Source organism: Mangrovibacter phragmitis (genome assembly GCF_040429585.1).
Taxonomy (GTDB): Bacteria; Pseudomonadota; Gammaproteobacteria; order Enterobacterales; family Enterobacteriaceae; genus Mangrovibacter; species Mangrovibacter phragmitis.
In genome coordinates, this window is the sequence record NZ_CP134782.1 from 3,336,165 (window position 1) to 3,451,507 (window position 115,343).

The 115,343-nt window shown below is 49.8% G+C and carries 98 protein-coding genes and 3 tRNA genes (1 of these 101 only partly in view); 34 read left to right on the plus strand and 67 right to left on the minus strand.

What is annotated here, in order from left to right; all coding sequences use genetic code 11:
- Positions 1–15 precede the first annotated feature (15 nt).
- The 3 genes from queF to xni all read left to right on the plus strand — a co-directional run bounded on the left by queF (position 16) and on the right by xni (position 3,367).
- A complete protein-coding gene (gene queF / locus MPHASIOC01_RS16130; RefSeq protein ID WP_064601072.1) occupies positions 16–864 on the plus strand; it encodes an NADPH-dependent 7-cyano-7-deazaguanine reductase QueF in 849 nt (282 codons plus the stop codon).
- Positions 865–1,035: 171 nt separating this feature from the next.
- Positions 1,036–2,400, plus strand: coding sequence for a nucleotide 5'-monophosphate nucleosidase PpnN (gene ppnN, locus MPHASIOC01_RS16135; RefSeq protein WP_064601074.1), 1,365 nt, complete (start codon positions 1,036–1,038; stop codon positions 2,398–2,400).
- Between the two features lie 211 nt (positions 2,401–2,611).
- Positions 2,612–3,367 carry a flap endonuclease Xni gene (gene xni, locus MPHASIOC01_RS16140; protein WP_064601245.1) on the plus strand — a complete coding sequence of 252 codons (756 nt, stop codon included), beginning with the start codon at positions 2,612–2,614 and terminating at the stop codon, positions 3,365–3,367.
- Between the two features lie 40 nt (positions 3,368–3,407).
- On the opposite strand, the gene rlmM is transcribed toward xni, so the two are convergent.
- The 4 genes from rlmM to MPHASIOC01_RS16160 all read right to left on the minus strand — a co-directional run bounded on the left by rlmM (position 3,408) and on the right by MPHASIOC01_RS16160 (position 6,433).
- On the minus strand, positions 3,408–4,508 hold the full coding sequence (gene rlmM, locus MPHASIOC01_RS16145; protein WP_353612920.1) for a 23S rRNA (cytidine(2498)-2'-O)-methyltransferase RlmM: 1,101 nt from the start codon (positions 4,506–4,508) through the stop codon (positions 3,408–3,410).
- Complete coding sequence (locus MPHASIOC01_RS16150) at positions 4,501–4,896, minus strand: DUF423 domain-containing protein (protein WP_064601079.1); 396 nt, start codon at positions 4,894–4,896, stop codon at positions 4,501–4,503. Before MPHASIOC01_RS16150 ends, rlmM begins: the two co-directional genes overlap by 8 nt.
- A gap of 39 nt (positions 4,897–4,935) precedes the next feature.
- Positions 4,936–5,853 (minus strand): glycine cleavage system transcriptional regulator GcvA, encoded by a 918-nt coding sequence (gene gcvA / locus MPHASIOC01_RS16155; RefSeq protein WP_064601081.1) that lies wholly within the window; start codon positions 5,851–5,853, stop codon positions 4,936–4,938.
- A 352-nt stretch (positions 5,854–6,205) separates the two neighbouring features.
- Positions 6,206–6,433, minus strand: coding sequence for a YgdI/YgdR family lipoprotein (locus tag MPHASIOC01_RS16160; protein WP_064601083.1), 228 nt, complete (start codon positions 6,431–6,433; stop codon positions 6,206–6,208).
- A gap of 190 nt (positions 6,434–6,623) precedes the next feature.
- On the opposite strand from MPHASIOC01_RS16160, the gene csdA reads away from it, so the two are divergent.
- Entirely contained in the window at positions 6,624–7,829 is a 1,206-nt protein-coding gene (gene csdA / locus MPHASIOC01_RS16165) for a cysteine desulfurase CsdA (protein ID WP_353612921.1), read from the plus strand.
- Positions 7,830–7,834: 5 nt separating this feature from the next.
- Complete coding sequence (gene csdE / locus MPHASIOC01_RS16170) at positions 7,835–8,275, plus strand: cysteine desulfurase sulfur acceptor subunit CsdE (RefSeq protein ID WP_353612922.1); 441 nt, start codon at positions 7,835–7,837, stop codon at positions 8,273–8,275.
- Here csdE and tcdA read toward each other — a convergent pair.
- Both tcdA and mltA read right to left on the minus strand, forming a co-directional pair.
- On the minus strand, positions 8,266–9,078 hold the full coding sequence (gene tcdA / locus MPHASIOC01_RS16175) for a tRNA cyclic N6-threonylcarbamoyladenosine(37) synthase TcdA (protein ID WP_064601246.1): 813 nt from the start codon (positions 9,076–9,078) through the stop codon (positions 8,266–8,268). The two genes, csdE and tcdA, sit on opposite strands and share 10 nt — an antisense overlap.
- Before the next feature lie 62 nt (positions 9,079–9,140).
- Positions 9,141–10,235 carry a murein transglycosylase A gene (gene mltA, locus MPHASIOC01_RS16180; protein ID WP_064601247.1) on the minus strand — a complete coding sequence of 365 codons (1,095 nt, stop codon included), beginning with the start codon at positions 10,233–10,235 and terminating at the stop codon, positions 9,141–9,143.
- Positions 10,236–10,441: 206 nt separating this feature from the next.
- On the opposite strand from mltA, the gene MPHASIOC01_RS16185 reads away from it, so the two are divergent.
- Both MPHASIOC01_RS16185 and MPHASIOC01_RS16190 read left to right on the plus strand, forming a co-directional pair.
- Positions 10,442–10,518, plus strand: a tRNA-Met gene (locus tag MPHASIOC01_RS16185).
- 61 nt (positions 10,519–10,579) lie between these two features.
- A tRNA-Met gene (locus tag MPHASIOC01_RS16190) sits at positions 10,580–10,656 on the plus strand.
- 182 nt (positions 10,657–10,838) lie between these two features.
- Here MPHASIOC01_RS16190 and amiC read toward each other — a convergent pair.
- Positions 10,839–12,092: an N-acetylmuramoyl-L-alanine amidase AmiC gene (gene amiC / locus MPHASIOC01_RS16195; protein WP_064601089.1), complete on the minus strand. Its 1,254-nt coding sequence runs from the start codon at positions 12,090–12,092 to the stop codon at positions 10,839–10,841.
- A gap of 248 nt (positions 12,093–12,340) precedes the next feature.
- Between amiC and argA the strand changes: the two genes are divergently transcribed.
- Positions 12,341–13,672: an amino-acid N-acetyltransferase gene (gene argA / locus MPHASIOC01_RS16200; protein WP_064601091.1), complete on the plus strand. Its 1,332-nt coding sequence runs from the start codon at positions 12,341–12,343 to the stop codon at positions 13,670–13,672.
- Positions 13,673–13,734: 62 nt separating this feature from the next.
- Here argA and recD read toward each other — a convergent pair whose 3' ends face one another.
- From recD to rppH, 12 genes are all read right to left on the minus strand, one after another.
- Positions 13,735–15,582, minus strand: coding sequence for an exodeoxyribonuclease V subunit alpha (gene recD, locus MPHASIOC01_RS16205; RefSeq protein ID WP_064601093.1), 1,848 nt, complete (start codon positions 15,580–15,582; stop codon positions 13,735–13,737).
- Positions 15,579–19,133 (minus strand): exodeoxyribonuclease V subunit beta, encoded by a 3,555-nt coding sequence (recB, locus tag MPHASIOC01_RS16210; RefSeq protein WP_353612923.1) that lies wholly within the window; start codon positions 19,131–19,133, stop codon positions 15,579–15,581. Before recB ends, recD begins: the two co-directional genes overlap by 4 nt.
- Entirely contained in the window at positions 19,133–22,021 is a 2,889-nt protein-coding gene (gene ptrA / locus MPHASIOC01_RS16215) for a pitrilysin (RefSeq protein WP_064601097.1), read from the minus strand. The genes recB and ptrA overlap by 1 nt, the downstream gene beginning before the upstream one ends.
- Before the next feature lie 103 nt (positions 22,022–22,124).
- A complete protein-coding gene (gene recC / locus MPHASIOC01_RS16220) occupies positions 22,125–25,502 on the minus strand; it encodes an exodeoxyribonuclease V subunit gamma (protein WP_353612924.1) in 3,378 nt (1,125 codons plus the stop codon).
- A 12-nt stretch (positions 25,503–25,514) separates the two neighbouring features.
- The gene (locus tag MPHASIOC01_RS16225; RefSeq protein WP_064601100.1) at positions 25,515–25,841 is read right to left on the minus strand and encodes a prepilin-type N-terminal cleavage/methylation domain-containing protein; all 327 of its coding nucleotides are present in this window, start codon (positions 25,839–25,841) and stop codon (positions 25,515–25,517) included.
- Complete coding sequence (locus MPHASIOC01_RS16230) at positions 25,826–26,263, minus strand: DUF2509 family protein (protein WP_064601102.1); 438 nt, start codon at positions 26,261–26,263, stop codon at positions 25,826–25,828. The genes MPHASIOC01_RS16225 and MPHASIOC01_RS16230 overlap by 16 nt, the downstream gene beginning before the upstream one ends.
- A complete protein-coding gene (locus MPHASIOC01_RS16235) occupies positions 26,260–26,817 on the minus strand; it encodes a prepilin peptidase-dependent protein (RefSeq protein ID WP_064601104.1) in 558 nt (185 codons plus the stop codon). The genes MPHASIOC01_RS16230 and MPHASIOC01_RS16235 overlap by 4 nt, the downstream gene beginning before the upstream one ends.
- Entirely contained in the window at positions 26,808–27,281 is a 474-nt protein-coding gene (locus tag MPHASIOC01_RS16240; RefSeq protein WP_064601106.1) for a prepilin peptidase-dependent protein, read from the minus strand. The genes MPHASIOC01_RS16235 and MPHASIOC01_RS16240 overlap by 10 nt, the downstream gene beginning before the upstream one ends.
- A 249-nt stretch (positions 27,282–27,530) precedes the next feature.
- Positions 27,531–28,325, minus strand: a complete 795-nt coding sequence (thyA, locus tag MPHASIOC01_RS16245) for a thymidylate synthase (RefSeq protein ID WP_064601108.1) — start codon at positions 28,323–28,325, stop codon at positions 27,531–27,533.
- 6 nt (positions 28,326–28,331) lie between these two features.
- Positions 28,332–29,207: a prolipoprotein diacylglyceryl transferase gene (gene lgt / locus MPHASIOC01_RS16250; RefSeq protein WP_064601248.1), complete on the minus strand. Its 876-nt coding sequence runs from the start codon at positions 29,205–29,207 to the stop codon at positions 28,332–28,334.
- 151 nt (positions 29,208–29,358) lie between these two features.
- Positions 29,359–31,605 carry a phosphoenolpyruvate--protein phosphotransferase gene (ptsP, locus tag MPHASIOC01_RS16255; RefSeq protein ID WP_064601110.1) on the minus strand — a complete coding sequence of 749 codons (2,247 nt, stop codon included), beginning with the start codon at positions 31,603–31,605 and terminating at the stop codon, positions 29,359–29,361.
- A gap of 12 nt (positions 31,606–31,617) precedes the next feature.
- Positions 31,618–32,154, minus strand: coding sequence for an RNA pyrophosphohydrolase (rppH, locus tag MPHASIOC01_RS16260; RefSeq protein ID WP_064601112.1), 537 nt, complete (start codon positions 32,152–32,154; stop codon positions 31,618–31,620).
- Between the two features lie 442 nt (positions 32,155–32,596).
- Between rppH and MPHASIOC01_RS16265 the strand changes: the two genes are divergently transcribed.
- The 5 genes from MPHASIOC01_RS16265 (at position 32,597) to MPHASIOC01_RS16285 (ending at position 36,005) form a co-directional block, all read left to right on the plus strand.
- Positions 32,597–32,728: a hypothetical protein gene (locus MPHASIOC01_RS16265; RefSeq protein WP_369935232.1), complete on the plus strand. Its 132-nt coding sequence runs from the start codon at positions 32,597–32,599 to the stop codon at positions 32,726–32,728.
- Between the two features lie 113 nt (positions 32,729–32,841).
- Positions 32,842–33,528: a DNA mismatch repair endonuclease MutH gene (gene mutH / locus MPHASIOC01_RS16270; protein ID WP_064601114.1), complete on the plus strand. Its 687-nt coding sequence runs from the start codon at positions 32,842–32,844 to the stop codon at positions 33,526–33,528.
- 146 nt (positions 33,529–33,674) lie between these two features.
- The gene (locus MPHASIOC01_RS16275; RefSeq protein WP_064601116.1) at positions 33,675–34,388 is read left to right on the plus strand and encodes a TerC family protein; all 714 of its coding nucleotides are present in this window, start codon (positions 33,675–33,677) and stop codon (positions 34,386–34,388) included.
- Between the two features lie 120 nt (positions 34,389–34,508).
- Complete coding sequence (locus MPHASIOC01_RS16280; protein ID WP_036102670.1) at positions 34,509–34,727, plus strand: YgdI/YgdR family lipoprotein; 219 nt, start codon at positions 34,509–34,511, stop codon at positions 34,725–34,727.
- A gap of 237 nt (positions 34,728–34,964) precedes the next feature.
- Positions 34,965–36,005, plus strand: a complete 1,041-nt coding sequence (locus MPHASIOC01_RS16285) for an NADP(H)-dependent aldo-keto reductase (protein WP_064601118.1) — start codon at positions 34,965–34,967, stop codon at positions 36,003–36,005.
- A 44-nt stretch (positions 36,006–36,049) separates the two neighbouring features.
- On the opposite strand, the gene lplT is transcribed toward MPHASIOC01_RS16285, so the two are convergent.
- Both lplT and aas read right to left on the minus strand, forming a co-directional pair.
- Positions 36,050–37,273 (minus strand): lysophospholipid transporter LplT, encoded by a 1,224-nt coding sequence (gene lplT / locus MPHASIOC01_RS16290; RefSeq protein ID WP_197499309.1) that lies wholly within the window; start codon positions 37,271–37,273, stop codon positions 36,050–36,052.
- On the minus strand, positions 37,266–39,425 hold the full coding sequence (aas, locus tag MPHASIOC01_RS16295; RefSeq protein WP_064601120.1) for a bifunctional acyl-ACP--phospholipid O-acyltransferase/long-chain-fatty-acid--ACP ligase: 2,160 nt from the start codon (positions 39,423–39,425) through the stop codon (positions 37,266–37,268). Before aas ends, lplT begins: the two co-directional genes overlap by 8 nt.
- A gap of 627 nt (positions 39,426–40,052) precedes the next feature.
- Between aas and galR the strand changes: the two genes are divergently transcribed.
- Entirely contained in the window at positions 40,053–41,069 is a 1,017-nt protein-coding gene (galR, locus tag MPHASIOC01_RS16300; protein ID WP_064601123.1) for an HTH-type transcriptional regulator GalR, read from the plus strand.
- Here the strand turns inward: galR and MPHASIOC01_RS16305 are convergent.
- From MPHASIOC01_RS16305 to MPHASIOC01_RS16325, 5 genes are all read right to left on the minus strand, one after another.
- Complete coding sequence (locus MPHASIOC01_RS16305; protein WP_064601125.1) at positions 41,057–41,506, minus strand: GNAT family N-acetyltransferase; 450 nt, start codon at positions 41,504–41,506, stop codon at positions 41,057–41,059. The two genes, galR and MPHASIOC01_RS16305, sit on opposite strands and share 13 nt — an antisense overlap.
- Entirely contained in the window at positions 41,503–42,276 is a 774-nt protein-coding gene (locus tag MPHASIOC01_RS16310) for an FCD domain-containing protein (protein WP_064601250.1), read from the minus strand. Before MPHASIOC01_RS16310 ends, MPHASIOC01_RS16305 begins: the two co-directional genes overlap by 4 nt.
- A gap of 79 nt (positions 42,277–42,355) precedes the next feature.
- Positions 42,356–42,673 (minus strand): PTS sugar transporter subunit IIB, encoded by a 318-nt coding sequence (locus MPHASIOC01_RS16315; protein WP_064601127.1) that lies wholly within the window; start codon positions 42,671–42,673, stop codon positions 42,356–42,358.
- A 9-nt stretch (positions 42,674–42,682) separates the two neighbouring features.
- Entirely contained in the window at positions 42,683–44,110 is a 1,428-nt protein-coding gene (locus MPHASIOC01_RS16320) for a glycoside hydrolase family 1 protein (RefSeq protein ID WP_353612925.1), read from the minus strand.
- A gap of 8 nt (positions 44,111–44,118) precedes the next feature.
- Positions 44,119–45,450, minus strand: coding sequence for a PTS sugar transporter subunit IIC (locus MPHASIOC01_RS16325; RefSeq protein ID WP_064601129.1), 1,332 nt, complete (start codon positions 45,448–45,450; stop codon positions 44,119–44,121).
- 179 nt (positions 45,451–45,629) lie between these two features.
- Between MPHASIOC01_RS16325 and MPHASIOC01_RS16330 the strand changes: the two genes are divergently transcribed.
- On the plus strand, positions 45,630–45,953 hold the full coding sequence (locus MPHASIOC01_RS16330; protein WP_064601131.1) for a PTS lactose/cellobiose transporter subunit IIA: 324 nt from the start codon (positions 45,630–45,632) through the stop codon (positions 45,951–45,953).
- 24 nt (positions 45,954–45,977) lie between these two features.
- Here the strand turns inward: MPHASIOC01_RS16330 and lysA are convergent, their stop codons facing one another.
- Positions 45,978–47,240, minus strand: coding sequence for a diaminopimelate decarboxylase (gene lysA, locus MPHASIOC01_RS16335; protein WP_064601133.1), 1,263 nt, complete (start codon positions 47,238–47,240; stop codon positions 45,978–45,980).
- Between the two features lie 122 nt (positions 47,241–47,362).
- On the opposite strand from lysA, the gene MPHASIOC01_RS16340 reads away from it, so the two are divergent.
- Complete coding sequence (locus MPHASIOC01_RS16340; RefSeq protein WP_064601135.1) at positions 47,363–48,301, plus strand: LysR family transcriptional regulator; 939 nt, start codon at positions 47,363–47,365, stop codon at positions 48,299–48,301.
- On the opposite strand, the gene MPHASIOC01_RS16345 is transcribed toward MPHASIOC01_RS16340, so the two are convergent.
- Positions 48,276–48,980: an amino acid racemase gene (locus tag MPHASIOC01_RS16345; protein WP_064601137.1), complete on the minus strand. Its 705-nt coding sequence runs from the start codon at positions 48,978–48,980 to the stop codon at positions 48,276–48,278. The two genes, MPHASIOC01_RS16340 and MPHASIOC01_RS16345, sit on opposite strands and share 26 nt — an antisense overlap.
- 151 nt (positions 48,981–49,131) lie before the next feature.
- Between MPHASIOC01_RS16345 and MPHASIOC01_RS16350 the strand changes: the two genes are divergently transcribed.
- Positions 49,132–49,455, plus strand: a complete 324-nt coding sequence (locus MPHASIOC01_RS16350; RefSeq protein WP_064601138.1) for a cupin domain-containing protein — start codon at positions 49,132–49,134, stop codon at positions 49,453–49,455.
- 53 nt (positions 49,456–49,508) lie between these two features.
- On the opposite strand, the gene wzz(fepE) is transcribed toward MPHASIOC01_RS16350, so the two are convergent.
- Positions 49,509–50,663 carry an LPS O-antigen length regulator Wzz(fepE) gene (gene wzz(fepE), locus MPHASIOC01_RS16355; protein ID WP_353612926.1) on the minus strand — a complete coding sequence of 385 codons (1,155 nt, stop codon included), beginning with the start codon at positions 50,661–50,663 and terminating at the stop codon, positions 49,509–49,511.
- Between the two features lie 516 nt (positions 50,664–51,179).
- Between wzz(fepE) and MPHASIOC01_RS16360 the strand changes: the two genes are divergently transcribed.
- The 5 genes from MPHASIOC01_RS16360 (at position 51,180) to MPHASIOC01_RS16380 (ending at position 56,681) form a co-directional block, all read left to right on the plus strand.
- On the plus strand, positions 51,180–52,070 hold the full coding sequence (locus MPHASIOC01_RS16360) for a carbohydrate ABC transporter permease (RefSeq protein ID WP_064601142.1): 891 nt from the start codon (positions 51,180–51,182) through the stop codon (positions 52,068–52,070).
- Positions 52,063–52,974, plus strand: a complete 912-nt coding sequence (locus tag MPHASIOC01_RS16365) for a carbohydrate ABC transporter permease (protein ID WP_064601144.1) — start codon at positions 52,063–52,065, stop codon at positions 52,972–52,974. The genes MPHASIOC01_RS16360 and MPHASIOC01_RS16365 overlap by 8 nt, the downstream gene beginning before the upstream one ends.
- Positions 52,975–52,986: 12 nt before the next feature.
- A complete protein-coding gene (locus tag MPHASIOC01_RS16370) occupies positions 52,987–54,114 on the plus strand; it encodes an ABC transporter ATP-binding protein (RefSeq protein WP_353612927.1) in 1,128 nt (375 codons plus the stop codon).
- A gap of 14 nt (positions 54,115–54,128) precedes the next feature.
- Positions 54,129–55,415: an ABC transporter substrate-binding protein gene (locus MPHASIOC01_RS16375; protein WP_064601148.1), complete on the plus strand. Its 1,287-nt coding sequence runs from the start codon at positions 54,129–54,131 to the stop codon at positions 55,413–55,415.
- A gap of 135 nt (positions 55,416–55,550) precedes the next feature.
- The gene (locus tag MPHASIOC01_RS16380; protein WP_064601150.1) at positions 55,551–56,681 is read left to right on the plus strand and encodes an oligogalacturonate lyase family protein; all 1,131 of its coding nucleotides are present in this window, start codon (positions 55,551–55,553) and stop codon (positions 56,679–56,681) included.
- 247 nt (positions 56,682–56,928) lie between these two features.
- On the opposite strand, the gene kduD is transcribed toward MPHASIOC01_RS16380, so the two are convergent.
- Positions 56,929–57,690, minus strand: coding sequence for a 2-dehydro-3-deoxy-D-gluconate 5-dehydrogenase KduD (gene kduD, locus MPHASIOC01_RS16385; protein WP_064601152.1), 762 nt, complete (start codon positions 57,688–57,690; stop codon positions 56,929–56,931).
- A 540-nt stretch (positions 57,691–58,230) separates the two neighbouring features.
- On the opposite strand from kduD, the gene MPHASIOC01_RS16390 reads away from it, so the two are divergent.
- The gene (locus tag MPHASIOC01_RS16390) at positions 58,231–59,406 is read left to right on the plus strand and encodes an oligogalacturonate lyase family protein (RefSeq protein WP_353612928.1); all 1,176 of its coding nucleotides are present in this window, start codon (positions 58,231–58,233) and stop codon (positions 59,404–59,406) included.
- Between the two features lie 765 nt (positions 59,407–60,171).
- On the opposite strand, the gene MPHASIOC01_RS16395 is transcribed toward MPHASIOC01_RS16390, so the two are convergent.
- Together MPHASIOC01_RS16395 and MPHASIOC01_RS16400 are read right to left on the minus strand one after the other, a co-directional pair.
- Positions 60,172–60,855 carry a porin gene (locus tag MPHASIOC01_RS16395; protein ID WP_064601156.1) on the minus strand — a complete coding sequence of 228 codons (684 nt, stop codon included), beginning with the start codon at positions 60,853–60,855 and terminating at the stop codon, positions 60,172–60,174.
- A gap of 646 nt (positions 60,856–61,501) precedes the next feature.
- Entirely contained in the window at positions 61,502–62,677 is a 1,176-nt protein-coding gene (locus tag MPHASIOC01_RS16400; RefSeq protein WP_064601158.1) for an acetyl-CoA C-acetyltransferase, read from the minus strand.
- 286 nt (positions 62,678–62,963) lie between these two features.
- On the opposite strand from MPHASIOC01_RS16400, the gene MPHASIOC01_RS16405 reads away from it, so the two are divergent.
- A complete protein-coding gene (locus MPHASIOC01_RS16405) occupies positions 62,964–63,446 on the plus strand; it encodes a pyridoxamine 5'-phosphate oxidase family protein (protein WP_064601160.1) in 483 nt (160 codons plus the stop codon).
- An 88-nt stretch (positions 63,447–63,534) separates the two neighbouring features.
- On the opposite strand, the gene MPHASIOC01_RS16410 is transcribed toward MPHASIOC01_RS16405, so the two are convergent.
- From MPHASIOC01_RS16410 to MPHASIOC01_RS16425, 4 genes are all read right to left on the minus strand, one after another.
- The gene (locus tag MPHASIOC01_RS16410) at positions 63,535–64,920 is read right to left on the minus strand and encodes an efflux transporter outer membrane subunit (protein WP_064601161.1); all 1,386 of its coding nucleotides are present in this window, start codon (positions 64,918–64,920) and stop codon (positions 63,535–63,537) included.
- 3 nt (positions 64,921–64,923) lie between these two features.
- Complete coding sequence (locus MPHASIOC01_RS16415) at positions 64,924–68,031, minus strand: efflux RND transporter permease subunit (protein WP_064601162.1); 3,108 nt, start codon at positions 68,029–68,031, stop codon at positions 64,924–64,926.
- The gene (locus tag MPHASIOC01_RS16420) at positions 68,031–69,152 is read right to left on the minus strand and encodes an efflux RND transporter periplasmic adaptor subunit (protein WP_064601163.1); all 1,122 of its coding nucleotides are present in this window, start codon (positions 69,150–69,152) and stop codon (positions 68,031–68,033) included. Before MPHASIOC01_RS16420 ends, MPHASIOC01_RS16415 begins: the two co-directional genes overlap by 1 nt.
- 640 nt (positions 69,153–69,792) lie before the next feature.
- Positions 69,793–70,794 carry a zinc-binding alcohol dehydrogenase family protein gene (locus tag MPHASIOC01_RS16425; RefSeq protein ID WP_353612929.1) on the minus strand — a complete coding sequence of 334 codons (1,002 nt, stop codon included), beginning with the start codon at positions 70,792–70,794 and terminating at the stop codon, positions 69,793–69,795.
- Positions 70,795–70,947: 153 nt separating this feature from the next.
- On the opposite strand from MPHASIOC01_RS16425, the gene MPHASIOC01_RS16430 reads away from it, so the two are divergent.
- Both MPHASIOC01_RS16430 and MPHASIOC01_RS16435 read left to right on the plus strand, forming a co-directional pair.
- Entirely contained in the window at positions 70,948–71,883 is a 936-nt protein-coding gene (locus MPHASIOC01_RS16430) for a LysR family transcriptional regulator (RefSeq protein WP_353612930.1), read from the plus strand.
- A gap of 187 nt (positions 71,884–72,070) precedes the next feature.
- On the plus strand, positions 72,071–73,156 hold the full coding sequence (locus MPHASIOC01_RS16435) for a YncE family protein (protein ID WP_353612931.1): 1,086 nt from the start codon (positions 72,071–72,073) through the stop codon (positions 73,154–73,156).
- Positions 73,157–73,286: 130 nt separating this feature from the next.
- On the opposite strand, the gene entH is transcribed toward MPHASIOC01_RS16435, so the two are convergent.
- From entH to MPHASIOC01_RS16495, 12 genes are all read right to left on the minus strand, one after another.
- Positions 73,287–73,697 carry a proofreading thioesterase EntH gene (gene entH / locus MPHASIOC01_RS16440; RefSeq protein ID WP_064601167.1) on the minus strand — a complete coding sequence of 137 codons (411 nt, stop codon included), beginning with the start codon at positions 73,695–73,697 and terminating at the stop codon, positions 73,287–73,289.
- A gap of 3 nt (positions 73,698–73,700) precedes the next feature.
- The gene (gene entA, locus MPHASIOC01_RS16445) at positions 73,701–74,453 is read right to left on the minus strand and encodes a 2,3-dihydro-2,3-dihydroxybenzoate dehydrogenase EntA (protein WP_064601168.1); all 753 of its coding nucleotides are present in this window, start codon (positions 74,451–74,453) and stop codon (positions 73,701–73,703) included.
- The gene (locus MPHASIOC01_RS16450) at positions 74,450–75,304 is read right to left on the minus strand and encodes an isochorismatase family protein (protein ID WP_064601169.1); all 855 of its coding nucleotides are present in this window, start codon (positions 75,302–75,304) and stop codon (positions 74,450–74,452) included. The genes entA and MPHASIOC01_RS16450 overlap by 4 nt, the downstream gene beginning before the upstream one ends.
- A gap of 11 nt (positions 75,305–75,315) precedes the next feature.
- Entirely contained in the window at positions 75,316–76,926 is a 1,611-nt protein-coding gene (locus tag MPHASIOC01_RS16455; protein WP_353612932.1) for a (2,3-dihydroxybenzoyl)adenylate synthase, read from the minus strand.
- A gap of 17 nt (positions 76,927–76,943) precedes the next feature.
- Positions 76,944–78,110 (minus strand): isochorismate synthase, encoded by a 1,167-nt coding sequence (locus MPHASIOC01_RS16460; protein ID WP_369935237.1) that lies wholly within the window; start codon positions 78,108–78,110, stop codon positions 76,944–76,946.
- A 303-nt stretch (positions 78,111–78,413) separates the two neighbouring features.
- A complete protein-coding gene (gene entS / locus MPHASIOC01_RS16465; protein WP_353612934.1) occupies positions 78,414–79,676 on the minus strand; it encodes an enterobactin transporter EntS in 1,263 nt (420 codons plus the stop codon).
- Positions 79,673–83,566: an enterobactin synthase subunit F gene (locus tag MPHASIOC01_RS16470; protein WP_353612935.1), complete on the minus strand. Its 3,894-nt coding sequence runs from the start codon at positions 83,564–83,566 to the stop codon at positions 79,673–79,675. Before MPHASIOC01_RS16470 ends, entS begins: the two co-directional genes overlap by 4 nt.
- A complete protein-coding gene (locus tag MPHASIOC01_RS16475; protein WP_064601174.1) occupies positions 83,563–83,784 on the minus strand; it encodes an MbtH family NRPS accessory protein in 222 nt (73 codons plus the stop codon). The genes MPHASIOC01_RS16470 and MPHASIOC01_RS16475 overlap by 4 nt, the downstream gene beginning before the upstream one ends.
- A 30-nt stretch (positions 83,785–83,814) precedes the next feature.
- Positions 83,815–85,026, minus strand: coding sequence for an enterochelin esterase (gene fes / locus MPHASIOC01_RS16480; protein WP_064601175.1), 1,212 nt, complete (start codon positions 85,024–85,026; stop codon positions 83,815–83,817).
- A 303-nt stretch (positions 85,027–85,329) separates the two neighbouring features.
- Positions 85,330–85,539: a DUF1471 domain-containing protein gene (locus MPHASIOC01_RS16485; RefSeq protein ID WP_353612936.1), complete on the minus strand. Its 210-nt coding sequence runs from the start codon at positions 85,537–85,539 to the stop codon at positions 85,330–85,332.
- A 298-nt stretch (positions 85,540–85,837) separates the two neighbouring features.
- A complete protein-coding gene (locus tag MPHASIOC01_RS16490) occupies positions 85,838–86,965 on the minus strand; it encodes a cupin domain-containing protein (protein WP_353612937.1) in 1,128 nt (375 codons plus the stop codon).
- 137 nt (positions 86,966–87,102) lie between these two features.
- A complete protein-coding gene (locus tag MPHASIOC01_RS16495; RefSeq protein WP_353612938.1) occupies positions 87,103–88,494 on the minus strand; it encodes an NAD-dependent succinate-semialdehyde dehydrogenase in 1,392 nt (463 codons plus the stop codon).
- 561 nt (positions 88,495–89,055) lie between these two features.
- Between MPHASIOC01_RS16495 and poxB the strand changes: the two genes are divergently transcribed.
- Positions 89,056–90,780, plus strand: coding sequence for a ubiquinone-dependent pyruvate dehydrogenase (gene poxB / locus MPHASIOC01_RS16500; RefSeq protein WP_064601179.1), 1,725 nt, complete (start codon positions 89,056–89,058; stop codon positions 90,778–90,780).
- Positions 90,781–90,888: 108 nt separating this feature from the next.
- Entirely contained in the window at positions 90,889–92,631 is a 1,743-nt protein-coding gene (gene dld / locus MPHASIOC01_RS16505) for a D-lactate dehydrogenase (protein WP_082917938.1), read from the plus strand.
- Between the two features lie 237 nt (positions 92,632–92,868).
- Here dld and MPHASIOC01_RS16510 read toward each other — a convergent pair whose 3' ends face one another.
- From MPHASIOC01_RS16510 to tssD, 4 genes are all read right to left on the minus strand, one after another.
- The gene (locus MPHASIOC01_RS16510; RefSeq protein WP_353612939.1) at positions 92,869–93,492 is read right to left on the minus strand and encodes a hemagglutinin; all 624 of its coding nucleotides are present in this window, start codon (positions 93,490–93,492) and stop codon (positions 92,869–92,871) included.
- 695 nt (positions 93,493–94,187) lie between these two features.
- The gene (locus tag MPHASIOC01_RS16515; RefSeq protein WP_353612940.1) at positions 94,188–95,057 is read right to left on the minus strand and encodes an aldo/keto reductase; all 870 of its coding nucleotides are present in this window, start codon (positions 95,055–95,057) and stop codon (positions 94,188–94,190) included.
- A gap of 310 nt (positions 95,058–95,367) precedes the next feature.
- Positions 95,368–96,243, minus strand: a complete 876-nt coding sequence (locus MPHASIOC01_RS16520; RefSeq protein ID WP_064601182.1) for a GyrI-like domain-containing protein — start codon at positions 96,241–96,243, stop codon at positions 95,368–95,370.
- Positions 96,244–96,436: 193 nt separating this feature from the next.
- Positions 96,437–96,883, minus strand: coding sequence for a type VI secretion system tube protein TssD (tssD, locus tag MPHASIOC01_RS16525; protein WP_353612941.1), 447 nt, complete (start codon positions 96,881–96,883; stop codon positions 96,437–96,439).
- 80 nt (positions 96,884–96,963) lie between these two features.
- On the opposite strand from tssD, the gene MPHASIOC01_RS16530 reads away from it, so the two are divergent.
- Positions 96,964–97,770, plus strand: coding sequence for a DUF4225 domain-containing protein (locus tag MPHASIOC01_RS16530; RefSeq protein ID WP_064601184.1), 807 nt, complete (start codon positions 96,964–96,966; stop codon positions 97,768–97,770).
- On the opposite strand, the gene MPHASIOC01_RS16535 is transcribed toward MPHASIOC01_RS16530, so the two are convergent.
- The 12 genes from MPHASIOC01_RS16535 to xerD form a co-directional block, all read right to left on the minus strand.
- Positions 97,767–98,081, minus strand: coding sequence for a hypothetical protein (locus MPHASIOC01_RS16535; protein WP_064601185.1), 315 nt, complete (start codon positions 98,079–98,081; stop codon positions 97,767–97,769). The two genes, MPHASIOC01_RS16530 and MPHASIOC01_RS16535, sit on opposite strands and share 4 nt — an antisense overlap.
- Before the next feature lie 871 nt (positions 98,082–98,952).
- Positions 98,953–99,426: a hypothetical protein gene (locus MPHASIOC01_RS16540; protein WP_021563831.1), complete on the minus strand. Its 474-nt coding sequence runs from the start codon at positions 99,424–99,426 to the stop codon at positions 98,953–98,955.
- 184 nt (positions 99,427–99,610) lie between these two features.
- Positions 99,611–100,102 carry a hypothetical protein gene (locus tag MPHASIOC01_RS16545; protein WP_057064046.1) on the minus strand — a complete coding sequence of 164 codons (492 nt, stop codon included), beginning with the start codon at positions 100,100–100,102 and terminating at the stop codon, positions 99,611–99,613.
- A 612-nt stretch (positions 100,103–100,714) separates the two neighbouring features.
- Positions 100,715–101,356, minus strand: coding sequence for a DUF4145 domain-containing protein (locus tag MPHASIOC01_RS16550; RefSeq protein ID WP_021563833.1), 642 nt, complete (start codon positions 101,354–101,356; stop codon positions 100,715–100,717).
- A complete protein-coding gene (locus MPHASIOC01_RS16555) occupies positions 101,349–102,983 on the minus strand; it encodes a site-specific integrase (RefSeq protein ID WP_081014417.1) in 1,635 nt (544 codons plus the stop codon). The genes MPHASIOC01_RS16550 and MPHASIOC01_RS16555 overlap by 8 nt, the downstream gene beginning before the upstream one ends.
- Before the next feature lie 134 nt (positions 102,984–103,117).
- Positions 103,118–103,191: transfer RNA gene (locus tag MPHASIOC01_RS16560), tRNA-Gly, on the minus strand.
- A gap of 90 nt (positions 103,192–103,281) precedes the next feature.
- Positions 103,282–104,046, minus strand: coding sequence for an amidase activator ActS (gene actS / locus MPHASIOC01_RS16565; RefSeq protein WP_064601186.1), 765 nt, complete (start codon positions 104,044–104,046; stop codon positions 103,282–103,284).
- A 107-nt stretch (positions 104,047–104,153) separates the two neighbouring features.
- Positions 104,154–105,665: a lysine--tRNA ligase gene (gene lysS / locus MPHASIOC01_RS16570; protein WP_064601187.1), complete on the minus strand. Its 1,512-nt coding sequence runs from the start codon at positions 105,663–105,665 to the stop codon at positions 104,154–104,156.
- 9 nt (positions 105,666–105,674) lie between these two features.
- Positions 105,675–106,773, minus strand: a protein-coding gene (gene prfB / locus MPHASIOC01_RS16575; protein WP_110024631.1) for a peptide chain release factor 2 whose coding sequence is annotated in 2 segments (ribosomal slippage) — positions 105,675–106,697 and positions 106,699–106,773 — 1,098 coding nt in all. Because the reading frame shifts where the segments join, the coding sequence is not laid out codon by codon here.
- A gap of 160 nt (positions 106,774–106,933) precedes the next feature.
- Positions 106,934–108,664, minus strand: coding sequence for a single-stranded-DNA-specific exonuclease RecJ (recJ, locus tag MPHASIOC01_RS16580; RefSeq protein ID WP_353612942.1), 1,731 nt, complete (start codon positions 108,662–108,664; stop codon positions 106,934–106,936).
- A 27-nt stretch (positions 108,665–108,691) separates the two neighbouring features.
- Positions 108,692–109,390 carry a bifunctional protein-disulfide isomerase/oxidoreductase DsbC gene (gene dsbC, locus MPHASIOC01_RS16585; RefSeq protein ID WP_353612943.1) on the minus strand — a complete coding sequence of 233 codons (699 nt, stop codon included), beginning with the start codon at positions 109,388–109,390 and terminating at the stop codon, positions 108,692–108,694.
- Between the two features lie 23 nt (positions 109,391–109,413).
- Positions 109,414–110,310: a site-specific tyrosine recombinase XerD gene (gene xerD, locus MPHASIOC01_RS16590; RefSeq protein WP_064601190.1), complete on the minus strand. Its 897-nt coding sequence runs from the start codon at positions 110,308–110,310 to the stop codon at positions 109,414–109,416.
- Between the two features lie 98 nt (positions 110,311–110,408).
- On the opposite strand from xerD, the gene fldB reads away from it, so the two are divergent.
- Positions 110,409–110,930: a flavodoxin FldB gene (gene fldB, locus MPHASIOC01_RS16595; protein WP_064601254.1), complete on the plus strand. Its 522-nt coding sequence runs from the start codon at positions 110,409–110,411 to the stop codon at positions 110,928–110,930.
- Between the two features lie 14 nt (positions 110,931–110,944).
- Here fldB and MPHASIOC01_RS16600 read toward each other — a convergent pair whose 3' ends face one another.
- Entirely contained in the window at positions 110,945–111,352 is a 408-nt protein-coding gene (locus tag MPHASIOC01_RS16600; RefSeq protein WP_064601191.1) for a protein YgfX, read from the minus strand.
- Positions 111,333–111,599, minus strand: coding sequence for an FAD assembly factor SdhE (gene sdhE / locus MPHASIOC01_RS16605; protein ID WP_064601192.1), 267 nt, complete (start codon positions 111,597–111,599; stop codon positions 111,333–111,335). The genes MPHASIOC01_RS16600 and sdhE overlap by 20 nt, the downstream gene beginning before the upstream one ends.
- A 241-nt stretch (positions 111,600–111,840) precedes the next feature.
- Between sdhE and ygfZ the strand changes: the two genes are divergently transcribed.
- On the plus strand, positions 111,841–112,830 hold the full coding sequence (gene ygfZ / locus MPHASIOC01_RS16610) for a tRNA-modifying protein YgfZ (protein ID WP_353612944.1): 990 nt from the start codon (positions 111,841–111,843) through the stop codon (positions 112,828–112,830).
- 102 nt (positions 112,831–112,932) lie between these two features.
- Here ygfZ and MPHASIOC01_RS16615 read toward each other — a convergent pair whose 3' ends face one another.
- Entirely contained in the window at positions 112,933–113,586 is a 654-nt protein-coding gene (locus MPHASIOC01_RS16615; protein ID WP_064601194.1) for a hemolysin III family protein, read from the minus strand.
- A 174-nt stretch (positions 113,587–113,760) separates the two neighbouring features.
- Between MPHASIOC01_RS16615 and MPHASIOC01_RS16620 the strand changes: the two genes are divergently transcribed.
- From MPHASIOC01_RS16620 to MPHASIOC01_RS16630, 3 genes are all read left to right on the plus strand, one after another.
- Complete coding sequence (locus tag MPHASIOC01_RS16620; protein WP_353612945.1) at positions 113,761–114,363, plus strand: HD domain-containing protein; 603 nt, start codon at positions 113,761–113,763, stop codon at positions 114,361–114,363.
- A gap of 33 nt (positions 114,364–114,396) precedes the next feature.
- Positions 114,397–115,131 (plus strand): MurR/RpiR family transcriptional regulator, encoded by a 735-nt coding sequence (locus tag MPHASIOC01_RS16625; RefSeq protein ID WP_064601196.1) that lies wholly within the window; start codon positions 114,397–114,399, stop codon positions 115,129–115,131.
- Positions 115,132–115,314: 183 nt separating this feature from the next.
- Positions 115,315–115,343, plus strand: partial view of a 6-phospho-beta-glucosidase gene (locus MPHASIOC01_RS16630; RefSeq protein WP_353612946.1) — the start only. 1,405 nt of this gene lie beyond the right edge of the window; 29 of the gene's 1,434 nt are visible here — the first part of the coding sequence; the start codon lies at positions 115,315–115,317; the stop codon falls past the right edge of the window.

Genomic DNA, 115,343 nt, shown 5'->3' on the forward strand with positions numbered 1-115,343 from the left:
ATTTAAAGGTAAAGTATGACTGTTTACGATAACCACAAGGCGCTCAGCGGCCTTACACTGGGTAAAACAACGGATTACCGGGATCGCTACGACGCTAATTTATTGCAACCTGTTCCCCGCAGCCTGAACCGCGACCCACTGGGGTTGCACGCCGATAGCCTGCCGTTCCACGGTTGCGACATTTGGACATTGTACGAACTATCCTGGCTTAACAGCAAAGGTCTGCCTCAGGTTGCTGTTGGGCATGTTGAACTGGAAGCGCGCAGCGTCAACTTGATTGAATCGAAGAGTTTTAAACTTTACCTCAACAGTTTCAACCAAACCCATTTTGAAAGCTGGGACGACGTACGCCAGACACTGATTCGTGATCTGAGCCAGTGTGCAAAAGGCCAGGTTGCCGTCACGCTGTATAGCGTTGGTTTTCTGGAAGGGCAACCTATCGCCGCTTTTAACGGGGAGTGTATCGACAACCAGGATATCACTATTGATGATTATCAGTTTGATGACACGTTGCTCGAAGGCGCCGCAAGCACAGGGCCGGTCATTGAAGAAACACTGGTCAGCCATTTACTGAAGTCAAATTGCCTGATTACTCACCAGCCAGACTGGGGTTCAGTACAAATCGCCTATCAGGGCAAGCGCATTGATCGCGAAAAGCTGCTGCGTTACCTGGTCTCTTTTCGCCATCATAACGAGTTCCATGAACAATGTGTTGAACGCATCTTTAATGATATCCAGCGTTACTGCCAACCCAAAGCACTTAGTGTTTATGCCCGCTATACCCGTCGTGGTGGGCTGGATATCAACCCCTGGCGCAGCAATTATGCGTTCACCCCCGCGACAGGCCGCCTGCCCCGCCAATAATCCCTGTGGCTCATGGATGAGCTAAGTTCCAAATCAGTTTTCGCTATGCGAACCAACACGCGAATCAACACAATAATGCAAACTGTTGCACTCGTGTGGGTTGTTAAAACCCACAAGCCAGGGCTATTGTAATCACAGGGAGCTGTGCCTTTAGCCCCATAAGGAGTCTACTTGATTACACATATCAGCCCACTTGGTTCAATGGATTTGTTGTCGCAACTGGAAGTCGACATGCTTAAGCGCACGGCCAGTAGCGATCTTTATCAACTGTTTCGTAACTGTTCACTTGCCGTTCTGAACTCGGGTAGCCAGACAGACAGCAGCAAAGAACTGTTATCCCGTTTTCAGAATTTTGACATCAACGTACTGCGCCGGGAACGTGGCGTGAAACTTGAGCTGATTAACCCGCCTGAAGATGCTTTTGTCGATGGGCATATCATTCGTTCACTGCAGGCCAACTTGTTTGCCGTGTTGCGCGATATTCTGTTCGTTAACGGGCAGATTAATCTTGCCAGCCGGGTACAACACCTGAATATGGAAGCCTCGGTACATATCACTAACCTGGTGTTCTCGATTTTGCGCAATGCCCGGGCATTGCATGTTGGTGAAGCCCCGAACCTGGTTGTTTGCTGGGGTGGCCACTCAATTAATGAAACTGAATATTTGTATGGCCGCAGCGTAGGTAACCAACTCGGCTTGCGGGAATTGAATATCTGCACTGGTTGTGGGCCCGGAGCAATGGAAGCCCCGATGAAAGGTGCGGCGGTTGGGCACGCACAACAGCGTTACAAAGATGGCCGGTTTATTGGTATGACTGAGCCTTCAATTATCGCCGCTGAGCCGCCAAACCCACTGGTTAATGAACTGATAATCATGCCAGACATCGAAAAACGCCTTGAAGCATTTGTGCGTATTGCTCATGGCATCATCATTTTCCCGGGTGGTGTAGGCACTGCAGAAGAACTGTTATACCTGCTCGGTATTCTGATGAATCCGGAAAACCAGAATCAGGTACTGCCGCTGATCCTCACCGGGCCAAAAGGCAGCGCGGATTACTTCCGGGTACTGGATGAGTTCATTGTTAACACGCTGGGTGAAGAAGCCCGTAAACATTACACCATCATTGTTGATGATGCGGCTGAAGTGGCGCGCCAAATGAAAAAAGCGATGCCGATGGTGAAAGAGAACCGTCGTGAAAGCGGAGATGCTTACAGCTTCAACTGGTCATTACGTATTGCGCCAGACTTGCAACTCCCCTTCGAACCCACCCATGAAAATATGGCGAACCTTAACCTGCACACGGAGCAGCCAGCAGAGAAACTGGCCGCTGATCTGCGCCGGGCTTTCTCAGGAATTGTCGCGGGTAACGTGAAAGAAGTAGGCATCAAAGCGATTGAATCCTTTGGCCCGTATAAGATCCATGGTGACAGCCAAATAATGAAACGGATGGATGATTTACTGCAGGGTTTTGTAGCCCAGCATCGTATGAAGCTCCCAGGATCAACCTACATTCCCTGCTACGAAATTTGTAGTTGATAGTGAATTAATATCGGGTTAATGCGTAGCCATTCATAAAGGGCAGTGAATACTGCCCTTTTTTATTGAGTAACATCTTTTCGTTCGGTGCGAACATAAGGTTTGTTACTGAAAAAAATGGAAACTGCCGCGCATTGTTTTCCCCTGTCATGGTAGTAAAAGCCATAAAATGGTAGGGTTTATTTATGGTAACCTGCTGAAAAATACTGCTATGTCATCACACTTACTGATAATTGACGCGCTGAATCTTATCCGGCGCATTCATGCCGTATCCGGTTCCCCTTGCCGGGATACCTGCATACATGCGCTCAGGCAGTTACTTAACCACGCCAGCCCCACTCATGCTGTTGCAGTATTCGATGATGAGAACCGGCACGATGGCTGGCGCTACCGCCTGTTCCCGTCATATAAAGCAGGGCGTTCAGCAGTACCGGAAGATTTACAACATGAAATGCCGCTGATTCGCGAGACTTTCGCCGAACAGGGTGTCGCCTGCTGGTCTCTGGAAAACTGCGAGGCCGATGACCTGGCTGCAACGCTGGCCGCAAAAGTTGCTGCAGCCGGGCAGTTGGCCACCATCGTTTCCACCGATAAAGGCTACTGCCAACTCCTGTCGCCCACTATTCGTATTCGCGACTATTTCCAAAAACGTTGGCTGGATGCCCCGTTTATTGCAGAAGAGTTTGGCGTAACACCAGAGGCATTACCCCATTACTGGGGCCTGACGGGTGTTAGCAGCAGTAAAATTCCAGGAGTGCCGGGTATTGGCCCCAAAACCGCCAGCCAGTTAATCAGCCAGTACCAGACTCTGGAAAACCTCTGGCAACACCTGGATGACGTTCCGCAAAAGTGGAAGAAAAAGCTCACAGGGCAATATGATAATGCCCTGCTTAGCAGAAAACTGGTTACGCTGGAGACCGGGCTGGTGTTATCAGGCAACCTGCAGCAACTGCGCCTGAAGCGATAGCCCGGATTACTGGCGCGCAAAACCAGTCACTACAGTACGCTTAGCGCTCGTCGCGCCGCCCACCGACAGCTGCCCACCAGCGGCGTACATGTACGGTGACTTCCTCCCGGTCATGATACAACTGCCTGGCCTGAATGGTGGCATTAATACCCTGTTCATCCAGAGCATTACGAATAAATGCCAGATTTTGCGACACCTCTTCATAACGCTTTTTCATTGGCAGTTTGAGGTTAAAAATGGTTTCACGGCACCAGCCATTTACCAGCCACTGTACCATCAGTGCCGTTACTTTGGCGGGATTTTCCACCATGTCGCACACCATCCATGAAATATTATTGCGATTAGGGCGGAAGCGGAAACCATCTTCCCGCAACCAGGTTACCTGCCCGGTATCCATCAGGCTTTGTGCCATAGGCCCGTTATCCACAGAGGAAACCCACATGTTGCGTTTCACCAGTTGATATGTCCAACCGCCCGGGCAGGCTCCCAGATCCACGGCATACATACCATTCGCCAGGCGTTCATCCCATTCATCTTCAGGAATAAACACATGAAAAGCTTCCTCCAGCTTGAGGGTGGAGCGGCTTGGCGCATCGGAGGGAAACTTAAGACGAGGTATTCCCATATAAAATGGCGAATTATTGGTACTCAGGGAATAACCCACATAGCAACAACCCGGAGCGATAAAAAAGACATGAACCACCGGGCGACGGTTGTTTTCAACTTTTGATAAGACCCCGGCAGCACGCAATGCACCGCGTAACGGTACCGTAAATTTACGGCAGAACTTCATCAGTTCTTTACTTTCGTTGGTATCAGCAACTTCCACACGCAAATCGCCGCCTTTATCAACCTGGCCGGTGAGTGCGGCAACAACTGGCGTGATACGATCCTCCGGCGGCAAATCTTTGAGCAACTCGCCAGTAATGAACATTTGCCGGGCAAAAATCAGCGACATAAATGGCAGATTTTTTATCAGTTTTTCTGCATCGCCATCCTGGTAGCATTCAAATAATACCCAGGCAGAATGCTCTTTTACCCGGGCAAAGCCGTACACTTCTAATTGCGCCGCTTTGTCAGTTATTTCCGCGGCACACTCTTTTTCAAAACCCTGCCGGCAGTAAAGTACTACCTTATTCATGCGTTACACCTTTGCGTTTCAATCGAATTGCGCCAATCAGCATCAATACCCAACCGGCTAAAAAACTCACTCCTCCAACGGGGGTGACAAAAGCCCATAAACGGAGTTGGGACAAGGCCAGGCAGTACAAACTGCCGCTGAACAAAACCGTCCCTAATGCCAGAAAAACACTACTCCAGTAAAACCAGATACTGATACGGCGTTGCATCGCCACCGCCAGGCCTAAAATTGCCAGCGTATGAAATGCCTGATACTGGAGCCCGGTATGTATCCATCCCAGTTCAGCGACCCCAATAGACTTACTGAGAACATGTGCGCCGAATGCGCCAAAGGCGACATAAACAAAACCGCTCACTGCGGCAAAAATCAGCATAAAACGGCTGGTCATGGTATTACCTTAAATTGTGCTCTGCCCTGGCAGTACAGATTAATGATCGTAACGAAAACGGAATTTTTCTTGTTCACTGGCCGCTTTCGCAAGGATCCACTGCCGGAAGGCTGCGATTTTTCCCAGTTCCGCCTGGCTGTCATGACAAACCAGATAGAACGCGTTTTTACTCACCAGCACATCATTGAAAGGACAGACCAGACGGCCTGCTTCAATCTCAGATTGCGCCATAACATTGTTGGCTAACGCAATTCCTTGCCCGTGGATAGCCGCCTGCAACACCATTGAGCTGTGGCTAAATATCGGCCCCTGTTGCACATTAATATGGGCCAGCCCCAGTTGCCGGGTGTAGGCCTGCCAGTCACGGCGCGACGCATCATGCAAAAGCGTATGCTGAATTAAATCCTCAGGGGATTTTAACGGTTTATCTCCGGTTAACAACAACGGCGAACAAACAGGAAGCAAATACTCGGCATACAGCTTTTCAACACGCAGCCCCGGCCAGTTTCCCCGTCCATAAAAAATGGCCACATCGACATCATCCGCCAGTTTATCTTCCTGCCTGTCCACCGCCTGAATACGTACATCAATCCCCGGGTAATCAGCATTGAAGCTTGATAAACGCGGTACCAGCCACTGTATTGCAAAACTTGGCAGTAAACTGACAGTCAACGCCCCTTTCGCACTCCGCGCCTGTAGTTTGCGCGTTGCCTCAGTTAACTGGGAGAATATCTCTTTGATATCGAGAAAATAGCTCTGTCCTTCCTCTGTAAGCAGAAGGGAACGGTTACGTCGACGGAATAATTTAAGCCCCAGAAAATCTTCCAGGGACTTTATCTGGTGGCTGACCGCAGCCTGAGTCACGAATAGTTCTTCAGCCGCTTTGGTAAAACTCAAATGGCGTGCAGCAGCATCGAACACACGTAATGCGTTGAGAGGTGGAAGTCGCTTTGACATCTTTGCCTGGCTTTTATGTTAACCAATAATAACAAACAGGAAACAGAGTTTAACCTATTAGTTTTTTTTATCTGAGCCATTATAAATTGTCCGTTGAGGTTGCACCAGCAAATACCTATAGTGGCGTCACTTCCTGAGCCGGAACGAAAAGCTATTCTGAAATGAAGGTTTTAGAGGGGCTTTTGGCTTACGGTTGTGATGTTGTGTTGTTGTGTTTGCATTGGTCTGCTATTCAGACCCTGGCGGCAAGGGCTGCCTTTTTCACTTCCTGTACATTTACCCTGTCTGTCCATAGTGATTTGTATAGCACCGCAATTTGCGGTGCTTTTTTTTGCCTGAAGATCAGCGAATATCAATCATCCAGCGCCGTCATTTCTTTTACATCTGAACGGTTTATCTGTTGCTTAGCTCCACTGGCATCTTCATATTTAATCATGCCAGTTTCATCATCGGTTGAGGGTTTCCCCTGAGTGACAATCGTTCTGCCATCATTGGTGTGCATCACATAATTGGGTCCGGAGCAGGCTGAAAGTGCCAGTGTCATCATCCCCGCACACAGCATTGCATAAATCTTTGTCATTCTCGCCTCCTTCAGTATGAGATGCTGCTTTATAATGCAGCCACACTATTGAAAATAAAATTGCTAACACTATTCAGCATAACAAACTCCCTGACAGCCATTTTCATTCCTGGAGGAATCTGAATCCCCGTCATGGCTTGTAGAACAGTTTAAAATACGCCACGATCAGCGCTATGAAATGAGGAAAAGCATGAAATCATTTAATCCCAGCCAGTTTCGCGCCCAATTCCCCGCACTGAATGATGGCTCGATTTATCTCGATAGCGCAGCAACTGCCCTGAAACCCGGCGCAGTCATTGATGCGACCACAGCATTCTATAAAAGCAGCGGAGGCAACGTTCACCGTAGCCACTCAGCACAGGCGCAGCAATTGACGGAGCAGTACGAAAATACCCGTACTATGGTAGCCCAATACCTGAATACCCCAGACCCGAACACTATTGTCTGGACCCGGGGCACCACAGAAGCCATCAATCTGGTAGCCCAGGGTTTTGCCCGCTCTCACCTGCTGGCCGGAGATGAAATTATCGTTAGTGAAGCAGAGCACCACGCTAACCTGGTACCCTGGCTTATGGTGGCTGAACAGACTGGTGCCAGGGTGGTGAAATGGCCGGTGAACAGTGAAGGCCTGCCGGATATTCAGCAATTACCCGGCTTAATGACCTCGCGCTGTAAAATTTTAGCTGTTGGCCAAATGTCTAATGTTACAGGTGGCCAGCCAGACCTTGTCCAGGCGATAACCCTTGCGCGCCAGGCCGGGGCATACGTTGTTGTTGATGGCGCGCAGGGCATTGTCCACAACCCACCAGACCTCACCACACTGGATTGTGACTTTTATGCATTCTCCGCCCACAAACTGTATGGCCCGACAGGGGTTGGCGTACTGTATGGGAAAGCGGAGCTACTGGCAGAGATGTCGCCTTTGTTGGGGGGCGGGAAAATGATTACTGACGTTTCCTTTGACGGCTACACTGTGCAATCAGCCCCCTGGCGCTTCGAGGCTGGCACGCCCAACATGGCAGGCGTCGCGGGCCTGAATGCGGCACTGCAATGGCTAAGCCAGGTTGATACTGCTCAGGCTGAAGCCTGGGCCTGCCAGTTAGCCGACAGCGCAGCGCACCAGTTAGCAAAAAGGCCCGGAGTCCGGCTGTTTCGGGCTCCCCACGCCAGCCTGTTTGCTTTCACGGTTGATGGCCTGCACCACAGTGATATAGCAACACTGATTAGTAGCGCCGGTATCGCTTTACGTTCTGGTCAGCATTGTGCGCAACCCTTGCTTGCTGCGCTGGGTGTGTCAGGTACACTACGGGTTTCATTTGCGCCTTATAACACGCCAGACGATGTTGCCGCCCTGGTTGCAGCGTTTGACCAGGCGCTGTCAATTTTGTTGGACTAAGCCATATGCCTTTAACCGGACAACACCCTTTCGGAACCCAGATAACACCAGAATCCTTGCAACACGACTTTGCACCACTCACCACCTGGGAGGAAAAGTACCGTCAGTTAATTATGCTGGGCAAAAAACTCCCGCCACTACCCAGTGATGAACGGGAGCGGGCACACGAAATCAGCGGTTGTGAAAACCGTTTATGGCTTGGGTGGGAGCAGGCTGAGAATGGGCAACTGCATTTCTTCGGCGACAGCGAAGGGCGAATAGTACGCGGCCTGCTGGCAATTCTGTTAACCGGTATTGAAGGGAAAACCCGTGAGCAACTGCAAAATAGTAGCCCACTGGCGCTATTTGAAACCTTAGAGCTGCGTGCACAATTGAGTGCCAGCCGCAACCAGGGGCTGAATGCTCTGGAAGCGGCGGTAAAAAAAGCGGCGCACAGTCAGCCCTGAGACAGGCGGGCAGCTTTAGCCAGCATCTTTTTCAATGCATGTGATACAGCCACAAAGCCAAAAGTTGCGGTAACCATCGTTGCCGCACCAAACCCGGAAGCACAGTCCATGCGTTTTGGTCCTTCTGCGGTACTTTTCGCGGCGCAAACAGTGCCATCCATTTGTGGGTACACCAGAGCTTCTGTGGAGAAAACACAGTCCACACCAAGCTTTCCTTTACTGTTTTTCACCACGCCGAAATCACTTTTCAGACGTTCACGGACTTTGGCAGCCAGAGGATCCTGGATAGTTTTCGCCAGATCTGCCACCTGAATCTGGGTAGGATCGATTTGACCACCCGCGCCTCCCGTTGTAACCAGAGGTACTTTATTGCGCCGGCACCAGGCTATCAGCGCTGCTTTCGGGCGCACACTGTCGATGGCATCAATTACGTAGCTGAAGCCTTTATCCAGCAGTTGTGCCACGTTATCCTGGGTAACAAAGTCATCCACAACCGTCACCTGGCATTCCGGGTTAATTGCGGCAATACGTTGTGCCATGACTTCCGCTTTCGCCAGCCCGACATTTCCCTGCAATGCATGTATTTGCCGGTTCGTGTTGGTGACACAAACATCATCCATGTCAATCAGCGTAATTGCACCCACACCAGTACGCGCCAGCGCTTCCGCCACCCATGAACCCACGCCACCAATGCCAACAACACAAATATGCGCATCAGCAAAACACTGCAGAGCCTCACGCCCATAAAGCCTCGCAGTACCGCCAAAGCGTTGCAGCCAGGCATCCGTCAGTACGACAGCCATGAAAAACCTCAGATGTTCTACAAATAAAACGGGCTGGATAATCCAGCCCACAAGGAAGAGAGTCAGCCATTAAATATACCGGTTCCTGGCGCTGTTTTCAGCACCCAAACACGGCCATAATGGTTGAACCAACCAGCGCGATGCCCTGCAGCATCGCCAATCCCCTGATAAATATCGAAATGCTGGCCTTTAATAGCACCACCGACATCCAAAGCGACCATCACTCGCAACTCATACTGACCAGCGAATTTGCCGTTGTCATCCAGCACAGGCACTTCTGCCAGAATCGTGCTGCCCGCAGGCACAATGGAACTGTCTGAAGCCACAGAAGCCCGGCCAACCAAAGGTACCGCACTGGCACCTTTTACCGGAGCCAGTTTTTCAGGTTTAAAGAAAACAAAGGAAGGGTTCTGCTCAAGCAGTTCGCGCACTTCTGCTTCACTGTGTTGCTGACCCCATTCACGAATCGCCTGCATAGACATGTCTTCGCGCTTTACTTCACCCCGGTCGATTAATACCTTACCGATACTCACGTAGGGGTGACCATTTTTACCGCCATAACCAAAGAATGTCAGTGGTTCACCATCACCAAAGTCAACATAACCACTTCCCTGGACATCCATAATAAAATTGTCCATCAGGGAGTTACTCCAGGCGAGTACATATTTATCACTCAGTGCACCCGCGTATATCTGAGCACGAGAAGGTAACCGGCCGCGTTTTGGCGGCATACGGTAAATGGGGTACTGGAAAGCGCCCTGGCGGGTATGGCGGGCCTGAATAACTGGTGTGTAATAACCAGTGAACTGCACGTTGCCATAATTATCCACACCCTGCATTTGCCAGGCGTCAATGCCAAACTGGCGTAGCGTTCGGGTATCTCCCCCTGAGCGTAACCAACGTTCTACCGCCTCATAGACGGCACTCTGAGAACCGTACAACCGGGGTGATGCCCCCTGAATAAGCCCCACCTGCTTTGCAAAATCACCGGCATTGATTGGCGCACCTACGGCATCTGGCTGGTTTACCAGTGAGAAAGGCTGAGTGAGTTCACCGTCTTTATATTGTTGACCACGATCCGTTGGTTTTGAGGAACAGGCCGCCAGCATGGTCGCCAGACAGCCTGCAATTAATACCTTCCCCCAATGAGATTTCATGATTTTCCCTTCGTTATAACTGCGTTCGCTTCGCGAAGATAACAAACCCTTGGCCTGAATAAAATCAGCGGGCTCGCGCCAGCCGGTGATATGTACAAAAACCCGGCATTTAGCTGAATATTTCACCGGCACTGGCACGAATCAGCATGTTGATTTAAAAAAAGGTTGCATCACAACATGATGAGTGTATAGTGCGCTTCCACAGACGCGGGGTGGAGCAGCCTGGTAGCTCGTCGGGCTCATAACCCGAAGGTCGTCGGTTCAAATCCGGCCCCCGCAACCAATTTTGCAAAATAAGCGTTATATGCTGTTTGCAAAATAAAAAAGTGAAGAAGAAAGACGGACGCGGGGTGGAGCAGCCTGGTAGCTCGTCGGGCTCATAACCCGAAGGTCGTCGGTTCAAATCCGGCCCCCGCAACCAATAAATTAACACCCTGACGGGTGTTTTTTTGTTTTTAGCACCAGAGAAAACGTTTACAACACCTCGTTGCCTGAAACGCCTCCAGCAGCCATGTTCATAAGCAACTACCCGCTATTTTTTTACTGACTGCAGCAAAGAAGAACCGCCTGAGGTGCTCTTCTCTGCTGGTCTATACCCAGGGGTTAGCTGCGACGAGCCAGTGTGGAGCTGTCTGAGAAATAAGCCTGTATTCCGGAGAAAATAGACTCGGCCACTTCCTGCTGGAATTTAGCGGTTTTGAGCTTACGCTCTTCTTCCACATTACTGATGAATGCGGTTTCCACCAGAATAGAGGGAATTTCAGGTGCTTTCAGAACAGCAAACCCCGCCTGATCCACACGGTTTTTATGCAGGCGGTTCACTCGCCCTAGTTTATTCAATACGTCTTTGCCAAACTTCAGGCTGTCTGTGATAGTTAACGACTGCACCATATCAAACATGGTGTGGTCCAGATAACGGTCACCACTTTTACTGACACCACCAATTAAGTCTGCAGCGTTCTGTGTCTGTGCCAGGTATTTCGCAGCGGTACTCGTCGCACCTTTCGTTGATAATGCGAACACAGACGAACCACGGGCTTCACGGCTGGTAAATGCATCCGCGTGTATCGAGACAAACAAATCCGCCCGCTGTTTCTGTGCTTTCGCCACCCGAACTTTCAATGGAATAAAGACATCTTCGTTGCGTGTCATGTAGGCCTTCATGTTGGCCTGCTTATCGATCAGTGACCGTAAACGGCGGGCAATCTGCAATACAACATCTTTTTCGCGTGTTTTATATTTCCCGATAGCCCCCGGGTCTTCGCCACCATGCCCGGGATCTATCATAATAATAATAGGTCGGTCACGACCGGCTTTACCTGGTTGTGGACCTTGCGGCTGCGCCGGCATTTTTTTATCTAAATCGCCATTGTTGTAATCTTCCAGCAATGCCAGCAACGGATCCTGTTCACTGGGAGCATTAACCGGGTAAAGATCCATAACCAGGCGTTCTTTGAATTCAGCAACAGGTGCCAGCGCAAACAAATGAGGGGTGACATTTTGTTTGAGTTCAAACACCAGGCGCACAGTGTGAGGGTCAAACTGGCCAACACGCGCGGAACGAATATAAGGATCATTGGCGCTGATAAGCTTACCCAGCCCTTTAAGAACCGAATTTAACTGTACGCCTTCTATATCCAGAACAAGGCGGGATGGGTTACTTAAGGCAAACTGCTTGTACTGGAGCTGGTGATTGGATTCAACAGTAACGCGCGTATAGCTTGATGCAGGCCAGACACGAATCGCGATGATCTGGCTTGCGGCAGCAAAACTCAACGGGCTGACGCTCAGGAGCCACATCGCGCCTGCACCTTTAAGTAAATTTCGACGGCTAAACAATGAATGAGAATCTGACATGCTTCTCCTGAGCATTTTAAAACGCTGCGTTGTCAGGCCGGAAAATGTGCCACAACGGTAAATATTAAATCGAAACTTTAACCAAAGGTTGTGCACCTGTCATCAATAAAAGGGTAAACAAACCTCAACAAATCAGGCCTTACCCCAAAGACCTGCTGTTTTACAGGGTTAAATTTGGGCTTGCACCCAGGCCCATAAAAGAATAAAAATACACTTATTTCGAATAATCATGCATTGAGGGTGTTGCCGTGGTAAAGGAGCGTAGAATCGAGTTGGTGCAGGGATTCCGCCATTCTGTCCCCTATATTAACGCACACAGAGGGAAAACCTTTGTCATCATGCTGGGTGGTGAAGCCATTGAGCATGAGAATTTCTCCAGTATTGTTAATGATATTGGTTTGCTGCACAGCCTGGGTATCCGCCTGGTTGTCGTATACGGTGCTCGCCCACAGATTGATGCAAACCTTGCCGAGCACCATCACGAACCGGTTTACCATAAGAATACCCGAGTGACAGACAGCAAAACACTGGAGCTGGTGAAACAGGCTGCAGGCCTGTTGCAACTGGATATCACTGCCCGCCTGTCTATGAGCCTGAACAATACCCCATTGCAGGGCGCACATATTAATGTCGTTAGTGGTAACTTTATTATTGCCCAACCTCTGGGTGTGGACGATGGTATTGATTATTGCCACAGCGGCCGTATTCGCCGAATTGATGAAGAAGCCATTCACCGCCAGTTGGATAGCGGCGCAATTGTATTAATGGGCCCGGTCGCTGTCTCCGTTACTGGTGAAAGCTTTAACCTGACATCAGAAGAAATCGCCACGCAACTGGCCATCAAACTCAAAGCAGAAAAAATGATTGGCTTTTGCTCATCGCAAGGTGTGACAGATGAAGACGGGAATATTATTTCTGAACTCTTCCCGAATGAAGCACAGCAACGCGTAGATGCGCTCGAAGCTGAAGGGGATTATTATTCAGGTACTGTGCGTTTCCTGCGTGGGGCAGTAAAAGCCTGCCGCAGCGGGGTACGCCGCAGCCACCTGATAAGCTACCAGGAAGATGGTGCATTACTGCAGGAGCTGTTCTCCCGCGATGGTATCGGTACTCAGATTGTAATGGAAAGTGCGGAACAAATTCGCCGTGCAACTATTAACGATATTGGTGGGATCCTTGAGTTGATTCACCCGCTGGAACAACAAGGTATTCTGGTACGCCGTTCTCGTGAACAGTTAGAAATGGAAATTGATAAATTCACCATTATTCAGCGAGATAACCTGACAATAGCCTGCGCCGCACTCTATCCGTTCCCAGAAGAGAAAATTGGCGAGATGGCCTGTGTAGCCGTGCACCCTGACTACCGCAGTTCAGCCCGGGGAGAAATACTGTTGGAACGAATTGCCAGCCAGGCAAAACAAATAGGGCTGGATAAACTGTTTGTGCTGACAACCCGCAGTATTCACTGGTTCCAGGAACGCGGGTTTACACCTGTTGATATCGACTCATTACCCGAAAGCAAAAAGAAAATGTACAACTACCAACGGCGCTCTAAAGTGCTGATGGCCAGCCTTACCTGACCAGTTTATCGCTTTGCTTACCGGTGGCGCGCCTGTCACCGGTATTGTTTCCGTTTCCCGTACTAACCCGCCTGAAAAGCTTCCGGCAAGCCACTGCGCCGTGCAGTGCGGTTTTTCACGGCCTGTAGCAAGACCGGCATATCGGCAAATACAGAAAGTTGTTTTTTTGCCCGGGTAACCGCGGTATAGACCAGCTCACGTGAAATCACCGGGTTCCAGCCTGGCGGCAAGATAAGTGCAGCATGGTCAAACTCTGACCCCTGAGATTTATGCACCGTCATGGCCCAGGCTGTTTCATGGGGCGGTAAACGCCCGGGGAGTACAGACTTAAGTGAACCATCCGGCATAGAAAACCATACCCGCAAGCCCTGCGGAGTGTTCAGCGTAATACCAATGTCACCATTAAATAGCCCCAAACCGCTGTCATTACGATTGATCATGACCGGGCGACCATGATACCAGCGCGACTCCCGGGCCGGGCGCTGGAGCAGATTTTTGCTAAAAAACACCTGTTCGATTCGATTATTCAGGCCCGCCACACCAAATGGCCCTTCCCGTAACGCGCACAAAACCTGGCTGGCTGCAAATGCCAGCAAAATACTCTGTGGTTCATTGTCTTGTTTCAGGGCTGAAAGAAATGGCTGATGGGCAGTGACAATCTGTTCCAGCATGCTGGCATAATCTTCCGTCGTCGCCAGCGGGAATAACCCAATATCATTAAATCGCCCGTCAAATGCAGCCTTTACAGCCGCAACCTGATTACCATTCACCGCACGGGCAAGGAAACCGATACCAGAGTCTTTCCCAAAACGGTAGCTTTCCTGCAACAGGCAAATGGCATCACGCAAGGCATCCACCCCGCTGGCCTGCCCTGCAGGAACAGTGCACTGGCATAACCGGGACAGTTCGAGGGCACGTTGTGGGCTGAACCCCTCGCCTACAAAATGGCAAATATCCCCGAGTACCGCGCCCGCCTCAACTGAAGCGAGCTGGTCGCGGTCACCCAGAAAAATAACCCGCGCATGTGCCGGTAAAGCAGCCAGTAACCGGGACATCATAGGCAAATCGACCATGGATGCTTCATCAACCACCAACACATCAAGGTGCAGTGGGTTGCCCTGGTGATAACGGACAGCCTGGCTCCCCGGCACAGCTCCCAATAAACGGTGCAGTGTACTGGCTTCATCGGGCAATGCCATCTTCAACGATTCATCCATATCCAGGCGCCGTAACGCAGCCCCCAAAGACTCGGTAAGACGCGCCGCAGCCTTACCTGTTGGCGCAGCCAGCCGAATGCGCGGCAAGGGTGGCCCGGAAAGTTGTACCAGTGCTGCCAGCAGCTTTGCCACTGTGGTTGTTTTCCCGGTTCCCGGCCCACCTGATATCACCGCAATGCGCCGGGTAAGGGCAACAGCTGCAGCCACTTTTTGCCAGTCTGGCCCAGACGGGTTTTCCGGGAATAAGGTATTCAGCACGCCGGCAAGAAGAACCTCATCGACAGTCAGGGGCTGATTAGTATCACGGAAAAACTGCGCCACACGCTGCTCATTACGCCACAGACGGTCAAGATATAAACGCCCTGCTGACAGTTTTATGGGGGTGGCATCATCTTCATTACTGACTGCGTCGCTGTGTAACAGTTTTTCCTGCCAGTCTTCAACCGGGCCAACACAGGCAAACAACGGCTCACCAATTAAACTAACCGCTGGCCCGGAAAAACTCCGTTCCGGGCTAAGGCTGTCGAGTGGTACACAAACGTGCCCTTCCCCGGTATCACGGCTCAGAATGGCGGCAGCCAACATAACTGCCGGGTCACCCGCAGCAACCATTTGAGCAAACTGGACATCGAGATAACGAAAGTGCCCCTCAGCAGTTGCCTGCTCTAATAACGCCAGCAAGGGTGCCGTCATTTCACAACCTCCTCGCTCTGCCCGGCAAACAATGTATCCATTGCAGATACCAGTTGTTCATCTGGCCTGGTGGTAAAAATGCCATTTCCAGGCAAACCGGGTTCAACACCACGTAGAAAGAGGTAAATAACCCCACCAAAATGGTGCTGATATTCGTAATCAGGCATCCGGTGGCGCAGGTAACGATGCAGAGCCAGCGTATACAACTGGTACTGGAGATCATAGCGATGTTCACACATCGCCTGGGCCATAGCTTCAGGGGTGTATGCCTCGCTGGTACTGCCTAACCAGTTGGACTTGTAGTCCAGCAAATAATAGCGGCCCTGCCAGCGGAATGTCAGGTCAATAAAGCCCTTCAGCATGCCGCGCACCTGCTGAAAATCCAGGGCCGGAGAACGTGCCGACAGAGGATCATACTGGCGAATCAACGCATCAAGTTCATCGGGGGCCAGAAGCGTATCAACAGGCAGGTAGAATTCCATTTCAACCCGTTTATCTTGCGCAGATAACACATTCAGGCTTAACCCCTCTTCCGTCAGTGGCGCGCAAAGCAATGCATCAAGCCAGGGTAATAAAACTGGCAGCCACTCAGCGCCATACCCTGCGGAAAGTAATTGCTGCTCCAGCCATTCGGCATCCACTGGCTGGGTGAAATCCAGTTGTTCAAACAGACTGTGAAGAAAAGTACCAGGCACTGCCCCACGCGGGAACGTATGGATGGTAAGTGCTTGCTCACCGGAGGAAGAGACGGTCCCTATGGCGTCAATATCCAAACGGGGTAACAAAGCCTGCCCGGCCGATGAACCATGTTGCTGTAGCCCGGAATAGCTGGTCACACGCCAAAAATCAGTGAATGTTCTTGTTACCTCACGGGCAGCCAGATTCTCTGCCGACAATGCCGGGGGGGACCAGGGCGTTTCGTCGCTAAGGTCAATGTCTTTTAAGGCAATATCGCCCCTGCATAACTGCTCCAGGGACTGCCTGAGCTCCCCGGAGTCACAAGGTTGCGCCTGCTGAATCAGACGCCCCGGCGCACTCAGATGGAAATCAGATGCGCCTTTTTTGGCCCTGTTGCCTCGGAAAAGGGGACCAATTCCCAGACTGCAGTGCCATATAGCCCGGGTGACCGCAACATAGAGCAGACGCAAATCTTCGGCCAGCCGTTCAGCTTCTGCCAGCTCAAGGCTGGTTTTTTCATTATGTAAATCTAATATCGCTTCGAATGTCTGGCGGTCGTGATATAGCCCTTCGGCCTGCGCGCGGTAATTGGCAATAAATGGCAACCACACCAGCGAGTACTCAAGCCCTTTTGACTTATGAATTGTCACAATCTGAACGAGGTGTCTGTCACTTTCCAGGCGGAGTTGCTGGCTGCTGGCGTTGTCATCCGGTTCGGCAATACGTTGCGATAACCAGCGCACCAGCGCATGCTCACTGTCCGCCGTAGCCGCCGCTTCCTGCAATAACTCACTGACATGCATAATATCGGTCAGGCGGCGTTCACCGTCCTGGCTTGCGAGAATGTTTTCCGACAGATGTCTGTGAGCCAGTAAAGAGCGCAACATCGGCATCACCCCACGCTTAAACCAGCACTGGCGGTAACCAACAAATTCATCAACCAGATTATCCCAGGCCGTTTCATTCTGAGATAACTGCTCAAGGGTTGCTGCATCCAGCCCCAACAGGCTGGTTGCCAGTGCGCTGCGCATGGCTGCTTCGTTTTCCGGGTTAAGCACTGCCTGCAGGACACGTAAAATATCCTGCGCCTCCTGGGTACTGAAAACGCTGTCGCGGTTAGAGAGATAGACAGACTGAATCCCCAATAAACTCAGCGCTTCTCGTATTAATGCTGCTTCCTGACGGCTGCGCACCAGTACCGTTATATCTGTGGCGGTGACCGGGCGCGTTTTCTCCTCACGTTCCAGTACAGCGTTACCAGCCGCACCAGCCACAAGCCAGTCACGAATCTGGCAAGCACACTGACGTGCCATGGTTTGCTGGTACTCCATCACCCCACAACCTTCGCCAGGCATTAACCAGACGGACATCGCCGGTTGAGTCTCCCCATTGAGCACAAAACGCACGCCCTGGTTACGCGGTGCGGCGTTGACCGGTAGAAAGGGGATCTGCTCAAACATGAACGGATTTTCAAGGTGGCTGAACAGCTGATTTACACTATTAACCATCGCCGGAGATGAGCGCCAGTTAGTCTCCAACGTATAGTGAGCACTAACTTCCCCGCGAGCTTTCATATAGGTAAAAATATCCGCGCCACGAAACGCGTAGATGGCCTGTTTCGGGTCGCCAATCAGTAACAGCGCTGTTTCAGCCTGCCCCAGCCAGATATGACGGAAAATACGGTATTGTTGTGGGTCTGTATCCTGAAACTCATCAATCATTGCAACCGGGAAGCGCCCACGAATAGCCGCAGCCAGGTTGTCACCTTCCGGTTGTGCCAGTGCCTGGTCAAGGCGACTTAGCATATCGTCGAACCCCAGCTCACCCCGGTAACGCTTTTCCTGCGTAACAGTGTAACGAATGTCCGCAAGTGCACGGGCAATAACCAAATCGCGAATAGTCAGTGGCTGAGAAAGAAAAACATCAATAGCGGAAAACAGCGCGTGCTCAGGCGGATTACCTTCTGCTTTAGTACGTTCATAAAGAAAGGACTGTGAGAAGCGAGCCAGTGCCTCTGGAAAGGTATAGTTTTCTGTTGGGCTTGCCGCCCAGGTTTCAACAGCATCAAACCAGATCCCCTGGTTTTTACGGTTATATTTACGCCTGTCGATGGCGGAATTTTCAATGATATCGGGAATATCGCCAGAGGAGCCCCGCCACTGAGCTTTCAGAGTATCAATGGCATGAATAATCGTATCATGGCGTGCCTGAAGGGTTTCATCTTCGTTCACTGGTTGCTTCAGCACAGGCGCGTCGCCAGACAGGTAACGCCCAATCTCGCGCAGCAGCGCCTGAGGCCCTGGCCATATTTCGCTGACCGCCTGAGCAACGGGTTTATTCAGCGGGTAACAGTAGCGCCGCCAAAAGTCAGCACAGGCTCTCTGGCGTAACTCTGTTTCATCTTCAATCAGTTGTTGTTCAAACGGCATACCTGATTCGAATGCATTCAGGCTCAGCATCCGCTGACAAAAACCATGAATGGTGAAAATAGCGGCTTCATCCATCTGCCTTTCAGCAAGGAGTAATATTCGGGCGGCCTGTTTTTTGTCACTGATTTCAGCCAGCAATTGCTGGTATAGCGGGTTGTTACTGCTTTTCCGTACACAAGCGATACGCAACTCATGAATATTGCTACGTATACGCCCACGTAACTCTTCTGTAGCGGCTTCAGTAAATGTCACCACCAGAATAGATTCCACAGGTAGTGGCCGCACAAAAGCCGCCTCGCCCCCCAGGCCCAACAACAGGCGCAAATAAAGAGCGGCGATGGTATAAGTTTTTCCGGTACCAGCTGACGCCTCAATTAAGCGTGCCCCTGCCAGGGGTAAACGCATTGGGTCAAGGGCAGTCGGATTATTATGATGCGCCAGCATCACTCAGCCCCCGACTGAGGCAATGTCTTTTGCAATGCTTCAACACTGCCCCACTGTTTCCAGCCCTCAGGCGCGGCAAAATCTGCCTTTCCTTGTTGACTGCCACTAACCTCGGAGATAACCGCCATACCATTATGTTCGATAACTGCCTGCCGGAAGAAATCTGCAACTTTGGCCGGTGTTAAACTGCGAACCGCACGGATAACCGCATCATCACTATCAAACGCCATGTTTGCCCGGTCAAAATCCATACTGACTTTTGCCACTTCGTCGCCCAGAGTCTGAGGTGCCTGTTGTATCTGGTTAATTACCGCCTGTTGTACCTGAGCAAACTCCTGCTCAGGCATTTCACGCAGCCGTTTTTCTGTGCCGGTAAAGAATGCGTTATAGCGTTGCCACAGTTGAGCTGGTTGCCGGGTATTACTTTGCAACAGGAACCCCAACCCCCACTGGCGACCCACACTCATCGGAAATGCAAACACGGCATAGCCCAATTGTTCCTGGGTGCGCAGCTGGTTGTAGAACCACGGCTGGATAATCTGCCCCAGAACTTCGCTATAAGCCGAACTGGTGTTTTCATCAAACCCTGAAGGTACAAAGACGGCCGCCAAAGCAGAATCACTGCCGGAAATCGTTTTTTCAAATACAATTCGCCGGGGCTGGTTAACCACCACAGACCGGTTACGGGTCCATTCCGTGCCTTTTGTTCCCAGCAAGTGTTGAACCTGCGATGCCAGGTTATGCGCTGCATCAGGGGTGAGGTTGCCTACCACCAAAAACTCAGGACGGCTGCCAGTTTTCAACTGCTCACGGTAATCCAGAATATCCTGCACCGTAATGGAGGGTAAGAGTTCCCGCCGCGCCTGCCGTTCGAAATATGGCACCTGTGACATCATTTGTACTGGCATAATCGCCAGTTCATAAGCTTTACCTTTCTCCGCCGATGCCAGCATTTGCTTATACCAGGATTTAGCCTGTTCAAGCTGGCTTTGCGTTGGTTGGTAGCTGAAATACCCCTGCAACAAATCAAGATAAAGTGGTGCCAGGCGCTGGGTATACCCATTTGCGCTGACCATCAGCCCGCTGTTGGCATTGGTAGAAAAATGGATACCACCCACCGCGGCCTGCTGACTCAACTGATCCAGAGCCAGTCCTGCCATATAGTCATTAAGTGCGAACATAACCTGATTTTTCACAGTATCCATTGCATGTGGGTTGCGCAGCACTAAAGTCACACTGGCTTTTGGTTCGTTGGCAAAATAGCGGCTGGGTTGATACACCACACGCAAGCCAGGGTCATTGACAATCAGCTCAGGTTTTGTCCATTTTTTATCTTGCTTAATCAATGAAAAATCATCAGGAATATAAGGGTTAAGCTCTGGTAAAGTGAACGAGAGCGACTGACCAAACTTATCCCATTCAGAAAATTTCTCTGCGCTGATTTTATCAACCTGATACGGCGCGTGAACAAAGTAAGCCAGTTTGTTATGAGGCTCATTCAGGCTGATATACCAGATACGGGCATGTTGTGGCGTCATTTCTGCCAGGCGGGCAGTGATCGCCTGCAAGTCGTACTCATCTGCAATATTACCGGCATCCAAAACATGGCTGACCGGCACACGAATCATGGTATCGGCTAACCACTGCACATAATCCATATCGCGAGTAATGGAGGGAAAGCGGAAATCTAAATCAAGGACATGTGCCATTTCGTCAAAATAACGCTTGCTGATGCCTTGAGCCTTCAGGGTGTTGATATAACGGAAAATAGCAGAAACAACTTCATCGCGGTGAGCAAGGCCTTTATCAGTCAGAGAAACGGAAATGGCGAAAACACCGCTATTACCGGCAACGACGGGATCAGAATCAGCACGAATACTGTCCGCCAGTCCCTGAGTTTGCAACCAGTCAGACAAGGTATTTTTACTGCGGCTGCTAATCAGGTAGCCAATAAGCTCATCCGTTTTGCTGCGAAATTTATCGCTATTATTGGCAATGCGGAACTCAACCCGCACCACTTTGCGTGGTAACGCAGGCACATAGTGAATAATAATACCGGTCTGAGCAGCCGTGACAACAGGTACAGTTACCTCAGGGCGCTGGATATGCCTGTTGGGAACTCGCCCATAAGTTTGCACAGCCAGCGCGGCTAATTCCGCCAGCGGTTTATTGCTGTAAATAACCGCTTTCATGATATTTGCCGAGTAGTACTCGTCGTGAAAGTGGTGCAATGCATCCAGCAATTTACTGCCGGGTTTATCGCGCAGTGTTTCCAGGTTTCCCCCAGAAAAACGTGCAGCAGGGTGTGCCGGATTAATAGTTTCGGCACTGACCTGCGCCATGCGCATGCCATCACGCTCCCGGGCAAGGGTCAGTTCCGCATTGACTGCGTTGCGCTCGCGCTCTGCGTATTCCGGTGCCAATAATGGCTGGGCAATGGCATCAGCAAGGCGGTCAACCGCACCCGCCAGCGCATCGTTTTCCACTTCAAGGTAGAACGCAGTGCGGTAGGGGGCGGTGCTGGCATTATGGCTGCCACCATGAAGTTTGAGGTATTCGGCCAGGCAATCCGGTTGCGGATATTTTTTGGAGCCCATCAGGGTCATGTGCTCAAGGTAATGAGCCAAACCCAGGTGGTTATCCGGATCCTGCAAAGAGCCTACAGGAACAACAAGTGCAGACAGCGATTTCACTGCCTGTGGGTCGGAGACTAATAGTACCGTCATGTGGTTATCAAGCTGTATCGCCTGATACAGACGGGGGTCGCTCGCACTTTTATGGATAGTCTGCCGGATGGGTTGCCAGCCGGTATCGGCCTGGCTTAAAGGGGCCCAAAAGAGCACAACATAAACAAACAGCGCATAAAACCAGGTACTGCTCTTAGGCATTCAACAAACCTCACCTTTAACAACTTTGCTATTCATCATCTGGTACTGTTCAGTGCCGATGCCTGCTTCCACCGTTTAAGATACTGCAGACTGTTCTTTTATCTCATTTCGGCTGGTTGTACCTGAACAGGGGTAACAAAAAACGCTCTGCTTCACGTAATATTGCCTGGTAATATTCAGGTTCAAGAGTACGCCACAGCCTCTGCAACCACATATCTGCCCCTTCACCGGCTACCATTTGGTTGCCTTCCCATGCCTGAGTCAGCTTACGGCGGGCATTCTTTTGCGTATCGTCGTCCCATAAAATGGCACTATTTTCGGCATCGTAACAGGCTTTTATCCATGCACCCCCACTGTTTGGCAGTAAAACCAGGGGCTGGGACAAGCCTTCCCGATACCCTTCAATTAGTTGGGCAAGGTACTTTTCAGCAAGATCCTTTTCCAATGGTGGAAAGACCCAACCAGAGTCATTACGCCCATACAAACGGCTAATCCCCGTTCCACCACCAACACAATAGACAAGGTGTTCAATCCAAAGTTGCAAACCATGAGCAACACTGAGCACCGATGGCCGCCAACGTAACAAGCCATCAGGTTGGACATGCTGTAACCACCCCGTCAACTTAACACCCGCCAAAGTGATGTTCACTTCTTCCGCGGTATCAGATGCACGCTGCGACAACACCTGGTTGGCAATTTCCTGCATCTCGTCTTGTTGCTGTGCCCAAAAAATTTCACCAAATGGCCCGTAAGGTAAAGCCCCTGCGGCCCGGAATCGGCGATATAACCGGGAGGGTTCCTCTCCGTTTACCAGCGCATTGAGCAATTGCTGATTGACCAGGAAACGATCAAGGCTGTCGAGTTCAAAGGGCTCAGTATCGGGAATTTCTGTTTCATCCAAATGACCACTAATCCTCAACCGCATCTGGAAAAACGCCCTCACCGGATGGCGCCAGAAGCGTTGTAACGCCTCAAGCGCCAACTCCTCAGTTGGCAACTCTGGTAACGGCTGGCGAATAAAATGCGGCTGGGGTTGCCCTACGCCAGAGGCGGCAGGCAGCCATTCATGAGCAAAACTCTGTTGTGTGGTACCAGGAATAAAATTGTCAGCATCGAAAGGCGTTCGTGGGTACACCCGCAATAAATGCTCACGTACATGATGTGCGCTGGTATCAATATCCCGTTGTTCATCGCCCGGCAAATAGTGACTTTGGGCGACATAATCAATTAGTTCCTCAACCAGAACGGATGGATAACGCGGGGTGTTGTCCTGCACCGAGCGGCCTACATAACTGATATAGAGCTTTTCCCTGGCAGAAATGAGTGCTTCAAGGAACAAATACCTGTCGTCATCACGCCGGCTTCGGTCTCCACGGCGTGGTTTTTCGCTCATAAGATCAAACCCCAGCGGTGAGAGAGTTCTGGGGTAAACACCATCATTCATGCCCAGCAGGCATACGACTTTAAAAGGAATGGAACGCATGGGCATCAGCGTGCAAAAATTAACTGGCCCGGCAAGAAAACGTTGGCTGATACGCTCCTGGTCCAAACGGCCAGTCAGCTCATCACATAATAAACTCAGTGGCACAGGCTCTTGATACTGTGCCTCCAGCGCCTGGTCGATGATGGATTGCCACTGCTTTTCAACCAGAGCGAGCGCGGCTTCTGCATCGGGGTCTGGTGCAAAAAAATCCGCCAGTAGTTCATGGCAAACAGGTGACCACGCCAGTGGAGTACGGGAAGTATTGAGTGTGTCACGCCAGGTTTTCAGGCGCGACAGCAACGTTGCCAGTTGACCAGCAAGTTCCGCGACCAGGCCACTGGATTCATCATAAGGCAGGATATCCCGCCATTCACCTTCAGCGCTGTCCATCGCATAGCCCAGTAACATGCGTGTCAGCCCGAATTGCCATGTATGTTGCCCGGTTACCGGCAGGCCAAGGTCATGGACATTCTCGTCGTCCAGCCCCCAGCGGATACCGGATTCATTCACCCACTGGCGTAAATACCCTAACCCGTCTTCATCAATGCCAAACCTGGCTGCTACTGCAGGCACTTCGAGTAAGGCCAGAACATCTTCAGAAGTAAAGCGGCTGACTGGCAAGGCCAGTAGAGCAAGGAAAGCCTGCATCGCGGGGTGAGCCTGGCTGGCCCGGCGGTCGGAAATAGCAAACGGAACATAACGTTTCCCCTGCGCACTACCGAATACTGCCTGAATATAAGGGCTGTAACTGTCAATATCCGCAACCATCACAATGATGTCACGCGCTGACAGTTCAGACTGATTTGCCAGCAATGCCAGCAAGTAATCATGTAACACTTCCACTTCACGCTGGGGGCTGTGGCACAAGTGGAAAGTCAGACTCGTATCATCCACAGCCAGGCACTGCTTATAAGTACTGTGCTCAAAGCGTTCAGGGGTCAGACCTTCTTCCGTGGTATTGCTAAGGGTTAACACGTCATCCTGCAGACGGTGCAACAGCGTATCGCGCTCACCATCAACGAACACATCCAGATCATTAATATGTTCAAGGTCCGCCAACAACCAGGTGTAATCGCGGCCCAGTTTGCCCCATGAAGCCAGTAACGTGTTAGGAAGTTCCTGCTCGCCGTTATCATCAAACAATGAGTCCAGAGCCTCTTCGTCTCTGAACAGGGAACGTGACTCATCTGACTGGTGTCGTTTGCGTTGGCGAGTAACTAAACGGGCAAGCCAGGCCTGGTCTTTAATATCCCCCCAGTAATAACGGCACGGATTGGTGAACAACAAGTGAACGTCAATATGCCTCCCCAATGCTTCCAGCGCCTGGAGATAAACCGGCGGCAGAGCGGAAATCCCGCAAATAAAGACACGCGAAGGCAGGCCTTCTGGCACCGTATCACTGGTTTCAAGGGCATGGATAAATCGGGTATATAACCCGGCGCGGTGCCAGCCAGGCTGGCCCAGTTCAGCAGTATGTGCGACCAGTGCCCGCCATAATGGTGCCTGCCACACCTGGGCATCGCCTAATTCACCAAGTAACTGCCCGCTCTCCCAGGCAGTCAGCCATTCGGGCCGATACACCAGGTACTGGTCATAAAGGTCAGCTACCCGTGAAGCAAGTTGGAAGCACTTACGCTGGTCGATGTCATCGTCAAGGTAATGGCGCAGAGCCGCAAACTCAGGCTCTGGTATCATGGCTGGTAACAGTGACATGAGTTTCCAGGTCATCCCGGGTTTACTGAAGGCACTCTCCTGCGGAATGCCCGGCAGAACCGTGACAAACATTTCCCAGATAAAACGTGCCGGTAAGGGAAATGACATGTTAGCAGCAATACCGAATTTCTGTGCCAGAGTCATTTGCAACCATTGCGCCATCCCGGTGCTTTGCACCAATACCACTTCTTCAGCGAAGGGGTCGGGTAATGGTTGTTGCTCAATAATAAACGCCATGATCTCTTCCAGAACGTCCAGGCGATTTGAGTGATAGACCCTTAACATAAAAACTCCTGACTACCGTGCCAGTGGACAATGTAAACGAGATAGCTCGCCCTGTCTGCCTCCCGGGCTTACCAACTGAACCTGAAGCGTAAAACATGCCCCTTCTTCCCGCCGGGTGCGGCTTAACAGCCAGCCTTCAGGTAAGGGCGGGGCAACAATATTAACTTGCTGGCTGGCAAAGCGCCCAACCAGTAAGAATTCACGCTGCGCCTGTATGCCCTGCGACATTTCATGCTGCAGTGCCACCAGTGCCGCCAACATTATTGCAGACATCACGACTGCAGCCAGTGTCTCAACCAGGCTGAAACCTTGCTGGTTGCGTGCTATGGCAATATGCATGCTTTATTCTCAGATAATGGACAAAAATCAATCCACCCCTGGGGTAACCAGGTGATTCCGGTGTCTGTGGGTGTCCCCCACCGCCATAAGATCAAATGTGCCTTCTCATTATGTTCCTCCGCGGGCGTTTCGGGGCTTGCTGCCAGTAATACACGCGCCTGAGAAATCTGGCGCATACAGGCGCGCCCTGCCCCATTTGCCGGTACCTGGCAAAGCCAGTCAGTTGCCGGAGACCATTGCTGCTGCGTTCCCCATGCCAGCAGCGTAAACGCCATATTCCATTGCGCCAGGGCTGCGCGCTCCTGGTGAATACGGCGAAAACGCATTTCATACTGCTGTGTCTGCCCCGCCAGTACTAACATCCCTAACAAAAACAGCATCAGGACAACAACCAGTGTTGATGCACCATCTTGCTTTTTCATGGCAAATTATACCCTGCCACGCTGTGAAGCACAGACAGGCTAACCTGAGGATAACGGCGTAAGTAGCCAGCCAGCGAGACCTCAAAGACTGCCGGGTTCTGTGCTAATGGTGTGACAGTAAAACGAGTCACTGCCATCCATTCCGGGTCAGTAACACGCTCCCACGTACCTTGCTGGCAATCCGGGGCCCCCCGGCTGGTTTGCAGACTTTCTCCCTGAATGCGAAACCCAAATTGAGCAGGTTGCGCGGCGGGTAAAACAGGCCATTTCCCCGAGCTGTCACTATCCCACTGCACAACCAGACACCCCGGTTGCAGGTATATTGGAGAGCCAGCACATTCCCCATTACAGTAACCAGCCCGTTGAATATGCTTACCTACCATAAATGCCAGTTGCCAGAGCTCATCATCCAGTTGCATACGCTGAGTTTCCCGGCTTACCTGAAGAGTAAGAAAAGGCAATACTTTCATCACAGAAGGTAATAAAACTGCGCTAATGGCGAGGGCAAGCATCAGTTCCATAAGAGTGAAGCCGCGCTGTCTGGCTATTCGCATAATGTGTCTCCAGGCCCGCACACCCGAATTCTCCCCCATGCGGAGATAATAAGTTGCCCCTCACCTGCCGGGCTGCGCACAGTTATCCGGCCAGTGCGGGCAGTGTTACGGACACCGTAAAACCCCAGCCCGTCGGTCATACCCACCAACTGAATTTCAGGTGTTACCGGGGTATAAACCTGACGGGATGATGAGGTACACCCACCATAAATATGTTCAGTTGTGCTGATACACCACAAGCCATTTTCCTGATGGATATACAAGCGCACATCCTGATTTTTCCAGTTAGCATCATCTCGCCATGACATTAAAAATGCGCGTAACAGATTGATACTTTGCACCAGGCGCTGTTGCTGTTGCCAGCGCAACCACTGGGCATAACTGCCTACAGACAACCCCGCGACAATCACCATGACGACCAACATTTCCAATAGTGTAAAACCCGCATTGTTTCGTTTTTTCATGGTGGCAATTTGCCAGAGAGGTTCAGAAGAAGTGAAGGACGATATGGCAATTCAGGAAGGCTGACTGACAAAAACTTAACAAGGAATGTAAACGTTACAAGGCATTGCGAGCGCTGCCGAAAAAGCATGCAGGTAAAACCGTTAACATAACAGATGGCAGGCACAAAAAAACCCGCATCGCAGGATGCGGGCTAAGGTTACTGGCAAACAAGAAATTTTGTTTTCTGTGAGCAACCGGACGAGCCGCGCTTAGATAGCCACCGGCGCTTTAATTGCCGGATGCGGGTCGTACCCTTCGATTGCAAAGTCATCAAACTGGTAGTCAAATATTGACGCTGGTTTACGCTTGATAACCAGTTCAGGCAATGGACGCGGCTCCCGGGTCAGTTGCAGATTTGCCTGTTCAAGATGATTCATATACAGGTGAGTATCGCCACCGGTCCAGACGAAGTCTCCGGGGATTAAATCACACTGTTGCGCCACCATATGCACCAGAAGCGCATAGCTGGCAATATTGAATGGCAGCCCCAGGAACACATCGCAAGAGCGCTGGTACAACTGGCAGGACAGCTTGCCATCGGCGACATAGAACTGGAAAAACGCGTGGCAGGGTGCCAGTGCCATTTTGTCCAGTTCAGACACATTCCATGCGGAAACGATAATACGGCGTGAATCAGGGTCGTTTTTTAGCTGTTCAATAACCCGGGTTATTTGGTCAATATGTTCACCGTCAGGTGTAGGCCACGCGCGCCATTGTTTGCCGTATACTGGCCCCAGATCACCCTTTTCATCTGCCCACTCGTCCCAAATCGTGACATTGTTATCACGCAGGTATGCGATGTTGGTATCCCCTTTCAGGAACCACAACAGTTCATGGATGATTGAGCGCAAATGGCAGCGTTTTGTCGTCACCAGCGGGAAGCCTTCCTGCAGATTGAAACGCATTTGGTGACCAAAGATTGAACGCGTACCGGTGCCGGTACGGTCATTCTTAAACGTGCCTTCATCCAGCACTTTTTTCATCAAATCAAGATACTGTTTCATGTTTTCTCACGATAACTGCGGCTGGCCTTTGTGACGATATGCCCAGACCATCATCACCACGCCAGCCAGGATCATTGGAATGGAAAGAATTTGCCCCATGCTGATGTACTGAACCCAGGCACCGGTAAACTGCGCATCAGGCTGGCGGAAGAATTCGACAATAATACGAAACGCGCCATAGCCTATCAGGAATAAACCGGATACAGCCCCTGCCGGACGAGGTTTACGAATAAACACATTCAGAATAATAAACAGTACGATCCCTTCGAGGAAGAGTTCATACAGTTGGGATGGGTGGCGGGGCAGCACGCCGTATTTATCAAACAAAGCCTGCCATTGCGGGTGACTTGGTAACAGCGCGATATCTTCACTACGGGACCCGGGGAACAGCATGGCAAACCGGAAGTTAGGGTCAACTCGCCCCCACAACTCACCGTTGATAAAGTTACCCAAACGCCCGGCACCCAGGCCAAATGGGATTAATGGCGCAATGAAATCAGATACCTGGAAAAAAGTCCGTTTCGTGCGACGGGCAAACCAAAGCATCACGCAAATCACGCCAATCAGCCCGCCATGGAATGACATGCCGCCATCCCACACTTTGAATAAATACAACGGATTATTAAGAAACGATGGCAGATTATAAAACAGGACATAACCAATGCGGCCACCTAAAAAGACACCGAGAAAACCCGCATAAAGTAAGTTTTCCACTTCATTTTTTGTCCAGCCGCTTCCCGGGCGATTGGCCCGGCGCGTAGCCAGCCACATTGCAAAAACGAACCCAACCAGGTACATGACACCATACCAGTGGAGGGAGACAGGGCCGAGAGAGAAAATGACCGGGTCAAAGTCAGGGAAATGCAGATAGCCAGTGTTCATAGTCACCATATAAACGCTTATTTTTCTGCCCAAAAGCAGACTGTTGGTCATGCGTACACGGAGCATACGCGCCAGAAAGCGCGCATGATATCACAAAGGCAACAGCCAGCGGGTTGTCGAGTTGTAAAGAACTATTCAACCAGTAAAGCCGCTAACGGCCACCGCGAATAAGCCCACCCATGGAACGACGTTCCATAAATGCCGCCACCTGATGGCGAATTTCCGTGGTCATTTGCAGCTCCAGCGCACGTTTTGCCAGATCCTGCGCTTCTGCGATTTCAATATGACGTAACAAATATTTAATACGAGGTACTGAACGGCCATTCATTGATAAATGGTGATATCCAAGGCCAACCAGAAGCGCAACACACATCGGATCTCCGGCCATTTCGCCACATACGCATAAATCCAGACCAACCTGCTCTGCTTGTTCGGCAATCATTTTCAGCGCGCGTAATACAGCCGGATGCAAACTGTCATACAGGTTTGCTACACGCGTATTGTTCCGGTCAACCGCCAGTAAATACTGAGTCAGGTCGTTGGTACCCACAGAGATAAAATCAACCCGCCCGGTAAGATCCGGTAACAGGAACACCATAGAGGGTACTTCAACCATAATACCAATACGCGGACGGGGAATGTTGTATCCCAGCATTTCCTCCACTTCACGCCCAGCCCGTTCAATCAGACGCCTGGCTTCGTCGATTTCATCAAGGCTGGTTATCATTGGCAGCAAAATACTCAAGTTTTCGCTGGCTACGTTAGCCCGCAACATTGCGCGCATCTGCACCAGAAAAATCTCGGGTTGATCAAGCGTTATGCGGATTCCGCGCCAGCCAAGGCATGGATTCTCTTCACTGATAGGCATGTAAGGTAGTTGTTTATCTGCCCCGACATCCAGTGTTCGCAAAGTAACAGGCTTACCGTTAAACATTTGCAACATACCCTGATACTGCGCTACCTGCTCATCTTCCGAAGGAAAACCAGCCTGTAACATGAAGGGGATTTCTGTACGGTATAAACCAATCCCGTCAATTCGGTCGCCCAGCTTATCTTCATGTTGCGGGCTAAGACCGGCATTGAGCATGACCTGGATACGTTCGCCGCTTTTCAGTTGAGCGGGTTGCTCAACTTCACCTTCTGCCAGTTTACTCAGCTCAAGCTCTTCGGTTATCAGCCGCTGATATTCTTGCTCAAGTACCGGTTCCGGGTCGACCAGTACTTCACCACGGTAACCATCGACCACCAGGGTTCGGTTATGCAACATGCCGGGTTGCATGTCTGCTCCCATAACCGTAGGGATACCCAGTGCGCGAACCATAATTGCGGCGTGAGAGTTGGCAGCGCCATCACGCACCACAACCCCCACCAGCCTGTCTGTGGGTAACTCTGCCAGGGTCGCCGCGGATAGCTCATCCGCCACCAGAACAAAGCGTTCAGGCCAGGTATCGGGGCTTTGAATCGTGTCATCGAGATGGAAAAGAATGCGCTGCCCAAGTGTGCGTAAGTCACCGGCACGCTCTTTCAGATAACCATCGGTGAGCTCAGCAAACTGGGCGGCAAATTTCTCAATAATTTTTTTAACAGCCCACTCAGCAACCGCCCCTCCGTCAACTTCGTCGAACAACTCTCGACGCAGACGGGCATCACTCAATAAATGCGAATAGAGATCAAAAATTGCGGCTGTTTCTTTTTGCGCACCAGCAGAAAAGCGCTTGCTGTAGCGACGGAACTCATTAGCTGCCTCTTCCAGCGCTCCGGTCAGGCGCTCACGCTCAAGGCTCTTATCCAACGCCGAAGCTTCGAAGACCTGCTCAATCAGTGGCGACGTGGTATCCATCCACCCGGGGCCGATTGCCACACCAGGTGAGGCCGCCAGCGCACGAATACGGGTTTGGCGGTATTGCCCGAATAATGAGGTCAACTGAGATTGGGACAAAATGGCGGCCATTTGGGTGGCCAGCGTAACTAAAAAAGATTCTTCGCTTTCATCAAACTGGCGAAGTTCTCTTTGTTGCACCACCAGTACGCCCAGGAGCTGCCGGCGCTGGATAATAGGTACACCCAGAAAGGCTTTGAAGCGCTCTTCTTTAACGGCGGGAATATACTTAAAACTGGGGTGTTTTTGCGCATCAGCCAGGTTAATAGGCTCTGCAAGGCGCCCAACCAACCCAACCAGACCTTCGTCGTACGCCAGTGTGATGGTACGCCCACGTGGTTTTTTCAGCCCGCGGGTTGCCATTAAGTAGTAACAACGCCTGTCCTGGTCTGCCAGATATACCGAGCAAACCTCAGTGTTCATCGCCTGACAGATGTCAGTAACCAGAATATCCAGCGCCTCGTTTAAACGAGGCGCACTGGCGACCTTCTCTACTATTTCTCGCAACCGCGTTAACATATATCGTCTGTATTAACCTCTTTTACGCCGATAGTTAGCATTAGCAGCCGTGTTACGTTGCGGCGCGATCTCCTGCAATGCCATAACAACACTGGCGAACTCTTTCATTACCCGCCGGTAGACATCCCGCTTGAAGGAAACGACCTGGCGAACCGGATACCAGTAACTTACCCAACGCCAGCCATCAAACTCAGGCGTACTGCTGGTTTGCATATTGATATCAGTATCATTGCTCATCAACTGTAAAAGAAACCACTTCTGCTTTTGGCCTATACAGACGGGTTTTGTATCCCAACGCACCAAACGTTTCGGTAATTTGTAACGTAACCAGTTTCGGGTCGAGGCAAGAATCCGGACATCTTTACGCTGTAATCCGACTTCTTCAAAAAGCTCCCGGTACATCGCCTGTTCAGGCGACTCGCCGGGGTTTATACCTCCCTGAGGGAATTGCCAGGAGTGCTGACCAAAACGTCTGGCCCACATTACCTGTCCCTGGCGATTACAGATCACAATACCTACATTCGGGCGGTAGCCATCATCATCGATCACTGGACTACCTCAAAATAAACCTGGATACGTTTGATTGTTTCATACTCCTGTATGACGGTAAACCACTGTATGTGGGCAAGTACAAACGAATAACAATTGAATAACTCACAGAACATGCCTCAGTTATAAACACCCGGACAGCAATAACCGCGGTTTTATTCACTTTTTCTGTGGATATCATTGTGAAGAAGTACCGTATTACTCAGGGAAAACTAGTGACAGGTTGCGTAGCTCTCGTATTAAGCGGGGAATTAAATTCATAAATATCATTATATTAAAAAAGAAATCACCACAACCGAGCCCTGAAAAGTGATATTCATCACATTAAGGATCGACATGCTGATGAAAGATCAACCAGCGCCGATTTTATCCACAACTTATGCCAGTATCTTAGGCACAATTTGTCTGAAAATTGGATTTTATTCGCAAGTCAAGGCTGTAAATCAAACCAGTAGTTGCCACTTTTCCCGGTTATCCCATTTTTCTGTGGATAACCCGGTGTAAGATCCTGTTTATTCCCAGTGACCAGAATTGGAAAACCTTCGGACTGCCCAATAATTCTGTGGATGAATAATAAAAAATAGCTTAAAAATCATAAAACTGTAATTTCTTTTAGCATAACGGTAAACTGAGTGGATAACCCTGCACTTATGCGTTCAATTTTTAATCACTCAGGTGAATATCGTTATGCCCATCCTTCGTCCTCTGTCACATCCCCCCTCAAGCGAGCTGGAGCTGGTTAATCAGGCGCAACAATTGGCGGGTATGGCATTAGGCGAACTGGCAACACTGGCAGGAATGAACACCCCGCCAAATCTGAAGCGCGATAAAGGCTGGACCGGGGTTTTGCTTGAACGCTGGTTAGGCGCCAGTGCCGGGAGTAAACCTGAACAGGATTTTGCCGACCTGGGGATTGAGCTGAAAACCATTCCCATAGATGCTCAGGGGCGACCGCTGGAAACCACATTTGTGTGTGTAGCCCCACTCACGGGTAATACCGGTGTTGTATGGGAAACCAGCCATGTGCGCCATAAACTGCACCGGGTGTTGTGGGTTCCTGTAGAAGGTGAACGTAGCATTCCTCCAGGTGAGCGTCGCGTCGGTTCACCATTACTCTGGTCGCCTTCTGAAGAAGAGGATGACCAGCTACGCCGTGACTGGGAAGAATTGATGGATATGATTGTGCTGGGCCAGGTTGAGCGAATAACCGCACGCCATGGCGAAGTGCTGCAAATTCGCCCCAAAGCCGCTAACAGCAAGGCACTGACCGAAGCCATTGGGGAAAATGGGCAACCTATAATGACACTCCCCCGTGGCTTCTATTTAAAGAAAAATTTCACAGGCGCTATTCTCGCGCGGCACTTCATGCTGTAAAGCACAATAACCAGCCTGTATCAGACCAATCTGCTCCTAATATACCCAGGCAACAATACACCCGGCATCCTTGTAACAGGCAACTCTGCAACGCATTCAGGTTTGGGTATATAATATTTCCTTTCCTTTATTTTCAGGGTTTTTTGATGTTATTTGCATGGATAACCGACCCCAATGCCTGGCTGGCGCTGGGAACACTGACGCTGCTGGAAATTGTTCTGGGCATCGATAATATTATTTTTCTCTCTCTGGTGGTTGCCAAACTTCCCAAAGCACAACAAAACAAAGCCCGCCGCCTCGGTCTGATGGGGGCGATGGTAATGCGTTTACTGCTACTGGCCTCCATTGCCTGGGTAACGCGCTTAACGAATCCACTTTTCTCTCTGGCGGGCCATGCAATTTCATTGCGTGATTTAATTCTTATGGCTGGCGGGCTATTTCTTATCTGGAAAGCCAGTAAAGAAATACATGAAACGATAGAAGGTGATGAAGAGGATTTACGTACCAATGTGCATTCTTTCTTCGGTGCCATTGTTCAGATAATGCTGCTGGATATTATCTTCAGCCTGGACTCTGTGATTACAGCCGTAGGCTTATCTGACCACCTGTTTATAATGATGGCCGCCGTGGTTATTGCAGTCGGAATTATGATGTTCGCAGCCAGGCCGATTGGTGAGTTCGTCAGCCGACACCCTTCAGTAAAAATGCTGGCACTGTCTTTCCTGATTCTGGTGGGGTTCACGCTTATTTTGGAAAGCGTTGGCATTCATATACCTAAGGGTTACATTTACTTCGCAATGTTCTTCTCAATTGCGGTAGAAAGCCTGAATTTGTTACGAAATAAAAAAAAATCGCATTAATTTTACCGTGCGCGTGACCAACGCGCACTTATTTACATTTTTTCAGAATATACTGCTTCCTGAATTCTATGTAGTTCGCTATTAATAGTATAACTTCACAACCCTGAGAGGAAAATAATGATGAATAAATGGGCTGTCGCCATTTCCGCCGTGGGTCTGGTTTTTACTGTTTCTGGTTGTAGCAGCGATTACGTTATGGCAACCAAAGATGGCCGGATGATTCTTACTGATGGTAAGCCTCAGGTTGATAATGACACCGGCATGATCAGCTATGAAGATCAGAAAGGGAATAAGTTACAAATCAACCGCAACGAAGTCTCACAAATTATCAAACGCTAAACCTCACCCGGCTGGCTCAATGCCAGCCAGTAATTTTTTACTTCCCCTTTGTCGCCCGCTCTGCCATTTTGATAGCCCCCCAACAATTAATTGTGGTGGGCTTGTAGAATACGTCGCGATAAATCTGGCTCCATGAGGCCACGCAGCCTGCACGCCAACCCGCCTGTACAATTGAATGGCAGGAAACTGTTGTCGGGAAGCGACTCGTTGTAAACAACAAAAAGAAGGAAACCGGCTATGCATTATCACCGTATTCCCCACAGCTCACTTGAAGTCAGCGCCCTGGGCCTTGGGACAATGACATTTGGTGAGCAAAACAGCGAAGCTGAGGCCCACCTTCAGCTCGACTACGCCGTAAACCAGGGCATTAACCTGATAGATGTCGCAGAAATGTACCCCGTGCCTCCGCGCCCGGAAACTCAGGGTCTGACCGAAACCTACGTAGGCAACTGGTTACATAAACGCGGTAACCGTGAAAAACTGGTTATTGCTTCAAAAGTGAGTGGTCCTTCACGTAATAGCGACAGTGGTATCCGACCAGATCAGTGCCTTGACCGCAAAAATATTCGTGCGGCGCTGGATGCCAGCCTCAAACGCCTGCAAACCGACTACCTTGACCTGTACCAGGTTCACTGGCCACAACGTGCCACCAATTGTTTTGGCAAGCTGGGGTATACCTGGACTGAAAACAAGCCAGCAGTGACGTTGCTGGAAACCCTGGAAGCCTTAACGGAATTACAACGCGCCGGTAAAATTCGCTATATCGGCGTTTCCAACGAAACTGCCTGGGGCGTGATGCGCTATCTCAATCTGGCAGAAAAACACGACCTGCCGCGTATTGTGACCATTCAGAACCCGTACAGTTTGCTTAACCGCAGTTTCGAGGTAGGTCTGGCCGAGGTGAGCCAGTATGAAGGTGTGGAGTTGCTGGCATACTCCTGTCTCGCTTTTGGTACGCTAACAGGTAAATACCTTAATGGGGCCCGCCCGGCGGGTGCCAGAAACACGTTATTCAGCCGTTTTACCCGTTACAGCAGTGAGCAGGCAGAACAGGCAGTGGCCGCTTATGTTGAGGTGGCAAAACGCCATAATCTGGATCCGGCGCAAATGGCGCTGGCGTTTGTTCGCCAGCAGGCGTTTGTTGCCAGTACCTTGCTGGGGGCAACCAGTATTGAACAGTTAGAAACAAATATTGGCAGCTATAACCTGACACTGTCTGAAGATGTGCTCGCAGAACTGGAAGCGGTACACAAGCGCTATACCTACCCGGCACCATAACCACTACGTTGCCTGTTTTCACAGGCAACGTTACCCCTGGCCCGTTAAGGCGCTGTGCGCTGGCGGGCTTTTTTATCCTGGCCGCGCTTCCACATCCACAGGCCACAGATAGCCACAGCAAACAGCACACCAAACCCAACACCAATGCCAATCACTGGTACACCCACTTTCACCGCCAGTGAGTAAAGACCAAGCATCAGCAACATGGCGATGTTTTCACCCAGGTTTTGGACTGCAATAGCATTGCCTGCTCCCACAGTATGTTTACCTCTGTCCTGTAACAAAGCATTTAGTGGCACAACAAAAAAGCCGCCCAACATCCCAATCACCATCAACAGAACATAAGCAGGCAACAGGCTGTGTTGTACGGCGAAAAAGGCCACGCCAACACCAATCAGCACCCCGGCTGGCATGCACCGGGCAACCGTTTTAAGCGTGACCAGGCGCGCTGCGGCTCCTGCACCGGCCACAATGCCAATCGCCACCATCGCGTTAAGATAGGTTGGCGTGGCGTTGTCCGTCAGCCCCAGCGCAACGGGTACCCACAGCACCAATAAGAAACGCAGAGTCACCCCTGCGCCCCAGAACATGCTGGTTCCCACCAGCGAAAAACGGGTCTCTCCCATATGCCAGAGTGTGCGGCAGGCCAAAGAAAAGTGCGCCACCATTTTCCCCGGATGCCAGGATAACCCGGTACGTGCAGGTTGCAGGCGGGGAATCAAAAAGTTTGCCGCCACTGCACCACCATAAACCAGTACACACACTCCCAGCGCCGCCAGTATGTGCCAGTCAGCCAGTACCCCCCCGGCCACTGAGCCCATAAGAATGGCGGCAATGGTTGAGGACTCCATCAAACCATTGGCTTTAACCAAACGGTCGCCGGTAGTCAGCTCACCCAGAATGCCATATTTCGCTGGCGAGTATGCCGCTGCGCCAATCCCAACCAGGGTATAGCCGACAAACGGATTCAACCCGGCGCAAATCACCGCTGCACCAAACAATTTCAGGGCGTTGGCAATCATCATTACTCGCCCTTTGGCAAGGCTGTCAGCAAACTGTCCGACAAAGGGGGCGAACAAAATATAAGCGCCAACAAATACCATTTGCAGTACCGGCTGGCTCCAGTCCGGGTAGAATTGCTGTTTGAGTACTGCCAGGGTGGCAAATAGCAATGCATTATCGCCAAACGCAGACAGGAACTGAGCCACCATCACCGCCATCATGCCGCGCGAATACAACCCTTGCTGAACCTCTGGTGCCTTAGCCATTAACGTTTTCTCCTTCAGCAACCATACTGGTCAGAGTTACAAAGTCAGGTTTGCCACTGCCCAGCAACGGCAGTTGCTTAAGGAAGCGGATATCACGGGGAACCGCCAGTTCTGGCATGCCCTGCTCACGCGCCTGGCGTAACAAACGTTCGCGAGTCAGTTCGCTGTCTGTGGTATACAGCACCAGCGCTTCACCTTTACTGGCATCATGGCGGATAACCGTGGCATGTAATTTTTCAGGGGAAACACCCAGCGCCAGTTGCTCAACGGCCTCCAGTGAAACCATTTCACCGGCAATCTTGGCAAAACGCTTTGCGCGGCCCTGAATAACGCAGAACCCCTGGTTATCAAACGCAACAATATCGCCAGTGTCGTACCAGCCTTCTTCAGGCTCACCATACTGATTTTCTGCACAAGGCGTTTCGAGGTAGCCCGGCTTTTCTACCCGCAAGTAACCTTTCATGATATTAGGACCTTTGAGCTGTAAACGCCCGCCGTCACTGATACCTGGAACAGCCAACAAACGTGCATCCATTCCCGGAAGAATACGCCCCACAGTGCCACTTTTTGCCGCCATAGGGACATTGATTGATACCACGGGAGCACATTCCGTCACGCCATAACCTTCAAGCACACGTAAACCAAATTTTTCCTGCCACAACGCGCGGGTTGTTTCCTGGAGTTTTTCGGCCCCAGCCACGACATAGCGAACTTTGAAGAAATCGTAAGGGTTAGCAAAGCGCCCGTAATTAGCAAGGAATGTAGGAGTACCGAATAACACCGTACAGTTACGGTCATAAACCAGTTCAGGGACAACCCGATAATGTAACGGGCTCGGGTAGAGAAAAACCTCGGCACCTGTCAGTAAAGGGGTTAATAACCCAACGGTTAATCCGAATGAATGGAACAAGGGTAATGCCGACATAAAGCGATCGCGTGCGGTAAAATCAGCAATGGTGCGAATTTGCTCAACGTTTGCCAGCAGGCTTTTGTGGCTGTGTACCACGCCTTTCGGGTGGCCTTCAGAGCCGGAAGTAAACAAAACCAGAGCTTCGTCTTCAGGCTGTTGAGCAACCTGAGCACAGCGAGGTACCAGAAGGTGTGCGAAGATCCAGGCTTTGTCACTGAATGTGATATCGGCTTTTAAATCCTCAAGGAATACCCATTTAACCTGAGTCAGTTGCTCCGGCAGGTGCCATAGTTTGCCTTTATCAAGAAACTGCCTGGACGTGAATACCGTTTTAATCTCTGCGGCAGTAATAGCGCTGGTCAGCCCTTTAACTCCGGCGGTGTAATTCATCATGGCCGGAATTCGCCCCCGGGAAACAGCCCCGAAAATAACCGCAGCCGAAATACCGGCATTAGGCAGCATCAGGCCAATTCGCTCACCTTTCTGGCTGTATTTTTCGAGGACCCGGCCGACGAAGAGGATCTTAGTCAGTAACTTCCGGTAGGTGTCTGGTGTGAAATTAATATCTTCAATACAGTGTTTGCGGGAGCCATAGCGGCGCTGTGCCGACAAAAGTGCTTCGAACAACGTTTCGCGCGGGCGAACAGCCATACGCGCTTCCATCATGATTTGGTGCAACATTTCCCCGGCCATGCGGCGGCGGTCGCGCGCTTTAGGGGCCTGCGGCATAGGCAATGAAGTCGGGGGAAGGATATGCAGCGTAATTCGTGGAAACAGGCGGCGTTTTACCACCCCTTTCAGGCGGCTGAAAAATGTCAGTTCAGCACCATCAATACGCAACGGTACAACAGTCGCCTGTGTTTTGGCAGCGACAAACCCGGCACCATCATAGATTTTCATCAGTGACCCCGTTGTACTGATACGCCCTTCCGGGAATATCACTACCGGCCTGCCCTGCTCAACCAGGCGAACCAGGTGCTTAATTGACATCGGCTTTGTCGGGTCCAGAGGAACAAAATCAATAATGGGGCGTAACCAGCGCATGAACCATTGGTTACTGATGGAGGTATAGACCGCAAAAACGGGCCTGACGGGAAGAAACAGTGCTAACAACACGCCATCGAGAAAAGAGACATGGTTCGGCGTAATCAGCACCCGCTCACTGGACAGCGCCGCGTTATCCCCACTGACAGTGACGCGAAAAACTATTCTGAACACTGCGCGAAAAAGACCAAAAAGCATATCAACTCCCTTTGTAGTCGGAAACCTGGACAGCCATAAATGAATACAGGGAGAGAGAGTACACGACTTACCAGACGGGAGCGACTGAATATCTGCAGAGTAAAAAAAACCTGCGCATCCGCGCAGGCTGGTGTAATGCTTGAGTTCAGCGAAAATTGGCTGACATCACCTATCAATACCTCTGGGACTTTTATCCTGACGGGTTGACGGGCAATACACCACCTCTAAAAAGCAAGTAAATTGGGCGAATTGCAACCAGGTATGTCTTTTACAGATTTATGTTACAACACTGAAAAAAAACAAAAAAAAACCTGCGCATCCGCGCAGGCTGGTGTAATACTTGTGTTCAGCTAAAAAGCGGCTGACATCACCTATCAATACCTCTGGGATAATCAATTTACCAGCAGGCTCCTTTGCACCGCCACCCGTGAATCGCAACAGGCTTTCGCAAAGTGTAAGCAAAAATTTGCCCTGACATGCTTTCCACTCATCCCAGATAAACCGATTACACTATTTTGTTTTTTTGTGAGATGTCTGGGCAGAGCAACGGGCATTTACTTGATGTGAAGGGTTTTTTCCGCAACACTAAAGGAAGTGTAATCGTTTCCCCTAAATTTAAGGTCCGCTATGGCGACAATAAAGGATGTGGCCCGGCTGGCAGGTGTTTCTGTCGCCACTGTTTCACGAGTCATCAATGACTCCCCAAAGGCCAGCGAGGCATCACGCCTGGCGGTGACAAACGCGATGCAGGAACTGAACTACCACCCCAATGCGAATGCACGGGCGCTGGCACAACAAAATACGGAAACGATTGGTCTGGTCGTTGGTGATGTTTCTGATCCTTTTTTTGGTGCAATGGTAAAAGCCGTGGAACAAGTGGCTTACCACACTGGCAATTTTTTGCTGATAGGCAATGGCTACCATATTGAGAAAAAAGAGCACCAGGCTATTGAGCAACTGATACGCCACCGCTGTGCCGCACTGGTGGTTCACGCCAAGATGATCCCGGACAGTGAACTGATGCCGTTGATGCGGCAAATCCCCGGGATGGTGTTAATCAACCGTACACTCCCTGGTTATGAAAAACGCTGTGTGGCTCTGGACGACCGCTATGGCGCATTTATTGCCACCCGGCACCTTATTCAGCAAGGGCATACAGAGATTGGTTACTTGTGCTCCAACCACCAGATATCTGATGCCACAGACCGCCTGCAGGGTTATTATGATGCTCTGAAAGCCCATGATATCCCCACTCAGGACAGGCTGGTGGCTTTTGCCGAGCCAGATGAAAGTGGTGGCGAGCAGGCTATGACTGAGTTGCTGGGCAGAGGGCGAAGTTTTACTGCCGTTGCCTGTTATAATGACTCGATGGCTGCAGGTGCCATGGGGGTTTTGAGCGATAATGGCATTGAAGTGCCACGGGAAATATCACTGATTGGCTTCGATGACATTCTCATTTCCAGATACATGCGCCCGCAACTCACCACAGTCCGTTACCCTATCGTCACCATGGCGACACAAGCCGCAGAGTTAGCGCTTGCCCTTGCGGAAAACAGGCCCATTCCGGAAATTACACATATGTTCAGCCCGACGCTGGTACGCCGCCATTCCGTCACGGCGCCAGCGGAGCTTCATAACGACTGATGGTAGAGATGAACGGGTTTGTCTGGTGTATCCAGCCCGTCACCAATGTAGCGCCAGCCAAAGCGCTCGTAGTACTCTTTACAGGCCGAGTACAGATACAGGTCACTAAACCCTTGTTTGCGGGCGTACTGCATCACATGGTGCTGTAACGACTCCCCCAGCCCTTGCCCACGCCATGGGGTATCGACATACAGGGCTGCCAGCCAGGGCCATAAATCCTGGCGGCTTATCAAATCACACCGCCATAACCCCACTGTCCCACAAAGTTGCCCCTGGTCGTTGGCAACAAAAGTAATGGGCAAAGCGCCAGGCTGCTGGCTGTGCTGTACTATGCTGGCATAGAAACCAGCATAATCGGCCCCACCGAAAGCTTCGGTGAGCCAGCGGGTAACCTGTGGTGCAAAATGCGCAGCCTGGTACAGAGGCTGGATTATCATTGCAACTTCCCCTGAAAAATGGGAACAGATTCAAACAGGTAGCCATCGAAATCCGGTGCGTCGGCATCAGAAAACTCCAGCATACTGTGTTTAAGATTTTCTAAATGTTGCCACATTGCCTGCCATGCGCCCATTACATCCCGGCGCCGTAGAGCGGCCAGAATGGTCTGGTGATCCCCCATCCATTTAAGCCGGTAAGCACGCGTTTCAATATGCCCACGCATGTGCTGCCATAACGGGCTGGCATCCATATGGCGCCAGATACTTTCCACTGTCTCCAGTAACATCTGGTTCTGTGAAGAACCCGCCAGCAGCAGATGAAAAACCTTATTGTTATCCTGGCTGGTATCATTCAGCGCAATAGCACGCTGCTCTTGCTCCAGGATACGTTTGAGATTATCGATATCTGCTTTAGTGGCCATTTTCGCCGCAAAAGCGGCAATATTGCTCTCGAGTAACTGCCTGGCCTGTAGCATTTCAAACGGGCCAATTTCACTATTAAAAAAGCGCTCTTCTTCCTCTTCGTTTTCCGCCGGAATACGCATCACATACACACCGGATCCCTGGCGAATATCTACCACACCCTGCAGTTCAAGCATGAGTAACGCTTCCCTGACGATAGTGCGACTGACCCCATATTTTTCAGCAATCATACGCTCGGTGGGTAAACGCGACCCCACAGGGTGCAATCCCTGAATAATATGGTTTCTGAGATCATCGCCTATCTCCTGATACTGTTTTTTTTCTGGCGGAACGGCCATCTTTTCCACGATGTCACCTGTGAGCATTACTATCAGCATAAAACCGCCGGGGAAAACGCTACTCATCTGTTCCCGGCGGAAATTTATGCTAGCTTACCAAACTCATTGCCTGATCGAGAACTTTCGCGCCGTTAAGCGTGCCATAGGCCACAGGATCGATAACAGCTATCGGGATCTGGTGTGCATCCGTCAACTTTTTGTTTTCAGCCAATTTAAACCGTACTTGCGGCCCCAGCAGCACCACCTGAATATCAGCACCAAAGTTCTCAAGTTCATCACGCAGGCCCTGTTCCGCAATCGCATAAATTTCAACGGTCATGCCACGCTCCCCGGCCTCCTTACGCATTTTGGTCACCACCAGTGAAGTGGACATCCCGGCAGAACAACACAGTACAATACGTTTCATGGTTATCCCCTATTTCCATTCGTCATCAACTGAGAGAGCCAATACCCGTGAATCGCGAATCTGGCGAAACCAGTACGCTGATTTTTTCAGGCGGCGATCACGGTTATTTTCAAGGTCGATTTCGACCAGCCCATACCGGTTCTTAAATGCGTTCATTGGCGAAACATTGTCAGTAAATGCCCACACCATATAGCCAAGGCAATTTGCGCCAGCTTCACGGGCACGCAATGCCTGAAAGAGATGTTCGCTATAGAATTCAATGCGGTAGTCATCTTCAATTACACCATCGCTGTTACGAAAACGCCCTTCATTTTCAATGCCCATACCATTTTCTGCGATGAACCACGGTATATTGCGGTAGTCTGTTTTCAGGCGCATAGCCATGTCATAAATGATTTGTGGGTAGATTTCCCAACCCCGTGATGTGTTCATTCTCCGTCCGGGCAGTGTAAAAGGCTCGTAATAGCAGGCAGGGTGAAATGGCGTTTCCGGGTTCCAGGCATGAGAAGGCGCCTGAACCCGGTGGGGGTAATACAGATTGATACCCAGTTCATCAACGCAGTTATCCCGCATCACAGCAAGATCGTTTTCGCTGTAATGCCAGGCAACTTCATGGCGGGCGAGTGTATCCAGCAGTAATTCGGGATAGCAGCCATGTACCATTGGGTCAAGAAACACCCGGTTATAGAACAAGTCATACATTTGTGCAGCTTTTTGATCATGAGCCGCACTGGAACGCGGATAGGTAACTTCCGGATTCAGGATGCAGCCAATCGTACCCGGATACCCTTTTTCCCTGAATAACTGGATAGCTTTCGCGGTTGCAAGGTTCTTGTGGTGATTCCATTGCATCCAGGTACCCGTATTTTGCTCATGGGGCCAGCGCAGGGCATCCAGGTAGACCCGGGTTTGCACCACAACCGGTTCATTAAACGTATACCAACGGCGTACTTTTGCATGGAAACGTTCAAATACTTTCCCGACATAATGCACAAACAGCTCAACAACCTCACGGGATGCCCACCCTCCGTCATTGTCAAATAACTCAGCGGGTAGCTCATAATGTTCCAGGCAGATCATGGGCTCAATGCCTGCACGAATCAGTTCATCGAGCACATTATCAATGTATGTCGCATAGTCTTCATCGACCACCGCATTACGGTAATCGGTGAAAAAACGTGACCAGTTAATTGAAGTGCGAAAATGCGTCAGCCCGGCCTGTTTCATCAGGGCGACATCTTCTTTGTACCGTTGATAGAAGTTCGTGGCGACAGCAGGACCATAGCCGTTATGCCATACATGGCGTTCGCGTTTGTACCATGCGTCCATCCATGAATCCTGCCCAGGCTGCTTCCCCTGCCAACCTTCTGTCTGCCAGGCTGAAGCGGCAGCGCCTAAAATAAAATCGTCCGGAATAGTTTTCGTTATTGATGCCATGATTTCCCTCATGCATTAGTGGGTGTGACACTTTGCTGCCGCTGTGCCTGCTCTGCACGGTACGAAGCAATTTTTACAAAGGGTAAATAAATCAGTACCGAAACCAGGATACACACCAGTTGAGTCACTACTGCGCCCATAGAACCTGCTGTTGAAAGCCAGGCATTGATTAATGGCGGCGTTGTCCAGGGCACCATAACGACAGCTTTGCCAGCAAACCCGGTAACCGTGGCGAAATAGCCAATCGTTCCTGTAACCAGTGGTGTAATAATGAAAGGTACGGCGAGAATGGGGTTGAGCATAATCGGCATACCAAATATGACAGGTTCATTAATATTGAACACACCAGGCCCAATAGAAAGCTTGGCTATTTCCTTCATTTCTTTACGCCGGGTGGCAATCATTACCGCAAGCAACAGGCCAATTGTCAGGCCTGAGCCGCCAATACTCATGTAAACATCCCAAAATGGCATGGTAATAATATTCGGTACTTCTTTACCCTGTTCAAATGCTGACATATTGACGGTAATCGCCCCAAGCAAAAGAGGTTCGCGAATGGGCTTGATCATCTGATTACCATGAATGCCTATCACCCAAAATAACTGGGCAACAAACATCAAAAACAATATTCCCGGCAAACTTTGTACCACCCGTTCCAGCGGTTGCTGTACGACCTGGTACACCGCATCATATAAATACATGCCAGTAAGTTGATGAAAGATAAAGCCCAGGGTGGCAACCAGTGATGTGGTAATAATCGCCGGGATAAGCGCAGAAAAAGAGGCAGACACGTTAGGCGGTACTGTGTCAGGCATCTTAATTTTCAGGCGGTCGCGGTTTTCCAGCCAGGTATAGATTTCCACTGAAAAAATGGCGATAAACATGCCGAGAAATAAGCTGCGGGTATCGGAAAATTGCCGGGCCAGCACATCTTTCACCATATGTAACTGGCCATCCACCATCATTTCCACTGTGGTCGGTGTGACACAGATAAAACAGATAACGGCCAGTAACCCTGGGAACAGGGTTTTCATGCCATTAATCCGCCCCAATTCAATACCGATTAAAAACACAGCACCGATATTAAGAAAGTTTAATGTGGCGTAATTCAGTGCACTGGTAATCGGTTTCAGGGTGGAAAGGAAAGAAAACATCTCAAAACTGGCTAATCCATTTTTGGCGTCCAGAACCATATTCGAGATAAGCACAGAGAATGCACCGACTATAATCACTGGCATCAGTGTAATGAATGCAGCTTTGATTGCCATGATATAGCGGTAGCTATTGAATCGGGTGGCAAAACTCCCGAGGGAGTCGATAAGCTTTTCCTGTAAAGCCATGAGTTAATACCTCATATCGCAATTATTGTTATGTCAACGTGGGTACAGCAACCTCTATTTGGCATACCAAAAAGTAGTATCAGATAGGTTAATAAACTGTGACGAGATTCTCACAAGACAAATTTGGTATTCCAGTAAGATAAATATCACGAATTTTGGCATACCAAATAAGGTGAACTATGTTTGATTTCGAAAATTGCGTAATGGGGTTGCTGGTTCATGCAGGAGAAGCGCGTTCATGTGCCATGCAGGCGATGCAACTGGCTCGTGAGCAGCAATGGGATGAGGCACGCAAGGCACTGGCTGATGCGGATACTGCGGCCAGAGAAGCGCACAAAGTACAAACCGCATTAATCAGCGAAGATGAAGGTAGTGGGAAAATTGCCGTGCCGTTGATCCTGGTTCATGCCCAGGATCATCTGATGACAGCTATGCTATGCCGGGATCTGGCAGAAGAAATGATTCTCCTGCGCGAAGATATTTGGCATACGAAGCAAGGCTAACAAGCTTAGCCTGCTCCTGCGGAATTAACATTGCTCAAGTTGCAGCAACTCTTCAATGGTCTGGCGGCGGCGAATCAGGCGCGGGACGCCCTGTTCGAATAATACTTCAGGCAGTAATGGGCGGCTGTTGTAATTAGAAGACATAGAAGCACCATATGCCCCGGTATCATGCAGCACCAGGTAGTCACCAACATGCACTTCAGGTAACTGGCGTGGCTCGACCATGCCACCTTCCAGTTGGGTAAAGACATCGCCAGATTCACACAACGGGCCCGCGACAACGGTCCCCCGGGTGGAAGCCATGTCAACACTGCGCCCCGCTCCTGGCAACACAGAGATATGGTGATAACTGCCGTACATGGCCGGGCGCATCAGGTCATTGAACCCGGCGTCCACCAGCACAAAATGGCGGCTGCCCATATCTTTCACGCCGCGTACCTGGGTAACCAGCACACCCGCTTCAGCCACCAGAAAACGGCCAGGTTCAATTTCCAGTTTTACCGGATGCCCTAAATGCGCAGCAATTTTCTCGCGCGCCGCATTCCACAGACCAAAATAATGTGCAGTGTCAATCGATTCCTCATCATAATGATAGGGAACAGATAAACCACCACCCGCTGAAATGGCTTCAAGATCCTGACCGAACTGCACCACCTGGCTTACCATGGCATCACACACTTGTTCCAGATGGCCGTAATCGACACCGGAACCAATATGCATATGCAGCCCCACCAGTTTCAACTGGTAACGCTGAATCACGCGCAGTGCTTCTGGTAAATCTGCATACCAAATACCGTGCTTGCTGTTTTCTCCACCGGTGTTGGTTTTCTGACTGTGGCCATGACCAAACCCCGGGTTAATACGCAGCCAGACACGGTGGCCGGGCGAACTCTCGCCAACCTGTTCCAGCATATCCACCGAACCGGCATTAACAGGAATGTGCAATTCGCGCACCCGTTCAAGCGTTGCCTCATCAATCACATCTGCCGTAAAGACCACATCATCACCCTGCGCTACCGGGTCAAACCCCGCTACCAGAGCGCGCTCAATTTCCCCCAGAGATACGGCATCCACGCGAACCCCCTGCTCGCGCATCAGGCGAAGAATATGGGTGTTGGAACAGGCCTTTTGGGCAAAGCGAATCACATCAAACTGGGCGAGTTGCGCAATCTGCCGGGTGATAACGTCAGCATCATAAGCCCATACCGGGCACCCGAACTTTTCTGCCAGTGGTAATAAATGAGTGGCATTTAACGCAGTTTCGGTGGTGTTCAGCGGACGCGGCATAACAGATTTTCCTGGCTCGATAAAAGGTGATAACGCCATTACGCCACACTCAGCAAAAAATAAAAAATATCGATTTTTGTTAACTCTATGCAAAAATGATATGGATTTCGGAGGGGAATAATATGCCAGCAATCAATTTACGCCATATAGAGATCTTCCATGCAGTAATGACAACCGGCAACCTGACTGAGGCAGCAAGGCTACTGAGCACCTCTCAGCCGACAATAAGCCGTGAGCTGGCGCGTTTTGAAAAAATCGCTGGCCTGCAATTATTCACCCGGGTTCGTGGGCGGTTGCACCCCACAGCGCAAGGCCTGCGGTTGTTTGAAGAAGTTCAGCGTTCCTGGTATGGGCTTGACCGTATTATTGATGCAGCTGAGAGTTTGCGTGAGTTTCGCCAGGGGGAACTGTCGCTGGTGTGTTTACCTGTTTTTTCCCAGTCGCTGCTACCCACTTTAATTCAACCTTTTCTGGCGCGTTACCCTGAATTAAGCCTGACCATTGTTCCCCAGGAATCGCCCGTGCTGGAAGAGTGGCTGTCTGCCCAGCGCCATGACCTGGGCTTAACAGAAACCACCAGTACACCGGCAGGGACATCGCGCCAGACGCTGGCAACACTCAATGAAGTATGTGTCCTGCCCGCCAGCCACCCACTGGGAAACAAACCTTGCCTGGAGCCAGCTGATTTTAGTGGCGAAAACTTTATTAGTTTGTCTCGCCAGGACAGCTATCGCCAGTTGCTGGATGCATTGTTTCAGGAGCATAACGTTAAACGCCGCATGGTGGTGGAAACCCACAGTGCGGCGTCCATTTGTGCCATGGTGAAAGCGGGGGTGGGAGTTTCGGTCGTGAATCCTTTTACCGCCCTGGATTATGCCGGGCGCGATATCATCGTCCGGCCTTTTAGTGTGGACATTCCTTTCACAGTGAGCCTGATTCGCCCACTACACCGCCCTGCTTCTGCCCTGGTTGACGCCTTTAGCGCTCATATGTCCCAGGCCATAACCTCTGTCACGCAGCCACTTGCATCCTTGCTTAAACAGGGCAATCCGCCAGCATAAACCCCAGGGCATCTTCAACATGAATCGCAGTGGTATCAAAGACAGGCAGGGGAACATCTTCCTGCTTTATCAATAAACCGATTTCCGTACAGCCGAGAATAATCCCTTGCGCTCCGCGGGCAATCAGGCCTTCGATGGCGCCCAGAAAAGCGGTTTTCGCCTCGGGAGTGATTTGGCCCATGCACAGTTCATCAAAGATTATCCGGTTAATGTTCTGGCGTTGTTCCGGGGGTGGGACCAGGCACGCCAGGCCAAAATTTTGTGCCAGGCGGCCTGTCAGGAAATCCTGCTCCATGGTATAGCGCGTACCCAGCAGCCCCAGGCGTTGAATTCCTGCTCTGGCAATGCTGCGCCCTGTCGCATCGGCAATGTGCAAAAATGGCAATGTACAGGCGGATTCAATCTGGTCTGCAACCCGGTGCATGGTATTGGTACACAACACAATACCCTGCGCGCCAGCTGCCTGCAGGCCCTGTGCAGCACTGGCAAGAATTTCCCCGGCTTTTACCCACTGCCCTGATGCCTGGCAAGCCTCAATTTCATAAAAATCAACACTATGTAATACAATTTTTGCGGAGTGCAGCCCACCCAGCCGGGCTTTAACACCTTCATTAAGTAACTGATAATAAGGTAGAGTGGACTCCCAGCTCATACCGCCAATCAGGCCCAGTGTTTTCATCCTTCACCTCCTGTTAATTCTCCACAGACTACCCTGTTCAGCTAAGTAATAAAACGTGATCCCACTTCCAAATCCCTGGGGCATCGTTTCTTTTCTCAGTTGAGTACTATAAAATAATTGAAACAATGTTTCACTATCATGGAATCCACACATGTTTACGTTTATCAAAGAAACCGAACTTGAGGACCTGGGCGCAGGTGTTTCCCGCCGTATTCTGGCGCATGATGGCAATATGATGGCAGTTGAAGTGCATTTTGAAACAGGCGCTGTCGGCCCAATGCATAATCACCCCCACGAACAATTAACTTATGTTCTGGCTGGCGAGTTTGAATTCACCATTGGTGATGAAACCCATGTGGTTACCGCTGGTGATACGCTCTACAAGCAGCCTAATATCATGCATGGCTGTGTCTGCCTGAAAGCCGGAAAGTTACTGGATACCTTTACACCAATCCGGCAAGATTTCCTGAAATAAGCGGTTTGGCAGGCCGGGCGTCAGATTACCGCCAGGCCTGTGCGCAGGCGGCATTAAATTCCGGATTCTTTTACCGGGTCCGGATTCCACCCCATTATACGCGCCCGTTGTTGTTGCACGGCCTGTTTACCCAGCACCCACATACAGAAAGCGCATGCGCCAAACAAAGCCGCAATCACAGCCACAAAGGGCTTTGAAATACCGTCTTGTTTGATGGGTAAAGAAGGGGACATTTGATAGCGGAAAGGAGAGAAATCAATCTCCTTAATTTTTATCGCTTCCAGTTGCGACAGGACATGCTGCTGATTCAGCAGATCAGCATTAAGTTCCGCAACATCATGAATCGACTTCTCTATATCGAGTTTTGCTGCCAGGCCACGGGCCCCAAGGGCGATGCTGAAATCAGGGTCATCATTCACCGCCTGCCCATTGCTATAAACCGGTTCTTTGATACCTGCGGCATTTGCGACGGCCAGAGAATAATTCAGGCGCTGAATCGCTACATTGTGTGCATTTTCCAGCCGCGTGCGTTCCAAATCGAGTTGGTGTTGTTTATAGCGGATTGTAAGTGCCTGTTCGTCCTGAAGGGTTTTCACTTCTTCCGCCACTACCTGGCGCATCACATATTCGATGTACCCGGTCAGCACTTGCTGTGCTTCCTGCGCATCGGGTGCGGTAAACTTCAGTGTCCAGGATTCATATGGGCTGTTTTCAGAGCGTTTCACATCGATATTAGCCGCAGATGTTATCTTGCCCGAAACCAGAACCACTGAGCGGTGTAATTCCTCTGCACTGTATTTCGCCCCATTTAATTGAGACAAAATAAAAGGGGAATGGGACAAATAACTCGCTTTCAGTGTCTGTGAGTCAAACTTCGTCAAAAAGGATTTGAACAACTTTTGCGAGTCTGCATGGCGCTCCACACCCAACACGTTCAGGTGAACCAACTGACTCCTCAACGCTTCAAACTGAGCACTTTCGGCGGGTGTGATAACTGCCTCGCTGGTCCATTTTTGCGGCAACAGAAAAGTCACTGCCACACCAATGAGCCCACACAGGAATGTAAACATAATTAACTGTTTTTTAACCTTCCCAAGCAAGGAAAGTAACGCAATCAGGTCAATTTCATTCTCTGAGCGAGGTAAAGCAAGCGATTCATTCCCATTAAAAAAATCAGTTTTCCCCTGATTTTTCAAAACACTTTGCACTGTCATCATATCCCTCTAAGGTTTTTGCTACTGGTGTACACGCATCCTGCAATATCGCTTTATAATGTTATACAAAACAAAATTTCAATAAAATTATTCCGTATAATTCATTAACAACAATATTTTACATCACTAAACACACTGAAAATAGGAAAAAAACGCTTACACCACTAAAAATAGTTGAGTTTAATGTCTTCCTCCACAGCTCGCCCATGTGGGCAAAAACCTCTGTCACTTCAAATTTTCGAAACATCGTTTCGACTTCGATCACATTTCCATTAAACAGCGAATGACGGAAAATAAAATAGCAATAGAATAAATTAAAACGCTGTTTTACAAACATGAAATAGCGGTTCATTTAAACCTGTACGCACTGTCTTTCCTGTTACAGGACAAAGAATTGAAATTGTTTTGCACAGTGCTGGCCATGCCAGCACTCACCGCTACAGCGCACCTGCGGCGCGCTGTACAGCAGTAAGCAGCCGTTTCTCTAATTGTTTGCCAGGTAGGTATATTATGAATGAAAACAAGCTTCTGGGTCTGGCCTGGATATCGCCCTATATTATAGGGTTGATAGTCTTCACGGCCTTCCCATTTGTTTCATCGTTTTTTTTAAGCTTTACCGATTATGATTTAATGAACCCGCCCACATTTAACGGTATTGAGAATTATCGTTACATGTTCCTTGAAGACGGCCTCTTCTGGAAATCAATGGGTGTCACCTTTGCCTATGTATTTATTACTATTCCGTTAAAATTAGCCTTTGCCCTGGGGATTGCGTTTGTTCTTAATTTTAAATTACGCGGCATTGGCTTTTTCCGCACTGCTTACTATATACCGTCCATTCTTGGCAGTTCTGTTGCCATTGCGGTTTTGTGGCGGGCACTGTTTGCGATTGATGGACTGCTCAACAGCTTTATCGGCTTTTTTGGTATGGATCCCATCAACTGGCTTGGCGAACCTTCACTGGCACTGATGTCGGTTACCTTGTTACGCGTGTGGCAATTTGGTTCAGCGATGGTTATTTTCCTGGCCGCACTACAGAATGTCCCGCAATCTCAGTATGAAGCAGCCATGATTGATGGCGCGTCTAAATGGCAAATGTTTATCAAAGTGACCGTGCCACTGATTACGCCGGTAATTTTCTTTAACTTCATCATGCAGACCACGCAGGCATTCCAGGAATTTACCGGCCCTTATGTCATTACTGGCGGTGGGCCAACATATTACACCTACTTATTCTCACTCTATATCTACGACACCGCGTTTAAATACTTCGATATGGGCTACGGTGCCGCGCTGGCGTGGGTATTGTTCCTGGTCGTCGCGTTATTCGCCTCTATTGCATTCAAGTCTTCAAAATACTGGGTGTTCTACTCTGCCGATAAGGGAGGCAAAAATGGCTGATATCCAGCATAGCCCGATGTCGTCGCAAAAACTCTCTCATGCTGAGCGGGAAGTTCAGCGTACTCTGCGACGGGAAAAAATAAACGCGTGGGTCCGTTATGTGATTCTGATTTTTGTCGGTTTATTAATGCTTTACCCACTGGCATGGATGTTCTCGGCCTCTTTTAAACCGAACCATGAAATCTTTACCACGCTGGGTTTATGGCCTTCAAATCCGACATCAGACGGGTTTATCAATGGCTGGAAAACCGGTACCGAATACACCTTTGGTCATTACATGCTCAATACATTTAAGTATGTCATTCCTAAGGTGTTGCTGACCATTATCTCTTCTACTGTGGTTGCCTACGGCTTTGCCCGTTTCGAGATCCCCTGGAAGAAATTCTGGTTTGCCACATTGATTGCCACCATGTTGCTGCCAAGTACTGTTTTGCTGATCCCACAGTATTTGATGTTCCGTGAAATGGGCATGCTGAATAGCTATTTGCCACTGTATCTGCCACTGGCATTCGCGACCCAGGGGTTCTTTGTCTTCATGCTGATTCAGTTTCTGCGCGGTGTCCCGCGCGATATGGAAGAAGCAGCTCAAATTGATGGTTGTAACTCCTTCCAGGTGTTGTGGTACGTGGTGGTGCCAATTCTTAAACCCGCCATCATCTCCGTCGCGCTGTTCCAGTTTATGTGGTCAATGAACGACTTTATCGGCCCACTGATTTATGTCTACAGCGTGGATAAATACCCCATTGCACTGGCGCTGAAAATGTCTATCGATGTTACTGAAGGCGCGCCGTGGAATGAAATTTTGGCAATGGCGAGTATCTCCATTTTGCCGTCAATTATTGTTTTCTTCCTGGCCCAACGCTACTTCGTTCAGGGCGTTACCAGCAGCGGAATTAAAGGTTAACGAGGGAATATCATGGCTGAAGTTATTTTTAATAAGCTCGAAAAAGTCTACTCCAACGGCTTCAAAGCGGTACATGGTATCGACCTGAAAATCGCAGACGGAGAATTCATGGTCATCGTCGGCCCGTCAGGTTGTGCTAAATCGACAACCTTGCGCATGCTTGCGGGGCTGGAAACCATTAGTGGTGGTGAAATCCGCATTGGTGAAAAAGTGGTGAATAACCTGGCACCTAAATCGCGCGGAATAGCGATGGTATTCCAGAACTACGCGCTCTACCCACATATGACGGTGCGCGAAAACCTGGCGTTTGGCCTGAAGTTAAGCAAGTTACCAAAAGAACAGATTAATGCGCACGTCGACGAAGCGGCCAAAATTCTCGAGCTTGAAGACCTGCTCGACCGGTTGCCGCGCCAGTTATCAGGCGGCCAGGCTCAACGTGTTGCCGTTGGCCGCGCCATTGTTAAAAAACCGGATGTTTTCTTGTTTGACGAACCACTGTCCAACCTTGACGCCAAATTACGCGCCTCCATGCGTATTCGTATTTCTGACTTGCATAAGCAGTTGAAGAAAAGCGGTAAACCTGCAACCACTGTCTATGTCACACACGACCAGACAGAAGCGATGACCATGGGTGACCGTATTTGTGTCATGAAGCTCGGCCATATCATGCAGGTAGATACACCGGATAACCTGTACCACTACCCGAAAAACATGTTTGTCGCGGGCTTTATTGGTGCGCCGGAAATGAATATCAAACCGTCAAAACTGCTGGTGCAAAATGACCGGCTGCATATTCGTGTCGGTGAAGACTTACTGGAACTCAACGACACACAGCAAAAGAAACTTGCCAGCTATAAAAACCAGGATGTGTTCTTCGGTATTCGCCCGGAATTTGTCTCCATTGCCGATGAACCCTTTGACGGTAGCCACACAACCGGCCAAATGGTGCGCGTAGAAAACATGGGGCATGAATTCTTCGTCTACCTGAAAGTAGGTGACTTCGAGCTCACTGCCCGTATTCCTTCAGATGAAGCCAAACCGATTATTGAAAAAGGGCTTCATCGCCAGGTGTATTTCAAATTCGATATGAATAAATGCCATATCTTTGATGCAAAAACAGAACAAAACCTCTCTCTCTGACAGGAGTCATGATAATGAAAAAAATGTTATTGGGTGCCCTGATTACGACAACGCTGGCAATAACCGCCGGCCAGGCTTTTGCTGAGCAGGTGAATCTACGTATGTCCTGGTGGGGCGGTAACAGCCGACATCAGGCAACGCTTAAGGCACTCGACGAGTTTCATAAGCTGCACCCGGATATCAATGTTAAAGCGGAATACACTGGCTGGGACGGACATTTATCCAGGCTGACTACTCAGATTGCCGGGCGCACCGAGCCCGATGTCATGCAAACAAACTGGAACTGGTTGCCTATTTTTTCTAAAGATGGCACTGGTTTTTATGACCTCAACCAACAAAAAGATGTACTGGATTTGTCCCAGTTCTCGGCAAAAGAACTGCAATCCACCACCGTTAACGGCAAGCTCAACGGGATCCCGACATCGGTGACAGCCCGCGTCTTTTATTTTAATGACCAGACCTGGCAAAAAGCGGGTATCACCTTCCCGAAAACCTGGGATGAGCTGATGGCTGCCGGGAAAACATTTGAAACCAGGCTGGGTAAACAATATTACCCGGTAGTACTGGAACACCAGGATGTTCTGGCACTGCTTAACTCTTATATGGTGCAAAAATACAATATTGCCGCCATTGATGAGAAAACCAAAAAATTCGCTTACACCAAAGCACAGTGGGTAGAATTTTTTGAGATGTATAAAAAACTTATCGATAGCCATGTGATGCCAGACACCAAGTACTACGCTTCGTTTGGCAAGAGCAACATGTACGAAATGCGCCCGTGGATCCAGGGTGAATGGGGTGGCACTTATATGTGGAACTCCACAATCAATAAATATTCCGACAATCTCCAGCCACCAGCCAAACTGGTTCTGGGGAGTTACCCCATGCTGGAAGGCGCAACGGATGCAGGCCTGTTCTTTAAACCTGCTCAGATGTTCTCAATTGGCAAATCCAGCCAGCATCCAAAAGAAGCGGCTATGTTGATTAACTTCCTGCTGAACAGCAAAGAAGGTGTGGAAGCACTGGGGCTGGAGCGCGGTGTTCCGTTAAGCCATGCGGCAGTAGAGATCCTCACGGCAGATGGTTCAATCAAAGACAGTGATCCGGCTGTTGCCGGGCTGAAACTGGCTCAATCACTACCAACCAAACTTTCTGTCTCACCTTACTTCGATGACCCGCAGATTGTGGCGCAGTTTGGCACCACTTTGCAGTACATCGATTATGGACAAAAAACAGTAGCCGAAGCAGCGGCGGATTTTGAACGCCAGTCGGACCGCATTTTGCGGCGGGCCATGCGTTAATCACACGTCGGGTTGATGTTTGCCAATGGCTATCCACTCACCACCCTTATTTGCGGGCAGTGGTCCGGATAACTGAACACCGAATTACCCTGCCTCATATGGGGCAGGGTATTTTTTTACCTGTAAGGAGATAACATGGCTAAAGGAAGAAAAGTGCATCTTTCGTTTCGCCGCAGCATTGACCGTGAAACAGGCCACGAGGTTGTACGCTTAACGCCCCCGCATGTTATTTGTCATCGCAATTATTTTTACCAAAAATGTTTTACCCGGGATGGGCAAAAAATTGTCTTTGGCGGCGCATTCGAAGGCCACTGGAACTACTATCTGCTGGATCTCAATCGTGAAATTGCCACCCAACTGACTGAAGGCAATGGCGACAATACTTTTGGTGGTTTTTTATCCCATGATGACCGCCATTTATGGTACGTCAAAAATAAACGCGAACTGCGTAAAGTCTGCCTTGAAACCTGGGAAGAGCAGTGTGTCTACGAAGTGGATGCCAACTGGGTTGGCTACGGTACCTGGGTTGCCAACAGCGATTGCAGCCAGCTTGTCGGTATAGAAATCCGCAAGTCGGACTGGCGGCCACTGACCGACTGGCAAAAATTCCGCGACTTTTGGTACACCCGCCCGGAATGCCGGTTAATTCGGGTCGATTTACATTCTGGTGAACGCCATGTGGTGCTACAGGAAAAAAACTGGCTTGGTCACCCAATCTGGCGGCCAGATGACAACCAGACAATAGCGTTTTGCCATGAAGGACCACGCGACCTGGTCGGCGCCCGTATGTGGCTAACTGACCCACAAGGAAACAGGGTACGCAAAGTGTGCCAGCCGCAACCCGGTGAGAGTATGACTCATGAGTTTTGGGTGCCCGATGGAAGTGCGCTCTATTATGTCACGCACCATGAAGATGATGCCCACCGCTATTTATGCAGCGCAGATCCTGAAACCCTCGAGAACCGCAGGCTGAGAACTATCCCGCCCTGCTCCCATTTAATGAGCAGCCATGACGGGCGCTGGGTTGTGGGAGACGGTTCACCACATAAAACGGGTGCCACTGAGCTCAATGATCCGTTTATCTGGGTGTTCGATCTGCATAAAGGTAGCCAGAAGGCCATTTGTCGCCATGATACATCATGGAAAGTGCTGGAAGGCAACCGCCAGGTCACTCACCCACATCCGTCGTTTTCACCGGATAACCAGTGGGTTTTATTTACTTCAGATGCTGAAGGAATGCCTGCGCTGTGGCTGGCACATGTATAGTACCGTTAACCTTACCATGAGTCTGATGACAAACCTCATATCCGCACAGAACGAGAGGATATCACCCAATAAAAAACCAGGAAAATCAATTTATTGATTTTCGGCTGCTGACTAAAAAGAAGGAAAAACCACGCTTTTTCCTTCTTTTTCATCAATCTGATCACCTCCTTATGGCGGTGGCTCATGGATAATAAAAAGCCTCTGCCCGGTGTCCCGGGCAGAGGCTTTTTAGAGGTAGAAAAGCGAATTAACGTGCCAGCCAGCCACCGTCAACAGCAACGGTATAACCATTGATATAATCTGACGCTTCAGATGCCAGGAATACTACCGGCCCCATCAGATCACCTGGCTGGCCCCAACGCCCGGCAGGGATGCGGTCGAGGATTTCAGCGCTACGCTGTTCATCGCTACGCAGCTGCTGGGTATTGTTGGTTGCCATATAACCCGGCGCGATAGCATTCACGTTGATATTGTGTTTGGCCCATTCGTTCGCCATCAAACGGGTTATGCCCATAACGCCGCTTTTGGATGCAGTGTAAGACGGCACGCGGATCCCGCCCTGGAAAGAGAGCATGGAAGCGATGTTGATAATCTTGCCGCCTTTACCCTGAGCAATAAATTGTTTCGCAACAGCCTGAGACATAAAGAAGACGGTTTTGATGTTCAGATTCATCACGTCATCCCAGTCTTTTTCGCTAAATTCAATAGCGTCCTGGCGGCGAATCAGACCTGCGTTGTTGACCAAAATATCGATATGGCCAAATTCAGCAACAGCACGCTCCAGTAATGCCGGGATCCCTTCAATCTGGCGCAGATCCGCAGTCAAGCTCAGGAAACGACGCCCCAGAGCAGCCACACGCGCGATAGTTTCTGTTGGTTCAACAATATTGATACCAACGATATCGCAGCCAGCTTCAGCCAGACCAATCGCCATGCCCTGACCAAGCCCGGTATCACACCCGGTAACCAGAGCGACTTTACCTTCTAAAGAGAATGAATTCAGAATCATAAGTAAGTTTCCTTTTAGAGCGCATGTTGCGAACGGGCGTTTCACGCGACATCAAATATGAATAGTTCAGTTAAACAGTGCATTAGCTTAAACGGCTCGCTTCAGGCACATGCGGTAACGGCTATCTGATGAAGCTGAAAACCCGTATTCCCTTAACACCGTTTAGTTTGTACGCTCATCTTAGACGGCTTGAAATACCATTTCAATTCTTATTGAAACGTTGTTTCAATTTTTAAGCATGTTATTTTCATTTTTGATATTCTGATCACGGTTAGGTACAGCGCATGAGGTTCTACAGAGGAATAACACACCACAGAAAGTAACGCCGCCCTGACAGACAACAACAATTCTGCTATTTCACTGGCAATTTGCGCCAGTAATCACATAAAATGAAACGATGTTTTGATAAATTACCAACTTGTTTTTGAACTTGACCGTTACATGGGTATACCCACAGATTTTCCGGCTACAACATGAAGCTGATGTAACAGGTAACCTGATGACTGAAGGGTATAAAACTGGAATTTTGAGGAGTTAATTATGGCTAAGGGCATGCAGATTAAACTTCAGTACGAGGTGTATACTGACCCCGATACCGGTGCAGAGATTACCCGGTTAACACCACCTGAAGTCACTTGCCACCGTAACTATTTTTACCAGAAATGCTTCACCAACGATGGCAACCGCTTACTCTTTGCTGGCGCTTTTGACGGTAACTGGAATTACTATTTACTGGATATTGGCAAATCGGTAGCTACCCAGTTAACTGAAGGTACGGGCGACAACACCTTTGGGGGCTTTCTATCACCTGATGATCAATTCCTCTATTATGTTAAAAATGAACGGGCACTGTTGCAGGTCAACCTGGACACACTGGCTGAGCGTGAAGTTTACCGTGTGCCGGAAGAGTGGGTAGGTTATGGTACCTGGGTTGCCAACAGTGACTGTACTAAACTCGTCGGTATCGAAATCGCGCAAAGTGACTGGGTACCACTGAATGACTGGAAAATTTTCCATGACTTCTTCCATAAAGGCCCACACTGCCGCCTGCTGCGCGTTGATTTAACAAGCGGCGAAAGCGCAGTCATTCATGAAGAGAAGAACTGGCTCGGTCACCCTATTTATCGCCCGTTTAACGATAAAACCGTGGCATTCTGCCATGAAGGCCCCCATGACCTGGTTGATGCCCGCATGTGGATGGTTAATGAAGACGGCAGCAATGTACGTAAAGTCAAAGAACATGCGCCAGGCGAAAGCTGCACACATGAATTTTGGGTGCCAAATGGATCTGCACTGGTTTATGTTTCCTACCTGAAAGGCAAACAGGTCCGTACAATTTTCAGCTACGACCCAGATACCGGTGCCAATGTTGCACTGATGCAGATGCCAGCATGTTCTCACCTGATGAGTAACTTTGATGGTACCCTGATGGTGGGTGATGGCTCAGGCACCCCCGTTGATGTAAAAGATACCAGCGGCTACACCATTGAAAATGATCCGTATTTATATGTGTTCGATGTAGCGAAAAAAGCCTGCTTCCGTGTTGCACGCCATGATACATCCTGGGACACCTTCGAGAACAGCCGCCAGGTTACCCACCCTCACCCGTCTTTTACACCAGACGACAAAGCCGTGCTATTCAGCTCAGATAAAGATGGCAAACCTGCACTGTATATCGCAAAACTCCCGCAACAACGCGAGTATTTACCTGCGTAATAACGCCTGTGTAACTGTTGTATTCTAAAATATGCACTGCCCTTGCCCCCATATTTATGGGGGCTTAGATTGATGAAAAAGAAGGAAAAAGCGTGGTTTTTCCTTCTTTTTAGTTAGCAGCCGAAAATCAATAAATTGATTTTCCTGTTTTTTTATTGGGTGACACCCTCTCGTTCTGTGCGGACATGAGGTTTGTCATCAGACTCTGCCCCCATATTTATGGGGGCTTTTTTATGTTCGCGGCCCACAAGCCGCGGTAAGTTGGATTCAATCCACCACCAGTTGAACGGGCAGAAGTCAGAAGTCAGAAGTCAGAAGTCAGAAGTCAGAAGTCAGAAGTCAGAAGTCAGAAGTCAGCATAAGAAAACAGACAGACAAATACTCACACAAACTCACAGCCATACTCAGCAAAAACATCAGCTAACTATTTATGCATTTAAAGGTTTTCATTAAATAAACTACAAAAAAAAGCACTCCCTGCGGAATGCTTACCTGAATACCCGGTATTACAATGTGGCGTCAAGAAAGTAAAGTCAGATGCTCTGTATCCTCAGTCTGCATTACAAGTTTATTAGTAATACCGGCATGACAGTCAATAGATTTAAAATGCGTACCTATCAGGAAAAAGGGTAATAACGCAACCTGGCATTTCCAACAAAGGAAATGTTTATTTCATGCATAATAGCACCACCTGTATTTCATGGCGCATTATGCATTTCAAAAAGAGAATATAGCAGCAGATAATTTATTACCTGCTGCCTGTTATCAGAAGGAATATGCAACCCCTACGCGGTAGCGAGTCTGGCGTTCATCCGTTTTCGAGCTACCGGAAATGTTGCCCAACTCAGCATATGGTGCCCAGTTTTTGTCCAGTTTATACGCGACTTTCAGGTTGTACTCTTCCGAATATTTATTGTTATTCGAGCGAATATTATGCTCACTGCGTGCGTACAGATAATTCAGCTCAGCGCGCCAGTCACCCAGAACATACCCCACCCAGACATCACCACGGTTTACCTTATCATCATCTTTATTGGCATTATCCGGATAACGCGTATATTCAAAGCGATAACGCGCAGCAACATACACCCCATTATCAAAGCTATATTGTGCGTGCAGGAAAGGCTTATAGGTTGATTTGCTGTCATTACTGTCAAGGTTCATACCAGGTGTCAGCGCAAAGTTCTTATTTGCACGCCAGCGCCAGCTGATTTGCTCTTCATGACCATTAGCAATGATATCGGTAAAAGGCTGGTCCTGATTGGTACCACCTGATTTCCATTTGGCTTCAACACTAAACCCAAAACCATTCGCAAAGCGGTGAGAAACAGAAACGCGGTCCGCATTACGGCCATCATCACGGTATTCATGACGCATATCTACCGTTACCGCAGAAGCCGCAAAACTTGCCCCACATAATACGACCAAACCCAGAGTTTTTCTTAACATGTTATATCCCAACTATTGAAAAACTGTTTCATTTTTATGGAATGTGATTTTATTTTTAAAAAAATACTATTTTAGTGATCCGTGTCAGAATTAATGACCAGTAAATTGAACCAATACCCTATTCGTGACATGAGTCATAATTTCTACTCAAAAAACAAACAAACCCCCTCTAAAAATCGCAACAAACAACCTTAAATGCATAAATGAAATAATATTTCAATTAAAAAATACGGATCGTTATCGCACTTTTTTAGTACAATTAAAAATACTTAGCTGGCTAATTTTCAGGTTTTCATATAAGGCGGGAAAGATACAAAGAGAAGCAATGCATGGCAGGTTTAAAAGCTAATATCTGGTAAATCTGTCATGCAATAGTGTGATGTCGAATTGCTACCACATACGATGAAGCGACAACAACCCGTGTTTTGTCAAAAAGGAATAATAATGAAAGCGTTGTGGTTTTCACTCCAGGAGTGTGGAATGGAAAAATAAAAGTATGAAGTATGAAAAAAACGTGTGAAGTATGAAATATTACGTAGCGTGATACAGGTAGTGCAATTGCTGTGAACACGCTAATTAAGCGAAAAAACAGACGTTATCAGTGTGCTGTGCCATCGAGAAATAACTGGCAACGACTGCCAGAGCCTTAGCGTTCTACTGCAAGTGCAACCCCCTGCCCCCCGCCAATACACAAGGTAGCCAGCCCTTTACGCGCTTCACGTTTCTTCATTTCATGCAGCAGAGAAACCAGAATGCGGCAGCCAGACGCGCCAATCGGGTGCCCCAGAGCCAAAGCCCCACCATTGACATTCACCTTACGGGTGTCCCACTCCAGGTGGCGGCTGACCGAGATCATTTGTGCAGCAAACGCTTCGTTGGCTTCAATGAGATCAAGTTCCTCCAGTGCCCAACCAGCCCTCTCAAGGCAACGCCGGGTAGCATGAACGGGAGCGATTCCCATAAATGCCGGGTCCACCCCGACGCTGGCAAACGCCTTGATGCGAGCCAAAACAGGTACACCTGATTGCTGTGCACATTCAGCACTCATCATCATAACAGCAGCGGCTCCATCATTAATTGACGATGCATTCCCTGCAGTCACGCTGCCCCGCACATCAAAAGCGGGTGAAAGTGCTGCCAGCAGCTCAGCACTGGACTGGCGCAACGGTTGTTCATCACTCTCGACCAGCGGCATTGTGCTGCCTGGCGCAGAACTGACTGGTACTATTTCGTCGCGAAAGCGCCCACCATGAATTGCTGATAATGCTTTTTGATACGAAGCCAAAGCCCAGTTATCCTGCTCCTGGCGGCTGATACCAAACTCACGCGCCAGGTTTTCTGCTGTAACACCTATATGATAATCATTAAAAGCATCCCACAGCCCGTCATGAACCAGGCTCTCCACCACCTGACCATTATCCAGACCACCTGCTGCTGATCCTTCCAGAAGTAGCTGAGGTGCCCGGCTCATATTTTCCTGTCCCCCCGCTATCACGACGTCCGCTTCACCACACTGAATCGCCTGGGTTGCGAGGTGTAATGCCTTCAGGCCCGAACCACAAACATCATTGATAGTAATGGCAGAAACAGTACAGGGCAGGCCACTTTTCAGGGCTGTTTGCCGGGCAGGATTTTGCCCGGCTCCGGCGGTGAGTACCTGCCCCATAATCACTTCATCCACCTGCCCGGCAGAAACACCACTGCGTGCCAGCAATGCCTTGACAACCAGGCTCCCCAGTTCAACAGCAGAGAGGTGAGATAATGCCCCCTGGTAACTGCCAATGGGTGTACGAACCGCACCAGTAATCACAACATCCCGCATAGCTGAACACTCCCTAAGTAAGATCCTGTTTTATGGTAAAGCAACAACTGCAGGTTATTTTTAAAATCTACGTAAAAAGTGAACAACATCACGATTACAAACAACCCCATTCCCTGGTCCTTTCAATGCTACCCGAGCACCATAAATCTTATTTCTGGTCAAAGAAAACCGTAATGTCTGCGTAACCGCCTCCATTTTATGAAGCAGCTCGCTTTTTCCGGGGCAATTCAGGCCGATGATTTTCTGAGAAAAGACACTAAAAACAGGCCAGTTTCAGGAGGACATCATGACGCAATTCACGGACATTCAGGCTTTTCGTAAGGATCTGACGAATGCGGTACTGTGCTGGCTGGCAACGGTTGATGCCAGCGGTGCCCCTAATGTCTCACCCAAAGAGATGTTTTCCTGGGATGGTAAGCAACAAATTGTGATTGCTGATATTGCCTCTGCCCGCTCTGTTGAGAATATCCGTCAGCAGAACAAGGTGTGCCTGAGTTTTATTGATGTGTTTCGCCAGAGAGGGTTCAAAATTACCGGAAATGCCAGCATTATACCGTCAGCTGATTCACGCTTTCCTGCAGTGGGGCGCGATGTTCTGGCACGCATCAAAGGTGAGTTCACAGTACAAAATCTTATCGTTGTGACGATTGAATCGGTTTCCCGTATCCTCGCTCCCAGCTACTTTACCTTGCCAGAGCGTAATGAAGAAGCGCATATCCGTCAGACACTGGAGTCTTACAGTGTGAACCGATTGCTTTATGGTAAATAGCTAAATTTCACTAAGAAACTCAATACGAAGTGGCAACCACCCGGTCAAAAACCGGGTGGCACAGTGTCAAAAATACTGTGGTCAAAATTTAGTGTGCATTATTATTCAACCCACCTCCCAAAGATTCCCACAGCGTAATACGGTTTTCAAAATCGGTTTGTTGCAGTGCAATTAACGATTCCTGAGCGGACCATAATGTCCGTTGCGCTGTCAGTACGGTGAGGTAGTCACCGCTACCTATTTGGTAACTTTTTTGCGCCAGTTCCAGCGTTTTCTGTGCCGCAGCCACATAGCCACGCTGGGCATCCATTTGTTCATCCAGGGTTTCACGGCGCGCCAGCGCGTCCGCCACATCTTTGAATGCACTCTGAATCGTTTTCTGGTAAGTCGCCACCAGACCTTTTTTCTCAGCCTCAGCGTAGTGCAATTGAGCCAGGTTCTTGCCTCCACTGAAAACAGGCAGACTAATCGATGGCGCAAAACTCCACACTTTCAGCCCATGGTTGAACAACCCGGACAGGCTGTCACTGCCCACACCAGCACTGGATGTCAGCGAAATAGTGGGGAAAAAATTGGCTCTGGCGGCACCAATATCGGCGTTGGCGCTCAGCAGGTTATGTTCGGCCTCCTGCACATCCGGGCGGCGTAACAGGACCGTTGAAGAGACGCCTGCAGGCACCAGTTCAATGCTGTTGTTGGCAAGCTTACTCAGCTCATCAGGCAATAGCGTGTCCGGTACCGGTTCACCAACCAACAAATCCAGTGCATTTTTATCCTGCATCACCAGTGTTTTGTAACTGGCAACGCTGGCACGGGCTTCCTGCCACACTTCCTGTGCTTCGGAAACATCCGTTGCCGCAGCCGTGCCAACGTCATGTTGTTTGCGGGTAATTGCCAGTGATTTTGCCGCACTGTCCATGGTGCTTTGCGCTAATGCCAGGTTGCTCTTATCTGCTGCCAGAGTAATCCAGGCCGTTGTGGTTTCAGAGATCAAGGTCAGCCGGGTATCTTGCGCTGTGTATTTACTGGCAAGCCAGGTTTCTTTTTCCGCCCGGCTCAGGCTCTGGTTATAACCGAATAAATCCAGTTCAAAGCTCGAAACCGTTCCTTCCGCACTGGCGCTGGTAGACACACCATTACTTGTCGTCCGGCTGCGGGTCACATCAAGCCCCGCATCCAGTGAAGGGAAAAGTGACGCACGTTGTTCAACATACAGAGCACGAGCAGCGTCGATATCGGTAATGGCTTTCTGTAAATCGCGGTTGCTGGCAAGGGCACGCTCCACCACCTGTTTCAGCCGCGGGTCATTCACGATATGCTGCCAGTCTTTCAACACCACTGGTGCTGCGCCATGCTGGCTGGCTCCCGGCCAGGTGCCGGGCACCGCAGATGCCGGGCGTTGATATTTCGGGTCCAGTGAAATACACCCGGCTAACAACAACGATAAAGCGATAACGGTAATTCGCGGTAACATGGGTTACTCCTGAACGGAACGGCGGCTGGCAAACAAGTGTTTCACCAGCACAAAGAACAAAGGCACAAAGAAGATAGCCAGTAACGTTGCGGTCAGTGTTCCGCCAATAATACCGGTTCCGATTGCAATACGGCTGTTCGCCCCGGCACCGGTTGCTATCGCCAGCGGGAAGACCCCGGCAATAAAGGCCAGTGACGTCATCATAATCGGGCGTAAACGGGTGCGGGCTGCCTGAATAGCTGCTGCACTCAATGACATTCCTCGTTTCACTCCGGCTTCAGCAAACTCCACTATCAAAATGGCGTTTTTCGATGACAGCCCGATGGTCGTCAGCAACCCTACCTGGAAGTAGACATCGTTATCCAGGCCACGCAGCGTTGCTGCCAGAGTGGCGCCCAGTACTCCCAATGGAATCACCAGGATGACAGAAAATGGCACAGACCAGCTCTCGTACAATGCCGCCAGACACAGGAACACCACCAGAATAGAAATGGCATACAAACTGGTTGCCTGCCCACCAGCCATTTGTTGCTGTAATGACAACCCACTCCATGCCCAGGTGGACCCTTTCGGCAATTTATTCGCCAGCTCGGCTATTTTGTCCATTGCTGCACCAGAACTGTAACCGGGGCTGTTATCCCCCTGGATTTCATACGCAGCATTACCGTTATAACGCACCAGAGCTTCCGGCCCGTAAGTCCAGTGAGTGGTAGCGAAGGCTGAAAACGGCGTCATGGTGTCACTGCTGTTGCGTACATACCATTTGTTGAGGTCAGACGGTTTGGAGCGGAACTGTTTATCCCCTTCGATATACACTTCTTTGACGCGTCCACGGTCAATAAAGTCGTTTACGTAGGTACCGCCCCAGGCGCTGGACAATGTATCTGTCACATCACTGAGTGTCAGCCCCAGAGCAACTGCTTTATTGTTGTCGATATCAACCTGCAACTGAGGCATATCCGGCAACTCATTAGCGCGTACAGAGGACAATTCAGGGCTCTTATTCGCTTCACTGATAAGCGTATCGCGCAGTTTCGCCAGTTCAGTGCGGTCGGTACTACCAGATGCCATCAGTTCAAAGGTAAAACCACTACTTTGCCCCATCCCGGAGACAGACGGAGGCACCATCGCAAAGACATGCGCATCACGCAGTCTGGAGAGATCATGCATCGCTCGCAGAGCAATGCTGCTGGAAGTGTTTTCTGCACCTTTACGCTGGTCCCAGTTTTTTAATGCCACAAAGGCCATACCCGTGTTCTCACCGCTACCAGCAAAACTAAACCCGGTAATGGTGAAGATAACATCGGTATTGGCCCTTTCCTGGTGTAAAAACCAGTCGCTCACTGCTTTGTTAACCTGGTCAGTACGGTGCGCGCTGGCCCCTGAAGGCAATGTATACTGCACCATCACCTGTCCCTGGTCTTCAACGGGTAAAAAACCGCCCGGAAGATGCAGCAACAGAAAGCCCATCGCGCCTGCCAGCACGACATACACCACGGCCAGGCGCAGGGGTTTACGCAACACACCCAGTACGCGGTGGCGGTATTTACCTTCAGTTGACTGGTAAAAGCGGTTAAAACCGGCAAAGAAGCCTTTCGAATGCGGGCGGCTGTGTTGCAGGATACTGCCGCATAGCGCCGGTGTCAGCGTCAACGCAACCACTACCGAAAGCACCATGGCAGAAATAATAGTGACAGAAAACTGGCGGTAAATGACCCCAGTCGCACCACCAAAAAACGCCATAGGCAAGAAGACGGCAGACAACACCAGAGCAATCGCTACCAGCGCACCAGAAATTTCCCCCATGGATTTTTCTGTTGCCGCTTTCGGCGAAAGCCCCTCCTCACGCATTATTCGCTCGACGTTTTCCACTACAACAATGGCATCATCCACCAGCAACCCGATGGCGAGCACCATCCCAAACAGAGTCAGGGTGTTGATAGAGTAACCAAATATGGCCAGCACACCGAAGGTACCCAGCAAAACTACCGGCACAGCGATCGCAGGAATCAGCGTTGCGCGGAAGTTTTGCAAAAACAGGTACATAACAGCAACCACCAGAATGATGGCTTCAAACAGGGTTTCCACCACATCATGAATGGACAGGCGAATAAACTCAGTGCTGTCTTTCGGGTATGCAACTGCATAACCTTCCGGCATATTGCGCTGGTATTCCTGTATTTTGGCCTTCACCAGCGCTGCGGTATTCAGTGCGTTAGCGCCAGGTGCCAGCATAACTGCCACACCAGCGGCCGGGTGGCCATTCAGCCGCGCCTGAGCGGTATAATCTTCACTGCCCATTTCCACCCGGGCAATGTCTTTTATTCGCACCACCGAGCCATCTGACTCGCTTTTCACAATAATATTGCGGAATTGCTCTGGTGTTTGCAGACGAGACTGGGCGCGTACAGTCGCGGTAAATTGCTGGCTGTCTGCAGAAGGCATGCTGCCGATTTTCCCGGCAGTAACCTGAACGTTCTGCGCTTTAATTGCCGTTTCGACATCGGACGGCATCAATGAGTAAGCAGCCAGTTTTGCCGGGTCCAGCCAAATACGCATAGCATATTCCGCACCGAATACCTGCACACTCCCGACACCATTAAGCCGTGACAACGGGTCCTGCAGGTTGCTGACCAGCCAGTCCGAAACATCAGAGCTACTGGCTTTGTCGGTTTTATCATAGACCGCAGCAATCATCAGGAAGTCACTTTGGGTCTTGGTTACGGTTATCCCTTGTTCCTGGACTTCCGTTGGCAAGCGCGACTCAGCCTGTTGTACTTTATTTTGTACCTGCACCTGTGCTGTATCCGGGTTCGTTCCCTGAGCAAAGGTCACGGTAATTTTCACACTACCATCGGAACTACTGGTGGATGAAAAATAGAGCAGGTTATCCAGCCCGGTCAGTTGCTGCTCAATAACTTTGGTAACACTGTTTTCCAGTGTATCGGCAGATGCTCCGGTATAGGTGGCTTTAATTTGCACGGAAGGAGGCGCAACATCCGGATATTGCGCAACCGGTAATGTCCGAATGGCAATGGCGCCTGCCATCATAATTAAGATGGCTATCACCCAGGCAAATACCGGGCGATTAACAAAGAAACGTGAAAACATCAGTTCGCCTCTCCGCTCAGTTTCACTTCAACTGGTTTGACGGTTTGGCCCGATGTCACTTTATCACTGCCTTCCACCACAATCCGGTCACCTGATTTCAGTCCACTCAACACCACCCAGTTGGTACCATCAGCCTCGCCAGTTTTAAGCGTACGCAATTCCACTTTGTTATTGGCATCGACTACATAGGCTGTGGCTTCACCTTTCGGATCACGGCCAATCCCTTTTTGCGGTGCGAGAATGGCATTCTCAACAACACCTTCATCAATACTTGCGCGCACAAACATGCCGGGGAGTAAAATATGCTGAGGGTTAGGGAAGACTGCACGCAGCGTAACTGAGCCAGTCGAGGTATCCACTGCCACTTCAGTAAGTTCAAGGTGCCCTTTCAGCGGATAAGTGCTGCCATCTTCCAAAGTAAGTGTCACGTCAAACGTATTGCTGTTTTGCGCCAGCGCCTCTTTACGCAGGCGTAGCAAATCCGCACTGGAGCGCGTCAGGTCAACATACATCTTGTCAAGGCTGTAAATCGTAGTCAGTGCGGTGGTCTGAGAAGCACTGACCAGTGCGCCGGGTGTAACCGACGAAATACCAATTCGCCCGCTAATTGGCGCAGTGACTGTTGTCCAGTTCAGGTCAATGCGAGCCGCTTCTGCCGCTGCTTTTTTCTCTTCAAGCGTTGCTTTATCCACACCACAGGTTGCCACTGCGTCATCTGCATCCTGCTTTGATACCCCGTCAACTTTCACCAGTTGCGAATAACGGCGTGCTTTTTGGCAATCGCCCATCATTTGCGCCTGTGCTGTTTTTTGCGCCGCAATAGCTTCATCATAAGCCGCACGATAGCTGGACGGGTCTATCTGGTATAACGCCTGCCCGGCTTTGACGTCCTGGCCTTCGGTAAACAATCTTTTCTCAATAATGCCGCCAACCTGAGGGCGCACTTCGGCACTAAGCGTCGCGGTAGTCCGCCCGGTCAGTTCGCTTTTCAGGGTGTAAGGCTGTTGTTGTAAAGTGACCACTCCCACTTCGGTTACTGTGGAGGGTCTACTGGCGTTATCCTTGTTATCACATCCGAACAATAAACATACGGATAAAAGGTAAATACCACGAATTTTCATAATTCCTCTAACTCACACCCAAAGGCGCAAACAGCAAAAAGGAACCCTATTGAAAATCAGATAAATCAAATCATTAAACCGGCCTTCGCCAGCTCTGCTGGCACAATACCAGCAGAGAAAATCCCGTTCAGGGAAGAAATATTATTCAGCAAAGGGGTTTTCCCCGCTGTTATAAAATAGCCATTACGTAGAGTGCGTCTTTGTCGTGACAACTGCGTACCCGCAGCCAGGAAAAACTACCTGTAGATCAACAAATAGCTACTTACGAAATAATTACCTGCTTTGGTTTTCAGGGATAGCCAGCAATAACGCCATCACCAAGACTATTCTCATCTTATTTATTTTCACGATGCTGCTAATTATGAGAATTTTCATTCTCATTTTGTAGCTATTTGTGCCAATTCATAAAATGTCACGTTCCGGTACTTTTTACTGACAGAGACTTCAGAATATCTCGCATTTAACTTCATACTTTCTGCCATATTGTCGTTACAGGGGGTGTTAACAAACGAAAAGAGACATTTCAGTACCTGAGAGATGGGTTAAGGTATACGTATCAGTAACAGTCAACAAGCCTTACCCGGCGCAATACCGGGTAAGAGGGACGGCAGGAAAAATAAGCAAATGGCATTAGCAGTTTTCAAAACCCGGACAGCACAATTTTGCCTTTTGCCCGGCCACTTTCCAGCATGGCATGCGCCCGGCGTAAGTTTGCCGCACTCATCACCCCGTAATGTTCGCCCACCGTTGTATTCAGTGTTCCGGCATCAATAAGGTGGCTGACATGGTCAAGGATTTCATGCTGGCGAATACGGTCCGGTGTGGCAAACATGGAACGTGTGAACATGAGCTCCCAGTGCAAAGAAATTGCTTTCTTTTTTAACGGCATAACATCAAGAGTGGCCGGGTCATCAATTACCCCGAAACGCCCCTGTGGCGCCAGCACATCAACGCTATCAGCAAAATGCTGCTCTGTGTGGGTGAGGCTTGCGACATAGCGCACAGACTCAATCCCGGCTTGCTGTAAGCCTTCACGCAATGGTCGGCTATGGTCAATAACATGATGTGCGCCAAAACTTTTTACCCACTCCACTGTTTCCGGGCGGGAAGCTGTACCAATCACCGTCAGGTTGGTCAGCTTTCTTGCCAGTTGGGTCAGCATGGTGCCCACACCACCAGCTGCGCCAATAATCAACAACGCTGCGTGTTCATCTTTTGCCGCATTAAGTCTGTCAAACAACAGTTCCCATGCTGTAAGTGATGTTAAAGGTAATGCTGCAGCATCTGCCACACTCAGCGAAGCCGGTTTGTGCCCGGCGATAAATTCATCCACCAGCCCATATTCGGCATACGCCCCCGGGCGGGTAATATCACCTGCGTAATATACTTCATCACCCGGTTTAAACAGGGTTACGGCTTCACCCACCGCATCAACGATACCAACGGCATCCCAGCCAAGAATACGCGGCTCAGCCACGGCTGCACTCTGGCGAACTTTCATATCTACCGGGTTGACCGCAATCGCCTGGATTTTTACCCGCAGATCATGGGGACCAGGCACTGGCATGGGGAGTTCTGTTTCATATAACGCCTGTTCATCGGTAATCGGTAAACCGTGCTGGCTATAAACAATCGCTTTCACAACCTGCCTCCTGTTTGTGGCAAAGGGCAATTAACATCTCAATTAAAGTTAGTTAACGCAGTCTACGCCTGGCAGATAACCAGAAAAATTAGCTAAAATGAGCAACACTTTCACTCCTGGAGTGTAAATCGAATCAGTTGTGAGAGGCCGCCTGTGATTCGTCTTGAAGATGTTCATTTGTTTATTCGTTCAGCGCTGCTTGGCAGTTTTTCCGCCGCGGCTCGCGAAGCCAGCCTGTTGCCAGCTCAGGTCAGTGCAGCCATTCGCCGCCTGGAAAGGGATTTGGACACTCGCCTGTTTGCCCGCTCCACCCGCAGCCTGCGCCTGACCGCTGAGGGTGAGAAATACTTGCCCTTTGCACGGGAGATGCTCAGCGCAATGCAGGCTGGCGCTGAAAGTCTGCGTACCAGCGAGCAGGATTTCCAGGGAGAATTAAAAATAGCGATGCCCTCCGATGTGGGGCGTAATGTGCTGCTTCCGGTTATTACTGATTTTTGCCGGAGCCACCCGCGTATCAGCCTGCGTTTATTTCTATCCGACCACGTCAGCGATATCTTCCGTGACCCGGTGGATATTGCCATTCGCTATGGTGTACTGAACAACCGTGATTATGTTGCTCTGCCGCTTGCCCCGGAGAATCGCCGGGTACTGGTTGCGTCACCAGCATACCTTGATGAACACGGCAGGCCTGAATCACTGGAAGATATCCTTCACCACCCATGTCTGGCATTTACGCTCAACAACACATTTGTTGATAAATGGTCATTTCCGGTGAACGGAGCAGTGCAGGAACTGCCAGTGGCAGCCAGGTTGCTTTGTGATGATGCCGATGTGGCCCGGCGCTGGGCAATTGAAGGGATGGGTATCGTCTACAAATCATGGCTGGATGTTTGCCACGATGTCCAGAACAACAGGCTCGAAGTTGTTCTGCCAGACCAGGCTGGGGAAACCGCGCCGTTAAACCTGATTTGCCCGCATCGTAAACAGTTCTCCCCCGCAATCAGAACCCTGCACAGTAATCTGAAAGAGCATCTGGCGGCGATTACCAGGGCACTGGATCATTACAACGGCTTTGGTGAACAACACTAACACTTACCACCACACAACACAGGGTTAAGTGTGCCTGTGGGATTAAATCCAACGGCACAACCACCAATATTCCAGCCCCCGATTTTGTGCTGATAACTGTTTGACTCTGCAACATGGTTACATGATAATCGAAATAGTTATCATTAACATAAGCAAATAATAATTCATCTCAAAAAAGGGTGTAATCATGGATCTGCAGAACTCATCTTTTAAACGGCATTTCTCTCACCTGGCGCTGGCGGTAATGCTTGGCGGCATGGCATTTGCTACCCTGGCCGCAGATACTGTTTTGCGCAAACCTGTTGGTTTTGGGGAGTACGAAATTGTTTATAACCCAAATAACAATGCGGTATATGCAGCAACAATCAAGCAGCGCGGCGAGCCTGGCGGTGCTGTTTACCAGCTAAACGCTGCCACACTGGATACAACTCATATTATTGATACACCGAACAAAGCTTTTGGTGCAGCGCTGAACAGTAAAACCAATACTCTGTATTTCGGCGATACCTTTACCAGTGCCCTGATGGCAGTGGATGCCACGACAGGTAAAGTTGCTGGCATTCTGGCCCTGGTACCACAGGCCGCCGCGCAGGATAAAAAACCGGGTGCAGAAAAAAACCGCCCACCTGCGCCGCGTGAACTGGCAGTTGATGAAGCAACCAATACCATTTACGTTGGCGGTATTGGCCGCGCTGACAGTGTAATCTGGGTGGTGGATGGCAAAAACCTCACACTGAAACACACCATTACACACCTGGGTAAACTGAATACCGGGCTGGCGCTGGACAGCCAGACCAGGCGCCTGTACACCACCAACGCAGATGGCGAGTTGATTATTATCGACACAACCAACAACAAGGTTCTGGAACGCCATAAAATTGTTGATGATGGCAAAGACCATATGCTGCTGAATATCAGTCTGGATACCCAGGGCCAGCGCGCCTTTATTTCTGATGGCAAACAACCTGGCTTATTTGTGGTGGATCTGAAAACCAATAAAGTGGTTAACCATATCGCCACACCAACGTCTGTAGCCGTGCTGTTTAACGCGAAGCGTGACGAAATTTATGCCACACACCGCACAGACGGCTCAGTCAGCATTATCGATGGCAAAACCCTGGCGGTAACCAAAACCATTAAGTTACCGGTTCATCCAAACAGCCTGGCTGTTTCACCAGAGGGTAATACGCTGTATGTCACGGTTAAGCAGGAAGCAACCCGCACCAAACCAGCAACCGCTCCAGATGATATTGTCCGCATCGCACTGAATTAATTCGCACAGGCAATGCCCGCCAGGGTATTGCCTGTTGTATTCAATGCCCACCAACTACAGAACACACTGCAGTGACAACGGCTCACATTGTGGCGTATAAGCCGTTCAAATTAACGAAATGAAGTAAAGATTAACCCAGAACCGCAGTGCTCAGACGGCAGGTACAGCAACGCCGCCCTTGTTCATCAAACACCACGATTTCCCAACTTTGGCTTTGCCGCCCAGGGTGCAGTACCGTACAGCGCCCACGAACCTTGCCCTGAGCCACCGGGCGGTGATGAGTGACATTTAATTCAGTACCCACCGCACATTGCCCTTCCCGGGTAGTCAGAAAACAGGCCATTGAGCCTAATGTTTCTGCCAGTGCAGCGGATGCCCCGCCGTGCAGCAAACCGAAAGGCTGAAATGTCCGGCTGTCTACCGGCATTTCCGCCTCAAGGTAATCTTCGCCTAATGCGGTATAAACAATACCCAGTTGCGCCACCAGAGTATCTGCACTGGTGGCATTCAGTGCCTCAAGAGACAGTTGCCGTTTCCACACAGGCTATGCCCCCAGAGTTGAGCCACCGTCCACCACAATATCCTGCAATGTGATGTGGCTCGCGAGTTCGGAGGCCAGAAACAGCACAGTATTGGCGATCTCCTCAGGCCGGGCGATTTTCCCCAAAGGTATCCCCAGCTTGAATTGCTCAGCGAAACCGCGAATACGTTGCTGTTCGGCATCATTGCTCAGCCATAATGTGCGCTGCATGTCGGTATCCGTTGAACCGGGTGAGACCAGGTTACAGCGTACACCAAATGGGGCCAGTTCCAGCCCGACAGTTTGCGCCAGGCTTTTCAGCGCCGCTTTAGAAGCACCATAAGCACTCATACCAATACGTGGTGTATGCGCAGCATCTGAAGCAACGGTCACGACAGCCCCGCCTTTCTGGTGGCGAAACTGCGCCATGGTATGGCGGAACAGGTTGAACGCGCCGCCCACGTTAACCGCAAAGGTACGATGCCAGGCTTCAGGGGTGAGTTCATCGGTTGCGCCCATAGTCAGAATGCCGGCGGCATTCACCAGCACATCCAGCCTCTGGATTGATGCCAGTTGCCCCTTGCAAACGTCACTTACCTGCTGGTCATCCGCCACATCCATCATCACAGTTGAAAAGGTGTAGGTATTCAGCGGGAAAGCGAGGTCGAATCCGGTGACATTCGCACCTGCGGCGGCAAAGGCCTGCGCCGTCGCATAGCCAATACCTTTGCCCGCGCCGGTCACCCACACGGTTTTGTCCTGAAACCCAGGGGTCATACCCGAACCTCGCGGGATAACAACGCCCACCAGGCATCAATAGTGGGGGTTTTCGCCAGCATGACGAAGTCAATATCAGGGTGAACCTTACGCCAGCGTGCTGCCAGCGCCATCATCCGCACGGAATCCAGGCCGAAATCCACCAGATTTTCATCATCCATGGGTTCATCTTCTTCATCAATCAGTGGGCGAATAATCTCCCGCAGATGCCCTTTACTGGCAGGTAATGGCACCACATCCTGGGTCATTACCACCTGTCCGGCGCAGCCAGCCACATAGTTGAGTGCCATCAGGTGTTTTTCACGGCTGAAGTCCGCCAGGGCATCAGCCACCATAAACGGCTGAATGTCACGCATAAAGGCATCCGTGGCCGTCGTCATGCAGCCAATATGGGCATACACGCCAGTAATAATCAGTTGGTCGCGACCACTTTCTTTGAGCAACTGTTCCAGCGGTGAGCGATGAAACGCGCTGTAGCGCCACTTCACTAAGACGGTGTCATCTTTATCTGGTGTGAGTGCAGCCATCACTGCCTGTTGCTCCGGCGATTTGGTCAGCCCTGGCCCCCACATATCATTCAATAAAGCTCTGTCTTCTGCTGGCTGGTCTTTTGGCTGCGCAGTGTAATAAACCGGGATCCCCTGCTGCTTGCAGTGCTGGCGAAGGGTAGCGATGTTATTCACCACCTGGTTAATCATGGCGTTATTTTCCCCCCAGAACCCCAAGAAATACTCCTGCATATCGTGAATCAGCAGTGCTGCACGGGCAGGGTCCGCTTCCCAGTTGACTTTGCTGACCGGTAACTCACTGGCTTCAGGCAATGTATAAGCCGTTAATTTTGGAATCGCCATTTCACTCCTCCTCAGGTTGCGTCGCGTTCAGCCATCCAGCGGCGAAGCGCTTTTTTATCTACTTTGCCCACAGCCGTCAGCGGCAGGGCGTCCACACACACCACCCGGTCAGGTAGTTTGTAATCCGCCACGCCAAGGCTGCGCAGAAAACGCCGAATATCCACAGCGCGTAACGGTGCAGAAGTAACCAGGTAAGCGCAGCTCTTTTCCCCCAGCAAAGGGTCTTCAATACTGACCAGCCCGGCATGCACCACAGATTCATGGCGTTGCAGCAGGTTTTCTATTTCTTCTGCCGCAATTTTCTCACCACCACGGTTTATCTGATCTTTCTCGCGCCCCTGAACAGTGATGTAACCCGCTTCATCAATCGCAATCAGGTCGCCAGAGCAGTAAAAACCGTTCTGGTCGAATGCGCTGGCATTGTGTTCCGGGCTGTTGAAATACCCACGGAAGGTATAAGGCCCACGGGTCATCAGACGCCCCACCTGGCCTGTTGGCAGTGGGTTATTGTTTTCATCTGCCACCCAGACTTCGTCATCGGGGCACATAGGTTTGCCCTGAGTGTGGATAATGCGTTCTGGTGAGTCATCCAGCCGGGTGTAGTTCACCAGCCCTTCTGCCATGCCAAACACCTGCTGTAACTGGCAACCCATTTCTGCCGGAATTCGTGCCGCAAGGGCCGGTGACAGGCGCGCGCCCCCTACCTGTAATAACCGCAGTGATGCAAGTTGCTGGTTACTGCCCCACTCACTAATAGCCTGCAACCACAAGCTGGCCGCCGGTGGCACCAGGGCTGTGACATTGATTTGGTGCTGTTCAATTAAGGGGAAGCACAAAGTGGCGTCCGGGTCTGAAGCCAGTACCACACAACCGCCAGCCAGAAAGACCCCCAGTGTACCCGGTGAACTCATGGAATAGTTATGGGCGACAGGCAGCGCGCACAGGTAACGGGTTTGTGCACTGAACCCACACACTTCGTTACTGCGGCGAATGCTGTAGTAATAATCGTTGTGCGTGCGGGGAATCAGTTTAGGTGTGCCGGTACTGCCGCCGGATAACTGGAAAAACGCCACCTGGTCTGCCGGGCCGGGGAGCAATTCAGTACCACCAGCCGGTTGTTCTGTCGCTTCGGCCAGGCTCTGTGCGCCTTGTGCTCCGCGCAACAAAACAGTGTGGATGGAAGCATGCCGGGTAACAAAATGGTCCACCGCTTCTGCATTCTGGTAAAGGCTGTGCTGCTGGTCGGCAATCAACAATGTTGGCGAAATTTGTACCGCGTACGCATCCACTTCATTACGCTGATGACTGAACAACGCATTAACCGGCACTACGCCAATTTTCAGCAATGCGAAGAAGGTAATAAAAAATTCCGCGTTATTGCCCAGATGCACCAGCGCAGTGTCACCGGGTTTAACCCCACGGGCTAACAGGCTGGCCGCCAGATTGCTGGAAAGCTGGTCGAGTTGTGTGTAACTGAACGACCGTGCGCCATCAATCAGCGCAACAGACGGGTTTTCACATTGGTTTTCAATAATGTCTGTCAGGGGACGGTCCAGCCAGTACCCTTTTTCCCGGTAACGCCGGGCGAATTCATCTGGCCAGGGAGTGAAAGGAATAGCCATTGGTATGTCCTTGTGCATTAATTCAACCCGAACACATTGAGCATGGTGGAGAGCTTAACGCCGGTCTCCTGCCACTCTTTTTCAGGCAACGATGCCGGTACAATTCCTGCGCCAGCAAACAAGCGCACCTGGTTACCATTCAGCGCGGCACAGCGAATGGTAACCGCCCACTCGCCATTGCCCTGTTCATCACACCAGCCAACAATGCCACCGAACAGTTCGCGGTCGAATGGTTCCAGTTCGCGTATCAATGAGGTGGCAATCTCATGAGGGAAACCACTCAGTGCTGGCGTCGGGTGTAGTCGGCTGGCAAGGGACAACACATTGTCACCCTGGTTGGCTATGCCATGTATGGAAGAAGCCAGATGCCACAACGTGGGAGTTGAGATCAGTTGTGGCGAAGCGGGGATATCCAGCTGTTGGCAGTGTGGCGCGAGGACGCTTTTCATAGCCTGCACCACCAGCGCGTGTTCATACTGGTCTTTTTGTGAAGCCAGCAGTTGCTGCCCGGCAACGTTATCCAGCACAGCATCATTGTGGCGATGAGCAGAACCCGCGAGGGGTAGCGAAGCGAACGCATCCCCCTCTTTACGCACCAGTAATTCCGGGCTGGCCCCCAGTAAAACGCCCCCATCAGCCAGTGGAACATGGAAATTAAAACTGCCCGGGTTTTGCGCACTCAGTTGCCGGAGCAGCACAATGCTGTTCAGTGGGGATTGCGCAGTAATGTCAATCAGCCGGGATAAAACAATTTTGTCCACTTGCGGGGTAGCGGTTAATGCCACCGCCCGGGCAACCATTGCTTCAAAGGTCGCCTGTTCAGGAATAGCTTTTCGGTGCACCACCGTCAGGGGATTTTTTTCAGGCTTATTCACCTGGTTTAGCCAGGCTTCGCGTGAGAATTCCGACCAGGTTTCAGGGACAAATAACGCGCAAGGCTTACGCGTATCGAAAGGAATCGCCCCAACCACAACAGGCCGGGTTAACCCGGCATCATGCGCCTTAGCAAACGCATCAGATAACGCCTGTTGAAACGGGCTGTCTGCATCCTCACCACCTGCCAGCGGTGTGGTAATGCGGGAAAAACACCCCTGCGTCACCAGGCTGCGAAATGGCGACATAAAAAAGAAGCTATCGGATCTCAGTATTGCAGTCATTGACTGAATCCCCACCCTCAGAAACATCACTGTCACTTATCCTCAATAGTTCTGGCCGCTGTGATTTTGCGTTGTACCAGAATTATCTTCGGGCCATTAACGAAATGATAAGTATTTTAATAACAATTATCATTTACGTATTTTATGCCTGCTACCCTAAAAGCAACCAAATGGGATGTCAACCACACAAACCGTATGAGCAGTGGGCTGGTGCTATTTTCGACCTGAGCGTTTCCCGTAAAATCGCCCCATTCACCACCAGGCCATATCCGGCAAACTGCCAGAGGGCGACCAGTGGCCCCCCATTTTCAGACATTCCTTACATAAAACTTATGCCTGCCCGGGCGTACCGGAGGCAGAAGAGACCGCCTCCTGGTGAAAGCGGCGCAGTTGCCCCAGGCTGAGTAACAGGATTACCCCAATAATGCACAGTACAACACCGCTGACACTGGCCGAGTGTGCTGGCGAAACAACCGCCCCCAACCCACCCAGCACCGCCGCGCCAATGGCATCGCCAGTGACGTTTTGCGCCGTCCATAAACCATTTATCCGGCCCAGCATGTGTTCCGGTGTCTGGGTTTGTAGCAAGGTGTACTGGAGTAGCGCACTAATGGCGCTGAGCCAGCCAAATCCCACCAGGCACACGACACCAGGCAACCAGGCTGGCATAAGCCCGAACAGAGCAATAGCAATAAACGCCCCCAGCGTAGTCAGGAGCATCAATAAACCGGGGCGAGGGTGATGCGCCAGGTTACCACTGGTTAGCGCCCCCACCGCAGCGCCAAGTGGTATAGCCGCATACAACAGACCAATATGGGAGTCAGATATCTGCCAGACTTCGGCCAGCGACGGGTACAGCACCCTCACGGCACTCGCCATGGTCACCAACCCACCTGACAATGCAATGCCGCCAATTAACGGGTTTTTCACCAGGTAATGCCCGGCACCGAGCAGTGATTTCAGTGGATTTTCTCGCGGCTGAGGCGGAGGAGGTAAATGGGGCAGGAACAGCAAAGGCAACAGTGTGATAAATGTCCCCAGTGCCGCCAGGCCATAGTTCCATTCCACACCGCCACTCGCCAGTAACAACCCACCCAGCATGGGGGAAATCACTGACCCAAGGCGCACCGTCAGCATGGTTATCGCCCCGGCCTGCATCAGATTTTCGCGGCCCACCAGCGCCGGTGTTGCCGCCAGTAAGGCCGTAACGCCCAGTGAAGCAAAGAAACCATCCCAGATACCCAGCAAATAAATCACCACCAGTGATGGCGCTGGCAATAACGCATTGATGCACAGCCCAATAAACCCGACACCACAGGTGGCTCGCGCAAACAGAATCAACTGCTTACGCTCGTAGCGGTCGGCCAGCACGCCGCCCGTCATCAGGCCAATAAACATCGCTCCGCCAGTCAGTGTCACCGCCAGGCCTACCATCCAGGTTGACTGGGTAAGAGTCTGGATTTGTACCGGCACCGCCACCCCTAATAACCCTAGCGAGAGGATGGAAATAAACCGGGCAAAGAACACAGCGCGGAATGCCGGGTGTGTTTTCAGCAGGCTGAGATTAAGCCAGCGTGAAGGCGGCCTGTTCATAAAGGTGCTCCCAACAATTGACTGATTTGCGGGCCAATAGTGGCAAAGGCATCCGGCGTAATAATCCCGGCATGAGTACATGGCTGGTGATATACCGACAATGACCCGCTCCAGGGTGCCCAGGCGCTGTGCGGCTCAAGCCCGCTGGCGAGTGTCTGGTCTGCCACAAACAAGGTGGCATGCCCGTTAAAGCGCTGGCTTCGCGCCGTTGCCAGTAAACGTACGGCATCGGCATAGTTGGCCTCAATAGCGCTGAACAATTCATCCGCCGCATTTTGCCCCTGCTGTGCCGCGATAAAGGCTTCACGTTCATGGGCGATTTTCTCAAGCACTTCCGGGTCAGGCTGCTGGTGGTCTTTACCTGACCAGTTTTGTGTTTCTGGTGGCCAGGTGTCGAGCAACCCAAGGAAAGCTACGGTTTCGCCCTGTGCTTCCAGCCTGGATGCCAGAGCATGAGCGAGGGTTCCCCCTAATGAATAACCAAGCAGATAATAAGGCCCGTGGGGCTGATGCGCAGTCAGTATGGCAAGATGGTGCTCACACAATGCTTCAAGCGTTGCCGCCGACTGCATTGGCCCTGCCGGGCCTGCCGCCTGCACGCCAACCACAGACCAGCATGGTGCCAGGTAGCGGGATAACACGCTGAACTGCCAGGCAAAACCAGAAGCGGGATGGAAGCAAAACAGCGCAGGTCCATTGCCTTCCCGCAAGGTCAGTAACGGCTCAAAACCGGCTGGCTGAGATGAGCCTGAGTTGCCCTGCCCAAGCGCTTCGCTGAGTTTTTCAACTGTGGAGGCTGCCATGATTTGCCCGGGCCGTACCCGCAGCCCCAGTTGGTGGCTCAGTTTGGCTGCAAGGCGCATCGCCAGCAGGGAGTGCCCGCCAAGGGCAAAGAAATCGGCGCTGGCATCGTTGATTTCACACCCCAACAATTGCGCAAATGCGCCAGCAATCAGGCTTTCAGTGCCGGGCAAAGGCGCTCGCCCCGGAGATGGCTGGCGCAGTTGTGGGAGCGGTAGTGCTTTACGATCCAGTTTACCGTTAGCGCTCAATGGCAATGTATCAAGCGTAATCAGGACAACCGGCACCAGGTGCGGTGGCAGTTGCTGGCGTACCTGTTCCAGTAACACGGCTTCATCTGGCACGCAGCCCTCTTCCGCTACCAGGTACCCCACTAACTGGCGGGCATCGCCCCCCACATCTGCGGCATGGTTGAAAACACAGGCATGGGACACCGCCTGGGCAACACCCGGCAGGCTCTGTAATACCGCGTCTATTTCACCCAGCTCAATACGCTGGCCACGGATTTTCAACTGGAAGTCGCTGCGGCCCAGGTATTCGACAGCACCATTGCTTAGCCAGCGTGCCACATCTCCCGTTCGGTACATCCGTTCACCAGCGACAAACGGGTCGGCAATAAACCGGCTGGCAGTTAAATCAGGTCGATGCATATACCCCTGAGCCAGCTGAACACCTGTAATGTACAGGTCTCCGGCAACGCCAACGGGCACTGGCTGCATCATGTCATCCAGGACTCGCAACCCGGTATTCCACACAGGGAAACCAATTGGCACACTGGGGGTGGTCACGGCGGCCAGAGTCTCGCCATAAGCCGGGTACCAGGAGACATCCACAGCGGCTTCGGTTGGCCCGTACAGGTTATGGAGCGCCACACCGGTCAGTTGTTCCCACTCACGGCATAACCCCGTGGGAAGCGCCTCTCCACTGCAAAAGACCTGGCGTAATGACTCACAATCCTGGTCACGTTCTTTGGTGGAAAGCATGGCAACAAAAGCCGCCAGCATGGAAGGCACAAAGTGGGTGGTTGTCACCCCATAATGACGGAAAAACTGCAGCATCATTTCCGGGTCACGGTGAGCATCTGGCTCAGCCATAACCAGTTTTGCCCCGGCGATAAACGGCCAGAAGAACTCCCACACCGAGACATCAAAACTGCAGGGTGTTTTCTGCGCAACAACGTCATTCGCCGTCAGGGCATAATGCTCCTGCATCCACAGCAAGCGGTTAACAATTGCCGACTGCCCCACCATAACGCCTTTCGGCCTGCCAGTAGAGCCAGAGGTAAAAATAATGTACGCCGTATGTTCCGGGCGGGAGAGCGCCAGCGGTGTTGCCCCTTGCGTGGGCAGAAGCCCGTCATAACCAATAAACGCGGGCACACCACTATGCCGGAAACGCTCTTGCTGTTGGGGCGTGGTAATCAGTACCGCAGGGCGGGCATCTTCCAGCATCATATGCAGGCGGTCGTCCGGGTAACCGGTATCCAGAGGGAGCCAGGCGGCTCCGGCTTCCACAATGGCATGCAGCGCCAGTGTCAAAAAGACGGAACGCGGCAAAGCGACGGCAACACAATCTCCGGGGCGGACACCCTGCTGGCGTAACTGATGCGCCAGGGCAACCACCTGTTCACGCATTTCCCGGTAACTCAGGCTGATTTCGGCATCAACCAGTGCTGGCGCATCGGGTGTCTGGTTTGCCTGGCGCGCAAGCAACTCACTTAATGTAGTGCGCGGAAGCGGTGTCTCAGTCTGGTTAATGCGTGCCAGTTGAGCCTGTTCTTCGTCGAGCAGTAACTGACTGTCGCCACAGCGCAAACCCGGGTTTGCAGCAAACTGCCTGAGCAACAATGGCAGGCGTTGCATATGCCGGGAGAGGCTGTCCGCCTGGTAGCGGTGAGCATTAGCCAGTAATTCAATGCCGAACGCACCACCCGCTTCACCCGGTAACAACACCAGTTCCAAATCTTTGACCGGGCCGGTGGCCAGGATATGTGTTTTGCCACGCAGGCCATCCATATCAACCTGGTAATCAAACACTTTTACGTTAAATACCGGGCCATACAGTGGTTCGTGGCTGACTACACGCCCGGTATCCCGCAGGATCTGTTCGGTGTCGTAGCGCTGGTGGCGGCGCATTTTCTTTAACTTACCCGCCAGTGACTGCGCCAGCTCAGCCAGCGTTTGGTTAGGGTCAATCGTGACAGCCAGTGGCAACACATTCAGCACCGGCCCGGTTGAACTCAATGCGGCCGAGCCCATACGCCGCATAAAAATAAACCCGGCGGTATAATCGCGCCGCCCGGATAACCGCCCCAGCCACAGCGCCACCAGAGCCAGAACGATGTCTTCTCCACGGCACCCAGGTACAGCCTGCATGAGTTGGTTAAATACCTGAGCATCAGCCTGCTGAACCAGTTTTATAATCTCATGGCCAGATGCATTGTCCTGTAATGGCACCTCAGATAGTGAGACCGCAGGCGGTAGCTGTTGTGCTTCCTGCGCCCAAAACGCGCTATCCCGTCGTCGGGCCTCACTGTGCTGGTAATGCTGATACTCTTCCACGACATCGGCAAAGGGTGTGAATGGTGAAGCTGGAAGTGGCATGCCGCGCAACAATGCACGGTAAATGGCAGTAATGTGCTGAGTGATGGCAACAAAACTGAAGCCATCCACCAGCAAGTGGTGATAACGCTGATACCAGTACCAGCGGTTGTCACCCACACGATAGATATGGTGGTAAACCAGCGGATTACCGCTGTCCACCCGCAGATTCTGGTTTAAATCCTGCTGCATTAACGCCATTGCCGCGTTATGAGGCGCGGCTTCATGGCGCAAATCAGTCAGCCCGGGAGCAGGCAAGGCCAGGGACTCATCCACTGATTGCCAGATTTCACCGTCTGTTTCATGAAAACGCAGATGAAGGGTATCTGCCTGTGCCAGGCCGCATTCAATTGCACGGGACAACAATGCAGCATCCAGTTCCCCATCGAGCTCAACATAATGCGCCACACTCCATTCACTTTGCGGTGAAGAAGAGAGCTTTTCCGCCATCCAGATGCCAGGTTGTGCCGCCACTAAAGGTAAATTCATGCACTTTCCCCCTCACAACTCACCTGATGACGGGGATGAAGAGACTGCCACTGAGCATTCAGCCAGGTATTACAATCAGCCTGGGGCTGTGCGTTACAGGCAACCTGCCATCCAATAGGCAGCGCGCACTGCTGCGGCCACAAACAATACTGCTGCTGCGCATTACACAAAATGAAAAACAACCCTTGCGGGTTATCGAAGGGGTTGCTGAACTCCATACCTGGCTCCTCTGTCATGAAAAATACGCTTTACTGGCCCAACAGTGGTGCCCAGAGCGTGGTTAATCCGCTGGTTAACCCACCGCGCCAGCAAAACGCGTCATGTCCGCCGTCAAACTGACGCCACAAAACGTTGTACTGTGCGTGTTGTAGTTGTGTATACATGGCCTGACTGGCCCGAAAGATAAGGGGCTCACGTAAGCCCGCTTCAAGAATGATACGAGGACTGCCCGTCGGGAGCTGGCCACTTTGCACCTGATGGATAAGCTCGCCATCCACGGTTTCCCCCCGGTTGGGCCACCAGTAGGAACCAGACAAGCTGAGCGCACAGCCAAAATGCTCAGGCCAGTGTAATGCGGCATATAACGAGGCCAGGCCACCGAAGCTTTGCCCGGCAACCACGGTATGTTGTGCGTCAGGATTAAAGGGGGCAAGCTGCGCAATACGGGGTAATAAGTCGTTTTTCACCGCCAGCCAAAAATCCGGGTTACAGGGTAATTCCCGGCTGCGATGAGCAGTATCGATAGCATCGACCAGTACATAAACGGCCGCGGGCAATTGCCCGGCCAGAGTCAGTGATTGCAGTACCGGCCAGACTGGCATGCTCTGCGCCCAAAACTCCCCGTCCAGCAGTATTGCCAGTGGCCGTTCGGCAGGATCAAAAACCTCACCAGTGGTGTAAACCCAAACCCGGCGGGTATTGTGCAAATGTTCGCTGTACCAGTTAATACACTGTGGTGCTGTGTAAGCCACTTGCGTGTTCTTCCACCCTGGTTGTTCTGGCGCATCCGGCAGTTCCAGACCTGAAACCGGGTGACCACGCCCCCCTCGCCAGCTTAGCGGGTTTAGTGGGTCAGCAATCGCCTGGGGTAACAACCGGCGCCAGCTTTCTCGCAGCGCCATTTTATCGCTCATGTCGCCCTGCATGACAGCTTCACTGAAGTCGTTTTCAGCGAGCGAGGGAATAAGGCAATAGCTGCCACGCCAGTGCGAACTTAATGAGGTGGTCCATGACCAGGCATCGGTACCCTGAGTACGTTGCAGAGACTGGGGAACCGCTTGCTGATGGTGGTCTGTGACCCCGGTAATATAGAGCCATACCCGGCGAACGGGTGAAGTTGATTCATCTCCATTCGGGTCACGCCACCAGAACGTTACCCGGCACTTATCTGTGCCTTCAGCCACCCACTCCGGGCTTTGTTTATGTTGCCACCACGCATGGCTCCCAAAAGCCAGTTCCATTGCCCAATAACCTCATCGTTAAAATGGTTTTTAACTGTAACAGGAATTGCGCATTATAGTATTGATAATAATTTTCATTTTCAATGTTATTATAATTCTCATGAATGGCTTTGGGATGGCAGAAGAAAAGTAACAAAACCCTGTTTTTAATCAGCGTTACTTCTTCAGGAATATCTGTTCTGGAAGATAATTTTCCCCAAAGGGAGAGAGTACAGGCGATGTTTCGTGGGGAATAACCAGTGGAGTTCAAACCAGAAAAACCTTATATGCGGTTTTTCTGGTTCCACAGCCAGCGCTGCGTGATTATTTGGTCAGCTCTGCAGTCATATGAACTTTGTTGTTCGTATTTGCTTCAGTAATATGGTAGGACGCTCCTTCCTGCTGTGCTTTTGCAGCAATTTTTGCTTCAGCGCTATCCAGCGTATCCGCGGTCACACTGACAGATTGTGCAAAGCTTGCAAATGAAACCAGAGTAAGAGCAGCGGCAGCAGCGATGGTTTTAATATTTTTCATAGTCATATTCCTTCATTTATTAATTCGTTAATCAACACAAGTGATTTGGTTGAACGATGCCTTAAGGTCAATGCACATATGGTAACTAATGAAATTATATCTATAATAACTAAAAGTGCGCTTATAATTACAACTCGCACATATTAATAAAAATAATCGGGTCTTGAAAAAAGAGATGATGAAGGAATACGATTTAAAATCAGTGGATTAAATGATGTTAACCAGAATAAACGGAAGGTGCCACCAGGATTATTACCTGGTGAGCAGGACAAATGCCCTGCTCACTGGTTGATGAAGGTTATTCTTCTTCGCCAAAGAACCAGTATCCCTGGTTTACCAGAGCAGTCAGTTCAGCGACAAACGCCGGGTTATTCAGCCCGTTACCCAGTTCCTGTTCACCAATAGTGGTATAGCGGCACAGCACATCTGCGGCATTGTCATCGCTGGTGTTCAGCGCTTCACTGTGAACAAAGAAATGTTCACCAATATGCAGAACTCTCAGCCCACTGAGCCGGGTCAGGGCTTCACCTGAACGCAGCGCATTAACCACTTCATCAGCCTGATAAGCGGGTTCTGGCGGCGCAATGTCCAGTTCATGGCGTGGCGTAGTGGCAAAGCGGCCAAACCATTGCACAAAGTCTTCGGGCTGGTTGATCAGATCAAGCATCATATTGCGCACCCGATCCAGTTCATAATTCTCTACCCTCCCAGGGTGTTCGCGGCATGTCAGATCCGGATCACTGTAATGCTCACCACCCAGATCGTTTTCCAGCGCATAATCCGCAAAACTGCTGATCAGATCGCGTCCATTAGGTCCACGAAAACCAACAGAGTAATTTAATGCTGTTTCGTGGGTAAAGCCGTCATGGGGGAATCCGGGCGGGATATAAAGAATATCGCCAGGCGCCAGATCTTCATCAATGATTGGTTCAAACGGATCAACATGCAGTAACGCCGGATGTGGGCAGAACTGCTTCATTGGTAGTTTATCTCCTACCCGCCAGCGGCGGCTGCCCATGCCCTGAATGATAAATACATCATACTGATCGATATGCGGGCCAACACCACCACCCGGTACCGAGAACGAGATCATCAAATCATCAAGCCGCCAGTCTGGTAATACCCGAAAAGGGCGAACCAGTTCAGCCGAAGGCGCATGCCAGTGGTTTACCGCCTGTGCCAGTAAAGACCAGCCCGTTTCGCCCAGATGGTCAAATTGTTCAAACGGCCCGTTCCAGGCCTGCCATTCCCCATTCTGCTGGCTCACAATACGGCTGTCGACTTCAGCTTCCATTGCAAGGCCAGCCAGCTCATCTGGCGTAATAGGATCGATAAAATCTGGCAAAGCATTTTTTAAGATAACCGGTTTTTTCTGCCAGTAAGTTTCCAGAAACTCCGGCCAGTTGATATTGAGTTGGTAAGCCATTTATGTGTACCGCGCAAGGGAAATGGGGGCTGATTATAAAGAGGTGGGGTTGCGGAGCTCTTTGTTGTGGGTCAAACCTGCGAGCGAAAGGATGGGAATGACAGGAAGCCCGAACTTAAAGGCTTCCTGTCGCTGGTTTAGAATTCTGCGTCAATATCTACAACAGAAATCAGTTTGTGGTTAACAAACTCTTTAATACCCAGCCCGGTTAATTCACGACCATAGCCGGAGCGGCGTACACCACCAAATGGCAGGTCTGCTTTCACGCGTGTTGGGTGGTTAATGTAAACCATCCCGGTAGAGACTTTGGTTGCCAGTTCCGCACCACGAGCCGTATCACGAGTGAAAATAGAGCCCCCCAGGCCAAACGGGGAATCATTGGCTATACGTACAGCATCTTCATCATCTTTGGCACGCAGGATCATTGATACCGGGCCAAAGAATTCCATGTAATAAGCCGGGTTATCGGGTGCCACACCAGTGAGAATCGTGGGCTGAACAAACGCGCCCTGGGTGGGTACTTTCGGCCCAACTTCCAGTGCCTGCGCACCGTGGGAAACCGCTAACTGGATTTTCTCTTTGACTTCGTCTGCCGCCTGTTGCGAGGATAGCGGTGCCAGTGTGGTTGCCGGGTCGAGAGGATCGCCTGCTTTCAGCGCCGCCACACCTGCAGTATAGCGTTCAAGGAACGCATCATAGACGTCATCAACAATAATCATCCGTTTGGAAGAAACACAAACCTGCCCGCCATTCCAGTGGCGGCCAAATACGGCCCATTTTACTGTTTTGTCCAGGTCGGCATCCGCCAGCACAATAAAGGCATCAGCCCCACCTAATTCAAGGGTGGATTTTTTCAGCGCTTTCGCGGCTTGTGCAGCGACTATTGCCCCGGCGCCTTCTGAACCGGTGAGCGCCACGCCCTGCACTCGCGGGTCATTCAGGATTTGTTCAATATGGTGACGCGCGGCATACAGGTTGATAAACCCACCATCCGGCAGACCAGCATCATGCATGAGTTTTTCAAAACGAGCCGCACTTTGCGGCACATTGGAGGCATGTTTCAGAAGGATGGTATTCCCGGCAGAAAGCTGCGGTGCAATGATACGGGCAATCTGATAGTACGGGAAGTTCCACGGTTCAATCGCCAGCAAAACACCTAACGGTTCATGAACAATTTTAGCGGTGGCTTCCTGGGGATTAGCTACTGGTAGGTTTTCCGGTGCTAATAGTTTTTCCGCATTTTTAACATAATATTCAAAAATCTGAGCTGACAGTTCTACTTCAGCCAGCGCTTCACTATATAACTTGCCCATTTCAAGCGTCAGTAAACGAGCAAATTCGTCTTTCTGTTTACGCAGCAAGTTAGCTGCGTTTTGTAAGATTTCACCACGTTGTGCAAATGAAACATTACGCCATGTAGTGAAAGTATTATGTGCCCTGGCAATAGCGTCTGCGACTTCTGCGTCTGTTGCATCAGGAAATGTCTTAATAACTTCCCCTGTGTAGGGGTTCGTTGTTGCGTATGCCATGGAAATTCTCCTTAACAATAATCAGCCACATAACGTGGCACCCTTTTTTATCTCATTAAGTGTTTCCGACCCTGGCATGCCTGACAGGGCTAAAAAGTTAAATTATCCTGCATCAGTCTGGCACAGATAACGTCACGTTACCGGGGGTACCACACATAATGAAAAAATAGTATCCAGCGAACATAACAAGAGAAAGACAGTTGTTTTGTTGGTATTAATCAGAATTATTGAACATTCAACAAATTCGTTTACTTTGCTTATTATTTCCCTTATTTACTATTTATTTTTATTTTAACCACAGCCAGCAATTTTCCTGAAAAAGCACGATGTTATCTAACAAACCTTCACGATAAAAACAGTAATATATTGTTTTATATGGATAAAAAATAATTTCACATATTACAAAAAAAGATATAAAGCAACATTAATATAATAAAATATTTGTAATACAAATGACATTCACACCTTGAACACGAAACCAAAAAGGGTTGATAATAACCTCAAGTTGATAACATTTTATTTACTTTGTGTTATTGCCATTCTCTTTTTAGGGAGTTTTGTATGTCGAAAAGTATTGCAAATTTCATTACTGAAACGCTTGATAAAGCGGGTGTTAAACGTATTTGGGGTGTTACTGGCGATTCATTAAATGGCATCAGCGACAGCCTGAGAAAATTAGGTACAATCGAGTGGTTGGGTACCCGTCATGAAGAAACAGCAGCATTTGCCGCAGGTGCTGAAGCTCATGTTACTGGCAAATTATCGGTATGTGCGGGGTCCTGTGGGCCGGGTAATTTGCATTTAATCAACGGATTATTTGATTGCCACCGTAACCGTGTTCCGGTTCTGGCCATTGCCGCACATATTCCTTCCGCAGAAATTGGCACCAATTATTTCCAGGAAACTCATCCGCAAGAACTCTTTAAAGAATGCAGTGTTTATTGCGAATTAGTTTCCAACCCGGAACAAATGCCTTATTTGCTGGAAACAGCCATGCGCCAGGCCATACTTCACCGTGATGTCAGCGTATTAGTATTGCCGGGCGATATTGCATTACAGGCTGTTCCTGAAGGAATTGAGCCGAAATGGAATGTACCTAAACCCGCTTATTACCAGCCTCAGCAGGCAGATCTCGCTGAACTGGCCGAAAAACTCAATAACAGCGCAAAAATCACCTTAATGTGTGGCGCGGGTTGTGCTGAATCCCATAAGGAAGTTCTCGCACTGGCCGAAAAATTACAGGCACCGATTGTTCATGCCATGCGTGGTAAAGAATATATCGAATATGACAACCCTTATGATGTGGGTATGACGGGTTTAATCGGGTTTTCATCGGGCTACCACGCCATGCGCCAGGCCGATACAGTTTTACTGCTTGGCACCAGTTTCCCATACCGCGCGTTCTACCCGGAAAATGCCAGCATACTGCAAATCGATAATAACCCGGCGTCTTTGGGCCGCCATACCCAAATCGACCTCGGTGTATTAGGGGATATTAAGTCCACATTGCAGTCTCTTCTGCCAATGATTAACAGTAATCACAGCTCTGCGCACCTGGAGCAGTGTGTGGCAAATTACACTGAAGCACGTAAAGGTCTGGATGAACTGGCTAACGGAAAAACAGCCTATGGCCTGATTCACCCACAGTACCTGGCACGCCTGGTGAGCGAAGCCGCAGCCGACGATGCGGTATTTACTTGTGATGTGGGCACTCCAACATTATGGGCTGCGCGTTATCTGAAAATGAATGGGAAACGCCGTTTAATTGGTTCGTTTAACCACGGCTCCATGGCCAACGCATTGTCACAGGCCATGGGGGCACAATCTATCGACAGAAAACGCCAGGTTGTCGCACTGTGTGGTGACGGGGGCTTCTCCATGTTAATGGGGGATCTGTTGTCCCTTAATCAATTGAAACTCCCTGTGAAAATTGTGGTGTTCAATAACCGTTCTTTAGGCTTTGTCGCCATGGAAATGAAAGCTGGTGGTTATCTTTCTGATGACACGAACTTAGAAAACCCGAGCTTTGCCGCCATTGCCGAAGCCTGCGGTGTAAAAGGTATTCATGTTGGTAAACCGGAGGACCTGCCTGGCGCGCTGAAAGAAACCCTGGCACATGAAGGCCCGGTGGTTCTGGAAGTGGATACAGCCAAACAGGAACTTGCGATGCCACCACAAATTAAAATGGAACAGGCGAAAGGCTTCAGCCTGTATATGATGAAAGCGCTGCTCAATGGCCGTGGTGATGAAATTATTGAGCTGAGCAAAACTAACTGGCGGCGATAAAGCCAGATGCGGAAAGCTGTGTCTGACACGGCTTTCCGTTCCCCCCTGCAAACGAAAACTCGGGTTCAATTTCCCGTCGATGCTTTTTACCCTCTTCGGAGTAACATGATGGTTACATGGCCTTCTGCTGCGTCTCTTCATGCGCAGCAAAACAGTGACAGCTTAATTTCTCAATTAAACCAAATAGTTGGTAACAAATATGTGTTAACGGATGAAGAACACACAAAACAATACCGTACAGGTATTCGTTTTGGCTGTGGGAAAGCCCTCGCGGTAGTTCGTCCGGGTTCACTCGTTGAGCAATGGCAAGTTTTGAAAGCCTGCATTAATGCGGGTGTGATTGTTCTGTCGCAGGCGTCTAATACCGGATTAACCGGTGGTTCAACGCCGGATGGCGATGATTATGACAGGGATATAGTCATTGTCAGTATGACCCGGATGAAAACCATTCATGTTATTCAGCAAGGGAAACAAGTTATCTGTTTACCTGGATCAACTCTTGATCAATTAGAAACAATACTACGTCCACTGGGACGGGAACCCCATTCAGTGATTGGTTCAAGCTGTATTGGTGCCTCGGTGTTTGGTGGTATTTGTAATAACTCTGGTGGCGCACTGGTTCGCCGTGGTCCGGCATATACCCAGATGTCACTGTTTGCACAAGTCGATAGTCAGGGTGAACTACATTTAGTCAACCACCTGGGTATTTCGTTAACAGGTTTAGAAGAAGATGTCCTCCAGCGTATTGAACAGGGGGATTTCAGTGATGCAGATATTGAAAATAACCAGGGGAATTGTTCCGATCACGATTACGAAAGCTACGTGCGCCAAATTGATGAAAATACGCCAGCCCGATTTAATGCCGATCCGCATCGTTTGTATGAATCCTCCGGGTCGGCCGGAAAAGTTATGGTGTTTGCTGTACGCCTTGACACCTTTCCAATAGAGAAAGATCCGCAGGTTTTCTATATTGGCACCAATGACCCACAGGAATTAACGGATATACGTCGTTATATTCTGTCGACGTTTGAGCAGTTACCTATTTCTGGGGAATATCTACACAGAGTAGCTTTTAATGTCGCTGAAAAATATGGCAAAGACACCTTTCTGATGATTCATTACTTGGGGACATCACGCCTACCCAGGCTTTTCGCCCTCAAAGCCAAAATGGATAATATTTTTACCAAACTGAGAATATTCCCTTCTAATTTCACGGACAGAATCATGCAGTTCGCCAGCACTCTGTTCCCCAACCATTTGCCCCCAAGAATGCGTGAATATCGGGACAAATTTGAGCACCACTTGCTACTTAAAGTGTCGGCTGAAGGAAAGGAAGAAGCCAGGAACTTTTTATCAAGCTATTTTAGCCATAAAAGTGGTGATTTTTTTGAATGCACAAAAGAAGAAGGCACCAAAGCTTTTTTGCATCGGTTTGCTGCTGCCGGTGCGGCAAATCGATACCGGGCAGTGCACACCCGGACAGTCGAAAACATTCTTGCGCTGGACATCGCACTACCAAGAAATACTCAGCAATGGTGTGAAACCTTGCCCAGGGAGATTGAAAAGCCGATTTTGCTGAAACTCTACTACGGCCACTTTTTGTGCCATGTATTCCATCAGGATTATATTGTGAGTAAAGGCCATGATTGCCTCGAACTTGAACACAAAATGTGGAAGCTGCTGGATAACAGAGGAGCGGAATACCCTGCAGAGCATAATGTCGGGCACTTATACTTTGCAAAAGCAGCCTTGAAAAACCATTACCAAACACTGGATCCTTGCAACTGTTTTAATCCAGGGATTGGGCATACCTCAAAATACCGCCACTACCACGAACATGCAGAGGAATAGCTCTGTCAGGCGCACGAGGAATTTATGTATCGGCCGATGTGCGCCCATTTTACTGTTAATTGTTACCAGACATGTTTTAAACGTGTTTGCAGTTTTTTCCGTCGCTCAGGTTCAACACATACCCACTAATGCGACAAAACGCCTCTGTCTGACAACATATTTTTATATGGCCAAAAGAAAGGCACCGAAGTGCCTTTCTGGCATAACTTTACTAACCTGTTAATTCATAAACAGATATCAGGCAACTTCATTAACCATGTTACTGCCCTGATTCGCCGACAATGTGGACGCAAAATTCTGCAAAACAGAACTGAGTGTGACATTGCTGCTACTTTGTCCCAGACTGGAAAGCATAGAGCTGAAAGCACTTTGCAGATCACTGATTTCCGAACCTGATGATGAACTGGTTGCTGAACTGGAAGAAGAAGCCAGCTCGCTAATCAGCGCATTCAGGTCGGTCTGCATCGGGTTTTCTGATGACGAATCTGCCGCCACAGTCTGCGGCGGTGGTGGTGCATCGGTATCTGTCGCTGGTGCTGCTGGTGCGGACATACTGTGCATGGCAGCCATCAAAACCTGGATAAACTGCCCGACAGACTGCTCAGTATCTGCTGTTGATGAGGTACTGGACGTATCCGTATTATCCGTATCTGTAGCAGTGGTGTCTGCACTACTGAGTGTAATGCCCGACTCAGAAAGCGCATTAGTCAGCGCACTGTAAATACCACCTCTCCCGGAATGGTGTGAGGTGGCCTTTTGCACTTCAGACAGATCTGTTGTTGCCGGGGCACTACTGGTACTACTGACTGAAGGGATATACGACAAAGGATAATTCGCATATCCCGATAGTGATGAGACCATTGTCAAATCTCCACATATGTTCATGAACGAACGGAGGAGTGCCAGAAGCAAGTCTTTTCAGGCATGTATATTGCGCCTGCCAATGCAGGCAACCAACACGAACCAGGGTACGGGAAGATTGTTTGCATTCAGCCGGGCACAAAACCGCAAGTGAAACAGCCTGAAAGACTGGATTAGCACATGTGCGTTGCAGTTATGCATTGCACAGCCTTAAGGCGAATCACCCCAAGGTGAAACCGCCAGTTACTGCTTCTGTTTCATTGAACAAAGGACAACAAACCCAATAAAAATAACCCAATATGAACGAATACCTTACGACCGTATTTATAACCTGACAGCGATAACCGGTTCCTTCCCACTCACAGGTACTTTTTATGATTTCCTTCTTTCCAGGCTGAAAAAACAGTCTGGCTGTATGATTTAACCAAAATTAATCACCAGCTAATCGCAGGAATAACGATAAAGAAAGATACTGATTTACGGTTTTACCTGAACTTAAACAGTATTTAACGCCAGAAAAACACAAACCTGGCATGATTTGTGTGCAACTAAAGGAAAGGTATAAAGTAAAAAGCCGGCAGGCGAGTGTATTTGCCCCACAGGTAATACAGCAACAAAACTGGGTCTGAGATCAACGTAATACCCGCACCACGTCTTGTTCTGGAAAATGGCCCGGATATTAACGAATACGGCTGTCAGTCGTGGATTTTCACACCAAGGCAGCCACGAACAAATTCAGGATTAAAGTGTTTTACCGCTTCACCAACGTAGCCTTCATCCAGTGAACTGATTTGGGCCATTTCGCCATCCGTCAGTAAGAAATCCCAGACAGCAAAGTTCTCTTCAATACGTTCCAGGCGTGTGGATTTAGGGATAACCGTCACACCACGTTGCAAATTCCAGCGCAGAATAATCTGAGCAACGGTTTTGTTATGGGCTCTGGCAATGCTTTGCAGCATTTCATTTTCATAAGGATTATGCCGCCCACCCGCTAATGGAGCCCAGGCCTCAGGCTGAACGTTGTAATACTTCATGGTTTCAAGTGCATCCGGTTGTGCAAAGTAAGGATGCAATTCAACCTGATTCACCATGGGTTTGATTCTGACTGTTTCGCAGAAGTTGGCTAATACATGGGCATAGAAATTGGACACGCCAATCGCTTTCAGTTTTCCTGCTTCATATGCCTCTTCCAGTGCGCGCCACGCGCTGAAATAATCCCCCATGGCCTGATGCAATAAGTAAAGATCGAAATATTCCAGACCCGATTTTTTTAACGACGCCCCGATACCGGCTTTCGCCATATCGTAGTTGGCCATATCCTGTACCCACAGTTTAGAAGTAATGAATAACTCCTCACGGGTACACAGACCTTCTGCGATAGCTTCACGAACAGCATCACCAACAGCATCTTCATTGCCGTAAACGGCTGCGGTATCAATAAGACGATAACCTGCCCGAACAGCACTCAACACGGACTGTTTACATTCTTCTTTATCGGTTACCTTAAACACACCAAAACCTGCCATCGGCATTTTAAGGTTGTTGCTTAATACTGAGTATTCCACGGTTGAGCTCCTCTGCCATCTCAAAGCATTATTCTAGAATAAAAGTATCCATGTAATTAATATGCAAAATAAGATATGACTTGTGAGCAGAACTCATTAATCAGACACTCGCTGTTTGTGGAGGAAGAGAAAAACTTGCCGATTGTCTCCCGAACTACTGGTAGAAAGTGAGCGCTATTGAGTGTGATTACGAGCTATTTGTCGCACATCTGTCACTGCCCAGTCTTTCTGTTGACAAAAAACGCGCCAGGTGGCCCCCCGGCGCGTTCCGCACTGGAGTGCGGCGACGACGAAATTGCCATGAAGCAGTTCATTTCAATGGCAAATAGATATCCGTGAGTAATTCATGTTCCGCTACCTCATGCACAAAGTTGTGGTAATGAAAGAAAAGCGGGAAATCACGCAGTTCCTCTCCACTCTCAGGCAACCAGTCACGGTACAGACTCTTTGCCAACCCGGTTAATGCATCATGCGATCCCTGATGACGCAATACCGCACATCGACCAGCCGGAATGCCACTATTTATGACCCCGAAGCGATTATCTTCCACTATCGGTGACGTGACTGTTCCGCAAATATGGAACTCAAATTTGTCCGGCGCTGTTAAGGTTGGGTCATGAGGTGCAATACCGTATGTCTGGCTGATGGCAACAGGCGAATACCCGCTGCTTTTTCGCCATTCAATAAAACGAGCTGCAGTTTCATTTATTAGCTCCGGTCGTCCATAATGAGTTAGCATTGCGACTGCTGTCGCAGGGAAATTGATGATCCTGACCTGGCCTTGCATTGTTTGTCTCCTGGCTTTGTAAGGTTCGGATATGCGCTTATGCCAATCTACCCAAGGAGGCTGTTGACGGAATTGCGTCGGTGACAAACCAAACATTTGTCTGAAAGCACGGCTAAATGATTCAGAATGCTGGAAACCGGCATCGAACGCGATATCAGTAATTTTCTCTAACGGATTAAAAGCCAGCCGATAAGAAGCACGCTTTAAACGCATCATCTGGATGTAACGACCAGGTGGCATCCCACAATAACTACAAAATTGACGATGGAAGTGAAATGGCGAGAAGTGAGCCACTTCACTAAGTTTTTCCAGTAATAATGTGTCATCAAGATGACAGTCAATATAATCAAAGACCTGTTTAAATCGTCTGGCGTAACTATCAGTTTTATTATCACACATGACTTCCTCCGTGCTGCTTAATATGCTCGAAGGCGGTTCAGTTTGCCTGACCGATCTTGCCCAAGTAACGTTCAAAAGAAACATTGAGGAATAATAAACACACCAGAGCGCTGAAATACCTCAACATTGGTAATTGATAGCGGAGATTTTAAAGTAACTTTCAAGACTAAAGCCGGAATGTGGAATTGGTGGATTATCCTGAAATCGTTTTCCCATAAACGAGAAAAGGGGCGCAATGCTCTGCCTTCTCTATGCTATCAGACTTGCTTCTTCTCGTTCCACGCATCAGAGTTAAGAATGTGCCCATCTTTATAAAATGGATGATTTTCTCATAACTCAAGGAAACATCTTCCATGTGCCCTGTACCTGTTACGTTGCGGGTATCGTGCATAACAGGGTTATGGCTAACCACTTTCACATTTTCTAACGTGATGGTGTAGTAGATTTCTTCTTGTCCACTGTAGTTTATTCTGTAGAACTGAAATTCAGCACTTTTAAGTGCCTGGACTGTTGCAACGGCTTTGAACAAATACGGCGATGAACTGTCAATTTCTTTGGTGAAGTTAAAAGAGCAGTCCTGACGGGAACCAGTAGCTTTACCCGTGAGGGGATCGGCAGGGATAACTACGCCATGCTGCAAACTGCGTAGTTCTATGCTTCCATCACGTCCGTGAACATATTACCGTAAAATGACCAGACACATTTGGGGAAGGAGTCTTTATAGATATCGCGCTGCTCAACAGGGGCTGGAACAGAACATGGTCAGATACAATGGTGAATCTGGAAGCCAGAAAACTCGTCGAAACAGCAAACCGGCTGTCAGCATTCTATTTGCAAGATGTTCTTACACGTATCAAGTTTGTCGAAGAGATAAAACAGGTTGTAGAAAAAGAATTTGAAACAGCACGACGAGCTAAAACCGATGAAGAATGCATTGTATGTATCAAAAATTTGCGTGCTGAAACAGACAGCCTGCTTGAACAAGAGCGCCTGTTAAGAACCAAGTCCGCACAGCTTTACGCGAAGGTCGAGTTTGTTAAGGAAAATAATAAAATCGTCGGGTACATGATTTCAGCTATTCACATTGTGGTCTCTGGAATAGCAATTGCTGGCGGTGCGTTAATGGTCTCTACGATGACACCTTTAGGTATGCTGGCAGGGGCTATCCTTGTAACAGATGGCATTAACGGTCTGTCAAAAGAAATCATTCCAGGTATATATGGAAAACAATATAAAACAGAGGGATTTGTGGCTGATGGCACTATGGAAGCAGCCCAATTTATGGGTTTCAAGCCTGAAACAGGACTTGCGATTTATAACGCCATTACGTTGACTGCAAGTGTATATAGCATCTTTGGATTAGCCAGAAGACCCGAAGCATGGAGGCTATTTAAATGGATGCCCCGTGATTTCTATCGCAAGGTCGATACGATGAGCCGCCCGAAATTAACGATGAAAATAGTAGGTTATGGACTTAAGGCCAAAGTAATATTTGACCTGCTTTCTTCTGACACATCGAACCATTAGTCTCTGAATTTTCTCCAGAACCGCCAGGACTTGTAAGAAAGCACTGGCGGCTGGATAAATGCAACAATGAGTATTGCGATCAGAATTGATATGCCACCACCCACGACGGTTTCTTTCGCAGAAAACAACACTAAAATGATAAAAACCATCAGACATACTGATGTTATCCATAAAACAATCCTGAATCGATTAGCCAGATCCTGAATCGCTTCCCCCAAGGTTCCACCGTAACTTTCAACGTTGTTTTTTATCTTCTGTAAATCCGACGATGTAAAGCCAGAACGTAACAAAGCTTCATCAGTAACTTTCATATTGTATCGTCCTTTATCTCTCAAAAGATGTTCCCCAATCACTGATTGTGCAAGCAATCATACGGATGAACTTTATAGCAATCCAGCCGAAACTTTTCGGCAGACTCTATCTCCCCTTTCTTATCATCTGGGTGGTGCCAAGGCGTTGCGACCATTAAGGTTAACGTTCACATGATGATCAGATTTCAGGCAATAGCAACCAATAAGCCCATTGATGGTAAGATAACGCGCGGAGTCGTTAGGCGACTTAATCAAGGTTATGTCAATTAGTGAGGCTTATCAGGATGACCATGTGCCCGAAGGAGTGAGGCCGAACCGCTGGCAGAACCTGCATTTTGTGTGCAGGTACTAATTCACCAAACACTTTTTTTCCCTGCAACATTAACTCAATGTGTGGCATAAGGGAGCATCAGGCAAAATGCACCATGCTATGAACAGTGAAACGACCACCAGCACTTTGCTAAACTCCCTGTTCACCGTTCAACAAATTGCAGCAACTTTTAGGGTAAATAGCAGTACTTTACTCACATCACTTTAAAGTTAACTAGTTGAGTTAAAAATATTTAAAGGCTTTGAAAAGGATGGAGCGGGTGAAGGGAATCGAAGTATCGAAGACAGCCAACCGCTAACCATTTGTTTCTTAAAGGATGATGAATCCTTGTGGTTACAGTTATGGTTACACATCGAGTGATCTCTGGTCAAGGCTGTAGAGCTGCAATATTCCCGAAAGAGGAATAGAACAAACATACTTGGTGATTCAAATACATGACAAGATACCTCCATCAGTTTCAGGATAACTTCTGGAGGTATACGGGGGAATGTTGCAGGGCTATTACTGTTATATAGGCGCTGAGATTTTTTTGGGAAATTTTCAATCCTGCATTAAATAGTTCAGAAGTCCTATTACAGGTTTATCCTCACATACCTCATTAAATGCTTTCGCTAAACCAGACATATAAAGCTCATACGTAACATGAAATTCATGGTCTGGTGAGGAGGCTTCGTTACAGGCTATATAAGTTCCCATGGCCTCCAGAGACTTATCATCACCGAAAACTGCTGCAAATAGAAGCCCGAGCATTTCGGATGTAAATGCCATCCTGTTAGCCTCAGTCTGAGTCACTGCATCCAAGAGACCAGTGCAATATCCAATGACCCATGGTGTGATATATCCTGCTGATAATAAAGGGTCACCTACAGCCTCCTCTCGCTCCTCTTTTATTACTTTGAACATATCGGTCTGTTTTTTTATCAGCCTAGATGACATTACAACCAGTTCGTATTGAATGCGTGTTACATCATAACGCCTTTCCGCTTTTGCCTTTTTCTTAAAAAGCCCAAACATATTGATACCTTCAGGATGTCAGACAAGTGTCAATATGATATCCGATTAAAGCCACTTAATTGATTGTTTGTCTCAATCGATTATTTAAGATTGATCGCTTAGTATATTAAGCCAATCAAGCAAGAGCGTAACACCATACGGCCTTCAGGTTATCTTTGGGCGTTTCTAACTCAATAATTATTGCTTACAGTCCCTTTCTGCCCAAACGCCTGAGTGCAACGCTACGGTCCTCATTCTCTGAAGCGCCCGGGCGGAACTCCAGTCGCTCCCTGTGACGCTCACGGAAACTTACAGCCGCTTTGCGTACACCTGAGGTGTCATCATTGGCTGCGGCTAAGGTCATCTCTTGGATGGTCTTTAGAGAGTCCTCAAGTATGGTTAGGACCTCAATACCTAACCGGAGATCATAGCTCATCGCTAGTGCTCCGGCTGTCTTATAGTCGAGCATGTAGGTTTCGACCTCACGTGTAGCACCATTGCCCCCATTTGGGATAACCGAACGGTTTTTCATTTTGAAAAGCTGTTCAGGTGGGAAGTTGGATTCCAGTTTACGAATAACGTTACCTTTCTGTTTACCAAGACCACGAGCTAGCTCACCTATTTCAATAAGACCCTTCCCATTTGTCATAGCGCGGTTTAGATAAGCGATTTGATTACTGGATAATTTATTATTCATGATAATAACCCTCCTTTTTAAATATGTATCCTAAGCTGCACTCCACTGACATACTAAAAGTCCCAAAGCGATGGGAGACCAGCAGGACGAAGGATGCACACTTAGAATGTCTTTGCGATTAATAAAAATGGTATCTTGCGATGACACCAGTGGCTATTACAAGAGTTAATGATGACAAGATTAATTAATGGATATCTCTAATATTATTTTAAGTAATTATCTTTTATTTATAATAATCATTTAAAACTATAAGTATCTCAGAGGTCCTTAAGTAATACTTTAAGTTTAGCCCCTGTATGCTAGAGACCATAAATAAATATAATTTATCATAGGCTATTCACTTATCGACTGACCCAGAGCACGCAGGAAGCATTTACTTTAAGTAGAACGCTTGGTGTCTGTAATTGGTCATCCCGCCCCTGAAAGGATGCAATAAGTTACGGTTAGTTATCATTGAGGGAAAACTTTTTGTCGTCTCTCCCTTTAGTGAGTCGTATTAACGACATTGACTTCTAGATAGACATGTAAGTAATAATCGATACTAAGGGCATGAGTTCACACCCTTTGTGGATTACTCAGAGGCCCTTTCCCTATAGTGAGTCGTATTAATTACTAAGCTGTCTTTTTGTCGCGCTTTTCGATTCCCTGCCGTGGGCCTTCAGGCATACTCTGGAACATCGCCTCGATTTCTTTTGGCCTCGTAATTCGGTCATCGACAATGATGTTCAACAGCTTAAAGAGACTATGCGTTAACTGTGGGTCATCCTCAAGGCTAATCTCTCCGGGGTGTACAGCCTGATTGCCAACAATGCGACAGATGTCGGCTGCTTGCTGGATGCGAGGAGGTAAACCTTTCTCAACTAGAGACTTAATGTCAGCGTTAATATTGTTCCCCGGCTCTCCTAAATGAACCATCAGTTTCTGGAGGCATAGACGAAGGAGTGCCGCAGCCCCTTTAGGTGATAGATTGACGATACTGCGTGCTTCCATGTAGTCAGACTTGCAGTCTTCTGGCATGTCCGGGTTTGGCATTTCAATATTAGAAGACGCAGGAACGATCATTTGTTCTGAAAACCAGAAACTTAAACCATCGCAATGTTCGCAAATCGCCATATGCATAGGAGCAGCTTCTGTATTGGAATAACCATCCATCGGTCTAAAAAGAAGCTGCTTCCAGTGTTGTTGTGCATAGACACCACATCGGGGACAGTTAAAGTTTTCTTTTCCGTATTCCGCAGGGTAATACTCAGCCATTTACTCTACTCTCCTTATAAATATCAGTCATCACAATAACCAATCTATCCACCTCAACCTCTTTAGCGTAACGGTCATAAGTAATAGAGCCTGAGCTATGGCCCATAATCGCCTGAGCATACGCCAACTCGACACCATGTTGTTTTAACTGAGTCGCAACTGTATGTCTGAACGAATGGAAAGCCAGCCCGTCTCGGTCAGCAAGAACCTTAGGTAACAACGTACGGTTGAACCATTTACTCACCTGCTCACCGTAGCCGTTCTTCATGAGACGAAGACCATCAAAAACCATAGCGTCATCGCCATCAGTGCCTCTACGAGCCTCAACAAGCGTCATGAAGTCAGCCAATACAAAACCATAAGCCCCATCAACCAAAGGCACACAGCGATCACTGTGAGCGTTCTTGATGCTCTTACCGGGTAAGCTACTGTCGTCTTCATTAATATGAATATAAACGGTCCTCGCCTCAGTGGCCCTGACGTCTTTGACCTGTAGTTGAGCTACTTCATTGAGTCTCGCCCCAGTGATAGCGGCTAACGCAGTAACATAATAATGATACGGTTTACCTGAGGTCTTCTGTGAGTATGCCTTCGCGGCGGCTAGTAGTTGCCCTACCTGCTCTGGACTAAAAGCATTACGGGCCTCAGAGGCTTTACGCTGGGGAACCTTAAGTTCCAGCCCCTCAGCCATATTCTTTTTGATCAGATCATTACGTACAGCCCACTTGAAGACAGCCGCCATCTTAATGAGATATTTATTATTGATGGTAACAACATCCATACAATCGGTTTTATCCTCACGGTCCAGCAGGTCAACCAATGGGACATTCTTGAAACGCTGCTTACGGTTCTTCGGCAACTGCAGGAGGACATCACGGACCCTGAGCATATCAGCCCGTTTTATCGCATTGGCATCAACATTGAGTCCCAGATAGTCAAAAATTTCAATTAACGCAGCATGGGATGCTTTGTTTTCTTGTAAAGTTGCTGGCTTCCAGTTTTGGGCGTTTTCCTGCTCGTACTGCTCAAAGAGGGAAGCTACGGTTACGCTGGGTTTATCTTCGGGAATGCTAGGCTTTTGAGGAGCACTAACAGATAGGGACGCTGAGGCTTGGTCATTAGCTCCATAATCATCATCAAATCCATCTATATAATCTATAAGTGGCTGACTATCTCCCGCTTCGATGCGCTTCATGCAAGCCTTGAGAACATTAAGAGCCTCATTGATGTAGCGATGCTGGTCAATTGTCAGTGGCTCGCTTGCCAGAGCATGGACAAGATTTTCTCCCACTTCCCCATACTGGTCACGGTATAGATCTCTCATATCTGGCGCGAAGAGATCTGAACGGCCTGTAGACAACTCCCACTCTGCGATGTCCCTCAGGTATTCCCTCATGTCCTCATAGGAGGCGTTGGGTCTGTCTGCATGGATTGCCCTAAGTGCTGCCTTGATATGCCGTGAGTAAGCCATAGCGGTGCGTCTATCCTTAGTCCGTAGTGATACTGACGCTATTTTATAACGGCTATGAGAAGGATGTGAAACGATCAGGCGATCGGTGGACTTCATCCTGAGGCGGATATAAAAGACGCCATTGCGCTGATAAAGATAGGTTTTTGGGTTGAGCATGTACTGAGATCTTAAGTCAGCTCACTATTTCAACAAAGTTAGTTACAGTGTTGGTTACAGTGAGTAAAACTACCGGAAGGCCTTAAGCCATATCCCTTAGGATTCAGTAAGTTGAGATACTCTAAGAAAGGTTCTGGAGCGGGCGAAGGGAATCGAACCCTCGTATAGAGCTTGGGAAGCTCTCGTTCTACCATTGAACTACACCCGCATCGGAAGTGCGTAACGCATTATAGACATTTGGAATTGATTAACAAGAGCCGCACCAACTGAGTGCTGTCATTTTAAGCAACCGCCCTGCTTAGCAGGACGGTGATTTCCCCTGAGCCGGTAAATAACGCAGTGGGTCCAGTGCTGTTGCTTTGTAGCGAATCTGGAAATGCAGTTTGACTGTGTTGGTACCTGTGCTGCCCATGGTGGCTATTTTCTGACCGGCCTTCACCTGCTGCCCATTGGTAACCAGCATGCTCTGATTATGACCATAAGCAGTAATGTAGTTTTCATCATGCTTAATTAAAATCAGGTTGCCATAACCACGCAACTGGTCGCCAGCATAAACCACACGCCCGGCGGCAGCGGCATACACGGGCTGCCCGCGCGTACCGGCGATATCAATGCCTTTATTGCCGCCATCTTTACTGGACCAGCCATCAATCACTTTTCCTTGTGTCGGCCAGCGCCAGCATTTACTGCCGGGAGCAGGCCAGCTGGCAGGAGCCAGTTTTTCAGGCTGCGACATGCTGCTGTTACGTGCAGTTGTTGTAGCGCTGGTTGATGCCTTCGGCGTAACTGTTTTACTGGTCGAAGAACCGTTCAACCGCAAACGTTGCCCAACCTGAATGGTATAAGGCGGTGAAATGCCATTAAGACGTGCCAGCGTGCCCACTGAGCTACCAGAACGCAATGCGATACGATACAGCGTATCACCACGCTGAACTGTGTAAGTTGAACCAGAAATTGGCGTATTGTTGCGGGACGCACTCCCGGAACAGGCAGCCAGAGACAGGGCTAAAAACAGACAGATAATTGGTCTGAGCCAGTGTGAAAAAGTGATTCCCGAACTCACGCACTCTCCTCTGGATCTATTCAGATAGCTTCCGGTGTTAATAGCAAGACGGTAGCCAGACCGAACGATAGCGAGAAAACGCTCCCCCAATGGGGAGCGTTAGCGGATTATTTCACCGGGCGCATAGCCGGGAACAGGATAACATCACGAATGGTATGGCTGTTGGTGAACAGCATAACCATACGGTCAATCCCAATACCCAGGCCTGCAGTTGGTGGCAGACCATGTTCCAGTGCAGTGACATAGTCTTCATCGTAGAACATGGCTTCGTCATCACCGGCGTCTTTTGCGGCAACCTGCTGGGCAAAACGATCAGCCTGATCTTCAGCGTCATTCAACTCGGAGAAGCCATTACCAATTTCACGGCCACCGATAAAGAATTCAAAACGGTCGGTAATTTCCGGGTTTTGATCGTTACGACGCGCCAGTGGAGACACTTCTGCCGGGTATTCGGTAATAAATGTCGGCTGGATCAAATGGCTTTCCGCCACTTCTTCGAAGATCTCGGTAACAACACGGCCCAGGCCCCAGCTTTTCTCAACTTTAACACCAACAGACTCAGCGATTGCCACGGCTTTCGCCATGTCGTCCAGATCTGCCATATCCGTTTCCGGGCGATATTTTTTGATAGCTTCACGCATGGTGAGTTTTTCAAAAGGTTTGCCGAAGTCAAAGGTCTCATCACCATAAGGCACCTGAGTCTGGCCCAGAACTTCCTGCGCCATTGTCCGGAACAGGGATTCGGTCAGTTCAATCAGGTCGTTATAGTCCGCATACGCCATATAGAGTTCCATCATGGTGAACTCAGGGTTATGGCGCACAGAAATACCTTCGTTACGGAAGTTACGGTTGATTTCGAACACCCGCTCAAAACCGCCCACCACCAAACGTTTCAGGTACAGCTCAGGCGCAATACGCAGATACATATCGATATCCAGCGCATTGTGGTGTGTCACGAACGGGCGCGCAGAAGCTCCACCCGGAATCACCTGCATCATCGGCGTTTCCACTTCCATAAACCCACGGCCTACCATGAATTTACGGATACCCGCCAGAATACGAGAACGCACCTGGAAAGTATGGCGGGACTCTTCGTTGGCGATCAGGTCCAGATAACGCTGGCGATAACGCATTTCCTGGTCAGAAAGGCCGTGGAATTTGTCTGGCAACGGACGCAGTGCCTTGGTCAGCAGGCGCATCTCGGTGCAATGAATGGTCAGTTCACCGGTTTTGGTTTTGAACAGTTTACCGCGAGCGCCGAGGATATCGCCCAGGTCCCATTTCTTAAACTGTTCGTTATAGATACCTTCCGGTAAATCATCACGGGAAACATACAGCTGAATACGACCGCCCATATCCTGCAACGTAACGAAAGAGGCTTTCCCCATGATACGGCGAGTCATCATGCGCCCGGCTACGCTAACTTCAATACCCAGCGCTTCCAGTTCTTCATTTTCTTTGCTATCAAATTCAGCGTGCAGTTTGTCAGCAGTGTTATCACGTCGGAAGTCGTTCGGGAAAGCCACGCCCTGCTTACGCAGTGCAGACAGCTTTTCACGGCGGTTTTTCATTTCATTATTAAGATCGACTTCAGTGCCCTGTGATTGTTGTTCAGACATGTTGGTTCCTCATAACCCTGCTTTCAAACTTGCTTCGATGAATTTATCCAGACTGCCGTCCAGTACCGCTTGCGTGTTACGTGTTTCCACACCTGTGCGCAAATCTTTGATACGGGAATCATCCAGTACATAAGAACGAATCTGGCTGCCCCAACCAATATCAGACTTGGTTTCTTCCACTGCCTGTTTCTCAGCATTTTTCTTCTGCATTTCCAGCTCGTACAGCTTCGCTTTCAACTGCTTCATTGCCTGATCTTTGTTCTTATGCTGAGAACGGTCATTCTGGCACTGAGTAACCAGCCCGGTTGGAACGTGCGTAATACGAACCGCAGATTCTGTTCGGTTTACGTGCTGGCCACCTGCTCCGGATGCACGATATACGTCAATACGTAAATCAGCCGGGTTAATTTCAATATCAATGTCGTCATCGACTTCCGGGTACACAAACGCGGAGCTGAATGACGTATGGCGACGGCCACCTGAGTCGAACGGGCTCTTACGCACCAGGCGGTGAACGCCGGTTTCAGTGCGCAACCAGCCATAGGCATAATCCCCCATCACTTTCACTGTGGCAGATTTCAGGCCAGCGACTTCACCTTCAGACTCTTCAATAATTTCAGTTTTGAAACCTTTGTCTTCCGCCCAACGCAGATACATACGCAGCAGCATACTTGCCCAGTCCTGCGCTTCAGTGCCACCAGAACCGGCCTGAATATCGATATAGCAATCTGCGCTGTCGTATTCACCAGAGAACATACGACGGAACTCAAGCTGACCCAGTTTCGCGTCCAGTTGATCCAGCTCGACGATCGTTTCATTAAACGTTTCTTCGTCGTCAGCTTCCACCGCCAGCTCTAACAGGCCATTGACATCATCCAGGCCTTGCTGCATTTGGTCCAGCGTGCCAACGATGGCTTCCAGTGAAGAACGTTCTTTCCCCAGCGCCTGCGCGCGTTCAGGTTCGTTCCACACATCGGGCTGTTCCAGCTCGGCGTTTACTTCTTCAAGACGCTCTTTCTTCGCATCATAGTCAAAGATACCCCCTAAGAACGTCAGTGCGTTCGGTGAGGTCCTGGATGCGGTTTTTTACCGGGTTAATTTCAAACATGGTTGCGAATCTTACGTTGAATTAAGAGAAGACATATGCGGTTACAGACCGGGAAGTCTACCGGATTTACTGAACATTTTATACCTTAAAAATTTACGCCCCAGGCGGTTATTTCACCTGGGGCGTTCTGGTGGATAACTGGCAAGGATATTTTGGGTTATTACACCGGCCAGAGGTTTTCGATAATTAACTGCAAGTTGCGGTTACCGCGAAATTCATTGATATCCAGCCGGTAAGCCAGTTCGACTTCTTTTACGCCCATATCGGGCCAGCATTGTGTGTCCACATTAAAAGCAATGCCATCCAGTAACGGGCCGCCGCCAACAGGCTCCAGCATCACTTTCAAATGGCGTTCTCCCACCAGCCGTTGCTGCAGCAAGCGAAAACGCCCGTCAAACTGTGGTTCCGGGAACATCTGCCCCCAGGGGCCAGCATCACGCAGCATTTCAGCGACGTTCAGCGTCATTTCCTGGGGTTCAAGCAGGCCATCCGACCAAATTTCACCTTGCAGCATGGCAGGATCCAGCCATTCATTCACCAGTGCGGCAAAACGTTCGCGGAATGTTTCAAACTGCGCTTCTTCTAAAGACAGCCCGGCAGCCATGGCATGCCCGCCAAACTTCAGCATCAGCCCGGGGAAACGCGTATCAAGGCGCTCCAGCGCATCACGCATATGAAAGCCCTGAACAGAGCGCCCTGAACCTTTCAGGCTGCCGTCGCCAGCAGGCGCGAAAGCGATTACCGGGCGATGAAAACGCTCTTTCATGCGCGAGGCCAGTATACCCACCACCCCCTGATGCCACTCCGGGTGGTACATTGCCAGCCCGGCAGGCAACGTTTCACTGCTGCGCTCCAGTTTGTCGCACAATACCAGTGCTTCCTGCTGCATGCCCTGCTCTATCTCTTTTCGGGTCTGGTTCAGTGCATCCAGCTCACTGGCTAACATACGTGCTTCGCCGGGGTTATCGCACATCAGCAACGCCACGCCGACAGACATATCATCCAGCCGCCCGGCGGCATTCAGCCGCGGGCCAATGGCAAACCCCAAATCAGTTGCCACCAGGCGTGACGCATCGCGGTTAGCCACTTCGAGCAGTGCGCGAATTCCAGGCCGGCAACGCCCGGCGCGAATACGGCTTAACCCCTGCCAAACCAGTATCCGGTTATTGGTATCCAGCGCCACCACATCAGCCACTGTGCCCAATGCGACCAAATCCAGAAACTCCGCAAGGTTAGGTTCTGCTCTGCCCGTTTCAGTGAACCAGCCTGCAGCGCGCAAATGGCTACGAAGCCCCATCATTAAATAGAACGCAACCCCTACACCTGCCAGTGATTTGGAGGGAAAATCGCAGCCGTGTAAGTTGGGATTGACCATGGCATCTGCGGCGGGCAATGTCTCGCCTGGCAGATGGTGATCGGTAACCAGCACCGGGATCCCAAGCTCATGAGCCTTGTCCACACCGGCATGTGACGATACACCGTTATCAACAGTCATGATAACCTGAGCACCGCGCTGGTGTGCCTGAACCACGACTTCCGGGCTCAGCCCATAGCCATCCTCAAAACGGTTGGGAACCAGGTAATCCACATTGGCACCAAACTGCTTCAGTGCCAGCACACTCAATGCGGTGCTGGTTGCGCCATCGGCATCAAAGTCTCCGACAACCACAATATGCTGCTGGTTAACCAAAGCCTGGTGTAAAAAAGCCACCGCGCCTTCCATACCGCTCAGTTGCTGCCAGGGAAGCAACCCTTTGACACTGCGCGCTAAATCCTCTTCACTACGTACCCCACGGCTGGCATAAATGCGCCGCAATAACGGCGGGAGAGACTCTGGCAGCGCCGCCTGATCATCAACGATGCGGCGGCGGAGTTGTAACTGTTTTTTCACCCGAAACTGACCACGCTTTGCTGAACTTTAACTGTCATGTTGATCCAGGAAATTTTTCATTTCTTCAGGCCCCTGGTAACCAGGGATCACGCTGCCATTTTGCAGCACTACAGCCGGTGTCCCCTGGATACCAAACTGCAGGCCCAGGTTGTAGTGTTTCGCGATATCAACCTTGCAATCCGCTGCTGGTGCTTCCGTGCCTGCCATTGCGTTATCAAAGGCTTTTTTAGGATCTTTGGCACACCAGATATTTTTCATGGCACCCGCCGTTTCACTTTGCATGCCCTGGCGGGGGAAAGCCAGGTAACGCACGGTGATGCCCAGGCTGTTATAGTCCTTCATCTGCTCATGCAGTTTGTGGCAATAACCACAGGTGATATCCGTAAACACGGTAATTACATGTTTTTCCTGGGTGGCTTTGTATTCAATCATTTCACCTTTCAGGGCTTCCAGTGAGCTGACTAACAGCGCGTTAGTCACGTTAACCGGTCGCGCGCCACTGACATCATACAAAGGCCCCTGAATCACATGTTTACCATCTTCGGTGACATACAACACGCCTGCCGGTGTCAGCACTGTTTTCATACCCGGCACGGGGGAAGGCTTGATGGTCATCTGGCTGACACCCAGTTTACCCAAAGACGTTTTGATGGCGTCGTCATCGGCATGCACCAGGCCTGGCAACATCCCTGCCATTAAAGAAAGCAATACAAACCCTTTTTTCATAAAACATCCTTTTGCTTCGGCACTCACGCACGAGGGTGGTGCTGTTGATGAAGTTGGCGCAGTCGTTCCGTGGCCACATGTGTATAAATTTGCGTTGTAGAAAGTGAGCTATGCCCCAGCAACATTTGCACCACACGCAAGTCTGCACCATGGTTTAACAAATGCGTGGCAAAAGCGTGGCGCAACACATGAGGTGAAAGCTTCTCACTGTCGATGCCCGCCAGCGTAGCGTAATGTTTAATACGATGCCAGAAAGTCTGGCGTGTCATCTGCCTTGCCCGCTGACTGGGGAAAAGCACATCAGACGCCACACCATTGAGTAACCAGGGACGGCTGTATGCCAGATATTGTTCCAGCCAGTAAACAGCTTCTTCACCCAGTGGCACCAGACGCTCTTTATCGCCTTTACCAATCACGCGAACCACGCCCTGGCGCAGGCTGACATCACTCATACTCAGGCCCACCAATTCAGACACACGCAACCCGGTGGCGTAAAGCACCTCCAGCATGGCTTTATCTCGCAACTCCAGGGGGATATCCACTACTGGAGCCTGTAGCAAGTGCTCAACCTGGATTTCACTCAGGTCTTTGGGTAAACGTTGAGGGAGCCTGGGCGATGCCAGCCTGGCACTGGGGTCATCAGTACGCAGTTTTTCGTTGTACAAATACTGGAAAAAACGCCGCAGCGCGCTCAATAAACGGGCAGAACTGGTCGCTTTATAGCCGCCTTCAACCCGTTCAGCCAGTAACGCCTGTAAATCGTCACCGGTTGCGGATAACACAGTTTGTTGCCGGTGATGGAGCCACTCCACAACCATGTGTAAATCGCGCCGGTACGCACTGAGCGTATTTTCCGCCAGGTTGCGCTCGAGCCACAGCGTATCGAGGAACTGCTCAATCAGTGCCAGATTGTCGTCCATTTTCGCCTCGTATTTGTCCAGATATGCGCATTATGCCTTAACCAACAGAGGATCTGGTACACTATGCATGTTGGTATAAGAAATGAATGGTTAACATGATGAAAATCGGCCTTTTTTATGGCTCCAGCACCTGCTACACCGAAATGGCTGCGGAAAAAATTCGCGACATTATTGGCCCGGATCTGGTGGAACTGCACAATCTGAAAGACGACTCTCCCACATTAATGGAAAGCTATGATGTGCTGATTATGGGAATACCGACCTGGGATTTCGGTGAGATCCAGGAAGACTGGGAAGCCATATGGGACAAACTGGGCGACCTTAACCTCAAGGGAAAAATTGTTGCACTGTACGGCATGGGTGACCAGGAAGGTTACAGCGAGTGGTTCCTTGATGCGCTGGGCATGCTGCACGACAAACTACAACCCCTGGGTGTTCACTTTATTGGTTACTGGCCAACTGAAGGCTACACCTTTACCAGCCAGAAACCCGTCACCGCAGATGGCAAGCTGTTTGTTGGCCTGGCTCTGGATGAAACCAGCCAGTATGACCTGAGTGATGAACGCCTCGAAAACTGGTGTGAACAAATTCTTGGTGAAATGGCGCAGGCATTTGGCTGACCACCCGGAAATACTTATGTATCGCCGTGTTGATTCAGTAAGCGGCGCAAATCACGCCATGCTTTCTGGTCCATGCTGTCTGCTGCCAGCCACAAATGGTGTTTGCGCCCTCCCGAAATCCGGCGCAAACGCAGCAAAATACCATACTTCAACATCCAGGGTTGCCCTGCCAGCGCCCACTCAGCCTCTTGCCATTTAACCCGGTTTTCGGTTAACAGTTGCAATTCACCATGGCTGGCATTGATACGCCGCTGGCTTCTTACACAGTCGAACACCACCAGCGAAACCAGCAACAACCATACTGGCGTCCAGGCCAGTGGCCAGGGCAAAAACAACACTGCCGCAGCAACTAAACCGTGCAGCAGCAGTGAAAGCCATTGTGTTTGCCAGGAAACCCGCAGGTCAGAGTGCCACAGGACCACGAGCCATATTCCGTGACTGAATCAGTGCAACCATTCGGGCCAGTTCCGGATCCTCTGGTGAACCGTGGTTCATCAGCCAGTTAAAGAGATCCGGGTCATCACAAGTAAGCAACCGTACAAACGCTTGTTTGTCGTTGTCACTCAACGTGTCATATTCATGCTCGAAAAAAGGCATGATGGAAATGTCTAACTCGCGCATACCGCGACGGCATGCCCAATGAATACGAGCTTTATTATTGATATCCATACATTCTTTCCTGTAATACACAAGCGGGTACCGGGCTAGTTTACCTTGTTTTATCACTACTCTTCACCGGAATCTGCGATTTTCCTTGATCCTTCTAACTTTATTCTTAATGTTGCAGGTTATTACATTAGCCTGCAGCCCTGCGCGCAAAGGCACAAAAGGTATGGTGAAAGCCCTTGCAATGGCTTGCGTCTCTTTTACCATAGTTGGATATCGCACTCATTTAAACGGGACTAACACTATGTCTTTCAATCCGTTTGCGCCTCGTCAGGCGGTTAACGCAGCGCGCCTTCCTTTGACATTAATGACGCTCGATGACTGGGCCGTTGGCACCATCAGCGGCCCTGACAGTAAAACATATCTTCAGGGGCAACTTACTGCAGATATTGCTCAGCTAACGGAACATGGACATGTGCTGACCGCACATTGCGATGCCAAAGGGAAAATGTGGAGTAACCTGCGGTTATTTTCTGGTGAAGAAGGTTTCTCCTGGGTGCTGCGCCGCAGCGTTTGCGAAACCCAGTTAAGTGAAATCAAAAAATACGCTGTTTTTTCCAAAGTCACCATCGCACCAGATGTCAGCGCCGTGTTGCTGGGGCTGGCCGGTTTTCAGGCTCGTGCTGCACTGGCCTCTGTTTATACAACCCTGCCTGATGCAAGCCAGCCAGTTGTGCAGGATGGCAGCACCACGTTACTGTGGTTACCTTTACCCGCCGAGCGCTTTTTACTGGTCACTGACGCAGCACAGGCTCAGGTAGTTGCTGATAAACTCAAAGGCGAAGCTCAGCGTAATAACAGCCAGCAATGGCTGGCACTGGATATTGAAGCAGGCTACCCCATTATTGATTTAGCCAACACCAATGAGTTCATCCCGCAGGCAACAAATTTACAGGCTCTGGGGGGAATCAGCTTTAAAAAAGGGTGTTATACCGGGCAAGAGATGGTGGCACGGGCAAAATTCCGCGGAGCCAACAAGCGCGCCATGTGGTTGTTGGCGGGTAAAGCCGCGCATGTTCCCGCGCCAGCAGATGCGCTGGAAATGAAAATGGGTGACAACTGGCGGCGTACCGGGCGTGTTCTGGCAGCTGTATCGTTGGAAGATGGCAGAATACTGGTTCAGGCCGTAATGAATAACGATATCGAACCAGGCACTGTATTCCGTGTTTTGGGCGACGAAAGCAGCGAACTCAATCTTGAGCAACTGCCTTATTCACTTGAAGAAGAAGACTGATACCCACCTTGCTTTAGCGCCAGGCCTGGGGAAAACGCGCTCAGCCTGGCGCACTTCAGCAGATGAGCGCTTGAGCCTGCCTGTTATTTTATCCTGCCAGCTTTACCCCACATAAAAGTAAATCGCCAGGAAGTGGCACACGCTCCCACCCAACACAAAACCGTGCCAAATGGCATGGTTAAAAGGAATACGTCGGCAAACATAGAAAATCACGCCAAGTGAATACACCACCCCGCCAGCGGCCAGTAAAGTAACGCCTCCCGGAGCTATACGCATTGCCAGTTGGTACACCACCAGTAATGAAAGCCACCCCATGGCCAGGTAAGTTACCAACGACAGCACTTTAAACCGGTGAGCAATGGTGAGCTTAAACAGAATTCCCGCTAATGCCAGGCTCCAGATAATAACCATTAAGGTATGGGCCAGTGGCGAGCGCAACCCAACCAGCAAAAACGGTGTATAAGTACCGGCAATCAACAGGTAGATGGCACAGTGGTCAAATTTTTTCAGCAGCGGTTTAATACGTGCATGCGGAATGGCGTGGTAGAGCGTGGACGCCAGGAACAGCAATATCATGCTGCCGCCGTACAGGCTGTAACTGGTTATGGCTGTCGCCCCTGCCCTTGTATCCACGGCCTGAATCAGTAATAACACCAGCCCAACGATGCCAAACACCAGGCCTATCCCATGGCTGATACTGTTGGCAATCTCTTCTGCCAATGAATATCCCTGTGCAACACGTTCTTTCCGGGCCATAAGATCAACTCCTGGTAGTAATAAGGTCACCGCACATATAGCCTAACTGAGAATGATTTCAGTGAACACATGTTCACTGAAATTTAATATGTGTACAGGTATTTCCAGGTTGATCGCAGGTAAGTGAAATTTGATTTACAATTTGCGCCAGCACATAACAGCAGGATAAAGACGATGGCCGGTGGTACTCCTGGTTTTGGTAAATTTACCGATATCATTAATTTTCTTATGGAAATTGATAAACTCAAACGAGTTGAACGCCGTACCCGGCTGTTAGGCGCAGGGCGTCCTGAAAACAGTGCTGAGCACAGTTGGCATTTTGCCGTAGCCGCAATGAGCCTGGCACCTTTTGCAGGCGGCAAGGTAGATATTGACCGGGTAATAAAAATGGCGCTACTACATGATATTGTTGAAATAGATACCGGCGATGTGCTGGTATACGACCTGGAAGCCCGCGCCGCCATTGCCAGCCAGGAAGCCCTGGCGGCTGAGCGCTTATTTGGCCTGCTGCCCGCCCCACAAAATAGCCAGTTTTTGGCACTCTGGCAGGAATATGAAGAAGGCACCACGCCCGACGCCCAATTTGCAGGCGCACTGGACAGAGTGTTACCGGTACTGCAAAACCTGCATAATGAAGGGCAAAGCTGGCAGGAAAACCAGGTCCGGCTTGAGCAAGTCCTCAGCCGTAATACCTGCGTTGGCAACGTCTGGCCTGACTTATGGGAACATGTCAAAACACAGTTATATGCCGCTCACGAAAAAGGCTGGTTACGCTAACGACCATTGGCTTTATGATTCAGGATACTCGCTGTGACCTTATTTAACCATGCGGCAATAGCCGGACTGAACAACCTGGAATTACTGGTCTACAACTACGCCATCAAGAATCATGATGCCGTGATGTATATGACTATCCGGGAACTGGCAGAAGCCGCCGGGGTTTCCACAACCACGGTCTTACGTTTCTGCCGCAAGCTGGGTTGTGATGGTTATTCTGAGTTTCGTGTGCGTTTTAAGCTCTATTTATCTCAGGCCGAACCACTGCCCGCCAATTTTGGCACCGGTGAAATCATCAGTTTCTTTAACAGTGTGAATAACCCGGAGTTTGATGCGTTGCTTAACCAGGCAGTTGATATTATCTGCCATTCAGAGCGTATTATATTTGTGGGTGCCAGCACATCAGGCTCTATGGCGAAATACGGTGCGCGTTTTTTCTCCAATATGGGAAAATTCAGTAACCATATTGACGACCCATATTTCCCGGTCAATAACGATATGGCGAAAAACGCGCTGGCCATTGTACTTTCCGTTTCTGGAGAAACACCGGAAATTTTGCGGTTTGCCAGCCAGTTCAGCCTGCATCACTGCAAAGTTATGTCAATCACCAGCAATGACAACTCGTCACTGGCTCGTATGGCGGATTTCAATATTTCCTGGCATATTCCCCAGATGCGTATTTCCGGCAATCACGACATTACCAGCCAGTTACCTGTCGTCTATATTCTGGAAACATTAGGCCGGAAACTCGCCCGAAAACTGGCCTAAAAAACGTCCTGTTTTTTACATGTAACTAGTCACAACTCACTGATTTTGTTATATCGTGACATTTGCACCTGCTTTTGACAGACTCTGAATCATGACTTTAACTGCTGAATATCCGTTCTGTTTTGCACCCAATTTTCGGGCGGTAAAACCAGGATATCGCGTGCACAACACTCAGAGGACGTTATGAAAAAACTCACACTGCCAAAGGATTT

Bases quoted from the DNA above. Each gene is read 5' to 3' on its own strand.
- queF (WP_064601072.1), top strand. From the start codon at position 16: ATGACTGTTTACGATAACCACAAGGCGCTCAGCGGCCTTACACTGGGT.
- xni (WP_064601245.1), top strand. From the start codon at position 2,612: ATGTCATCACACTTACTGATAATTGACGCGCTGAATCTTATCCGGCGC.
- rlmM (WP_353612920.1), bottom strand. From the start codon at position 4,508: ATGAATAAGGTAGTACTTTACTGCCGGCAGGGTTTTGAAAAAGAGTGT.
- MPHASIOC01_RS16150 (WP_064601079.1), bottom strand. From the start codon at position 4,896: ATGACCAGCCGTTTTATGCTGATTTTTGCCGCAGTGAGCGGTTTTGTT.
- gcvA (WP_064601081.1), bottom strand. From the start codon at position 5,853: ATGTCAAAGCGACTTCCACCTCTCAACGCATTACGTGTGTTCGATGCT.
- MPHASIOC01_RS16160 (WP_064601083.1), bottom strand. From the start codon at position 6,433: ATGACAAAGATTTATGCAATGCTGTGTGCGGGGATGATGACACTGGCA.
- csdA (WP_353612921.1), top strand. From the start codon at position 6,624: ATGAAATCATTTAATCCCAGCCAGTTTCGCGCCCAATTCCCCGCACTG.
- csdE (WP_353612922.1), top strand. From the start codon at position 7,835: ATGCCTTTAACCGGACAACACCCTTTCGGAACCCAGATAACACCAGAA.
- tcdA (WP_064601246.1), bottom strand. From the start codon at position 9,078: ATGGCTGTCGTACTGACGGATGCCTGGCTGCAACGCTTTGGCGGTACT.
- mltA (WP_064601247.1), bottom strand. From the start codon at position 10,235: ATGAAATCTCATTGGGGGAAGGTATTAATTGCAGGCTGTCTGGCGACC.
- amiC (WP_064601089.1), bottom strand. From the start codon at position 12,092: ATGTCAGATTCTCATTCATTGTTTAGCCGTCGAAATTTACTTAAAGGT.
- recD (WP_064601093.1), bottom strand. From the start codon at position 15,582: ATGACGGCACCCTTGCTGGCGTTATTAGAGCAGGCAACTGCTGAGGGG.
- recB (WP_353612923.1), bottom strand. From the start codon at position 19,133: ATGCTGGCGCATCATAATAATCCGACTGCCCTTGACCCAATGCGTTTA.
- ptrA (WP_064601097.1), bottom strand. From the start codon at position 22,021: ATGCCTAAGAGCAGTACCTGGTTTTATGCGCTGTTTGTTTATGTTGTG.
- recC (WP_353612924.1), bottom strand. From the start codon at position 25,502: ATGTTAAGGGTCTATCACTCAAATCGCCTGGACGTTCTGGAAGAGATC.
- MPHASIOC01_RS16225 (WP_064601100.1), bottom strand. From the start codon at position 25,841: ATGCATATTGCCATAGCACGCAACCAGCAAGGTTTCAGCCTGGTTGAG.
- MPHASIOC01_RS16230 (WP_064601102.1), bottom strand. From the start codon at position 26,263: ATGAAAAAGCAAGATGGTGCATCAACACTGGTTGTTGTCCTGATGCTG.
- MPHASIOC01_RS16235 (WP_064601104.1), bottom strand. From the start codon at position 26,817: ATGCGAATAGCCAGACAGCGCGGCTTCACTCTTATGGAACTGATGCTT.
- MPHASIOC01_RS16240 (WP_064601106.1), bottom strand. From the start codon at position 27,281: ATGAAAAAACGAAACAATGCGGGTTTTACACTATTGGAAATGTTGGTC.
- thyA (WP_064601108.1), bottom strand. From the start codon at position 28,325: ATGAAACAGTATCTTGATTTGATGAAAAAAGTGCTGGATGAAGGCACG.
- lgt (WP_064601248.1), bottom strand. From the start codon at position 29,207: ATGAACACTGGCTATCTGCATTTCCCTGACTTTGACCCGGTCATTTTC.
- ptsP (WP_064601110.1), bottom strand. From the start codon at position 31,605: ATGTTAACGCGGTTGCGAGAAATAGTAGAGAAGGTCGCCAGTGCGCCT.
- mutH (WP_064601114.1), top strand. From the start codon at position 32,842: ATGCCCATCCTTCGTCCTCTGTCACATCCCCCCTCAAGCGAGCTGGAG.
- MPHASIOC01_RS16275 (WP_064601116.1), top strand. From the start codon at position 33,675: ATGTTATTTGCATGGATAACCGACCCCAATGCCTGGCTGGCGCTGGGA.
- MPHASIOC01_RS16280 (WP_036102670.1), top strand. From the start codon at position 34,509: ATGAATAAATGGGCTGTCGCCATTTCCGCCGTGGGTCTGGTTTTTACT.
- MPHASIOC01_RS16285 (WP_064601118.1), top strand. From the start codon at position 34,965: ATGCATTATCACCGTATTCCCCACAGCTCACTTGAAGTCAGCGCCCTG.
- lplT (WP_197499309.1), bottom strand. From the start codon at position 37,273: ATGGCTAAGGCACCAGAGGTTCAGCAAGGGTTGTATTCGCGCGGCATG.
- aas (WP_064601120.1), bottom strand. From the start codon at position 39,425: ATGCTTTTTGGTCTTTTTCGCGCAGTGTTCAGAATAGTTTTTCGCGTC.
- galR (WP_064601123.1), top strand. From the start codon at position 40,053: ATGGCGACAATAAAGGATGTGGCCCGGCTGGCAGGTGTTTCTGTCGCC.
- MPHASIOC01_RS16305 (WP_064601125.1), bottom strand. From the start codon at position 41,506: ATGATAATCCAGCCTCTGTACCAGGCTGCGCATTTTGCACCACAGGTT.
- MPHASIOC01_RS16315 (WP_064601127.1), bottom strand. From the start codon at position 42,673: ATGAAACGTATTGTACTGTGTTGTTCTGCCGGGATGTCCACTTCACTG.
- MPHASIOC01_RS16320 (WP_353612925.1), bottom strand. From the start codon at position 44,110: ATGGCATCAATAACGAAAACTATTCCGGACGATTTTATTTTAGGCGCT.
- MPHASIOC01_RS16325 (WP_064601129.1), bottom strand. From the start codon at position 45,450: ATGGCTTTACAGGAAAAGCTTATCGACTCCCTCGGGAGTTTTGCCACC.
- MPHASIOC01_RS16330 (WP_064601131.1), top strand. From the start codon at position 45,630: ATGTTTGATTTCGAAAATTGCGTAATGGGGTTGCTGGTTCATGCAGGA.
- lysA (WP_064601133.1), bottom strand. From the start codon at position 47,240: ATGCCGCGTCCGCTGAACACCACCGAAACTGCGTTAAATGCCACTCAT.
- MPHASIOC01_RS16340 (WP_064601135.1), top strand. From the start codon at position 47,363: ATGCCAGCAATCAATTTACGCCATATAGAGATCTTCCATGCAGTAATG.
- MPHASIOC01_RS16345 (WP_064601137.1), bottom strand. From the start codon at position 48,980: ATGAAAACACTGGGCCTGATTGGCGGTATGAGCTGGGAGTCCACTCTA.
- MPHASIOC01_RS16350 (WP_064601138.1), top strand. From the start codon at position 49,132: ATGTTTACGTTTATCAAAGAAACCGAACTTGAGGACCTGGGCGCAGGT.
- MPHASIOC01_RS16360 (WP_064601142.1), top strand. From the start codon at position 51,180: ATGAATGAAAACAAGCTTCTGGGTCTGGCCTGGATATCGCCCTATATT.
- MPHASIOC01_RS16365 (WP_064601144.1), top strand. From the start codon at position 52,063: ATGGCTGATATCCAGCATAGCCCGATGTCGTCGCAAAAACTCTCTCAT.
- MPHASIOC01_RS16370 (WP_353612927.1), top strand. From the start codon at position 52,987: ATGGCTGAAGTTATTTTTAATAAGCTCGAAAAAGTCTACTCCAACGGC.
- MPHASIOC01_RS16375 (WP_064601148.1), top strand. From the start codon at position 54,129: ATGAAAAAAATGTTATTGGGTGCCCTGATTACGACAACGCTGGCAATA.
- MPHASIOC01_RS16380 (WP_064601150.1), top strand. From the start codon at position 55,551: ATGGCTAAAGGAAGAAAAGTGCATCTTTCGTTTCGCCGCAGCATTGAC.
- kduD (WP_064601152.1), bottom strand. From the start codon at position 57,690: ATGATTCTGAATTCATTCTCTTTAGAAGGTAAAGTCGCTCTGGTTACC.
- MPHASIOC01_RS16390 (WP_353612928.1), top strand. From the start codon at position 58,231: ATGGCTAAGGGCATGCAGATTAAACTTCAGTACGAGGTGTATACTGAC.
- MPHASIOC01_RS16395 (WP_064601156.1), bottom strand. From the start codon at position 60,855: ATGTTAAGAAAAACTCTGGGTTTGGTCGTATTATGTGGGGCAAGTTTT.
- MPHASIOC01_RS16400 (WP_064601158.1), bottom strand. From the start codon at position 62,677: ATGCGGGATGTTGTGATTACTGGTGCGGTTCGTACACCCATTGGCAGT.
- MPHASIOC01_RS16405 (WP_064601160.1), top strand. From the start codon at position 62,964: ATGACGCAATTCACGGACATTCAGGCTTTTCGTAAGGATCTGACGAAT.
- MPHASIOC01_RS16410 (WP_064601161.1), bottom strand. From the start codon at position 64,920: ATGTTACCGCGAATTACCGTTATCGCTTTATCGTTGTTGTTAGCCGGG.
- MPHASIOC01_RS16415 (WP_064601162.1), bottom strand. From the start codon at position 68,031: ATGTTTTCACGTTTCTTTGTTAATCGCCCGGTATTTGCCTGGGTGATA.
- MPHASIOC01_RS16420 (WP_064601163.1), bottom strand. From the start codon at position 69,152: ATGAAAATTCGTGGTATTTACCTTTTATCCGTATGTTTATTGTTCGGA.
- MPHASIOC01_RS16435 (WP_353612931.1), top strand. From the start codon at position 72,071: ATGGATCTGCAGAACTCATCTTTTAAACGGCATTTCTCTCACCTGGCG.
- entA (WP_064601168.1), bottom strand. From the start codon at position 74,453: ATGACCCCTGGGTTTCAGGACAAAACCGTGTGGGTGACCGGCGCGGGC.
- MPHASIOC01_RS16450 (WP_064601169.1), bottom strand. From the start codon at position 75,304: ATGGCGATTCCAAAATTAACGGCTTATACATTGCCTGAAGCCAGTGAG.
- MPHASIOC01_RS16455 (WP_353612932.1), bottom strand. From the start codon at position 76,926: ATGGCTATTCCTTTCACTCCCTGGCCAGATGAATTCGCCCGGCGTTAC.
- MPHASIOC01_RS16460 (WP_369935237.1), bottom strand. From the start codon at position 78,110: ATGTTTCTGAGGGTGGGGATTCAGTCAATGACTGCAATACTGAGATCC.
- entS (WP_353612934.1), bottom strand. From the start codon at position 79,676: ATGAACAGGCCGCCTTCACGCTGGCTTAATCTCAGCCTGCTGAAAACA.
- MPHASIOC01_RS16470 (WP_353612935.1), bottom strand. From the start codon at position 83,566: ATGAATTTACCTTTAGTGGCGGCACAACCTGGCATCTGGATGGCGGAA.
- MPHASIOC01_RS16475 (WP_064601174.1), bottom strand. From the start codon at position 83,784: ATGGAGTTCAGCAACCCCTTCGATAACCCGCAAGGGTTGTTTTTCATT.
- fes (WP_064601175.1), bottom strand. From the start codon at position 85,026: ATGGAACTGGCTTTTGGGAGCCATGCGTGGTGGCAACATAAACAAAGC.
- MPHASIOC01_RS16485 (WP_353612936.1), bottom strand. From the start codon at position 85,539: ATGAAAAATATTAAAACCATCGCTGCTGCCGCTGCTCTTACTCTGGTT.
- MPHASIOC01_RS16490 (WP_353612937.1), bottom strand. From the start codon at position 86,965: ATGGCTTACCAACTCAATATCAACTGGCCGGAGTTTCTGGAAACTTAC.
- MPHASIOC01_RS16495 (WP_353612938.1), bottom strand. From the start codon at position 88,494: ATGGCATACGCAACAACGAACCCCTACACAGGGGAAGTTATTAAGACA.
- poxB (WP_064601179.1), top strand. From the start codon at position 89,056: ATGTCGAAAAGTATTGCAAATTTCATTACTGAAACGCTTGATAAAGCG.
- dld (WP_082917938.1), top strand. From the start codon at position 90,889: ATGGTTACATGGCCTTCTGCTGCGTCTCTTCATGCGCAGCAAAACAGT.
- MPHASIOC01_RS16510 (WP_353612939.1), bottom strand. From the start codon at position 93,492: ATGGTCTCATCACTATCGGGATATGCGAATTATCCTTTGTCGTATATC.
- MPHASIOC01_RS16520 (WP_064601182.1), bottom strand. From the start codon at position 96,243: ATGTGTGATAATAAAACTGATAGTTACGCCAGACGATTTAAACAGGTC.
- MPHASIOC01_RS16535 (WP_064601185.1), bottom strand. From the start codon at position 98,081: ATGAAAGTTACTGATGAAGCTTTGTTACGTTCTGGCTTTACATCGTCG.
- MPHASIOC01_RS16540 (WP_021563831.1), bottom strand. From the start codon at position 99,426: ATGTTTGGGCTTTTTAAGAAAAAGGCAAAAGCGGAAAGGCGTTATGAT.
- MPHASIOC01_RS16545 (WP_057064046.1), bottom strand. From the start codon at position 100,102: ATGAATAATAAATTATCCAGTAATCAAATCGCTTATCTAAACCGCGCT.
- MPHASIOC01_RS16550 (WP_021563833.1), bottom strand. From the start codon at position 101,356: ATGGCTGAGTATTACCCTGCGGAATACGGAAAAGAAAACTTTAACTGT.
- MPHASIOC01_RS16555 (WP_081014417.1), bottom strand. From the start codon at position 102,983: ATGCTCAACCCAAAAACCTATCTTTATCAGCGCAATGGCGTCTTTTAT.
- lysS (WP_064601187.1), bottom strand. From the start codon at position 105,665: ATGTCTGAACAACAATCACAGGGCACTGAAGTCGATCTTAATAATGAA.
- dsbC (WP_353612943.1), bottom strand. From the start codon at position 109,390: ATGAAAAAAGGGTTTGTATTGCTTTCTTTAATGGCAGGGATGTTGCCA.
- xerD (WP_064601190.1), bottom strand. From the start codon at position 110,310: ATGGACGACAATCTGGCACTGATTGAGCAGTTCCTCGATACGCTGTGG.
- fldB (WP_064601254.1), top strand. From the start codon at position 110,409: ATGAAAATCGGCCTTTTTTATGGCTCCAGCACCTGCTACACCGAAATG.
- sdhE (WP_064601192.1), bottom strand. From the start codon at position 111,599: ATGGATATCAATAATAAAGCTCGTATTCATTGGGCATGCCGTCGCGGT.
- ygfZ (WP_353612944.1), top strand. From the start codon at position 111,841: ATGTCTTTCAATCCGTTTGCGCCTCGTCAGGCGGTTAACGCAGCGCGC.
- MPHASIOC01_RS16615 (WP_064601194.1), bottom strand. From the start codon at position 113,586: ATGGCCCGGAAAGAACGTGTTGCACAGGGATATTCATTGGCAGAAGAG.
- MPHASIOC01_RS16620 (WP_353612945.1), top strand. From the start codon at position 113,761: ATGGCCGGTGGTACTCCTGGTTTTGGTAAATTTACCGATATCATTAAT.